Origin of the sequence: Lacimonas salitolerans, assembly GCF_042677865.1 — a bacterium.
Taxonomy (GTDB): domain Bacteria; phylum Pseudomonadota; class Alphaproteobacteria; order Rhodobacterales; family Rhodobacteraceae; genus Lutimaribacter; species Lutimaribacter salitolerans.
The window spans coordinates 1-92,054 of sequence record NZ_JBHUDD010000158.1; the positions used below are offsets into that span (position 1 = coordinate 1).

At 64.3% G+C, this 92,054-nt stretch carries 90 protein-coding genes; 42 read left to right on the forward strand and 48 right to left on the reverse strand.

What is annotated here, in order from left to right:
- Nucleotides 1-93: 93 nt before the first annotated feature.
- From ACFTOW_RS18570 to ACFTOW_RS18580, 3 genes are all read left to right on the forward strand, one after another.
- Nucleotides 94-756 carry an endonuclease/exonuclease/phosphatase family protein gene (locus ACFTOW_RS18570; RefSeq protein WP_379918715.1) on the forward strand — a complete coding sequence of 221 codons (663 nt, stop codon included), beginning with the start codon at nucleotides 94-96 and terminating at the stop codon, nucleotides 754-756.
- A gap of 35 nt (nucleotides 757-791) precedes the next feature.
- A complete protein-coding gene (locus tag ACFTOW_RS18575; protein WP_379918536.1) occupies nucleotides 792-1,646 on the forward strand; it encodes a PhzF family phenazine biosynthesis protein in 855 nt (284 codons plus the stop codon).
- Nucleotides 1,647-1,711: 65 nt separating this feature from the next.
- Nucleotides 1,712-2,272 (forward strand): pseudouridine synthase, encoded by a 561-nt coding sequence (locus ACFTOW_RS18580; protein ID WP_379918538.1) that lies wholly within the window; start codon nucleotides 1,712-1,714, stop codon nucleotides 2,270-2,272.
- A gap of 21 nt (nucleotides 2,273-2,293) precedes the next feature.
- On the opposite strand, the gene ACFTOW_RS18585 is transcribed toward ACFTOW_RS18580, so the two are convergent.
- A complete protein-coding gene (locus ACFTOW_RS18585) occupies nucleotides 2,294-3,925 on the reverse strand; it encodes a divergent polysaccharide deacetylase family protein (protein WP_379918540.1) in 1,632 nt (543 codons plus the stop codon).
- Nucleotides 3,926-4,104: 179 nt separating this feature from the next.
- On the opposite strand from ACFTOW_RS18585, the gene ACFTOW_RS18590 reads away from it, so the two are divergent.
- The 6 genes from ACFTOW_RS18590 (at nucleotide 4,105) to lexA (ending at nucleotide 8,986) form a co-directional block, all read left to right on the forward strand.
- The gene (locus tag ACFTOW_RS18590) at nucleotides 4,105-4,686 is read left to right on the forward strand and encodes an anthranilate synthase component II (protein ID WP_379918542.1); all 582 of its coding nucleotides are present in this window, start codon (nucleotides 4,105-4,107) and stop codon (nucleotides 4,684-4,686) included.
- Nucleotides 4,683-5,702, forward strand: a complete 1,020-nt coding sequence (gene trpD, locus ACFTOW_RS18595) for an anthranilate phosphoribosyltransferase (RefSeq protein WP_379918544.1) — start codon at nucleotides 4,683-4,685, stop codon at nucleotides 5,700-5,702. The genes ACFTOW_RS18590 and trpD overlap by 4 nt, the downstream gene beginning before the upstream one ends.
- Nucleotides 5,703-5,744: 42 nt before the next feature.
- Nucleotides 5,745-6,554, forward strand: a complete 810-nt coding sequence (trpC, locus tag ACFTOW_RS18600; RefSeq protein WP_379918546.1) for an indole-3-glycerol phosphate synthase TrpC — start codon at nucleotides 5,745-5,747, stop codon at nucleotides 6,552-6,554.
- 4 nt (nucleotides 6,555-6,558) lie between these two features.
- Nucleotides 6,559-7,035, forward strand: a complete 477-nt coding sequence (gene moaC / locus ACFTOW_RS18605; protein WP_379918548.1) for a cyclic pyranopterin monophosphate synthase MoaC — start codon at nucleotides 6,559-6,561, stop codon at nucleotides 7,033-7,035.
- Nucleotides 7,032-8,207: a molybdopterin molybdotransferase MoeA gene (locus tag ACFTOW_RS18610; protein WP_379918550.1), complete on the forward strand. Its 1,176-nt coding sequence runs from the start codon at nucleotides 7,032-7,034 to the stop codon at nucleotides 8,205-8,207. Before moaC ends, ACFTOW_RS18610 begins: the two co-directional genes overlap by 4 nt.
- 68 nt (nucleotides 8,208-8,275) lie before the next feature.
- Complete coding sequence (gene lexA, locus ACFTOW_RS18615; RefSeq protein ID WP_379918552.1) at nucleotides 8,276-8,986, forward strand: transcriptional repressor LexA; 711 nt, start codon at nucleotides 8,276-8,278, stop codon at nucleotides 8,984-8,986.
- Here lexA and ACFTOW_RS18620 read toward each other — a convergent pair.
- Entirely contained in the window at nucleotides 8,980-11,049 is a 2,070-nt protein-coding gene (locus tag ACFTOW_RS18620) for a ComEC/Rec2 family competence protein (RefSeq protein ID WP_379918554.1), read from the reverse strand. The two genes, lexA and ACFTOW_RS18620, sit on opposite strands and share 7 nt — an antisense overlap.
- 80 nt (nucleotides 11,050-11,129) lie before the next feature.
- Between ACFTOW_RS18620 and gltX the strand changes: the two genes are divergently transcribed.
- From gltX to ACFTOW_RS18640, 4 genes are all read left to right on the forward strand, one after another.
- Nucleotides 11,130-12,542, forward strand: a complete 1,413-nt coding sequence (gene gltX, locus ACFTOW_RS18625; RefSeq protein WP_379918556.1) for a glutamate--tRNA ligase — start codon at nucleotides 11,130-11,132, stop codon at nucleotides 12,540-12,542.
- A 75-nt stretch (nucleotides 12,543-12,617) separates the two neighbouring features.
- Nucleotides 12,618-13,913 carry a citrate synthase gene (gene gltA, locus ACFTOW_RS18630; RefSeq protein ID WP_379918558.1) on the forward strand — a complete coding sequence of 432 codons (1,296 nt, stop codon included), beginning with the start codon at nucleotides 12,618-12,620 and terminating at the stop codon, nucleotides 13,911-13,913.
- A 166-nt stretch (nucleotides 13,914-14,079) separates the two neighbouring features.
- A complete protein-coding gene (locus ACFTOW_RS18635) occupies nucleotides 14,080-14,838 on the forward strand; it encodes a calcium-binding protein (protein WP_379918561.1) in 759 nt (252 codons plus the stop codon).
- A 184-nt stretch (nucleotides 14,839-15,022) separates the two neighbouring features.
- Nucleotides 15,023-16,747: a calcium-binding protein gene (locus tag ACFTOW_RS18640; protein ID WP_379918563.1), complete on the forward strand. Its 1,725-nt coding sequence runs from the start codon at nucleotides 15,023-15,025 to the stop codon at nucleotides 16,745-16,747.
- A gap of 64 nt (nucleotides 16,748-16,811) precedes the next feature.
- Here ACFTOW_RS18640 and ACFTOW_RS18645 read toward each other — a convergent pair whose 3' ends face one another.
- The 9 genes from ACFTOW_RS18645 to ACFTOW_RS18685 all read right to left on the reverse strand — a co-directional run bounded on the left by ACFTOW_RS18645 (nucleotide 16,812) and on the right by ACFTOW_RS18685 (nucleotide 27,188).
- Nucleotides 16,812-17,588 (reverse strand): enoyl-CoA hydratase-related protein, encoded by a 777-nt coding sequence (locus tag ACFTOW_RS18645; RefSeq protein WP_379918565.1) that lies wholly within the window; start codon nucleotides 17,586-17,588, stop codon nucleotides 16,812-16,814.
- Between the two features lie 72 nt (nucleotides 17,589-17,660).
- The gene (locus ACFTOW_RS18650) at nucleotides 17,661-18,125 is read right to left on the reverse strand and encodes a cytochrome c-type biogenesis protein (RefSeq protein ID WP_379918567.1); all 465 of its coding nucleotides are present in this window, start codon (nucleotides 18,123-18,125) and stop codon (nucleotides 17,661-17,663) included.
- A complete protein-coding gene (locus ACFTOW_RS18655; protein ID WP_379918569.1) occupies nucleotides 18,122-20,101 on the reverse strand; it encodes a heme lyase CcmF/NrfE family subunit in 1,980 nt (659 codons plus the stop codon). Before ACFTOW_RS18655 ends, ACFTOW_RS18650 begins: the two co-directional genes overlap by 4 nt.
- Before the next feature lie 68 nt (nucleotides 20,102-20,169).
- Entirely contained in the window at nucleotides 20,170-20,751 is a 582-nt protein-coding gene (locus tag ACFTOW_RS18660) for a holin family protein (protein WP_379918571.1), read from the reverse strand.
- Nucleotides 20,742-21,353: a holin-associated N-acetylmuramidase gene (locus ACFTOW_RS18665; RefSeq protein WP_379918573.1), complete on the reverse strand. Its 612-nt coding sequence runs from the start codon at nucleotides 21,351-21,353 to the stop codon at nucleotides 20,742-20,744. The genes ACFTOW_RS18660 and ACFTOW_RS18665 overlap by 10 nt, the downstream gene beginning before the upstream one ends.
- Nucleotides 21,354-21,414: 61 nt before the next feature.
- A complete protein-coding gene (ccmE, locus tag ACFTOW_RS18670) occupies nucleotides 21,415-21,861 on the reverse strand; it encodes a cytochrome c maturation protein CcmE (protein WP_379918575.1) in 447 nt (148 codons plus the stop codon).
- 99 nt (nucleotides 21,862-21,960) lie between these two features.
- Nucleotides 21,961-22,773: a glutamate racemase gene (locus ACFTOW_RS18675; protein WP_379918577.1), complete on the reverse strand. Its 813-nt coding sequence runs from the start codon at nucleotides 22,771-22,773 to the stop codon at nucleotides 21,961-21,963.
- A gap of 29 nt (nucleotides 22,774-22,802) precedes the next feature.
- Nucleotides 22,803-23,681 carry a lysophospholipid acyltransferase family protein gene (locus ACFTOW_RS18680; RefSeq protein WP_379918579.1) on the reverse strand — a complete coding sequence of 293 codons (879 nt, stop codon included), beginning with the start codon at nucleotides 23,679-23,681 and terminating at the stop codon, nucleotides 22,803-22,805.
- A gap of 99 nt (nucleotides 23,682-23,780) precedes the next feature.
- Nucleotides 23,781-27,188: an indolepyruvate ferredoxin oxidoreductase family protein gene (locus ACFTOW_RS18685; protein ID WP_379918581.1), complete on the reverse strand. Its 3,408-nt coding sequence runs from the start codon at nucleotides 27,186-27,188 to the stop codon at nucleotides 23,781-23,783.
- Nucleotides 27,189-27,361: 173 nt separating this feature from the next.
- Between ACFTOW_RS18685 and ACFTOW_RS18690 the strand changes: the two genes are divergently transcribed.
- A complete protein-coding gene (locus tag ACFTOW_RS18690) occupies nucleotides 27,362-28,267 on the forward strand; it encodes a LysR family transcriptional regulator (protein WP_379918583.1) in 906 nt (301 codons plus the stop codon).
- A gap of 183 nt (nucleotides 28,268-28,450) precedes the next feature.
- Here the strand turns inward: ACFTOW_RS18690 and ACFTOW_RS18695 are convergent, their stop codons facing one another.
- Together ACFTOW_RS18695 and ACFTOW_RS18700 are read right to left on the reverse strand one after the other, a co-directional pair.
- Nucleotides 28,451-29,578, reverse strand: coding sequence for a M24 family metallopeptidase (locus ACFTOW_RS18695; RefSeq protein ID WP_379918585.1), 1,128 nt, complete (start codon nucleotides 29,576-29,578; stop codon nucleotides 28,451-28,453).
- A complete protein-coding gene (locus tag ACFTOW_RS18700) occupies nucleotides 29,575-30,582 on the reverse strand; it encodes a pyridoxal-phosphate dependent enzyme (RefSeq protein WP_379918587.1) in 1,008 nt (335 codons plus the stop codon). Before ACFTOW_RS18700 ends, ACFTOW_RS18695 begins: the two co-directional genes overlap by 4 nt.
- 108 nt (nucleotides 30,583-30,690) lie before the next feature.
- On the opposite strand from ACFTOW_RS18700, the gene ACFTOW_RS18705 reads away from it, so the two are divergent.
- The 5 genes from ACFTOW_RS18705 to grxD all read left to right on the forward strand — a co-directional run bounded on the left by ACFTOW_RS18705 (nucleotide 30,691) and on the right by grxD (nucleotide 34,374).
- Nucleotides 30,691-31,200: a hypothetical protein gene (locus ACFTOW_RS18705; protein ID WP_379918589.1), complete on the forward strand. Its 510-nt coding sequence runs from the start codon at nucleotides 30,691-30,693 to the stop codon at nucleotides 31,198-31,200.
- 76 nt (nucleotides 31,201-31,276) lie between these two features.
- The gene (gene purL / locus ACFTOW_RS18710; RefSeq protein ID WP_379918591.1) at nucleotides 31,277-33,436 is read left to right on the forward strand and encodes a phosphoribosylformylglycinamidine synthase subunit PurL; all 2,160 of its coding nucleotides are present in this window, start codon (nucleotides 31,277-31,279) and stop codon (nucleotides 33,434-33,436) included.
- Between the two features lie 68 nt (nucleotides 33,437-33,504).
- Nucleotides 33,505-33,741 carry a BolA family protein gene (locus ACFTOW_RS18715; protein ID WP_379918594.1) on the forward strand — a complete coding sequence of 79 codons (237 nt, stop codon included), beginning with the start codon at nucleotides 33,505-33,507 and terminating at the stop codon, nucleotides 33,739-33,741.
- Nucleotides 33,742-33,745: 4 nt separating this feature from the next.
- Nucleotides 33,746-34,015, forward strand: a complete 270-nt coding sequence (locus ACFTOW_RS18720; protein WP_379918596.1) for a hypothetical protein — start codon at nucleotides 33,746-33,748, stop codon at nucleotides 34,013-34,015.
- A complete protein-coding gene (grxD, locus tag ACFTOW_RS18725; RefSeq protein ID WP_379918598.1) occupies nucleotides 34,012-34,374 on the forward strand; it encodes a Grx4 family monothiol glutaredoxin in 363 nt (120 codons plus the stop codon). The genes ACFTOW_RS18720 and grxD overlap by 4 nt, the downstream gene beginning before the upstream one ends.
- 82 nt (nucleotides 34,375-34,456) lie before the next feature.
- Here the strand turns inward: grxD and ACFTOW_RS18730 are convergent, their stop codons facing one another.
- Genes ACFTOW_RS18730 through ACFTOW_RS18740 form a run of 3 tightly spaced genes read right to left on the reverse strand, consistent with a single transcriptional unit; the run spans nucleotide 34,457 to nucleotide 36,419 of the window.
- A complete protein-coding gene (locus ACFTOW_RS18730) occupies nucleotides 34,457-35,521 on the reverse strand; it encodes an NAD(P)H-dependent flavin oxidoreductase (protein ID WP_379918600.1) in 1,065 nt (354 codons plus the stop codon).
- A gap of 9 nt (nucleotides 35,522-35,530) precedes the next feature.
- On the reverse strand, nucleotides 35,531-35,926 hold the full coding sequence (locus tag ACFTOW_RS18735) for a cell division protein ZapA (protein ID WP_379918602.1): 396 nt from the start codon (nucleotides 35,924-35,926) through the stop codon (nucleotides 35,531-35,533).
- The gene (locus tag ACFTOW_RS18740; protein WP_379918604.1) at nucleotides 35,919-36,419 is read right to left on the reverse strand and encodes a hypothetical protein; all 501 of its coding nucleotides are present in this window, start codon (nucleotides 36,417-36,419) and stop codon (nucleotides 35,919-35,921) included. Before ACFTOW_RS18740 ends, ACFTOW_RS18735 begins: the two co-directional genes overlap by 8 nt.
- 233 nt (nucleotides 36,420-36,652) lie before the next feature.
- On the opposite strand from ACFTOW_RS18740, the gene tkt reads away from it, so the two are divergent.
- Entirely contained in the window at nucleotides 36,653-38,671 is a 2,019-nt protein-coding gene (gene tkt / locus ACFTOW_RS18745; protein WP_379918607.1) for a transketolase, read from the forward strand.
- 75 nt (nucleotides 38,672-38,746) lie between these two features.
- Here the strand turns inward: tkt and ACFTOW_RS18750 are convergent, their stop codons facing one another.
- Nucleotides 38,747-39,013: an N-(5'-phosphoribosyl)anthranilate isomerase gene (locus ACFTOW_RS18750; RefSeq protein ID WP_379918609.1), complete on the reverse strand. Its 267-nt coding sequence runs from the start codon at nucleotides 39,011-39,013 to the stop codon at nucleotides 38,747-38,749.
- A 35-nt stretch (nucleotides 39,014-39,048) separates the two neighbouring features.
- Nucleotides 39,049-40,020 (reverse strand): DUF808 domain-containing protein, encoded by a 972-nt coding sequence (locus ACFTOW_RS18755; RefSeq protein WP_379918611.1) that lies wholly within the window; start codon nucleotides 40,018-40,020, stop codon nucleotides 39,049-39,051.
- Between the two features lie 202 nt (nucleotides 40,021-40,222).
- On the opposite strand from ACFTOW_RS18755, the gene gap reads away from it, so the two are divergent.
- The 3 genes from gap to ACFTOW_RS18770 all read left to right on the forward strand — a co-directional run bounded on the left by gap (nucleotide 40,223) and on the right by ACFTOW_RS18770 (nucleotide 42,443).
- Nucleotides 40,223-41,224, forward strand: a complete 1,002-nt coding sequence (gap, locus tag ACFTOW_RS18760) for a type I glyceraldehyde-3-phosphate dehydrogenase (RefSeq protein ID WP_379918613.1) — start codon at nucleotides 40,223-40,225, stop codon at nucleotides 41,222-41,224.
- 61 nt (nucleotides 41,225-41,285) lie between these two features.
- Nucleotides 41,286-41,429, forward strand: a complete 144-nt coding sequence (locus ACFTOW_RS18765) for a hypothetical protein (protein WP_379918615.1) — start codon at nucleotides 41,286-41,288, stop codon at nucleotides 41,427-41,429.
- A 72-nt stretch (nucleotides 41,430-41,501) separates the two neighbouring features.
- On the forward strand, nucleotides 41,502-42,443 hold the full coding sequence (locus ACFTOW_RS18770) for an alpha/beta fold hydrolase (protein ID WP_379918617.1): 942 nt from the start codon (nucleotides 41,502-41,504) through the stop codon (nucleotides 42,441-42,443).
- Between the two features lie 6 nt (nucleotides 42,444-42,449).
- Here the strand turns inward: ACFTOW_RS18770 and coaD are convergent, their stop codons facing one another.
- The 3 genes from coaD to ACFTOW_RS18785 form a co-directional block, all read right to left on the reverse strand.
- Entirely contained in the window at nucleotides 42,450-42,947 is a 498-nt protein-coding gene (gene coaD, locus ACFTOW_RS18775) for a pantetheine-phosphate adenylyltransferase (protein WP_379918620.1), read from the reverse strand.
- 97 nt (nucleotides 42,948-43,044) lie between these two features.
- On the reverse strand, nucleotides 43,045-43,479 hold the full coding sequence (locus ACFTOW_RS18780) for a CBS domain-containing protein (RefSeq protein WP_379918622.1): 435 nt from the start codon (nucleotides 43,477-43,479) through the stop codon (nucleotides 43,045-43,047).
- Nucleotides 43,480-43,561: 82 nt separating this feature from the next.
- Nucleotides 43,562-44,452, reverse strand: a complete 891-nt coding sequence (locus ACFTOW_RS18785) for a LysR family transcriptional regulator (protein WP_379918717.1) — start codon at nucleotides 44,450-44,452, stop codon at nucleotides 43,562-43,564.
- Nucleotides 44,453-44,585: 133 nt separating this feature from the next.
- Between ACFTOW_RS18785 and ACFTOW_RS18790 the strand changes: the two genes are divergently transcribed.
- The 3 genes from ACFTOW_RS18790 to ACFTOW_RS18800 all read left to right on the forward strand — a co-directional run bounded on the left by ACFTOW_RS18790 (nucleotide 44,586) and on the right by ACFTOW_RS18800 (nucleotide 47,108).
- Nucleotides 44,586-46,085 carry a CoA-acylating methylmalonate-semialdehyde dehydrogenase gene (locus ACFTOW_RS18790; protein WP_379918624.1) on the forward strand — a complete coding sequence of 500 codons (1,500 nt, stop codon included), beginning with the start codon at nucleotides 44,586-44,588 and terminating at the stop codon, nucleotides 46,083-46,085.
- A gap of 80 nt (nucleotides 46,086-46,165) precedes the next feature.
- Nucleotides 46,166-46,663, forward strand: coding sequence for a hypothetical protein (locus ACFTOW_RS18795; RefSeq protein WP_379918626.1), 498 nt, complete (start codon nucleotides 46,166-46,168; stop codon nucleotides 46,661-46,663).
- A 25-nt stretch (nucleotides 46,664-46,688) separates the two neighbouring features.
- On the forward strand, nucleotides 46,689-47,108 hold the full coding sequence (locus ACFTOW_RS18800) for a hypothetical protein (protein ID WP_379918628.1): 420 nt from the start codon (nucleotides 46,689-46,691) through the stop codon (nucleotides 47,106-47,108).
- On the opposite strand, the gene ACFTOW_RS18805 is transcribed toward ACFTOW_RS18800, so the two are convergent.
- On the reverse strand, nucleotides 47,101-47,973 hold the full coding sequence (locus ACFTOW_RS18805; protein ID WP_379918630.1) for a hypothetical protein: 873 nt from the start codon (nucleotides 47,971-47,973) through the stop codon (nucleotides 47,101-47,103). The two genes, ACFTOW_RS18800 and ACFTOW_RS18805, sit on opposite strands and share 8 nt — an antisense overlap.
- Before the next feature lie 152 nt (nucleotides 47,974-48,125).
- On the opposite strand from ACFTOW_RS18805, the gene ACFTOW_RS18810 reads away from it, so the two are divergent.
- The 5 genes from ACFTOW_RS18810 (at nucleotide 48,126) to ACFTOW_RS18830 (ending at nucleotide 52,737) form a co-directional block, all read left to right on the forward strand.
- Nucleotides 48,126-49,259: a carboxylate-amine ligase gene (locus ACFTOW_RS18810; protein ID WP_379918633.1), complete on the forward strand. Its 1,134-nt coding sequence runs from the start codon at nucleotides 48,126-48,128 to the stop codon at nucleotides 49,257-49,259.
- A gap of 81 nt (nucleotides 49,260-49,340) precedes the next feature.
- Nucleotides 49,341-50,486 (forward strand): acyl-CoA dehydrogenase family protein, encoded by a 1,146-nt coding sequence (locus ACFTOW_RS18815; protein WP_379918635.1) that lies wholly within the window; start codon nucleotides 49,341-49,343, stop codon nucleotides 50,484-50,486.
- 22 nt (nucleotides 50,487-50,508) lie between these two features.
- Nucleotides 50,509-51,555 (forward strand): enoyl-CoA hydratase/isomerase family protein, encoded by a 1,047-nt coding sequence (locus tag ACFTOW_RS18820; protein ID WP_379918637.1) that lies wholly within the window; start codon nucleotides 50,509-50,511, stop codon nucleotides 51,553-51,555.
- Complete coding sequence (gene mmsB, locus ACFTOW_RS18825; RefSeq protein WP_379918639.1) at nucleotides 51,552-52,424, forward strand: 3-hydroxyisobutyrate dehydrogenase; 873 nt, start codon at nucleotides 51,552-51,554, stop codon at nucleotides 52,422-52,424. The genes ACFTOW_RS18820 and mmsB overlap by 4 nt, the downstream gene beginning before the upstream one ends.
- A gap of 118 nt (nucleotides 52,425-52,542) precedes the next feature.
- Nucleotides 52,543-52,737: a YgaP family membrane protein gene (locus ACFTOW_RS18830; RefSeq protein WP_379918642.1), complete on the forward strand. Its 195-nt coding sequence runs from the start codon at nucleotides 52,543-52,545 to the stop codon at nucleotides 52,735-52,737.
- A gap of 337 nt (nucleotides 52,738-53,074) precedes the next feature.
- On the opposite strand, the gene uvrA is transcribed toward ACFTOW_RS18830, so the two are convergent.
- From uvrA to ACFTOW_RS18860, 6 genes are all read right to left on the reverse strand, one after another.
- Nucleotides 53,075-55,954 (reverse strand): excinuclease ABC subunit UvrA, encoded by a 2,880-nt coding sequence (uvrA, locus tag ACFTOW_RS18835; protein ID WP_379918644.1) that lies wholly within the window; start codon nucleotides 55,952-55,954, stop codon nucleotides 53,075-53,077.
- Between the two features lie 136 nt (nucleotides 55,955-56,090).
- The gene (gene lpdA / locus ACFTOW_RS18840) at nucleotides 56,091-57,485 is read right to left on the reverse strand and encodes a dihydrolipoyl dehydrogenase (protein WP_379918647.1); all 1,395 of its coding nucleotides are present in this window, start codon (nucleotides 57,483-57,485) and stop codon (nucleotides 56,091-56,093) included.
- A gap of 139 nt (nucleotides 57,486-57,624) precedes the next feature.
- Nucleotides 57,625-58,203, reverse strand: coding sequence for a DUF924 family protein (locus tag ACFTOW_RS18845; RefSeq protein WP_379918648.1), 579 nt, complete (start codon nucleotides 58,201-58,203; stop codon nucleotides 57,625-57,627).
- Nucleotides 58,204-58,304: 101 nt separating this feature from the next.
- A complete protein-coding gene (locus ACFTOW_RS18850; protein ID WP_379918650.1) occupies nucleotides 58,305-59,567 on the reverse strand; it encodes an MFS transporter in 1,263 nt (420 codons plus the stop codon).
- Nucleotides 59,568-59,679: 112 nt separating this feature from the next.
- Nucleotides 59,680-60,744, reverse strand: a complete 1,065-nt coding sequence (gene queA / locus ACFTOW_RS18855; RefSeq protein ID WP_379918652.1) for a tRNA preQ1(34) S-adenosylmethionine ribosyltransferase-isomerase QueA — start codon at nucleotides 60,742-60,744, stop codon at nucleotides 59,680-59,682.
- 2 nt (nucleotides 60,745-60,746) lie between these two features.
- The gene (locus ACFTOW_RS18860) at nucleotides 60,747-64,037 is read right to left on the reverse strand and encodes a YhdP family protein (protein ID WP_379918654.1); all 3,291 of its coding nucleotides are present in this window, start codon (nucleotides 64,035-64,037) and stop codon (nucleotides 60,747-60,749) included.
- Between the two features lie 85 nt (nucleotides 64,038-64,122).
- On the opposite strand from ACFTOW_RS18860, the gene ACFTOW_RS18865 reads away from it, so the two are divergent.
- The 4 genes from ACFTOW_RS18865 (at nucleotide 64,123) to ACFTOW_RS18880 (ending at nucleotide 67,433) form a co-directional block, all read left to right on the forward strand.
- A complete protein-coding gene (locus tag ACFTOW_RS18865) occupies nucleotides 64,123-64,584 on the forward strand; it encodes a peroxiredoxin (protein WP_417498547.1) in 462 nt (153 codons plus the stop codon).
- Between the two features lie 17 nt (nucleotides 64,585-64,601).
- Nucleotides 64,602-65,414, forward strand: coding sequence for a ferritin-like domain-containing protein (locus ACFTOW_RS18870; protein WP_379918718.1), 813 nt, complete (start codon nucleotides 64,602-64,604; stop codon nucleotides 65,412-65,414).
- 167 nt (nucleotides 65,415-65,581) lie between these two features.
- On the forward strand, nucleotides 65,582-66,922 hold the full coding sequence (locus ACFTOW_RS18875) for a DUF5930 domain-containing protein (protein WP_379918659.1): 1,341 nt from the start codon (nucleotides 65,582-65,584) through the stop codon (nucleotides 66,920-66,922).
- Nucleotides 66,912-67,433 carry a bactofilin family protein gene (locus ACFTOW_RS18880; protein WP_379918661.1) on the forward strand — a complete coding sequence of 174 codons (522 nt, stop codon included), beginning with the start codon at nucleotides 66,912-66,914 and terminating at the stop codon, nucleotides 67,431-67,433. Before ACFTOW_RS18875 ends, ACFTOW_RS18880 begins: the two co-directional genes overlap by 11 nt.
- A gap of 85 nt (nucleotides 67,434-67,518) precedes the next feature.
- On the opposite strand, the gene ACFTOW_RS18885 is transcribed toward ACFTOW_RS18880, so the two are convergent.
- The gene (locus tag ACFTOW_RS18885) at nucleotides 67,519-68,103 is read right to left on the reverse strand and encodes an HNH endonuclease (RefSeq protein ID WP_379918663.1); all 585 of its coding nucleotides are present in this window, start codon (nucleotides 68,101-68,103) and stop codon (nucleotides 67,519-67,521) included.
- 230 nt (nucleotides 68,104-68,333) lie between these two features.
- Between ACFTOW_RS18885 and ACFTOW_RS18890 the strand changes: the two genes are divergently transcribed.
- Entirely contained in the window at nucleotides 68,334-70,130 is a 1,797-nt protein-coding gene (locus tag ACFTOW_RS18890; protein WP_379918665.1) for a bifunctional helix-turn-helix transcriptional regulator/alpha/beta hydrolase, read from the forward strand.
- A gap of 175 nt (nucleotides 70,131-70,305) precedes the next feature.
- Here the strand turns inward: ACFTOW_RS18890 and ACFTOW_RS18895 are convergent, their stop codons facing one another.
- The 10 genes from ACFTOW_RS18895 to pyk all read right to left on the reverse strand — a co-directional run bounded on the left by ACFTOW_RS18895 (nucleotide 70,306) and on the right by pyk (nucleotide 79,056).
- Nucleotides 70,306-70,971, reverse strand: coding sequence for an alpha/beta hydrolase (locus tag ACFTOW_RS18895; protein WP_379918667.1), 666 nt, complete (start codon nucleotides 70,969-70,971; stop codon nucleotides 70,306-70,308).
- Nucleotides 70,968-71,594 carry a DNA-3-methyladenine glycosylase family protein gene (locus ACFTOW_RS18900; RefSeq protein WP_379918669.1) on the reverse strand — a complete coding sequence of 209 codons (627 nt, stop codon included), beginning with the start codon at nucleotides 71,592-71,594 and terminating at the stop codon, nucleotides 70,968-70,970. Before ACFTOW_RS18900 ends, ACFTOW_RS18895 begins: the two co-directional genes overlap by 4 nt.
- Nucleotides 71,591-72,037 carry a YtoQ family protein gene (locus ACFTOW_RS18905; RefSeq protein ID WP_379918671.1) on the reverse strand — a complete coding sequence of 149 codons (447 nt, stop codon included), beginning with the start codon at nucleotides 72,035-72,037 and terminating at the stop codon, nucleotides 71,591-71,593. The genes ACFTOW_RS18900 and ACFTOW_RS18905 overlap by 4 nt, the downstream gene beginning before the upstream one ends.
- 60 nt (nucleotides 72,038-72,097) lie before the next feature.
- Nucleotides 72,098-72,754: a class I SAM-dependent methyltransferase gene (locus ACFTOW_RS18910; protein WP_379918673.1), complete on the reverse strand. Its 657-nt coding sequence runs from the start codon at nucleotides 72,752-72,754 to the stop codon at nucleotides 72,098-72,100.
- 122 nt (nucleotides 72,755-72,876) lie between these two features.
- On the reverse strand, nucleotides 72,877-75,273 hold the full coding sequence (gene pheT, locus ACFTOW_RS18915; RefSeq protein ID WP_379918675.1) for a phenylalanine--tRNA ligase subunit beta: 2,397 nt from the start codon (nucleotides 75,271-75,273) through the stop codon (nucleotides 72,877-72,879).
- A gap of 60 nt (nucleotides 75,274-75,333) precedes the next feature.
- A complete protein-coding gene (gene pheS, locus ACFTOW_RS18920; RefSeq protein WP_379918677.1) occupies nucleotides 75,334-76,404 on the reverse strand; it encodes a phenylalanine--tRNA ligase subunit alpha in 1,071 nt (356 codons plus the stop codon).
- Between the two features lie 244 nt (nucleotides 76,405-76,648).
- Complete coding sequence (gene rplT / locus ACFTOW_RS18925) at nucleotides 76,649-77,014, reverse strand: 50S ribosomal protein L20 (RefSeq protein ID WP_024812605.1); 366 nt, start codon at nucleotides 77,012-77,014, stop codon at nucleotides 76,649-76,651.
- 12 nt (nucleotides 77,015-77,026) lie between these two features.
- Nucleotides 77,027-77,227 carry a 50S ribosomal protein L35 gene (gene rpmI / locus ACFTOW_RS18930; RefSeq protein ID WP_379918680.1) on the reverse strand — a complete coding sequence of 67 codons (201 nt, stop codon included), beginning with the start codon at nucleotides 77,225-77,227 and terminating at the stop codon, nucleotides 77,027-77,029.
- A 116-nt stretch (nucleotides 77,228-77,343) separates the two neighbouring features.
- The gene (locus ACFTOW_RS18935) at nucleotides 77,344-77,571 is read right to left on the reverse strand and encodes a hypothetical protein (protein ID WP_379918682.1); all 228 of its coding nucleotides are present in this window, start codon (nucleotides 77,569-77,571) and stop codon (nucleotides 77,344-77,346) included.
- A gap of 39 nt (nucleotides 77,572-77,610) precedes the next feature.
- Nucleotides 77,611-79,056 (reverse strand): pyruvate kinase, encoded by a 1,446-nt coding sequence (gene pyk, locus ACFTOW_RS18940; RefSeq protein ID WP_379918683.1) that lies wholly within the window; start codon nucleotides 79,054-79,056, stop codon nucleotides 77,611-77,613.
- 90 nt (nucleotides 79,057-79,146) lie between these two features.
- On the opposite strand from pyk, the gene ACFTOW_RS18945 reads away from it, so the two are divergent.
- From ACFTOW_RS18945 to ACFTOW_RS18960, 4 genes are all read left to right on the forward strand, one after another.
- Nucleotides 79,147-79,887, forward strand: a complete 741-nt coding sequence (locus tag ACFTOW_RS18945) for an N-formylglutamate amidohydrolase (protein ID WP_379918685.1) — start codon at nucleotides 79,147-79,149, stop codon at nucleotides 79,885-79,887.
- A gap of 52 nt (nucleotides 79,888-79,939) precedes the next feature.
- A complete protein-coding gene (locus ACFTOW_RS18950) occupies nucleotides 79,940-80,260 on the forward strand; it encodes a DUF1244 domain-containing protein (RefSeq protein ID WP_379918687.1) in 321 nt (106 codons plus the stop codon).
- A gap of 180 nt (nucleotides 80,261-80,440) precedes the next feature.
- Entirely contained in the window at nucleotides 80,441-81,256 is an 816-nt protein-coding gene (gene cobA, locus ACFTOW_RS18955) for a uroporphyrinogen-III C-methyltransferase (RefSeq protein ID WP_379918689.1), read from the forward strand.
- Between the two features lie 216 nt (nucleotides 81,257-81,472).
- The gene (locus ACFTOW_RS18960; RefSeq protein WP_379918691.1) at nucleotides 81,473-82,696 is read left to right on the forward strand and encodes an MFS transporter; all 1,224 of its coding nucleotides are present in this window, start codon (nucleotides 81,473-81,475) and stop codon (nucleotides 82,694-82,696) included.
- Between the two features lie 28 nt (nucleotides 82,697-82,724).
- Here the strand turns inward: ACFTOW_RS18960 and ACFTOW_RS18965 are convergent, their stop codons facing one another.
- From ACFTOW_RS18965 to ACFTOW_RS18980, 4 genes are read right to left on the reverse strand one after another with little or no spacing between them, the layout of a single operon-like run.
- The gene (locus ACFTOW_RS18965) at nucleotides 82,725-83,933 is read right to left on the reverse strand and encodes a beta-ketoacyl-[acyl-carrier-protein] synthase family protein (protein WP_379918693.1); all 1,209 of its coding nucleotides are present in this window, start codon (nucleotides 83,931-83,933) and stop codon (nucleotides 82,725-82,727) included.
- Entirely contained in the window at nucleotides 83,930-84,190 is a 261-nt protein-coding gene (locus ACFTOW_RS18970) for an acyl carrier protein (protein ID WP_379918696.1), read from the reverse strand. The genes ACFTOW_RS18965 and ACFTOW_RS18970 overlap by 4 nt, the downstream gene beginning before the upstream one ends.
- A gap of 30 nt (nucleotides 84,191-84,220) precedes the next feature.
- Entirely contained in the window at nucleotides 84,221-85,312 is a 1,092-nt protein-coding gene (gene lpxD / locus ACFTOW_RS18975) for a UDP-3-O-(3-hydroxymyristoyl)glucosamine N-acyltransferase (protein ID WP_379918698.1), read from the reverse strand.
- A gap of 29 nt (nucleotides 85,313-85,341) precedes the next feature.
- Entirely contained in the window at nucleotides 85,342-86,913 is a 1,572-nt protein-coding gene (locus ACFTOW_RS18980; RefSeq protein WP_379918700.1) for a L,D-transpeptidase family protein, read from the reverse strand.
- Nucleotides 86,914-87,276: 363 nt separating this feature from the next.
- On the opposite strand from ACFTOW_RS18980, the gene mepK reads away from it, so the two are divergent.
- Entirely contained in the window at nucleotides 87,277-87,846 is a 570-nt protein-coding gene (mepK, locus tag ACFTOW_RS18985; RefSeq protein ID WP_379918702.1) for a peptidoglycan L,D-endopeptidase MepK, read from the forward strand.
- A 307-nt stretch (nucleotides 87,847-88,153) separates the two neighbouring features.
- Here mepK and ACFTOW_RS18990 read toward each other — a convergent pair whose 3' ends face one another.
- From ACFTOW_RS18990 to ACFTOW_RS19005, 4 genes are all read right to left on the reverse strand, one after another.
- The gene (locus ACFTOW_RS18990) at nucleotides 88,154-88,294 is read right to left on the reverse strand and encodes an entericidin A/B family lipoprotein (RefSeq protein WP_379918704.1); all 141 of its coding nucleotides are present in this window, start codon (nucleotides 88,292-88,294) and stop codon (nucleotides 88,154-88,156) included.
- 82 nt (nucleotides 88,295-88,376) lie between these two features.
- Nucleotides 88,377-90,125 (reverse strand): sensor histidine kinase, encoded by a 1,749-nt coding sequence (locus ACFTOW_RS18995; RefSeq protein WP_379918706.1) that lies wholly within the window; start codon nucleotides 90,123-90,125, stop codon nucleotides 88,377-88,379.
- Nucleotides 90,122-90,676: an RNA polymerase sigma factor gene (locus ACFTOW_RS19000; RefSeq protein WP_379918708.1), complete on the reverse strand. Its 555-nt coding sequence runs from the start codon at nucleotides 90,674-90,676 to the stop codon at nucleotides 90,122-90,124. Before ACFTOW_RS19000 ends, ACFTOW_RS18995 begins: the two co-directional genes overlap by 4 nt.
- 8 nt (nucleotides 90,677-90,684) lie before the next feature.
- Nucleotides 90,685-90,831 (reverse strand): NepR family anti-sigma factor, encoded by a 147-nt coding sequence (locus tag ACFTOW_RS19005; protein ID WP_379918710.1) that lies wholly within the window; start codon nucleotides 90,829-90,831, stop codon nucleotides 90,685-90,687.
- Between the two features lie 138 nt (nucleotides 90,832-90,969).
- Here ACFTOW_RS19005 and ACFTOW_RS19010 point away from each other — a divergent pair, with 138 nt between their 5' ends.
- Nucleotides 90,970-91,788, forward strand: a complete 819-nt coding sequence (locus tag ACFTOW_RS19010; RefSeq protein WP_379918713.1) for a response regulator — start codon at nucleotides 90,970-90,972, stop codon at nucleotides 91,786-91,788.
- 51 nt (nucleotides 91,789-91,839) lie between these two features.
- On the opposite strand, the gene ACFTOW_RS19015 is transcribed toward ACFTOW_RS19010, so the two are convergent.
- The gene (locus tag ACFTOW_RS19015; RefSeq protein WP_379918720.1) at nucleotides 91,840-92,007 is read right to left on the reverse strand and encodes a DUF1328 domain-containing protein; all 168 of its coding nucleotides are present in this window, start codon (nucleotides 92,005-92,007) and stop codon (nucleotides 91,840-91,842) included.
- Nucleotides 92,008-92,054: the final 47 nt, after the last annotated feature.

Genomic DNA, 92,054 nt, shown 5'->3' on the forward strand with positions numbered 1-92,054 from the left:
GCAAGACAGACAGCAGTTTCTCAGCCTTCATAGCCCTCGCAGCGACCGTTATTCGCCTCAGATGAACGTCAACAGGCCCTAGCCAGTTACAACCTGCAGAAATGCGTGGGGCTGGATCTGCGCCGTCGTCCCGACCGCTCGCTTGGCGTGATCGACGCGCTGGGGGCGGATGTCGTGGTGCTGCAAGAGGCGGACAAGCGTCTGGCCCCGCGCCCCGCCGCCCTGCCCGCCCATATGGCGCGCGATGCGGGCTGGCAGGTGGTCGATCTGGGCGAGCCCGCCGGATCACTGGGCTGGCACGGCAACGCGATGCTGATCGGCCCCCGACTGGGCGTTCTGACCACCGGGCATCTTGAATTGCCGGGGCTGGAGCCGCGCGGCGCCATCCGGGTGGAACTGGACACCGGGCTTGGCCCGCTGCGGGTGATCGGCGTGCATCTGGGGCTGGTCAAACGCTACCGGCTGCTGCAACTGGCCGCGATCATGCGCGCGCTGCGGACCTTGCCGCAGATGCCAACGGTGGTGGCGGGGGATTTCAACGACTGGGGCGCCGGGCGCGATCTGGATGCGCAGGTGCCGGGGCTGACCTTTGTCGCGCCCGTGCCCAGCTTTCCCAGCCCCCGGCCGGTGGCGGCGCTGGACCGCTTTCTGATCTCGGATCAGCTGCGCGCGCAAGCCAGCGGCGTGCACATTGCCCGTCCCGCGCGCATCGCCTCGGATCACCTGCCGGTCTGGGTCGATCTTGTGCGCGGCTGATCCGTCGCGCAGACTGGCGCAAACAGGAGCCTCAAATGACCGACTACCTTGTCTATGACGTTTTCACCGACACGCCCTTTGGCGGCAACCAGCTGGCGGTGATCCCCGATGCCGCAGCCCTGCCCGAGGAAGACCTGCAAAAGATCGCCGCCGAGTTCAACTTGTCCGAGGTCACCTTCGTCTATCCCCCCGCCGATCCGGCCCATACCGCCCGCGTGCGGATTTTCATGCCAACCATGGAAATCCCCTTTGCCGGTCATCCGACCATCGGCACCGCCGTCGCGCTGGCCGATCTGGGGCAGCGCCCGGACATGGTGCTGGAACTGGGCATCGGCCCGATCCGCGCCCATGCGGCGGACGGAAAGGCCCGTTTCACGACCGAGGCGGCGTTGGAGATCATGGCCCGTCCCGATCCGGCGTTGATCGCCCGCGCGCTGGGTCTGGATTTGGCGCAGATCAGGACCCAGACGCACCCGCCCACCATGGCCACGCTGGGCCTGCCGATAACCTGCACTGAACTGGCCGACCACGCCGCGCTATCCGCGATCCAGACCGACATCGCCGCCATGCGCGAGGGGGCGGCGCACCATCCCGGTGGCCTCGATTTTGCGCAACTTGCTTATGTGCGCGACGGAGCCACCATCGATGCGCGGGTGTTCGCGCCGCTTGGCGGTATCCCCGAAGACCCCGCCACCGGCAGTGCCGCCGCCACGCTGGCCGCGCTGCTGGCGCAGACCCTCGGGCGCGACCTGACGCTGGACTACCGGCAGGGCGATGCCATGGGCCGCCCCAGCCGTATCGGCCTGCAAACCGATGGCCCGCGCGTCACCGTGTCCGGCGCGGCGGTGCGGGTGATGCAGGGACAACTGGTCCATGCGACAAAGGCATAGCGCGACAGGTCCGTTCCCCGGCTTTGGCCCTGTTCACCACACCAGACCCGCGCTATGCACCTGCTATGTCCCGCCTGATCGTGTTCAACAAACCCTTTGACGTGCTGTCGCAGTTCACCGACCGGGGCAGCGCCGACAGCCCGCGCGCCACCCTGTCGGATTACATCGACCTGCCGGGCGTCTATCCCGCCGGGCGGCTGGACCGTGACAGCGAGGGGCTTTTGCTGCTGACAGACGATGGCAAGTTGCAGGCCCGCATCAGCCATCCGAAAAACAAGATGCCAAAGGTCTATTGGGCACAGGTCGAAGGCACGCCCGACGATGCCGCCCTTGCCGCGCTGCGCGCAGGGGTCACGCTGAAGGACGGGCCGACGCGCCCGGCCAAGGTGGTGCGCATCGCCGAGCCGCCCGGCCTGTGGCCGCGCGTTCCACCGATCCGGGTTCGCAAATCCGTGCCCGATACATGGATAGAGCTGACCATCTCCGAAGGCCGCAACCGGCAGGTGCGCCGCATGACCGCCGCCGTGGGCCACCCTACCCTGCGGCTGATCCGCGCGCGTATCGGCCCATGGACGCTAGATGGACTGGCCCCGGGTGACTGGCGCGCGGTCGATCCGACCCTTTAGACAGCGACAGGCAGGACCAGACTATTCCGTCTGGCCCGCCCCCGCCTGCAACAGCGCCGACACCGGCGCCAGCGCCACCCGATCAGCCCGGTCCGCCAGCCCCCACAGGATCAGTGCCGATATCGTTTCGGGGCGGGCGCGGCCAACCATGATCACGCCGCCGCCATCCTGAACGGCCTTGAACGCAGCCTGATCCAGAAACCGCCGGATCACCGTTGCGTCCTGCTCCTTTGAGTCGAAATCACGAAAAAGGGTGGCCGCGCGCACACCCTCGCGTTCCGCCAGCTTGCGTGCGGTATCCAGACCTTGGGGATACATCACCAGCCCATGTCCGCTGGCGCGCAGCCAGGCCGTCACCTGATCCGACACCGCGCGGCTGCCCTGCAACCCGGTGCCATCGCCTTCCATGACGGCAACCACCTCGGGCAAGGCGGACAGCGTGGCGTCAAGGTTCACCTCGACATCCGAGGCCGCCGCTCCTTCGGGGATGTCGGCCAGCACCAGCACGTCCCGCCCGGCGGCCCGATAGCGGGCCATTGCCTCGGGCGCGCCCTCCCACGCGGGATCAACGGCAAAGCTGACCGGATAGGGAAAGCTGTCAAGCGCATCGACGATCTGCGGATACTCGCCCCGGTCGATCAGCACGATGGACATCAGCGGCTTGTCCTCGGGGTTCTCGAACTCGGCGGCATAGGCCTCGAGCGGGGGCAGATCGTTCTCAGGGTCCGGTGTGGCGTCTTCGGCGTCAGCAGGTGCCGGCGCCGCATCGCGATCGATCAGCGAGGTGGCCGGACGGCCAAAGCCGGTGCGAACGCCAAGCTGATCCTCGGCGGACGCCTCGTCTGCCGCGTCCGCATCAGGGTCGGACGCAGCCGCCTCATCGGTGGTCTCTGACGACGGATCGGTGGCTGGCAAATCTTCCGGTGCCGCCTCTGCCACCGTTTCCGGTGCGGGCGCGGCCTCTGGCGCATCCTCCGGCTCAGGTGCAGCCTCGGCCACCGTGTCCGGCTCGGACGCGGCCTCTGGCGCGTCGTCCGGCTCGGATATCGCCTCGGCCACGGTTTCGGCTTCGGGTGCCGCATCGGGCTGTGGCGTTTCGGGTTGCGGCGCGGCCTCGACGATTTCGGGCGCTGGCTCGGTCGTCTCGGGGGCGGACGGCACCGCATCCTCTGCGGTCTCGGCTGCCTCCTGCGGGGTGGGCATCGCCGTCGGCTCGGGCGGGTTCACCGCCTGATCGGCCTCGGGCGCGGCGGGCAGGATGGCCTGTGGAATGGACAGGACGGGGGCGTCCGTGCCCACCTCGACCCGGGCGCTTTGACCCTGCGCAGGCGGCGCGGCCAGCGTGCCCTGCGCGGTGCCCGTGCGTGGCTGGGCGGCCGGATCGGTGTTCGACCCGGACATCGGCTCCAGGGTATCAACATCGGGCATCGTCACGGTCAGCGGTGTCGCCGTGGCGGGCTGCGGCAGGTCGGCGGGCACGTCCGCCGCCTGATCCTCGCGCCGGTCCTGAAACCCCGATCCGGGCGTGACCTCGACCGTGGCGGTGTCGGGCTGCGGCGGCACCGGTGGGCCGATCACGGCAGACACCCCAACGGCCGCCGCGACGGAAACCACGCCACCGACCAGCATTCCACCCAAGACTCCGCGTGCCATGCGCCTGCTCCTTGTCCTCATCCGGTCCGGGGCTGTTTCACGCCCCTTGGCCTGTCCGAATATGCCCCGGTTGGTGCCCCGTGGCCCGGCATTGCTTGACCTTGCCACACAAGCCCGGGCAAGTATACCGCGACCAGGGGTGGGGCCACTACCCCAGAAAACACGAAAAGACAGGGCTTATGCTGCTTCTCATCGATAATTACGACAGCTTTACCTACAATCTCGTCCATTATCTGGGCGAGTTGGGCGCGGATGTGCAGGTGCACCGCAACGACGCGCTGGATGTGCAGCAGGCCATGGCGCTGCGGCCTGCCGGAATCCTGCTGTCGCCGGGGCCCTGCGATCCGGATCAGGCCGGGATCTGCCTGCCCCTGACGCAGGCGGCGGCGCACACCGGCACGCCCCTGCTGGGCGTCTGCCTGGGGCATCAGACCATCGGGCAGGCCTTTGGCGGCAAGGTTGTCCGCTGCCACGAGATCGTGCATGGCAAGATGGGCCAGATGCATCACACCGGCCAGGGCGTGTTTGCCGGTCTGCCCAGCCCGTTTCAGGCCACGCGCTATCACTCGCTTGTGGTTGATCGCGCCACCCTGCCCGACTGTCTTGAAGTTACGGCAGAATTGCCCGACGGCACGATCATGGGGCTGCAACACCGCGAGCTGCCGATCCAGGGCGTGCAGTTTCACCCCGAATCCATCGCCTCCGATCACGGCCACGCGCTGTTGCGGAACTTTCTGAACATGATGCAGGTGCCCGCATGAGCGACCTTCTCAAACCGTTGATCGCCGCCGCCTGCACTCGCCCCCTGACCCGCGCCGAGGCAGAGACGGCCTTTACCGTGCTGTTCGAGGGCGAGGCGACGCCCAGCCAGATCGGCGGGCTGCTGATGGCGCTGCGCACGCGCGGCGAAACGGTGGATGAATATGCCGCCGCTGCCGCCGTGATGCGTGGCAAGTGCCACAAGGTCCGCGCGCCCAAGGGGGCGATGGACATCGTTGGCACCGGCGGCGACGGCAAGGGCACGTTGAACATATCCACCGCGACCGCCTTTGTGGTGGCAGGTGCCGGCGTGCCGGTGGCCAAGCACGGCAACCGCAACCTGTCGTCGAAATCCGGGGCTGCGGATGCGCTGACAGCGATGGGCGTCAACGTGATGATCGGCCCGAAAGTGGTTGAAATGGCGCTGGAAACCTGTGGCATCGCCTTCATGATGGCGCCCATGCATCACCCGGCGATGGCCCATGTCGGCCCGGCCCGGGCCGAACTGGGCACGCGCACGATCTTCAACATCCTTGGGCCGCTGACCAACCCTGCGGGCGTGACCCGGCAACTGACCGGCGCGTTTTCGCGCGAGATGATCCGCCCGATGGCCGAGACCCTGGGGCAACTGGGCACCGAGCATGCCTGGCTGGTTCATGGCTCTGACGGCACCGACGAGATGACGATCAGCGGCCTGTCCTGGGTCGCCGCGCTGGAAACCGACGGCTCGATCCGCGAGGTCGAACTGCACCCCGAGGATTTCGGCCTGCCGGTTCACCCCTTTGCCGATATCGTCGGCGGCACGCCCGAGGATAACGCGCGGGCCTTTCGCGCGCTGCTGGACGGCGCGCAGGGGGCCTATCGCGATGCCGTGCTGCTGAACGCCGCCGCCGCATTGGTGGTGGCCGACGCGGCAGGCGATCTGAAAACCGGGGTCGAGATGGCCCGCACCAGCATCGACAGCGGTGCGGCCCGCGACAAGATCGTGAAACTGGCCGAAGTGACCAGCGCCGTCTGATCGCATCTTTCCCTTGGCCGTGCACTGGGATATGCCTTTGGCATGAGCACAATTCTTGACCAGATCAAGGCCTACAAACTGGAAGAGGTCGCCGCCGCCCGGGCCGAGCGTCCGCTTGCCGATGTGGAGGCTGCGGCAAAGGCCGCCCCGCCCGTCCGTCCCTTTGCCAACGCGTTGTTCGACGCCAGCCTGCACGGCTATGGCCTGATTGCGGAAATCAAGAAGGCCAGCCCGTCCAAGGGGTTGATCCGGGCCGATTTCGACCCTGCCGCGCTGGCGCAGGCCTATGCGTCGGGTGGGGCAAGCTGCCTGTCGGTGTTGACCGACACACCCAGCTTTCAGGGCGCGCCCGAGTTTCTGGTTCAGGCGCGCGAGGCCTGCGAACTGCCGGTGCTGCGCAAGGATTTCATGTATGATCCCTACCAGGTCGCCGAAGCGCGCAGTTGGGGGGCCGACTGCATCCTGATCATCATGGCCAGCGTGTCCGATGACCAGGCCGCCGAGCTGGAAGAGGCTGCGGTCCACTGGGGCATGGACGCGCTGATCGAGGTGCACAACGAGGCCGAGCTTGAGCGTGCGACGCTGCTCAAATCGCGCCTGACCGGTATCAACAACCGCGATCTGAACACGTTCGAGACCTCGCTGGACACCACGCGCACGCTGGCGCGTCTGGTGCCGCCCAAGCACCTGATCATCTCGGAATCCGGCTTGTCCACGCCCGAGGATCTGGCCGATATCTCGCGCTATGGCGCGCGCTGTTTCCTGATCGGCGAAAGCCTGATGCGGCAGGAGGACGTGGCCGACGCCACCCGCAGGCTGCTGGCCAATCCGCCGACCCCGATGGGGTTCTGATCCCATGGCGGGGCTGACGCATTTCGACGGCAAGGGCGATGCCCATATGGTCGATGTGTCCGACAAGGCGGTGACGTCGCGCGTGGCCACCGCCGCCGGTCACATCACGATGGCCCGCGAAACCTTTGATATCATTGCCGAAGGTCGCGCCAAGAAGGGCGACGTTCTGGCCGTGGCGCGGCTGGCCGGGATCATGGGGGCCAAGCGCACAGCCGATCTGATCCCGCTGTGCCATCCCTTGCCCGTGACCAAGGTGGCGGTCGATCTGGTGCTCGACCCCGAGCTGCCGGGCGTTCAGATCACGGCCACCGTCAAGACCACGGGCCAGACCGGCGTCGAGATGGAGGCGCTGACCGCTGTCTCCACCGCTGCCCTGACGGTCTATGACATGGCCAAGGCCGTGGACAAGGCCATGGAGATCGGCGGCATCCGCGTGACCTTGAAAGACGGTGGAAAATCAGGCCGTTACGAGGCGGAATGATCACCGTAGACGAAGCCCTGTCACAGCTTTTCGCGCTGGCCCAGGCCATGCCGTCGGAAACCGTGCCGCTGCGCGACGCACGCGGACGGGTGATGCTGTCAGACGCCGTGGCGCGGCGCAGCCAGCCGCCCTTTGCCGCCTCGGCCATGGATGGCTATGGCGTGACGGCGGGCGCGGCTGTGCCGGGTGCGCGTCTTGAGGTGATCGGAGAGGCGGCCGCGGGGCACAGCTTCGATGGACCCGTCGGCGCAGGCCAGGCGGTGCGCATCTTTACCGGCGCGCCTGTGCCCGATGGCGTGGGGCACGTGGTGCTGCAAGAGGATTGCACCCGCGACGGCCCGCACGTCACCATCACCGGCACGCCGGGCGATAACACCAACATACGTCCCGCAGGGGGCGATTTCAGCGTGGGCGACCGCCTGTCTGCCCCGCGCCGCCTGACACCCGCCGACATGGCGCTGCTGGCGTCGATGAACATCGCACATGTGCCGGTGGCCCGGCGGCCCGTGGTGGCGCTGATCTCGACCGGGGACGAGCTGGTGATGCCGGGCGAGGAACCGGGGCCGGACCAGATCATCGCGTCGAATACGTTCGGCCTGCTGGGTTTGATCCAAGAGGTCGGCGCCGAGCCCCGCCTGCTGCCCATCGCGCGCGACACCGATGCCTCGCTGCACATGGCGCTGGAGCTGGCGCAAGGCGCGGATGTGGTGGTGACCATCGGCGGTGCCTCGGTCGGGGATCACGACATCGTGGCCCGCGTGGCCGAGGAAACCGGGATGCAGCGCGCGTTCTACAAGATCGCGATGCGGCCGGGAAAACCGCTTATGGCCGGCCGCATCGGCGATGCGCTGATGCTGGGCCTGCCGGGCAATCCGGTGTCGGCGATGGTGTGCGGGCACCTGTTCCTGTTGCCGGTGCTGCGCGCGATGACGGGTCTGCCCGCTGCGCCCGCCCCGCGCGTTCAGGCCGTGTTGGCCACAGATGTTGCCGCCAATGGCCCGCGCGAGCATTACATGCGGGCAAAGCTGGTGGATGGCACTGTTACGCCTTTCGACCGGCAGGACAGCTCCCTGCTCTCGATCCTGTCCGACGCCAACGGCCTTCTGGTGCGCCCCATTGACGATGGCGCGCGGCAGGCGGGCGAAACGGTGGATGTTGTCCCTCTGTTCTGAAACCGTTGACACAAAACGGGAACATGCGTAGAACAAAGAAAAACGCATGACAGCCGAGGGCCCTGCCGATGTTGACGAAAAAGCAGCTTGATCTGTTGGATTTCATCCACAAACGCGTGCAGCGCGACGGTGTGCCGCCCAGCTTTGACGAGATGAAAGAAGCGCTGGACCTGCGGTCGAAATCCGGCATTCACCGGCTGATCACGGCGCTGGAGGAACGCGGCTTCATCCGCCGTCTGGCCCACCGTGCCCGCGCCATCGAGGTGATGAAACTGCCCGAGGCTCTGGGTGGCACCAAGGATGGCCAATCGCTGCCTGCGCCCAGCCTGTCCGTGATCGACGGCGACCGCCCCGACAGCCGCCCGACACGGGCCATGCCCATCGAAGCGGTGCATGCGCTGGAACTGCCGGTGATGGGCCGCATCGCCGCCGGTGTCCCGATCGAGGCGATCGCGCAAGTGTCGCATCACGTGGCCGTGCCGGGCGCAATGGTGTCCGGCCAGGGGGATCACTATGCTCTTGAAGTCAAAGGCGATTCGATGATCGAGGCCGGGATCAACAACGGCGACATCGTGATCATCCGCGAAACCCAGGTGGCCGAGAATGGCGATATAGTGGTGGCGCTGATCGAGGATCAGGAGGCGACGTTGAAACGGTTCTATCGCCGCGGCGCGTCCATTGCGCTGGAGGCTGCGAACCCGGCCTATGAAACCCGTGTGCTCGCCTCGGACATGGTCAAGGTGCAGGGCAAGCTGGTGGGGCTGATCCGCACCTACTGACCTGCAGTCTGTCGCGGCACGACCGCCGCAAACCGCAGTGGCTTTAGTGGCTTTGCCCCGCCGTTCCAAAGCCGCGCGCCCGCCAGATCGCGGGCGCTGAGGATCTGCGGACCTTCCGCACCGGGCCAGATCGCCAGCGCGCCGGTCTCGCGCAGCGCGCGTGGGGTGATCACACGGCAGGGCAGCTTGGGCGCTTCGGGCACGTTCGTCACAATGATATCGGCAATATCGCAGGATGCGGCCTCGACCGCGCGCTTGCCCTTGACCGGGATCAGATATGCGCCCTGCCCCAGCGGCACCGGCCCCGTCCACAGCTCAGCCGCGCTGGCCTGCACCAGCCCGTTGCCATCATTCTCAAGCCAGATATCGGCCACGAACCCGGCACCGCGCGCCGCGCTCAACGCGCGGCCCTGCGGGGTCATCACACCGACCAGTGCGCCGGAGTCCGCAATCAGGATCGGCGGGCGCTCGGTCTGAAGCCACAACAGACCTGCCGCCAGCATCGGCAGCAGCCCGGCAAACCGCGCCCGTCCCTGCCACAGCATCACCACCAGCCCCCCCAGCGCCAGCAAGGGCAGCACGCGCCAGTCAGGTGCCAGTATCGCGCCGGTAGCCCCCTCCCAAGCGGCCACGCCATGCGCCACGGTCAGCACCCATTGCAGGCCCAGCCCCATGACCCAAAGCGGCCAGGCCTCCAGCCCCAGGGGCATTGACAGCGCCGCCACCACGGCGGCGGGCATCACCATCACCCCCATCAGCGGCACGGAAACCAGATTCGCGATCAGGCCATAGTGCGCGATCTGGTTGAAATGCGCCGCCCCCACGGGCGCGGTGGCAAACCCCGCCACGCTGGACGACACCACCACCGCCAGCACCGGGCGCAGCCATTTCGCCCTGGGCTGCCAGTCCTGATCTCGGATCAGGCCAAAGACAGCCACCAGCGCGGCGGTGGCGGCAAAGCTCATCTGGAAACCCGGGCTGAGCAGCGCCTCGGGCCTGAGGCCCAGCACGATCAGCGCGGCAACCGCCACCGAGCGCAGCGACAACGCACGCCGGTTCAGCATCACCGCCACCAGCATCACGCCGACCATGACAAAGGCGCGTTCGGTCGCGACGTTGCCACCCGACAGGGCCAGATACCCGGCGGCCACCAGCAGTGCCAGACCGGCGGACAGCTTTTTGGCAGGCAGGCGCAGCCCCAGATAGGGCACCGCGGCAAAGCCGAGGCGCAGGGACGAGAACACGAAACCGGCCAGCAGCCCCATATGCAGACCGGAGATCGCCAGCAGATGCGCAAGGTTGGTGTCGCGCAGCGCCTCCAGCGTCTCGCGGCTGATCCCCGCGCGGTCACCAGTCATGATGACGGCGGCAAAGGCCCCCCGCTCGCCCGGCAGCGCGGCCTGCACCCGCTGCGACAGCGCGCGGCGGGCAGCGGCCACCCAGGCGCCGTGGCGATCCTCGGTCGCCAGCAGCACGGGCGTGCGGGTATAGCCGACCGCCCCCAGCTTGAGAAACCAGGCGTGGCGTTGAAAATCGAAACCGCCGGGTTCTACCGGCCCCCCGGGTGGGCCCAGATGGGCGGTCATCATCACCCGGCGGCCGGGATCAAGCGGCGCGTAACCCTGCTGGCCATGCAGCGCGACGCGCACGCGGTCGGGCGTGCGATGGGTCGCGACATCATCCAGCCGCACGCGATCCAGCACCAGCCGCACCGCGTCCGAGGCCGATCGGTCGATGCCCACGATCCGCCCTTCGACCGGGCCGTAGTAGCGAAACTCCAGCACCGGCGCGGCTTGCATCTGCGCGCGCGCGCCCGCCAGAACCGTCCCCGCGGGGACCAGCGCGCAAAGCCAAAAGACCGGCCCCAGAACGATGCCCGCGCGCGTGGCACAGGCCCCGCAAGTCAGCGCCAGCCCGCCAAGGATCAGGTAATGGGGCCAGTCAGGCTCCCACTTGAGGGCGAAATACATGCCGATCCCGATGGACAGGACCACCGGCACCCATGGAAACAGATGCCCGCGCTGCGCGGCCAGCGCCGCCCACAGCCCGCGTGTTATGCGCATCCCTTGCCCCTTGCAGACAGCATCGCTAGACAGGCGCAAACGCTATCTGCAACATGCTTTCCGAAAGGTTAACCGCTGCCATGACAGACCAGGTTGTGACCCGTTTCGCGCCCTCGCCCACCGGGTTCCTGCATATCGGCGGAGCGCGCACGGCGCTGTTCAGCTGGCTGTATGCACGGGGTCGCGGCGGCAGGTTCCTGCTGCGGATCGAGGATACCGACCGCGAACGCTCTACCCCCGAGGCGACGCAGGCCATTCTGGACGGGCTGGCCTGGCTGGGGCTGGACCATGACGGCGAGGCGGTCAGCCAGGCCGCGGGCGCCGAGCGTCACGCGCAGGTGGCACGTCAATTGCTGGACGCGGGCAAGGCCTATAAATGCTTTGCCACGCAGGATGAGATTCAGGCTTTTCGCGAGGCCGCAAAGGCCGATGGCCGCTCGACCCTCTATCGCTCGCCCTGGCGCGATGCCGATCCGGCCAAGCATCCCGATGCGCCGTACGTGGTGCGCATCAAGGCCCCGCAGGATGGTGCGACCGTCATCGCGGACCGGGTGCAGGGCGACGTGACCATCCGCAACGATCAGCTGGATGACATGGTCCTGTTACGCAGCGACGGTAGCCCGGTCTACATGCTGGCCGTCGTGGTGGACGATCACGACATGGGCGTCACGCATGTGATCCGGGGGGATGACCACCTGAGCAACGCAGCGCGGCAGATGATGATCTATCAGGCGATGGGCTGGGATGTGCCGGTCTGGGCGCATATCCCGTTGATCCACGGGCCCGACGGCAAGAAGCTGTCAAAGCGTCACGGCGCGCTGGGGGTCGATGAGTATCAGCGCATGGGCTATCCTGCGGCGGGCATGCGCAACTACCTCGCGCGGCTGGGCTGGAGCCATGGCGACGACGAGTTCTTTACCGACGCGCAGGCGCGCGACTGGTTCGATCTGGACGGGATCGGCAAAAGCCCCGCGCGGTTCGATTTCAAGAAGCTCGAGAACCTGAGCGGGCAGCATATCGCGGCGGCAGACGATGCTGCGCTGCTGCATGAATTGCAGGGGTTCCTGCGCGCGACCGGGCAAGAGCCGCTGTCGGACGCCAAGGCAACCCTGGTTGAAAAGGCCATGTATTGCCTGAAAGAACGTGCCAAGACCTTCCCGGAACTTATTGAAAAGGCTGAATTTGCGCTGACCGACCGCCCCATCGTGCCGGATGAGAAGGCGGCGAAGGCGCTGGACAATGTATCCCGTAGTATACTGGCGGAATTGACGCCGCAGTTGCAAAATGCTAGCTGGACCAAAGACGTGATCGAGACTGTCATGACCGAGTTTGCCGAACGCAAGGAGACCAAGTTCGGCAAGCTGGCAGGCCCCTTGCGGGCCGCATTGGCCGGGCGGTCCGTGACACCTAGTGTCTTCGACATGATGTTGGTCCTTGGGCAGGAAGAAACGCTTGCCCGGCTGACCGAGGCGGCGGGCAGAAAGCCGGGTTAACCCGGTCTTCAACCCAACAGGATAGGACGGCCCGGGGCACGCCATGCCAGCGGCCATTGACGAAGGAAAAGGCCCATGACCGACGCGAAAAAGACTGCAAAACTGTCTTTCGATGGCAAGGAGTTCGACCTGCCGATCTTTTCCCCTACCGAAGGGCCGGATGTGATCGACATCCGCAAGCTCTATGCCGACGCGGGCGTGTTCACCTATGACCCCGGCTTTACCTCGACCGCAAGCTGCGACAGCACCATCACCTATATCGACGGTGACGCGGGCGTGCTGCTGCATCGCGGCTATCCGATCGACCAGCTGGCGGCCAAGTCGCATTACCTCGAAGTCTGCTTTCTGCTGCTGTATGGCTATCTGCCCAAGGCCGAAGAACTGGAAACCTTCGAGAGCACGATCACCCATCACACGATGCTGCACGAGCAGATGCAGAACTTCTTTCGCGGGTTCCGCCGCGATGCGCATCCGATGGCAACGATGGTGGGCGTGGTCGGCGCGATGGCTGCGTTCTATCACGACAGCACCGACATCACCGACCCGCGTCAGCGCGAGATCGCGTCGCACCGCCTGATCGCCAAGGTGCCGACCATCGCAGCCTGGGCCTACAAGTACTCGATCGGTCAGCCGTTCATCTATCCGCACAACGACCTCGATTACGCGGCCAACTTCCTGCACATGTGCTTTGCCGTTCCGGCCGAGAAGTACGAGGTTGACCCGATCCTCGCCCGCGCGATGGACCGCATCTTTACCCTGCATGCGGACCACGAACAGAACGCCTCGACCTCGACGGTGCGTCTGGCGTCCAGCTCGGGGGCGAACCCCTTTGCCTGCATCGCGGCCGGCATCGCCTGCCTGTGGGGGCCGGCGCATGGCGGTGCCAACCAGGCCTGTCTTGAGATGCTCAAGGAAATCGGGACGGTCGATCGCATCCCCGAATTTCTCGCCCGCGCAAAGGACAAGAACGATCCATTCCGCCTGATGGGCTTTGGCCACCGCGTCTACAAGAATTTTGATCCGCGCGCCAAGGTGATGAAGCAATCCGCCGACGAGGTGCTTGATCTTCTGGGGGTCGAGAACAACCCGGTCCTGCAGGTCGCCAAGGAGCTTGAGAAGCAAGCACTGGAAGACCCGTACTTCACCGAGAAAAAGCTGTTCCCGAACGTCGATTTCTACTCGGGCATCATTCTTGAGGCGATGGGGTTCCCCACCTCGATGTTCACGCCGATCTTTGCGCTGTCGCGCACCGTCGGCTGGATCAGCCAGTGGAAGGAAATGATCAGCGATCCGCAGATGAAGATCGGCCGCCCCCGCCAGTTGTACCAGGGCGAGTCCCAGCGCGACTATGTGGATGTCGAAAACCGCTGATCGCGGGCACAGATGTAGGCAGGGGCGCTCTGATCGGGCGCCCCTTTTCGTGGGACGTCTTGTCAACTATTTCAAATTTAAACATATTTCTGCGCCGCCTTGGGTCACTGTGAAGCGGTGATTAAACCCGTGCTGCCATCCTGCACTCACATGCAAGGAGGCAGCGATGATTGCAATTCTGTTGGCGATGGGCGTTCTTTTGGGTCTTGGCGGGCTCAGCATCGGGGGTGAGGGCGGTTCTGCCGAAGGCAGTGATGATCCCGAGGCTCTTTTGGGCAGCGACGGCGATGACACCATCCGGGGCGGCGGCGGCTCGGACCTTGTGGTGGGTTTCGCCGGGGATGACCTTTTGTCCGGTGACGGCGGGAATGACTGGATCTTTGGTCTGAACGGTGCGGATACCATCACCGGCGGCGATGGCAACGACGTGATTTCGGGCGGGCGCGGAGCCGATGTGATCTATGCCGGTGCAGGCGATGATTTTGTCGAAAGCGCGGGCATTCTGGATGACGGCGCGCTGACGACTTCGGTCAAGGGGGCCAGAACCTTTGGTGATGTTGCCTTTCTCTATGACTTTTCGCGCGGCTACGACGAGGGTGACATCATTGATCTTGGTCCGGGCAACGACACCGTCGTGGCAGGGGCCGGCGACACGATCACCACCGGTGGCGGCTCTGACGAGATCGCGCTTGGCGACTGGTCGCGTGGGGGTGCCCCCGTCGTCATAACCGATTTCGACCCGGATCAGGATGTGATCACCTATGCCCATGAAACCAGCCGCGCGGAACCGGTCTTTGAAACCTTCGTGAATCCGATCAGCGGCGATGCGGAACTGACCGCGGATGGCGAGGTCTTTGCCGTCATACGCAACGCAGGCCCCGAGTTCGAACCCGTGCAGATCCTGCGACGCAGCTATGCCGCGTGACGTCACCAGAGTCTGCCTCGACCCGCTGGTCCGGCTGGTGCGAATCACCCGATGACGCTGTCTGTTTCCAGAACGCGAACGGCGCAGCGCGAAGGCGCGCATTGTCACTGAAACAGGTGCGGTTAACCAGAAAATCCCCAATAAAAACAATTCAAAACATGGCGGAACTGTGCTCATTATCGCCATGTTTTTGCCATTTTCCGTAACCGGGGGTTTTTCGATGGAAATCGTGCTGCTGAGTCTCTTGGGTCTGGGTGCCGCCGCGGCGCTGATCATCGAACTGTTCAATGACGACGACGATACCGACACACCCTCGCCACCGGGTGGGGAAGACCCCACCGATACACCCACGGATGGCAGTGATCTGCTGAACGGCACAGCAGACGATGACCGCATCGCGGCTGGCGCGGGCGATGACACGGTCAACGGCCTTGCAGGCAACGACACCTTGCTGGGACAAGAGGGCGACGATGCGCTGGCCGGTGGCGAAGGCGACGATTCGCTGGATGGCGGCGAGGGCAGCGACACCCTGATCGGCGGGCCCGGCGACGATGCCCTGTTCGGGCGGCTGGGCAATGACCTGCTGCAGGGCGGTGATGGCGACGATGAACTTCTGGGCGCACAGGGCGATGACCTGCTGATTGGTGATCTTGGGGCCGATACGATGGTCGGCGGCGTCGGAGACGATGTTCTGGTCGGCGTGGTTCTGGAAGAAACCACTGGCGACGACCCGCTGTCAGGTCCCCTGCTGGGCAAGGACCTCGACGGTGGCGACACCATGACGGGCGGGTTCGGCGATGACACGCTGATCATCGGCAACGACGATGTGGCCACGGGTGACGACGGCGACGATGAATTCCTTATCGGCGACTGGATCGTCGAAGGCAGACCGGCCACGATCACCGATTACACTGCCGGCGAGGACGTGATCGCGCTTGGCTATGACGACGCGCTCGAGGAAACCGAGGTCACCGTCGCCCCGAACGAGGCCGGTGATGCGGTGATCAGCTTCAACGGGCAGGTGCTGGCCATCGCGACAGGCGCGGGCGACACCCTGACCGCCGAGGATGTCGTTCTGGTCGCACAGGACCGCTCACCCGACCCGACGCCCGACCCAAGCGATCCGCTGCGCCTGCGCGGTACGGATGGCGATGACAGTCTGTCGGGCACAGGCGGCAACGAAACGATGTTGGGGCTTGAAGGCGATGACGTGCTGTGGGGTCGCGGCGGTGACGACGTGATCTTTGCTGGCGACGGTGATGACGTGGCGACCGGCGCGCTTGGCAGTGACAGGGTCTATGGCGGCGCGGGCGACGACGTGGTCAGCGGCTTGTGGGGCGACGACCTGCTGCGTGGCGGGTCGGGCGATGATGTCATCATCGATACCCGCGGGGCTGACACGATCTTTGGCGACAGCGGCAATGACACGATCATCGCCAGCGGGTTCCTCGACGAACAAGGCCTGCTGACCGCCGCGCTCGAGGCGGACCTGAGCGGCACGACTTTGGCCGAGGCCTTTGCCGATGTGATGACCGCGGCAGACCTGGATTACTCGGTCGATCGTGATCCGCTTGGCGATGTGGTGAATGCCGGTGGTGGCGACGACATGGTCATCTTTGGTCTGAACGACACGGTGACCGGCGGCGCGGGTGCCGACACGCTGACAGGTGGTGACTGGATCACCGAGGGCAACGGGGCAACCGTCACCGACTTCGACGCCGAGGAGGATATCCTGGTCTATTCGATCGCTCCGGGGACGACCCCCGAACTGGCGGTGACCTACAGCGAGGGTGCGACCGAGGACGAAGGCGACGCCATCGTAACCGTCGACGGCGTGGACGTTATGACCATCGCAGGCGTCGGAACCGGGTTCACCGCCGCCAATGTGCAGGTGATCGAGCGTCCGTAGCGCCGACACCGCTTATCAACAAAGGGCACCCGTCAGGGTGCCCTTTTGCGTCAGGGAAAACCTGTCAACGGCCTTCGAACTGCGATGGCCGCTTTTCCAGAAAGGCAAGAACGCCCTCCTGAAAATCGCGGGTCTTGCCGCATTTTCCCTGCAACCGCCCTTCGAGATCCAATTGTGCCTCAAGCGTGTTGTCCCAGGACTCGCGGATCGATTGCTTGACCGCCGCATAGGCCACGGTCGGCCCCTTGGCGAGATGTGCGGCGCGGGACTTCCACGTGGCCTCGAACGCGTCATCGGCCACTGCTTCCCAGATCAGACCCCAGTCATCCGCCTGTTTGGCACTGATCTTGTCGGCGAACAGCGCGGCCCCCATCGCCTTGGCAGCGCCCATGCCGCGTGTCATCCAGTAGGTGCCGCCGGCATCGGGGATCAGGCCGATCCGGGTGAATGCTTGCAGGAAATACGCGCTTTCCGATGCGATCACCACATCCGCCGCCAGCGCAAGGTTGGCCCCGGCCCCGGCAGCGGCACCGTTCACGGCGCTGATCGTGGGGATCGGGCTGTCAAAGATCGCGCGCAGCATCGGGCCGTACTCGTCGCGCAGGGTGCGCTCCATGTCCAGGTTGGCCGCATTGGCCCGGTCGGACAGATCCTGACCCGAGCAGAATGCCCGGCCCTTGCCGGTCAGCACAAGAACCCGCGCGTCCTTGGGGGCCTGCCGTGCCGCATCCGCGATCTCGGCCCGCATCTGGGCGTTCAGCGCGTTCATCTTGTCTTCGCGGTTCAACGTGATCACCGCGATATCGTCTGCGATCGTGTATGTGATGGTCTGATAGTCCATCGGCATCCCTCCCTGTTCTGAATTTGGCGTCAGCTTAACTGACCGCCTTTCAGGGAAAAGAGGGACCGGGCGTCATTTGTTCAAAATATCCTGCAGCTTGGCCTTTTCCGCATCGCTCAGGCTGTCAGGGTCGGCCTGATCCGAAGCGGCTTCACGACGCCGGATATAGGTCAGGCCAATACCGACACCTATCAGCAGCATCAGTGGCCCCGCCCCCCACAGCAACCAGTTCGAGCCGGTGGCCCGCGGCTGCAGCAGCACATACTCACCATAGCGGTCGACGACGAAATCGATCACCTCGTCGTTGGTATCGCCCTCAACCAGCCTTTCGCGCACCAGCAGGCGCAGATCGCGTGCCAGTTCGGCGTTGGACTCGTCGATGCTTTCGTTGCGGCAGACCAGACAGCGCAACCCCCTGGACAGATCGCGCGCCCGTTGTTCCAGCGCCGGATCGGCAAGGATCTCGTCTGGTTCCACGGCCAGCGCGGGTGTCATGGGCAAAAGCGCCAGCATCAGGCCAAGGATCAGATGTTTCATTCCGCCGGCACCCCGGCGGTTGGCTGATCCGTCTTGCGGGCGCCCGCCGCCACGCGATAGCGCCGATCGCCAAGCGACAGCAGGCCACCCAGAGCCATCAGGATCGAGCCACCCCAGATCCAGTTGGCCAGCGGTTTGTAGTAGGTCCGGATCGCCCAGCCGCCGTTGTCCTGTGGATCACCGATCACGACATAAACATCACGCCAGAACCCGATATCGATCGCGGCCTCGGTCGTGGGCATTTCGGCCACCGGATAAAACCGCTTTTCCGGGTTGAGGGTGGAAATCACCTTTCCGTCTTTTTCCAGCAGCACGCTTCCCATCGTCGACACATAGTTCGGCCCCTGCACCCGCCGCACATCTTCCAGCGTCAGGGTGTAACCCGACAGCTCAAGGCTCTCGCCGGTCTGCAACACGCGGATATCCTCGGTCTCCCAGGCCAGCAGTCCGGCGATGCCGAACATGGTGATCCCAAGGCCACCATGGGCGACCGCCTTGCCCCAATCGGCCCCGGGCAGCCGGATCAGACGACGCATGCGCGTCTTGAACGCGCCCCGCCCCGTGCGGCTGAAGATATCGACCATGGACCCGAAAACCAGCCAGGCCCCAAGGAACAGCCCAAGTGGACCAAGCGCGCTGCGCCCGGTCTGCATCGCAAAACCGAGTGCCGCCAGAGCCACCGACAGGATGAAGACGCCACGCAGCGGGCGGAACGCCTTGGCAAAGCCGCCACGTTTCCATGGCATCATGGCACCCAGCGGCAATGCCGCACCCAGCACGATGAAGAACGGGGTGAACGCCATGTTGAAGAACGGCGGCCCGACCGACAGCTTGCGATCCCACAGAAGCTCGGCCACCAGCGGCCAGATCGTACCGATAAAGACCACAAGGCAGCTGACCGCCAGCAAAAGGTTGTTGAACACCAGCGCGCTTTCGCGACTGACCACGCCGAACACGCCCTTTGCCTCCATCGACTGGGCGCGGGCAGCAAACAGGATCAGCGCGCCGCCCATGAAGAATCCCAGAATCATCAGGATAAAGACGCCCCTCTCGGGATCGTTGGCAAAGGCATGCACCGAGGTAAGCACGCCCGAGCGCACGATGAACGTGCCGATCAGGCTGAAACCGAAGGCCATGATTGCCAGCAGGATAGTCCAGCTTTTCAGCGCCTCGCGCTTTTCGACCACGATGGCGGAGTGCAGCAAGGCAGCGGCGATCAGCCATGGCATCAGCGATGCGTTCTCGACCGGGTCCCAGAACCAGAAACCGCCCCAACCCAGCTCGTAATACGCCCACCAGCTGCCCAGCCCGATCCCGATGGTCAGAAACAGCCAGGCCGCGAGTGTCCAGGGCCGCACCCACCGCCCCCAGGCCGCATCGACGCGCCCTTCGATCAGGGCAGCAACCGCGAAAGAGAACGCCATGCTCAGCCCGACATAGCCCAGGTACAAAAACGGCGGATGAAAGGCCAGACCGGGGTCCTGCAGCAGCGGGTTCAGGTCCTGCCCGTCAAAGGGCGGCACCGCAAGACGCTCGAACGGGTTCGAGGTAAACAGGATGAAAGCAAAAAACGCCACGGACACCGACGATTGCACCGCCAGAACGCGCGCCTTGAGCGTAGGCGGCAGATTGCCGCCAAACCAAGCCGCCATTGCGCCAAACAGCGTCAGGATGAGCACCCAAAGCAGCATCGAGCCTTCGTGGTTTCCCCACACACCGCTGATCTTGTAGATCATCGGCTTGAGCGAGTGGCTGTTCAGCGTCACCAGTTTCAGCGAAAAGTCCGAGGTGACAAACGCATATGTCAGCGCGGCAAAGGAAAACCCGGTCAGCAGGAACTGCGCATTTGCCGCAGGTTCGGCCATGGCCATCCAGCCGGGCCAGCGTTTGTGTGCCCCGATCAGGGGCACGACGGATTGCACGATTGCCACGAGGAAGGCAAGGATGAGGGCGAAGTGACCGAGTTCTGTAATCATGCAGGTGTTATATGCAATTCGAGCAGGCGGGCAAATCACATTCGACCCGCCTGTTCAACTTGTCGCAATCAGCGCTGCCCGCCGCCGTGCCGCCATGCCTCCAGCGCCGGGTTTGCCTCGGGGCGGACCGCGTCAAGCGTCAGATTTGCATCGGTGTCGTTCCGCGCCACGCCGGGGGTTTGCGCGCCGATCCGGTTCAACCGGGCGATGGACTCAACCACCTGCGGCGCATGGGACATTGTGCGCGCGATTCGGGCCTGAAACTCCTGCCCCTTGGCCTGATGGCGGGCGCCGAAGTAAAAGCTGACGATCGCCCCCAGCAGCCACCACAGCGGCTCGGGCACCAGCGCAAGCCCCTGCATGCGCGCCGCGAACCAGATCGGATCAACCATGGCCGTGACGAACAGACCCAGCGTGCCAAGCGCCAGCGCCGGACGCGGCACCCGGTTGATGCCATCCATCACCCGGTCAAAGCGGCTGGGCCCGGGCGCTGCAAACTCGGCCCCGAACTGCGCGAGGGCGGCGGCATGGTGCTGTGCCGCCCGGTCGGCGCCGGCCTCGCTATTTTCACGAAACACCTCGGCGGTTTCGCGGATCACGTTGCGGCCATTGCCGAAAATCGTGCCAAGTGCGGTGTCGATCAATGCCATGTCGCGATCCTTTCGTGGAATTCCGCGCGGGTCATGTGATAGCGGGGGCTGATGAATTCTTCGGCGCGGATGATCCAGCCGCCCTTGCCGCCGTCGCGCCTGCGCACGTACTTTCGGCTGGCCGGGCGGCCGTCGGCGATCCGAAAGTAGTAATTGCGCCGCGCGATCCCGTAGGCATCGGCCAGATGATCCGGCGCGGCCTGATCCGCTGCCTTTGCGGCTGCGATGGTCTGCGGCCCGATCACCCCGTCCACCGCCACATCCTGCCCCATCTGGCGCAGGAGACGTTGCAGGATTTTCACTGCGTTGGATCCGGCATTGACATACATGTCGAACACGCTGGCCTGCAATGGCTCGGGCAGCGCGTCGATGCGCGGCCGATGGTAATAGTGCTGCACGAATATCCGCTCGGCCTCCGTGCGACTCAGTCGGCGCACATCGTCGATGGTCACCTGACCGTCGCCTGTCAGGTCCAGGCCCAGACGCCGCAATGTGTGGATGGTGACGCCATACTTGGTGGCGCCGCCCGGATCGTCGGGATCGTTAACAAATCCGCCTTCGCGCGCCACGATGGACCGCGCAATATCTTGAATGTCCGGCATGTTACCCGCCTCGTTGTTTGCTCGTGCGGCAAACTTGGCGGATCAGTGGTTAACAGCGCGATTAACTACCGTTCGGATCCTGGTAGATGCCTTGCGCCTTCAGCGCGTCCACAACTTCCTTGGGCATGTAGGTTTCATCGTGTTTGGCAAGGATTTCCGAGGCTTCGAACACGCCGTTTATGTATTTCCCGGTGCCGACCATGCCCTGATTCTCTTCGAACAGGTCCGGCAGGACGCCAACAAAGGTTACCGGAATCGTCGCGCCGCCATCGGTGACTTCGAAACGTATCATCTCGCCCTGCCCGCGCTTCAGACTGCCCTCGGCCACCAGACCGCCGATGCGGAAAGTCTCGTTCGGGCTGGGCGGTTCCGCGATCACCTGCGCGGGCGAGCGGAAAAAGTTGATGCCGTCGCGCATCGCATAGCCGATAAGCGCGGTCGACACGATCAGCGCGAAGGTGGCCAGCGCGATGATCTGGATACGGCGGGTTTTCTTGAGCGATCTCATCGGTTCATTCCGTTCTGACGGCATACATCGGTATGGCAACAAGATACTGTCGCACCCAGCCACTGCGCAAGCGAAACCGGTGCTACCTATTGTCCGCTCTCAGGCCGGTTCAAACGTGATCTGGCGGCGCAGGAACTGCGTTGCACGGGTGGACACGCGCGCGGGATCGCCCGTGGTCAGATACCGGGTCTCGGTGCCGCTGCCCAGCATGCCGGGATGGCGCGCAAGGTAATCCGCAAGGCTGTCCGCAACAAGATTGGCCTGACTGTAGACGCTGACATCCGCACCCAGCGCCTGCTGGAACACATCCTGCAAAAGGGGATAATGGGTGCAGCCCAGAATCGCCGCCTGCGGACGCGGCATCTTGCGCTTCAGGGCATCCACATGGCTGCGCACCAAAGCCTCGGCCAGGATCATGTCACCCTCTTCTATGGCATCGACGACACCGCCGCAGGCCTGCGCCTCGACATCCACACCGATGGCGCGAAAGGCCAGTTCCCGCTGGAACGCACGGCTGGCCACGGTGGCTGGCGTCGCAAACAGCGCCACATGCTTGACCGCAACCTCGCGCGGGGGGCTGTTGTCACCCCATTGCCGTTCGGTCAGCGCCTCGATCAGCGGCACAAACACGCCCAACACGCGCTTGTCTCGCGGCACCCCGGTCTCTTGCATCCGGCGCAGGGCGGCGGCACTTGCGGTGTTGCAGGCAAGGATCACCAGGTCGCAGCCCGCGTCCCACAACCGTTCCACCGCGCCCCGTGTCAGCCCGTGAATGTCTTCGGCGTCGCGCACGCCGTAAGGCGCGTTGGCGCTGTCGCCGAAATAGACAAAGGGCACGTCGGGCAGGCGCCGCTGCGCGGCCTCAAGCACCGTCAGACCGCCAAGGCCGGAATCAAAAACGCCAACTGCCATGAACCGCCCGCCTGTTTGGGGCACCACGTTCAGGCGCGGTGCTTTTCCTCGAACTCGAAGCCGTAGCCATAGGATTTCAACGGCGTCGGCGACAATTCATACGTCGCGTTGCGCAGGAAATCCATCATCGCCTTCGAATCCTTTGCCCGTGCCTGCAACTCGGCCTGTGCGATCGGTTGGCCGATCACAACGCGCACCGGCGTGTCCACCCGCTTGCGGAACTCCTTGATCAACAGCCCCATGCGCAGGGTGTAATGCAGGTGGCTGGCGATCTGGAACAGACGGCTGGTATGACCGTCGAAATAGATCGGAACAACCGTGGCCTGCGATTTTGCCACCATCCGCGCGGTAAACGACCGCCAGCCCGGATCCATCGGCTGCTCGAAGGGCTTGACCGCCGTAGACACCGTACCGCCGGGAAAGATTCCGATCGCGCCGCCCTGCCCCAGATAGCGCAGCGCCTCTTTCCGGGTCTCAAGGTTTTCCTGCACCGCCTCGCGGGTGTCATCGAAATTGATCGGCAGGATGATGCGGTTCAGATCCTCGGCCTTGCGGAACACCTTGTGCGCCAGAATGCGGAAATCGCCCCGCACCACGGACAGGATATGGCCCATCATCAGCCCGTCCAGAATGCCGTAAGGATGGTTGGCGATCAGGATCAGAGGGCCATTGGCCGGGATGTTCGACAGGCTGCCGCCCGCCACATCCAGGCTCAGGCCATAGCGTTCGACGATCACCTGCCAGAAATCGCGGCCCATCGCGACCTCATCCTCGTAGCCCGCGGCCCGCTTGATCAGGCTGATCCGCCCGGTGATATTCTCCATCACGCGGATCATGGTACGCCCGCCCCGCGTGGTTGCGGAATGGGCGTAACTTATGTCACGGGCAATATGCCTTTGATCAGGCATGTCACATCCTCCGAAAAGCTGCCGAAGATTTACGCGGCTTGGCCGTCCCTGACCAGTGCTTTTGAAGATCGTGTAACATTATGAACAAATCATGACATTTTATTCCGCGGCCTTCGCCAGACCCGCGCCGCCGCTGCGGAATGCCGCCAGCAATTCCTCGCGCCGTTTGGCGGCCTTGCGCTCGTTGGCTTCCTTGACCGGGCCGAACCCCCTGATCTGCAACGGCAATTCCGCCAGCGCCACGACGATGTCCATGGTTTCCGGCGTCAGCTTGGGCAGCAGGTCATTCATGTCAGTTTCGTATTGCTTGATCAGCGACCGCTCCATCCGGCGCTCGGTAGAGCGGCCGAACGGGTCCAGCGGCGTGCCGCGCAGAACCTTCAGCTTTGCCAGAAGGCGGAAGCCGCGCAGCATGCCGGGGCCGAACTCGCGCTTCATCGTGCGACCGTCCGGGCCGGTCTTGGACAACAGCGGCGGGGCCAAGTGGAACTTCATCCTGAAATCGCCGTCGAACTCCTGCCTGGCCTTCTCCATGCTGTCCAGATGCAGGCGCGCCACCTCGTATTCATCCTTGTAGGACAGCAGCTTGTGATACCCCTTGGCGACGGCCTCTTTCAGGCGTGGATCGTCGACGCGATCCAGCATCTTGAGGTACCGCTTGGCCAGCCGTTTGCCCTGATAGGCCACCAGATGATCCGCGCGGAAGTCGATCTTTTCCTGCACCGTCTTGGGCTTGGCGATCACGTTGGGCGTCACCAGCCGTGCTGCATCCGCCGGATGCAGCGCCGCCCAGCGCCCGATCTCGAAGGCGCGCAGGTTGCGCTCGACCGCGGCGCCGTTCAGCTCGATCGCGGTCTTGATCGCGTCATAGCCCACGGGCACAAGCCCGCGCTGCCAGGCTGCGCCAAAGATCATCATGTTGGAAAAGATCGAATCGCCCAGCGTGGCCTTGGCCAGATCGGACGCATCGAACAGCAGCACCTGATCGCGCAACCGCGCCTCCAGCGCCAGCGCCAGACGGTCGCTGGGCAGGCTGAACTCGGTGTTACGGGTGAAATCACCGGTGATGATCTCGTGGCTGTTTACCACGGCCCCGGTGCGGCCCTGCCTTGTCAGGCCTAGCGTCTTGGCCCCGGCACTGACCACCAGATCACCGCCGATCAGGGCATCCGCCTCGCCCGTGGCGACGCGCACAGCGCTGATATCGCTTGGGCTTTCGGCCAGACGGCAGTGGATGTGCACGGCACCGCCCTTTTGCGCAAGCCCCGCCATCTCCATCATCGCAGCACCCTTGCCGTCGATCTGCGCGGCCTGTGCCAGCACGGCGCCGATGGTCACAACGCCAGTGCCGCCAACCCCGGTGATCACCACGTTGAAGGTGCCGTCAATCGCAGGCAGATCAGGCACCGGCATGTCCGGTAGGGTCAGATCGGTCGTCGCCCCCTTTTTCACCTTGGCCCCCTCAAGCGTGAGGAACGAGGGGCAAAACCCCTTGAGGCACGAGAAATCCTTGTTGCAGCTTGACTGGTCGATCGCCCGCTTGCGGCCCAGTTCGGTTTCGGCGGGCACGATCGCCACACAGTTGGATTGCACCCCGCAATCGCCACAGCCTTCGCAGACATCGGTATTGATGAACACGCGACGGTCGGGATCGGGGAACTGCCCGCGCTTGCGGCGGCGACGCTTTTCGGCGGCGCAGGTCTGGATATACAGGATCACCGACACGCCCGGCACTTCGCGCGCGCGCTTCTGCACATTGTCCATCTCGGCGCGTTCAAAGGTCTGCGTGCCCTTGGCAAAACGGCTCAGGTCGACGTCTTCCTTTTCGTCATAGACGACGAACACGTCCTTCACCCCCATCGCGCGCACCTCGTCGGCGATGCGATAGGCATCAAGCCCGCCCTCGTTGCCCTGACCGCCGGTCATCGCCACGGCATCATTATACAGGATCTTGTAGGTGATGTTCACATTCGCAGCCAGCGCGGCGCGGATCGCCATTATCCCTGAGTGGTTATAGGTGCCGTCGCCCAGGTTCTGGAACACATGGCCGGTGTTCGAGAACGGCGCCTCGCCGATCCAGTTGGCCCCCTCGCCGCCCATATGGGTCGTGCCCAGCGTGTCGCGGTCCATCCACTGCACCATAAAGTGACAGCCGATCCCGGCATAGGCGCGGCTGCCTTCGGGCACCTTGGTGCTGCTGTTATGCGGGCAGCCCGCGCAGAAATACGGCAGACGCGCCGCGATTTCCTCGGCGTTGTCGTTGCGGCGCACCTCGGCCAGCGCGGTTTGACCGGCGCGGATGCCATCGGTATCGCGCCCCTCTTCGATCAGGATGTCACCCAGCTTTTCGGCAATCATCACCGGGTCCAGCGCCCATCGGCTGGGGAACAGCTCGGGGCCGTTCTGCCCCTTGTGCCAGCCATAGACACGACGGCCCCGGCGGTCGTCAAAGATCGATTCCTTGACCTGAACCTCCAGCAGCTTGCGCTTTTCCTCGACCACGATGATCAGGTCCAGCCCCTCGGCCCAGTCGTGAAAGCCCTTCATGTCCAGCGGCCACACCTGCCCGACCTTGTAGGTGGTGATGCCCAGCCGCTCGGCCTCGTCCGCGTCGATGTTCAGCAGGTTCAGCGCATGCACCATGTCGAGATAGCTTTTGCCGTGGCTGACCAGACCGATCTTGGCGCCGGGCTTGCCCCAGACGCGCTTGTCGATGCCATTGGCATGGGCAAAGGCCTCGGCCGCATGGCGCTTGTAGTCGATCAGCCGCGCCTCCTGTTCGATGCGGTCATCGACCAGCCGAATGTTCAGCCCGCCCTGCGGCATGGTGAAATCAGGTGCGACCATCTGCATGCGGTCCGGGCTGCCGTCCACAACGGCTGTCGCCTCGATCGTGTCCTTCATGGTCTTCAGACCGACCCAGACCCCGGCATAGCGCGACAGGGCATAGCCGTAGATGCCGTAGTCCAGAATCTCCTGCACGCCGGCCGGGCTGACCACGGGCACGTAGGCGTCGATCAGCGCCCATTCGGACTGGTGCAGCACGGTCGAGGATTCGCCGGTGTGGTCATCACCCATCGCCACCAGCACGCCGCCATTGGGGCTGGTGCCTGCCATGTTGGCATGGCGGAACACGTCGCCGGTGCGGTCCACGCCCGGCCCCTTGCCATACCACAGGCCAAAGACGCCATCGAACTTGCCCTCGCCGCGCAACTCGGCCTGCTGCGTGCCCCACAGGGCGGTGGCGGCCAGATCCTCGTTCAGCCCCTCCTGGAACTTCACATCCGACTGCGTCAGGAACTTCTGCGCGCGCATCATCTGCATGTCGACCGCGCCCAGCGGCGAGCCGCGGTAGCCTGTGACAAACCCCGCCGTATTCAACCCCGCCGCAACGTCCCGCGCCTTTTGCATCAGCATCAGTCGCACCAGCGCCTGCGTGCCATTCAGCAGCACCGGCGACTTTTCCAGATCGAAACGGTCGTTCAGCGAAATTTCGGCTTTGGTCATGGTTTCCCCCTGTTGCGCTTTTTTTAACTATAGCTCACTTAGGCGTCATATTAGGTCAAAATTTGTGACCTATAAAGCGCCTCGGCGAAAATCACCCGACGTAAAAGATGTGCGCGACATGTTTTTTACGATTATTTCATGTAGCTTTAGCCAGTAATCGGAAAGTTGTGCATATGGACTGGGACAAACTAAGAATTTTTCACGCGGTCGCCGATGCAGGCAGCCTGACTCATGCTGGCGAGACACTGCATCTCAGTCAATCTGCCGTGAGCAGACAGGTACGCGCGCTTGAGGAGAGCCTGAACACCACCCTGTTTCACCGCCATGCGCGCGGACTGATTCTCACCGAACAGGGCGAACTACTGTTCGATGCCACGCGCGCCATGTCCAAGCGACTGGACGCCGCATCGGCCCGTATCCGCGACAGCGAGGACGAGGTGTTCGGCGAATTGCGCGTGACAACCACAACCGGCTTTGGCAGCCTGTGGCTCGCCCCGCGCCTGCCCGCGCTGTACGAAAAATACCCCGAGCTGAAGATCGATCTGATGCTCGAGGAACGCGTGCTGGACCTGCCCATGCGCGAGGCCGATGTCGCCATCCGCATGAAGGAACCCAGCCAGGCCGATCTGATCCGCAAACGCCTGATGACGGTCAAGATGCAACTCTACGCCTCGCCCAGCTATCTGGAACGGCGCGGCCTGCCCGCCAGCCTTGAAGACATCAGCCAGCACCGCCTGATCTGCCAGAATCCCAGCTCGGCGCAGGTGGGCGCGGGTGCGCTGCTGGTGCAGGAACTGATGAGCTATGACCTGCACTCGACCCTGACGGTGAACAACTACTTCGGTGTCCTGCAGGCGGTTCTGAACGATCTGGGCATCGGGGTGCTGCCCGACTACCTGACGCAGGATTTTCCGAATCTGGTGCGCGTGCTACCACAGGTGGAATCGGTCGAGGTTCCGGTCTTCCTCGCCTACCCCGAGGAATTGCGCCATTCCAAGCGGGTTGCCGCCTTTCGCGACTTCGTTCAGGAAGAGATCATCAGCTACCGCAAACAGCAAAAAGATCAGGCACTTACATAACAGGTCAAGCAGCCATGCAGCTTTTGCATAACAGCCATGCTGCACCTGCGGCATGATTTGCCTTGATTGTACATAAACAGACGCCTAATTCGGCACGTGACGGTGATGACGACCAGTTCTTCATCATCTTCATACCTCCCTGTTGGACTTTGGCCGAGCTTAGTGCTCGGCCTTTTTTTTGGCTCAGTCGATTCGCGGCAGGTCGCTGGCCCAGGGTGACAGGATTTGCGGCCCCCCCGGTCGGATCACGATATTCTCTTCATGTACAAGGATGTTGCCATCGGCAGTTGCAACTCCGGGTTCCAGCGTGATCACCATGCCCGGCTCCAGAACGGTCCGGTCGCCGGGCAGCAGCGACAGCCCTTCGGTCAGCTGCATCCCCAGCCCGTGGCCCAGCCGCCCGCCGTCATCGCCACAGATCGCGGCCATCGCGGCCCAGACATCGCAGGCCCGCGCGCCCGGACGTGCCGCCGCCAGCCCCGCCTGCGCGGCCTCCAACAGTCGCGCATGGGCCCCGACCACCCGCGCATCCGGCGCTCCAATGGCGAAATTGCGGTCGTAGTCGCAGAAATACCCGTCCCGCACGGCCCCGGTATCCAGCATCAGCACATCGCCCGCGCACAGCGCCCGGTCATCGGCGGGCGAGATCACATCCGCGTACCCCAACGGCCCGGCACCGCCCGCCAGATAGGGCACCCAATCCGCGCCGTCCTCCAGCAGCAACCGTTGAAAATCGCGAAACACCCGCGACAGCGCCACGCCGGGTCCGGCGATCTCGGGCACGCGGGCAAAGGCACGGCCTGCGATCCGGCAGGCATGGGCGATCTTGGCAATCTCGGCCTCGGATTTCACCGCGCGCAGACGGGCGGTGATGCCGGCATCGTCGCGGAAAACCTGCGCCGACGCGCCCTGCAACCGCGCGAAATCGGCCTGCGCCATGCGCAGATGGGTTTCCGGCCCCGACGGGATGCCGACAGGACCGCCAAACTCGTCCAGCACGTCTGCCAGCAGGCTGACCCCCTCGTCCTCGGGCTGCGGCGCGGGCCATGTGCGGATATCCGTCACCCATGTCTTGCCCATCAGCGCCGCGCCGATCGCGGGAATCACCGCCACCGGATCACCATCCGCCGGAAGGATCAGGAACCAGGGACGGCTCGGGCTTTCCCAGAACCGGGTCAGAAAGCCGGTGAAATAGCGGATTTCCGGCTCGGTCGTCAGCAGCAGCGCGCCCAGACCCGCCTGCGCCATCATCGCCTGCGCACGGGTCACCCGGGCCTGATACTCGGCCCGCGCAAAGCCGCGCTCGCTCATTCCGGGGCCTCGGACAGGATCGCCATTACCCGCGCGTCGCCGGGCAGGTCCAGCCCGGCCAGCAGCGCCGCCAGCCCGGCCCCGCCCGATGCCGTGGTGGCCAGCCCCGCCCCGGCCAGCACCGGCAGGGCCGCCTGCGCATCCTCTTCGGACAGCAGGGCAAACCCGTCCGCATCGCGCGACAGGCCTTGCAGCGCGATCAGGCTGGCGGTCTTGCAATCCAGCCGCCCCATGCAACTGTCCGGGCCGCTGGCATCCACCAGCGCGCCTGCCTCGATCGCGTCATGCAACGCCGGGGCGGCCGCGGGTTCCACTACGATGATCCGCACCGCCTCGCCCCAGATATGGCGGGCATGCGCGGCCACTGCCCCGGCCAGACCCCCGACGCCGGCCTGCACCAGAATATGCGTAGGCCGTTGCGGGATCTGCGCCGCCGCCTCGGCGGCCAGCACAAGATACCCCTCCATCAGCCTGTGGGGCACATCGATGTAGCCGGGCCACGAACTGTCCGACAGCAGCACCAGCCGTTCGGCCACGGCGGCCTGACTGGCGGCGGCCATGCTTTCGGCATAATCCGCGCCTGCGCGGCGCACCTCGGCGCCAAACCCCTGCAGCCGCTCGGCAAAGCCCTGCGGCACGGTCTGCGACAGATAGATCACCGCCCTGGCGCCGAACACCTGCGCCCCCGCCGCCACCGACAGCCCGTGATTGCCGGCACTGGCGGTGACATAGGTGCTGCCCAGCGCCCGCCCCTCCGCCGCATCGCAAGCAATGACATAGGCCGCCCCCAGCGCCTTGAAGCTGCCAAGCCCCATCCGCGCGCGCTCGTCCTTGACCCAGACCTGCGCCACATTGGCGCGGGCGGCAAGCTCGGGCATCTCGACCAGCGGCGTGACCGCATGGGCCGGGCACCGGTCCAGCATGGCGCGGGGTCGGTCCGCATCATGGCTGGGCCAGGGCGCATCAAGCCGCAGGCCGGTTCCGCGATATGGGTTGTGCAACATGTCGGTCCCCTGTCTGTTCCTTTCAGTGAACGCAGTCCCGGCCGCTTGCGTCAACTGCATTGCCTGATACGGGTGGCGCATTACCGATTGTGCGCCTATGTCTTGCGCATGGCCCAGGACGCTGCCCTTTTGACCGGAGAGCTGACGCTGACCCCGCCCGCGCGGCGGCAAAGCGAATGGCACATCACCGACCCCGAGGGGCCTGCGGGACATGTCATCCCGCCCGGTCGCGGCGCGGGGCATGTGCGCCTGCACGGAATGGGGTTCGACATCGCCTTCGGACAGCTTGACGATGGCGGCCGCGCGATCCTGCGCCCCTGGCGACTTACGATCGAGGGCGCGAACCTGTTTCACGCCTGGTCGATGCCCGGCGAGGGTTGGTTCAACCGCATTCTGGCGCGCGATCACCCTCTGTATACGTTGCATGACCACAGGCCGCCCCTGCGGATGATCCTGCGCGGCGGGCTGAACCGGCAGATCGCGCTGCTGGCGGGAGACGACCTGCTGGCACTGGCCGACTACCCGCGCAGCCGCGGCCCGCGCCACATACGCCACGCCCCCACCCTGCCCCCGGCGGTGCAGGCGGCGCTGTGCCACGCGGTCACGCAACCGCGCTGACGCCCGCCCCTTTCCCCCGCCCGCGCGATGGATTAAACGGTGCAAAAGACCAATCCGCGCCCGGGGGACAGACCAGATGCAAGAGCCGCAGATCACACCAGACCTGATCGCCAGCCATGGGCTCAAGCCCGACGAATACCAGCGTATCCTCGATATCATCGGGCGCGAGCCGACCTTCACCGAACTGGGCATCTTTTCGGCCATGTGGAACGAGCATTGTTCCTACAAATCCTCCAAGAAATGGCTGCGCACCCTGCCCACCACCGGCCCGCAGGTCATCTGCGGCCCCGGTGAGAACGCAGGGGTTGTCGATATCGGTGACGGTCAGGCGGTCGTGTTCAAGATGGAAAGCCACAACCACCCCAGCTATATCGAGCCCTATCAGGGTGCCGCCACCGGCGTGGGCGGCATCCTGCGCGACGTGTTCACCATGGGCGCGCGGCCCATCGCGGCGATGAACAGCCTGTCCTTTGGCGAGGTGTCCCACCCCAAGACCCGCCGCCTTGTGCATGGCGTGGTCGAAGGCATCGGCGGATACGGCAACTGTTTCGGCGTGCCCACCGTGGGCGGCGAGGTGCGGTTTCACCCGGCCTATAACGGCAACTGCCTTGTAAATGCCTTTGCCGCCGGCCTGGCCGATACCGACAAGATCTTCTACTCCGCCGCCAGCGGCGTCGGCATGCCCGTGGTCTACCTTGGCGCCAAGACCGGCCGCGACGGCGTGGGCGGGGCCACCATGGCCAGCGCCGAGTTCGACGAGAGCATCGAGGAAAAGCGCCCCACCGTGCAGGTCGGCGATCCCTTCACCGAAAAGCGCCTGATGGAGGCGACGCTTGAGCTGATGGCAACCGGGGCGGTGATCTCGATCCAGGACATGGGCGCGGCGGGGCTGACATGCTCGGCCGTTGAAATGGGCGACAAGGGTGGACTTGGCGTCCAGTTGCAACTGAACGACGTGCCGCAGCGCGAACAGAACATGACCGCCTATGAAATGATGCTGTCGGAAAGCCAGGAACGCATGCTGATGGTGCTGCGCCCCGAAAAAGAGGCCGAAGCGCGCGCGGTGTTCGAAAAATGGGATCTCGATTTCGCCATCGTCGGTGAAACCATCGCCGAAGACCGGTTCCTGATCCTGCATGGCAATGACATCAAGGCCGATCTGCCACTGTCCAAACTGTCCTCTGCCGCACCGGAATACGACCGCCCGTGGGAGGAAACCCCTGCTGCCGATCCACTGGACGACGTGCCGGGGGTGGACCCGATCGATGCACTCAAGGCGTTGATCTGCAGCCCAAATTACGCGTCCAAGCAATGGGTGTACGAGCAGTACGACACCATGGTGATGGCCGATACGGTGCAGACCCCCGGTCTGGGCGCGGGCATCGTGCGGGTGCATGGCACGGAAAAGTTGCTGGCCTTTACCAGCGACGTGACGCCGCGCTACGTGCGCGCCAATCCCACCGAAGGCGGCAAGCAGGCCGTGGCCGAGGCCTATCGCAACCTGTGTGCCGTGGGCGCCCGCCCGCTGGCCACCACCGACAACCTGAACTTCGGCAACCCCGAAAAACCCGAGATCATGGGCCAGTTCGTAGGCGCGATCAAAGGCATCGGCGCGGCCTGTCTGGCGCTGGACATGCCTATCGTGTCGGGCAACGTGTCCCTGTATAACGAAACCGACGGCCAGGGCATCCTGCCCACCCCCACGATTTGCGCCGTCGGGCTGATCGACCATGCCGATCACGCCATCACCGGGCAGGTGCGCGACGGTCATGTGGCGCTGCTTTTGGGCGAAACGACGGGCCATCTGGGGCAATCCGCCCTGCTCGCCGAGGTGTTCAACCGCGAGGACGGCGACGCCCCCGCCGTCGATCTGACCGCCGAGCGCGCGCATGGCGAGTTCATCCGCGCCAATCGCGACTATATCAAGGCCTGCACCGATCTGTCCGATGGCGGGCTGGCCCTGGCCGCGTTCGAGATGGCCGAGGCCGCAGGCGTCGGCGTGCATCTTGACGAAGGCGACAGCGCGCAACTGTTCGGCGAGGATCAGGCGCGTTACCTGATTGCGTGCAACTTCGATCAGGCCGAGGCGCTGATGATCGCCGCCGGACGCGATGGCATCCCGCTGAAGACCGTGGGCAAGTTCACCGGCGACAGCGTGCGCATGGGCGGATCCGAGGCCCCGCTTGCAGAGCTCTCCGCGCTCTATCGCGGCGGTTTCGGGGCCGCGCTTGGCTGACGCTCGGGGCTTGCGAAAAACAGGTATCAGTCATACATCTTTTAACGCAACGACAGGAGACGCCGCACATGCCGATGCATCCCCACGAAATCGAAGACCTATTGCGCAAGACCTTTCCCGACGCCAAGATCGTCGTCGAAGGTGACGATGGTGTGCACATGTCGGCATTGGTGATCGACGAAAGCTTTCGCGGCATGAACCGGGTGCAGCAGCAGCGCGCGGTCTATGCCGCGCTCAAGGGCAAGATGGACGGCCCCAGCGGCGAGTTGCACGCGCTGGCGCTGACCACACGAGCCCCGGACTGACACCATGGACAGCGGCCTGACCATACCGATTCTCATCGCCCTGATCGTCGCGGTCGTGGTGATCATCGGGGTCGGTCGGCAGCGCCAGTTCGACACCACCAAGCGCGGCAGCAAGCCCGGCAAGGGCTATCACACCCTTGAATCGAACTACTCTTCGGGTCTGGGCGGCAACGATGCCACATGGCAGGTCCCCCGCGACCCGCAGGAATACGCCCGCAGATTCGTGCCCGGCCATGCACGGCGCGGCACCGACAAAAAAGGACACTCCAAATGACAGACGCGAAAACCCGGATCGACGAGACGGTGAAATCAAACGACGTGGTGCTCTACATGAAAGGCACCAAGGACATGCCGCAATGCGGCTTCTCGCAGCGCGTGGCCGGGGTTCTGAATTACATGAACGTGGACTTTGCCGATGTGAACGTGTTGGCAGACGAGGACATCCGCCAGGGCATCAAGGACTATTCCGACTGGCCCACCATCCCGCAGCTTTACGTCAAGGGCGAGTTCGTGGGCGGCTGCGACATCATCACCGAGATGACCCTGTCGGGCGAACTGGACCAGTTGTTCGAGCAAAGCGGCATCACCTACAACAAGGAAGCCGCCGACAAGATCCGCGAAGCCAACGCCTGAACCGGTCTTGCGTATCGAAGCTGACAAAAAGCCGCGCGTCTTCCATCTGGAGGCGCGCGGTTTTTCGTGGCAAACCCAGTGATCAGCCAGCCGACCCCAGCAGCGCCTGCGCCTGATCCCAGATCCGCGTGACGGTCTGGCCCGCGGGCTCGGGCCGGGCCCGCGCTGCCGCCTGCCCCGCCCACATCTGCATCGACCGCGCCTCGCCCGCCGCGCGCATTGGCGCCGTCAGCGCGCGCTGAACTGGATAGGGCGCGGGCGCCGGCCCGGTCTCGGCGGCGCGCACATAGGGCGTGGCCACGGCACGGCCCGTGCGCCCGGAAAAGGCGCGGGTCAGACGGGTGTCTTCGGGCGCAAGCCCGGACAGCGCATCGGCCCACTTGGGCGCGACCCCGGCCTCGGGGCTGCGCAGCAACGCGGTGCCAAGCATCACCGCGCTGGCCCCCAGCACAAGCGCCGCCGCCATGGCGCGGCCATCCCCGATGCCACCGGCCGCGATCACCGGAACATCCACAACATCCACCACCGCAGGGATCAGTGCCAAACCGCCTACCGATTGCGCCTGCGCCTTTTGCGCGTCGAAACTGCCGCGATGCCCACCTGCCTCGGCCCCCTGCGCGATGACGGCATCGGCCCCGGCGGACTGCGCCGCGCGCGCTTCTGCCACAGTGGTGACGGTGGCAAACCAGCGCATCCGCCGGGCGCGCAATGCCGCAACCTGCTCAGCCGTCAAAAGCCCCATGATGGTCGATACCACCGGCGTGCCCGCAGCCAGCAGGGCGTCAAACTGCGCGTCGAAATCCTGCACCAGCGGCCCATCCGAAACTTCCGGGCGCGGCCCCCATTGCGTCAGGAATTCCGCCAGCGCGGCCTCGTGCGCGGGATCGCGGGCCGGTTCGGGGTCTGGCACCCACAGGTTCATCTGGAACGCACCGTTGCTGCGCGCGCGAAACCCGGCCGCCCACTGTGCGATGTCATCGGGTGCCATCAGCAAGGCACCGCAGGCCCCCATGCCGCCCGCATCGGCCACCGCCCCTGCCAGCGCCACCGGCGACGCGCCCGCCATCGGTGCCATCAGCAGCGGCAAGTCCAACCCGTAGGTCTCGCAAAATTCGTGGACCCGGTGCCAGAGATCGGACTGAGCCATCGGACCGATCTAGCCCCCCGCGCGATCGTCCAGCGTATCGGCCAGCGATTCCGCCCGCGCGGCCAGTTCGGCCAGGGTTTCGGTGATCTGCGGCGGGATGACCGGCACCTCGATCCGCTCGGGCGCGGGCTTGGGCGCGCTTTGCAGCCGGGCCAGATCGGCCTGCAATTCTGCCAGTTGGCCCTGCGCCTCGCGCAGCTTGTCCTCGACCCCGGCCGTCTTGTCGGCCAGCATCAGCCCGGCCATCAGCAGCATCCGCGCCTCGGGCAGACGCCCGATCTGCTGGGTCAGCACGCTGGCCTCGGTGTCCAGCATGGCGGCGGCGGAATGCAGGTAATGCTCTTCGCCCTCCTGGCACGAGACCTCGAACGTGCGGCCACCGATCTTGATTTCGACCTCAGGCATTCGGTTGCTCCTCTTCATCAGGGGTGTCGGCCACCAAGGGCGCCATCACGGCCAGAATAGCGTCGGCCTCGGCCACATCGGTGGAGCGGGCAGCGCGCAGCGCCTCAAGCTCGGCCAGCATCGCCTTGTTGATCAGATGCGGCTCGGCCAGGCCGGCGGCATTGGCCTCGCGCAGCTTGGCCACACTGTCGCGCAACTGGTCCGACGCCCGGCGCATCCGCTGCAGTTCGCCATCCAGCGTGGCCATGGCGCTGCGGGTCTGGTCCAGTTCGGCGGTCAGAGTTGCCGTCGCCTGCTCTTCGCGGGCGTGCAGCTTCTTGATGCGTTCTTCCAACTGCGCGGTGACCAGCCTTTCATCCTCCAGCGCCTGGCGCAGCTGCGCCAGTTCCTCGGGGTCTGCCCCTGTCGCCGGAGCCTCCAGCGTGTCGATGCCGCGCGCAATGCGGTCCATCGCGGCGGTCAGTCGCCGTTCCAGTTCGGTGATATCGCTCATGCCTCTGCCCTCACCCAATAGTCGTGGCGCGCGCCTGTTTTGGGTCGATCCGCACCAATCTGCCGTGCCGCGGGTCGACGAATCGCCCCAGCGGCCCTTTTGCAAGACAGTTTAGCCAATGCGAAACCAAATTGCGCCCCCTTTAACCCCAACCACTTAGCCGCCATGCTTGATCTTGGGGGCGGGGCTGGTAAGAGCGACATAATCATGCCCCGAGCCAAAGGAAGCCCCAAGTGGATATCCAAGCCCTGCGTTCCGCCAATCCCGACCACTGGATGCGCGCCACAGCCATTCGCGCGTTGACGCTGGATGCGGTCCATGCCGCCAATTCCGGCCATTCCGGCATGCCGATGGGCATGGCCGATGTGGCGACAGTGCTGTTTGAAAAACACCTGAAATTCGACGCCTCCGCCCCCCATTGGCCTGATCGCGACCGGTTCATCCTGTCGGCAGGTCACGGCTCGATGCTGATCTATTCGCTGCTTTACCTGACCGGCTATGAACAGGTCACGTTGGAAGAGCTGCGCAATTTCCGCCAGTGGGGCGCGCGCACCGCAGGGCATCCTGAAAACTTCCTGCTGGACGCGGTGGAAACCACCACCGGACCGCTGGGTCAGGGCATCGCCAATTCGGTGGGCTTTGCCATGGCCGAGGAAATCCAGCGCGCCGAGTTCGGCCGCAAGCTGGTGGATCACTATACTTATGTGATCGCGGGCGACGGCTGTCTGATGGAGGGCGTCAGCCAGGAGGCAATCACCCTGGCCGGCCGCCACAAGCTGGGCCACCTGATCGTTATCTGGGATAACAACAACATCACCATCGACGGCGAGGTGTCGCTGGCCGACAGCACCGATCAGGTGGCGCGCTTCAAATCCGCGGGCTGGCATGTGCAGGAAATCGATGGCCACGACCCCGAGGCGATCGACGCCGCGCTGGCGGCGGCCAAGAAATCCGGCAAACCGTCGATGATCGCCGCCAAGACCCATATCGCTCTGGGCCACGCGGCGCAGGACACCTCGAAGGGGCATGGCGCTTTGACCGACGCCGATCAGCTTGCCGCCGCGAAATCCGCCTATGGCTGGTCCGGCGGTCCGTTCGAGGTGCCGCAAGAGATCAAGGCACAGTGGGAAGAGATTGGCCGCCGGGGTGCCGCAGATCGCGAGGCGTGGCAGCAGCGTCTGGCCACCCTGCCCGAACGCCGCCGGACCGAGTTCGAGCGCCGCTATGCGATGGATGCGCCCAAAAAACTGGGGGCCGTGATCCGCGCGCTGAAGAAACAGGTCAGCGAAAGCGCGCCCAAGGTGGCCACCCGCAAATCCAGCGAAATGGTGCTCGAGGTGGTGAACCCGGTGATGCGCGAAACCGTGGGCGGCTCGGCCGACCTGTCGGGATCGAACAACACCAGAACCGCCGACATGGGCGTGTTCGATGTGGACAACCGCAAGGGGCGGTACATCCATTGGGGCATCCGCGAACATGGCATGGCCGCCGCGATGAACGGCATGGCGCTGCATGGCGGCATCCGCCCCTATGGCGGCACCTTCATGGCCTTTACCGACTACGCCCGGCCCGCGATGCGGCTGGCGGCGCTTATGAAGGTGCCGACCGTTTTCGTGATGACCCATGACAGCATCGGGCTGGGCGAGGATGGCCCGACCCACCAGCCGGTCGAGCATCTGGCGATTTCGCGCGCCACGCCGAATACGTACGTGTTTCGACCCTGCGACACCGTGGAAACCGCCGAGGCGTGGGAAATCGCGCTGAGCAGCAAGACTGCCCCCTCGGTCCTGTCGCTGACCCGGCAGAACCTGCCGACCCTGCGCCACGAGCACAAGGTCAAGAACCTGGTCGCGCAGGGCGCCTATGTGCTGGCCGATGCGCAGGCCAAACGACAGGCCATCCTGATCGCCACAGGCTCCGAGGTCGAGATCGCCATGGCCGCGCGCGACGCGCTGGAAGCCGACGGGATCGGCACGCGTGTGGTGTCGATGCCCTGCATGGAACTGTTTGCCGCACAGGACGAGGCCTATCGCAAACGCGTACTGCCCGCAGGCCCGGTGCGTGTGGGGGTCGAGGCCGCCGTGCGCCAGGGCTGGGACCGCTGGCTGCTGGGCGAGCGGGGCCGCGAAAGCAAGGCCGCGTTCGTCGGCATGGACAGCTTTGGCGCCTCGGCCCCGGCCGAGGTGCTGTACGAGAAATTCGGCATCACCGCGGATGCGGTGGTGGCCGAGGTCAAGCGCCTGTTGGCATAGGGTTTTTCTGGCCTTTGGCACCCCAGCCCGAGTTTTTCAAAAAACTCGGGCAAAACCCATTTTGCATGGGTTTTGTCACAAGATCACGCGGACCGGTTCGTTGTTGCAGAAGATGACGAACTGGCCCGCGTTTTCCACCATGTGAAACCCGCGTCTCTGCACCTCGGCCTCGAATGCGGCGCGCCCGACGATGCGGTCCACATCGCGCACGGCGCGTCGGATCACCCCGCCCCGGTTGACCGCCTGCGCCGAGAACACGCCACGCAGCCAGCGCCGCGCCTCTTCATCGACGCAAGGCGCGGAACGGGGCAGGATCGGATGTATCGGCAATGTGTCACGCATGACCCAAACCTGCCCGATCCGCGGTTAAACGTCGGTTAATGTTCAGCGGCTTTCTTGCCGGACACCGCAGCGATCAAAGGCCCGATCACCCATGTGCCGACAGGGATCAGCAGCAGCCCCCAGACCAGCCCCAGCACACCGTCGATCAGTGCCGTGATCGCCCATGCAACAAGGCCCGAGGCACCCTGCACCGCGCCCGCGACCATCGCAGCCAGCGCCTTGATGCCCTCATATGGCTGCGCCATCCCCAGATCATTCAAACCGTGCACGATGATCGACCCGCCGACCCAGAGCATCGCCGCCGTGCCCACCACCGACAGCAGTTTCAGAAACAGCGGCATGAACCGCACCAGCCCCCGGCCAAATCCGCGCCCGACACCGCTGTAGGCGTTCTTTGCCAGATACAGCCCCACATCGTCCATCTTCACGATCAGGGCGACCGATCCGTATACCGCCACGGTCACCATGATGCCCACGACCGCCAGCGTGGCCCCCTGCATCCAGATGTTCGGGGCCTCGATCGCGGCCAGCGCAATGGTCATGATCTCCGCCGACAGGATGAAATCGGTCTTGATCGCCCCCTTGACCTTGGCCTCTTCCAGACGGCCCGGGTCCTTGACCGCCATATCCGCCTTTACATGCTTGTCCGCGTCGGGAAACAGCACGTGAAACACCTTTTCCGCGCCTTCGAAACACAGGTACGACCCGCCCAGCATCAGCAAGGGCGTGATCGCCCAGGGCGCGAAACTGGCCATCAACAGGGCCAGCGGCAGCAAGATCACCAGCTTGTTGAAGAACGACCCGCGCGCGATGCGCCAGATGATCGGCAATTCGCGCGCGGGTTTGAACCCCTGAACGTATTTCGGCGTCACGGCGGCATCGTCGATGATCACGCCGGCGGTCTTGCCCCCGGCCTTGGCCGCGGCAGCGGCGACATCGTCCACGCTGGTCGCAGCCACCTTGGCGATGGCTGCAACATCATCCAGCAATGCCAAAAGACCGCTCATTCCCGTCACCCTGCCCTTGTCCCCATTCGCGGCCACCCTATCGGACAGGCCACGATGGGCAAGCTGACATGGGTTACCGTGTTAGCGCAAAACCGCCTGCGGTTGCGCTAACAGCCCGGAAAATCACCGATTTTGACCTTTCAGGCCTGCCAACCCCGCTTTATACCCGCGCGAAACCCACCGCGCGCAGGAGACCACGGACATGACCATCACGCTTGGCATCAACGGATTTGGACGGATCGGGCGCTGCACCCTGATGCACATCGCCGAGGCCGCCCGCAGCGATGTGCGCGTCGTCAAGGTCAATGCCACCGGCCCGCTGGAAACTGCCGCCCATCTTGTCCGCTACGACAGCGTGCACGGCCGCTTTGCCGGGAATGTCACGATCGGCGAGGGCACGATGGACCTGGGGCAAGGCCCGATGGAGATGTTCTCGACCTATGACATGGACGAACTGGACTGGTCGGGCGTTGATGTGGTGCTGGAATGCACCGGCAATTTCAACGACGGCGACAAGTGTCGGAAACACCTGGAGCGCGGGGCCAAGACCGTGCTGATCTCGGCCCCGGCCAGGAACGTGCAAAAGACCGTGGTGATGGGCGTCAATGACGACCAGCTGGCCAAGGGCGACGTGATGATCTCGAACGGATCGTGCACCACCAACTGCCTGGCCCCGCTGGCCAAGGTGCTGGATGCGGCCATCGGCATCGACAGCGGCATCATGACCACGATCCACAGCTATACCGGCGATCAGCCCACGCTGGACCGCCGCCACAAGGATCTGTACCGCGCGCGGGCGGCGGCGGTCAGCATGATCCCCACTTCCACCGGCGCGGCCAAGGCCCTGGGTGAGGTTCTGCCGCAGCTCAAGGGCAAGCTTGACGGCTCGGCCATCCGGGTGCCCACGCCCAATGTCTCGGCGGTGGACCTGACCTTCGTGGCCAAGCGCGACGTGACCGTGGACGATGTGAACGAGGTGGTGGCCGCAGCCGCCCAAGGCCCGATGAAGGGCATTCTGGCCTATGATCCCGCGCCCAAGGTCTCGATCGATTTCAACCACACCGAGGAAAGCTCGATCTTTGCGCCCGACCAGACCAAGGTGATCGGCAAGCGGCTGGTGCGGGTGCTGGCATGGTATGACAACGAATGGGGGTTTTCGTGCCGCATGGCCGATGTGGCCGCCGCGATGGGGCGCCTGCTCTAGCCTTGCGCGATGCGGGCGGGCCGGGCATACCTGCACCCCATGATACTTGCAGGCGCGTGACATGACGAACCAGATTGCCATCGGCCTCGGGCTGGTGATCCTGGCCGCCATCGGCTGGGACCAATACGCCCATGACGGGGCCTACCTGCTGTTTCTGGCCAAGAAGGGTTTTGACCTGATCGAATGGATGGCCTTTTGGCGATGACGTGACGGCCCGCTGGCCAAGCGCCGCCCGCTGCCCTTATGCTGATCCGGTCTGGCAACGGGGGACGACACGATGATGGTGCTTTTGGGGCTGATACTGGCGCTGGTGGCGCTGACGGTCGCGGGTCTGGTCTGGGTCACCTACACGACCAAGCGCAAGGTCGAGGCCGCCGTGCCCCCACGCGGACACTTCACCGATATCTCCACCGGACGGCTGCACTACATCGACCGGGGCACCGGCCCCGTGGTGCTGATGGTCCACGGGCTGGGCGCACAGGCATGCAATTACGACTATGCGCTGATCGACCTGCTGGCCGATCGCTATCGCTGCATCGCCATCGACCGGCCCGGCATGGGCTGGTCAGACCGGCCCGACGATGCGCCGGCCAGCCCGCGCGCGCAGGCCGGATACGTGGCCGAGGTGATCGACAAGCTGGCGCTGGAAAAGCCGCTGGTGGTGGGCCACAGCCTGGGCGGCGCGATCGGCGTCTGCCTTGCGCTGGACAACCCCGAAAAGATCCGCGGCCTTGCCCTGCTGGCCCCGCTGACGCGCGGCGGCGACGCGCCCTCGCCCGCCTTTGCCAGCCTCGGGATCAAGTCCGACCTGCTGCGCCGGATCATCGCCTGGACGCTGGCGACCCCCATGGGGATGCGCAACACCGCGCAGGTTCTGGACATGGTGTTCGGCCCCGATCCGGTGCCGCCCGACTATGGCACCAAGGGCGGCGGGCTGCTGGGGCTGCGGCCAAAGACGTTCTTTACCACCAGCCGCGACTACATCGCCTCGCTGGCGGACATCAAGTTCATGCGCGCCGGATATGCCGAAATGCCGGTGCCCATGGCGCTGCTCTATGGCACGCAGGATCGCATCCTGTCGGTCGACACGCAGGCCCGCAGGCTGGTGGCCGATCACCCGCAGATCACATTGCAGGAAACACCGGGCGGGCACATGCTGCCGCTGACCCACCCACAGGTCTGCGCCGATTTCATCAGCCGCAGCGATCCCGGCCTCTAGCCAACCTCAGATCTTGTCGAGCTTGGCCAGCAGCCGCTGCTTGACCTGCGCGGGCACGAATTTCGTGATGTCGCCGTCCAGCCGGCAGATTTCCTTGACCAGCTTCGATGCGATCGCCTGATGGCGGGCGTCGGCCATCAGGAACACCGTCTCGACCGAGGAATCAAGCGCGCGGTTCATGCCCACCATCTGGAATTCATACTCGAAATCCGCCACCGCGCGCAGGCCGCGCACGATCACCCGCGCGCCCACGTCATGGGCGCAATGGATCAGCAGGTTCTCGAACGGATGGGCCACGATCTCGGTGCCGGTCTCTTCGCTCAGCTTGGCGCATTCGGCCTCGATCATCTCGACCCGTTCTTCCAGGCAGAACAACGGCCCCTTGTCGCGGTTGATCGCCACGCCGATCACCAGCCGGTCCACCATGGTCGTCGCGCGACGGATGATGTCGATATGCCCCAGGGTGATCGGATCGAACGTGCCCGGGTAAAGACCGATGCGCATGGCTGTCCCTCGCTTTGCAGCTTGTTGTTGAGCGCACGCAATTATATTGCGCCGCCGAATGCAACCCGATTTTGACCAATCGCGCGCAAACCGGGGCTCAGTGGCCCATGATCATGCCTTCCAGCGCGTTGCGCTCCATCGCCAGTTCTTCCAGCCGGGCCTTGACCACGTCGCCGATGGTCACGATGCCCACCAGCGCGCCGTTTTCCGTCACCGGCATGTGGCGGAACCGGCCATCGGTCATGCGCTGCAACACCTGGTCGGCGCTGTCATCGCGCCCGCAGCAGGTGGGGTTGGGGGTCATCATCTGATCCACGGTTTCGGTCAGGCAGTCCGCCCCGCGCAAGGCAAGGTTGCGCACGATGTCGCGTTCCGACAGGATTCCCGCCACCGCCTCACCGTCAGAGGACACGACCAGCCCGCCGATGCGACGATCGGCCAGAAGTTGCGCCGCCTCGGACACCAGCGTATCGGGTTTGATCGTGATCACCCCGGTACTGCCCTTCGAACTCAGGATCTGATGGACCAGCATGCGCGTTCCTCCCGTTTGCGTGGCTGTGGCACCCAGCGTTGCGCGGCGGCGACGGTCTGTCAAGCGCGGGGCGGACGCCGGGTCAGCTTTGCGCCTCAAGCCGGGCAACCTCGGCCCGCAGCCCGTCGCACAGCGCGGCGGCAAAACGGTTTAGCCGGTCAAGACGGCGGTCATCCGCATGGCGGATCAGGTAGAAACTGCGTGTCAGGCTGATCAGTTGCGGCAGCACCTTCTGGATGCCATGCCCGGACGGGATGGCGAAATCATGCACCACGCCGATGCCGCCCGCCTTGCGCAGCCAGTTGAACTGCACCGAGACCGAGTTCGACGCCATCGCCACCCGCTGCACACCGATTTCTGTCAGGTAATCCAGCTCCTTGTCGAAAATCATGTCAGGGATGTAGCCGATCACCCGATGGCGCTGCAGATCCTCCAGCCGCTGGATCGGCGGGTGGTTCTTCAGATAGGCGCGGGACGCGGCCAGATGCAGGCGGTAGTCGGTGATCTTCTGCACCAGCAGGCGGCCGGTGGCGGGCGGGCTGACGCCGATGGCCATATCCGCCTCGCGCCGCGACAGGTTGACGACACGCGGCAGCGCCACGATCTGCACCTCAAGCTCGGGGTTGGCGTCCATGATCTGCGTGCATACCTGCGGCAGCAGGTAATTGGCACAGCCATCGGGCGCGCCGATCCTGATCTGTCCCGACAATGTCCCCGGCTGGCCCTGCAATTCCTCCAGCGCGGCGGTCATCGCCTGCTCGGCGCGTTCGGCATGGATCAGCAGCCGCTGGCCCGCATCCGTCATGGCATAGCCCTGCGGGCTTTTGCCGAACAGCGCCGCGCCCAGCCGTTCCTCCAGCCGCGCGATGCGGCGGCCCACCGTGGCCGGATCGACGCGCAGCACCTTGCCCGCGCCCGACAGGCTTTCGCTGCGCGCCACGGCCAGGAAGATGCGCAGATTGTCCCATTGTATGTCACCGCGTATGTCACCGCCGCTCATGCGCCCTGCCCCCCTGCAAATTCGCAATGCCTTTTTGGAATCTTGCCTCTACCCAAGGGATTTTTGCAAGCCTATCCTGCACGCGACAGATCCAGAGGAGGACTCCATGCAGGAATTGACCCATTACATCGGCGGCGCGCATGTCAAAGGCACGTCAGGCCGGTTTGCCGATGTCTTCAACCCCGCCACCGGCGAAGTGCAGGCGAAATGCCCGCTCGCCAATGCGGACGAGATGGCGCATGCCGTTGACGTCGCCGCCAAGGCCCAGCCCGCCTGGGGCGCGGTGAACCCGCAGCGCCGCGCGCGGGTGATGATGGAATTCGTGCGCCTGCTGAACCGCGACATGGACAAGCTGGCCGAGGCGCTGAGCCGCGAACACGGCAAGACCATCCCCGACGCCAAGGGCGATGTGCAGCGCGGGCTGGAAGTTGTGGAATACTGCATCGGCGCGCCGCAACTGCTGAAAGGCGAGTTCACCGACAGCGCGGGCCCCGGCATCGACATGTATTCCATGCGCCAGCCGCTGGGCGTCACCGCCGGGATCACCCCGTTCAACTTTCCCGCCATGATCCCGATGTGGATGTTCGCCCCGGCCATTGCCTGCGGCAACGCCTTCATCCTCAAACCGTCCGAGCGTGACCCCTCGGTGCCGTTGATGCTGGCCGAACTGATGGAAGAGGCAGGCGCACCCAAGGGCATCCTGCAGGTCGTCAACGGCGACAAGGAAGCGGTGGATGCCATTCTGGATCATCCGGTGATTCAGTCCATCGGCTTTGTCGGCTCGACCCCGATTGCCGAATACATCTATGGCCGTGGCTGTTCGAACGGCAAGCGCGTGCAGTGCTTTGGCGGTGCCAAGAACCACATGATCATCATGCCCGATGCCGACATGGATCAGGCTGCCGATGCACTGGTCGGCGCCGGCTACGGTGCCGCAGGCGAACGCTGCATGGCGATTTCGGTGGCCGTACCCGTGGGCGATGAAACCGCCGACCGGCTGATCGAAAAGCTTGTCCCGCGCATCGAGGCGCTCAAGGTCGGGCCTTACACGGCGGGCAACGATGTCGATTACGGCCCCGTGGTGACGGCCGCGGCCAAGGAAAAAATCCTCGGGCTGGTGCAATCCGGCGTCGATCAGGGCGCGGAGCTAGTCGTCGATGGCCGCAACTTCAATCTGCAAGGCTACGAGGACGGCTTTTTCGTCGGCCCGCATCTGTTCGACCGCGTGACCCCCGACATGGACATCTACCAGCAGGAAATCTTTGGCCCCGTGCTGTCCTGCGTCCGTGCCGCCAGCTATGAAGAGGCGCTGACACTTGCCATGGATCACGAGATGGGCAACGGCACGGCGATCTTCACCCGCGACGGCGACGCCGCACGCGATTTCGCCAACCGCATCAACGTGGGCATGATCGGGGTCAACGTGCCGATCCCCGTGCCGCTGGCCTATCACACCTTCGGCGGCTGGAAGAAATCGGCCTTTGGTGACCTCAACCAGCACGGGCCGGATGCGTTCAAGTTCTACACCCGTACCAAGACCGTCACCGCCCGCTGGCCCAGCGGCATCAAGGAAGGTGGCGAGTTCAACTTCCGCGCGATGGACTGATGCGAATTTAAATGCTAGGTTGGACCAATGCAGGCGCATTGGCCCTGCCTTTTGTGTGTAGTCCTCGGGTGGCATAATCTGTGATCGAAGTCTTTCTGCGACCGGATCTGAAACTTGGACTGCTGCGGTTTTCCGGCAATGTCTCGGTTCCCGAAATCCGGGATGTCATCACGGCCACCATGATCAACACCGACGATCCGCCCTTCGGGTTCACGGCCATCGTCGACACCAGAGACACCATCAGCTACGAGGCCAGCTTTGCCTGCGTCCTGAGCCTTGCAGAGTTCCTGCGCGCGATCTTCGCGCCCGGGGGCTATCATCTGGACATTGTCATGCTGACCGACACGCATTGGAAATTCGGCATGGCGCATATGTTTGCCATGGCCGCCAGTTCGGTCGGCGGGATCGACGTGCGCCTGTTCCGCACCGAAGAGGCGATCATGGCGGTCTGCGGCGCGAAAGGTGATACATTTCAGGGTCTTTTCAGGCCCGAACAACTATACTACCGTTGTTCCTTGTGCGGCAACCCGGCAGCAAATGCCCCCGGCCAAGGCGGGCAAGCGTCCAGCCGCCGCTGAGGTTTGGGCACCGTTGAGGACGGTCATGACGATTGATATACGGGTGTTTCCCGAAAAGGGTCTGGTCTATGTGTGCTACTCGGGCGTGGCGCGTCTGGATGAAACCATGCAGGCCTTTTCCGGCTTCATGGCAGATCCGCGCGCAATCCACATCCACCGCCACCTGGTCGACATGCAGGACCTGCGCGGCGCGGCGTTCGACTTTCCCGCGCTGATGCGGATACAGGCCAAGAAGGCCGAGCATTTTCTGCGCGGCGATACCGACACGCTGATCGCCTACTACGCGCCCTCGCGCGACGCGCTGAAGCTGGCCACCATGGCACAGCGCAGTTGGGAGGGGGCACCGGGGCTGGTGTCGCGCACGTTCGATGACGAGGCCGCGACCATGGCCTTTCTCGGGCTGCCTCTCAAAACGCTGTCCGACATGCGCAACCTGGTCAGGTAACCCGCTCCTCGACCGGACCGATCCGCATCGCCTCGGCTATCATCGCGGCCACGGGCCGTTGCAGGTTGGCATCGGCCCAATAGGCATTGTGCGACAACGGGTTCCACGCGGTCAGCGCGCCGCCCACGCTGATCCAGGTATCGCGCAGCTCGCCCGCGTCATGCAGCGCCTGATATCCCTTCCCCGAGTGCCGCAGCGGCATGCCCAGCGGATCGTCGCGGTCGTTATAGTTGCGCCACCACGGGGTCAGGTGCCGGTCAGGCGGGATCAGGTTGCCGGGGCGGCGGATCGCCTCGACATCCTCATGGGCATAGGCAAAGGTAAAGATCGGCACGTTGCAGCCAAAGGTGACAAGGCCCGCCATCGTCTCGAGCCGCTGAAAGGGCGTGGGCGCGGTGGCGTGCCCTTTCTGCATGTCCCAGATGTAATTCGACAGGATATGCCCGCCCAGCGAATGGGCCAGCACGATCAGCGGCGCGCGCGGCCCGGTCACGGTTTCCAGATGCGCCAGCGCGGCGGCCACCCGGCCATGGATGTCGCGATAGACATGGGCGCTTTCGCCTTTTTCCCAACGATACGCCGCCGCATCCGCCAGCCGGTGCATGACGAAATCGCGGGTCTGCATCCACCGCGCCTTGCCGGCCAGCGCGTCATCCATGTATTGCTGCTGGCGCGATTGCAGGACGTCGGCCCAGAAGATCTCGCGCCAGCCCACCAGCCGGTCGAACCGCTCCGCGCCCATCCGGGCACGCAGGCCACGGTACAGATCGGCGGAAAAACTGATGGCATTGGGGTCTTGCGGCTTGTCGCCCTGGCTGCCCATGCCATGGATGACGGCCACGGCAACGCGGTAGTCCTCGGTCATGTAACCACTCCTTGAAAATATGATCGTGCAATAGGCGCAGCAAACCATGCCACCCCGGTCTCGCGCAACCCTGCCTTGCAACACGGGGAGCTATTGTTTTTGCCGGTGAACCCTGCTGAACTGTCACAGGTGGCCAGAACGGAGGACGGCAGATGCCCATCGCGCAGCCCGATTTCACCATCGGCGTGGAAGAGGAATACCTGCTGGTCGACCGCGACAGCCTGGCCCTGTCGCCCGCCCCGCCTGAATTGATGGAGCGGTGTGCGTCCGCCCTCGAAGGGCAGTTCAGCCCCGAGTTTCTGGATTGCCAGGTCGAGATCGGCACCCGTGTCTGCACCAATATCGGCGCCGCGCGATCCGAATTGCAGCGCCTGCGCAGCACCGTGGCGCGCGTCGCCGCCGATTATAACCTGGCCCCCATCGCGGCCTCTTGCCACCCGTTTGCCGACTGGCGCCAGCAGCATCACACCGACAAGGACCGCTACAATACCCTGCGGCAGGATCTGGCGGGCGTGGTGCGGCGGGCGCTGATCTGCGGGATGCATGTGCATGTGGGCATCGACGCCCGCGATCAGCGCATCGACCTGATGAATCAGCTGGTCTATTTCCTGCCGCATCTTCTGGCGCTGTCGTGTTCGTCACCCTTCTGGCAGGGCGAGGATACCGGCCTGTCCTCCTACCGGCTGACCGTGTTCGACAACTTGCCGCGCACCGGCCTGCCACCACGTCTGGAAGGCTGGGGCAGTTTCGAACGCTCGGTCAGCGCGCTGACCGAACTGGATGTGATCGAGGATTCCAGCAAGATCTGGTGGGATCTGCGCCCCTCGTCCCGCTTTCCCACGATCGAGGCGCGGATCTGTGACGTCTCGCCCCGGCTGGAAACCACGCTGACGCTGGCCGCGCTGATCCAGTCGCTGACCCGGATGCTGTGGCGGCTCAGCCTGTCGAACCAGCGATGGCGGATCTATGACACCTTTCTGGTCAATGAAAACCGCTGGCGCGCGCAGCGCTATGGCATGACCGAAGGGCTGATCGATTTCGGCGCGCGTGAAATCGTGCCCTATGACGTGTTGTCGCAGGAATTGATCGCGCTGGTGGCCGAGGATGCACAGGCGCTGGATTGCTGGGCCGAGGTCGAGAACATGCGCGCAATCGTGGCCGCGGGCAACTCCGCCAGCCAGCAGCGCGCCACCTATGCCGCCGCACGCGAACTGGGCCGCGATCACGACGGGGCCATGCGTGCCGTCGTGGCCCATCTGATAGACGAGTTCCACGCCGACTTGTAACCGCTTTGACGCCCTGTAAAACTGCTGTAAGGATTGCGAATTAAACAGCCGTTCAATTCGACGGCTGCCGGGAGGACACAGATGGATTACGCGCTGAGCGAGGAACAATCGGCCATTTTCGACATGGCCCACGGGTTCGGGCAGGATCATATCGCGCCCCACGCGCAGGACTGGGAAAAGCTGGGCACGATTCCCAAGGAGCTGTGGCCCAAGGTGGCCGAGCTGGGCCTTGGCGGCATCTATGTTTCGGACGCGTGGGGCGGATCGGGCCTGTCGCGGCTGGATGCCACCCTGGTGTTCGAGGCGCTGGCAATGGCCTGCCCCTCGGTGGGGTCGTTCCTGTCGATCCACAACATGTGCGGCGGCATGATCGACAAGTTCGGCAGCCCCGAGACCAAGGAAAAATGGCTGCCCGACCTGTGCAGCATGAAAAAGGTGTTCAGCTATTGCCTGACCGAACCGGGCAGCGGATCGGACGCATCCGCCCTGCGCACCCGCGCGGACAAGACCAACGAAGGCTACAAACTGAACGGCACCAAGGCGTTCATCTCGGGCGGCGGCTATTCCGATGCCTATATCACCATGGTGCGCACCGGCGCGGATGGCCCCAAGGGGATTTCCGCCGTGGTGGTCGAAAGCGGATCAGACGGGCTGTCCTATGGCGGGCTCGAGGACAAGATGGGCTGGCGCAGCCAACCGACTGCGCAGGTGCAGTTCGATGATTGCATGGTCCCGCTCGACAACCTGATCGGCGACGAGGGGCGCGGCTTTGCCTATGCCATGGCGGGCCTTGATGGCGGGCGTCTGAACATCGCCGCCAGCGCGCTGGGGGCCGCCCAACAGGCGCTCAACCTCACGCTGGCCTACATGGGCGAACGCAAGGCCTTTGGCCAGACCATCGACCAGTTCCAGGCGCTGCAATTCCGTCTGGCCGAGATGGAGGTCAAGCTGCAATCCGCCCGCACCTTCCTGCGTCAGGCCGCATGGAAGCTGGACAACGGCGCGCCCGACGCCACCAAGTTCTGCGCCATGGCGAAACTGCTTGTCACAGACAACGCCTTTGACGTGGCCAACCAGTGTCTGCAACTGCACGGCGGCTACGGCTATCTGGCCGACTACGGGGTCGAAAAGATCGTCCGTGACCTGCGCGTGCACCAGATCCTGGAAGGCACCAACGAAATCATGCGCCTGATCATCAGCCGCCAGATGCTGGCGGACAGGGGGTGATCGCCCGCCGACCGGGGGAAAAATGACCGATATCGACATCCGAATCCAGGGCCGCGCCGGCCGGATCACCCTGAACCGGCCGCAAGCGCTGAATGCGCTGACCTATGACATGGCCATGGCGATCCACGCCGCGCTGGACGACTGGCGCGCGGACGATGCCGTGCACCTGCTGGTGATCGACGCGGCGGGCGACAAGGCGTTCTGCGCGGGCGGCGACATCGCCGACCTGTACCGCACCGGCACGGCGGGCGATTACGACTTCGGCCGCCAGTTCTGGGCCGATGAATACCGCATGAACGCCGCGCTGTTCGAATTCCCGAAACCCGTGATCAGCCTGATGCAGGGATTTACCATGGGCGGCGGCGTCGGCGTGGGCTGTCACGGCAGCCACCGCATAGTGGGCGACAGCAGCAAGATCGCCATGCCCGAATGCGGCATCGGCCTTGTGCCCGACGTGGGCGGCTCGCTGATCCTGGCGCGCGCGCCGGGGCGGCTGGGCGAATACCTTGGGACGACGGCGGCGCGCATGGGCGCGTGCGACGCGATCCTTGCGGGCTTTGCCGATTACTACCTGCCCGAAGGCGACTGGCCCGATCTGATCGCCCGGCTTTGCGACACCGGCGATGCGGCACAGGTCGGGGCAGCCGCCCGGACCCCGCCCGACAGCCCGCTTGCCGCGCACCTGCCGCTGATCAACGACCATTTTGCGGGTGACACGCTGACCGATATCCTGACCGCGCTGCGCGCCGAGGACAGCGAATTCACCGCCGCCGCCCTGAAATCCATGTCACGCAACGCGCCCCTGTCGATGGCCTGCGCGGTCGAGATGGTCCACCGCCTGCGCGACACCGGCGGCATCCGCGACGCGCTGGATCTGGAATACCGCTTTACCTACCGCGCGATGGAACACGCCGATTTCCTTGAAGGTATCCGCGCCGCGATCATCGACAAGGATCGCAAGCCGCAGTGGCGGCACGCGCTCGACAGCGATCTGGCCCCCGATGTGACACGGATGCTGGAACCGCTGTTCGAACACGCCCTGATTTTCGACAAAGGAGACACCCAATGAAGATCGCATTCATCGGCCTTGGCAACATGGGCGCGCCCATGGCGGCCAATCTTGTCGCCGCCGGGCATGATGTCACCGGCTTTGACGTCGCGGGCGTCACCGTCGATGGCGTGGCGCAGGCCGGCAGCGGCCCCGAGGCCGCAAGCGGGGCCGAGGTCGTCATCACCATGCTGCCCAACGGCGCAATCCTGCGCCGCGTCGCGGATGAGCTGATCCCGGCCATGGCCCCCGGTGCCACGCTGGTAGATTGCTCGACCGTCGATGTCGACAGCGCCCGCGCCGTGGCCGATCAGGCGCAAGCGGCGGGTCTTGGCTTTGTCGATGCCCCCGTTTCGGGCGGCGTGGGCGGGGCCACGGCGGGCACGCTGACCTTCATGTGCGGCGGCAGCGCCGATGCCTTTGCCACCGCCCAACCGCTGTTCGACATCATGGGTCAGAAGGCCGTGCATTGCGGCGAGGCCGGCGCCGGTCAAGCCGCCAAGATCTGCAACAACATGATCCTCGGCGTCACCATGATCGCCACCTGCGAGGCGTTCGCGCTGGCCGACAAGCTGGGGCTGGACCGACAAAAGATGTTCGACGTGGTCAGCACCTCCTCGGGCTACAGCTGGACGATGAACGCCTATTGCCCTGCCCCCGGCGTCGGCCCGAAATCACCGGCGGACAACGATTACAAACCCGGCTTCGCCGCCGAGCTGATGCTCAAGGATCTGGGCCTGTCCCAGCAGGCCGCCGAAGCCGTCGATGCCGACACGCCCATGGGGGCTGCGGCACTGGCGCTCTACCGGCGGTTCGTCGAGGACGAGGATGGCAAGGGCCGCGATTTCAGCGCGATGCTGCCCCGGTTCGAAACCCGCAGCCGCGGCTGATCGCTGCGACAAATGCGCTTTTGGCCGGTGACCGGCAACCACGGGCCAGAGAATACCAGACAAAGCCATCTTCAAGTGTTAGAATATGTCAAAAGCCAACACTGACAAAGGACATGTCATGACCAAGAACATCGGCAATTTCGAACGCATCCTGCGCATCGTCGTGGGCCTGGCCCTGATCGCGATGTTTTTCCTGAACGACAGCGCCTATAGCTGGTTGTACCTGCTGGGGATCATCCCGCTGGCCACCGGCGTGATCGGCTGGTGCCCGCCCTACCAGTGGCTGGGCATCAACACCTGCAAGACCAAGTAAGACCTGGGCGTTGCGCCCGCCGTGAGTCGGGGCGCAGTCAGGGATGGCCTCAGAAAAGGTGGGACCACCGCGCATTGCGCGGCTTGTCCTTGATTGCGGGGCGACACACATAACACTCGATCAGGCGCGTTCAGGGCAAACCTGCCCCTGAACCGCCTCCCGGCAGAGTACCCCAAACCGCTCGGTCCAGCGCAGCGCCGGTTTGGCACGTCGCCTCTAAGCCATCTGAATAAGGGCGCGCGGAAGCGCACAACTGGGTCGCGCCTGGCACCGGGGCGCGATACGGATGATCTGTGCATGACATGTGCATGCCCTGTGCACCGCCGGAATCGCGGGCCTATTCTGCCGCCACCTTGCGTGGTTTCAGCATGGGTTTCAGGTAAAGCCCTGTGTGGCTGCGCGGCTCTTCGGCCACCTGCTCGGGCGTTCCGACAGCCACGATTTCGCCGCCACCATCCCCGCCTTCGGGGCCGATATCGATCAGCCAGTCGGCGGTCTTGATCACGTCCAGATTGTGCTCGATCACCACCACCGTATTGCCTGCCTCGACCAATTCATGCAGCACTTCCAACAGCTTGCGCACGTCCTCGAAATGCAGCCCCGTGGTTGGCTCGTCCAGGATATACAGCGTGCGCCCGGTGGATCGCTTGGCCAGTTCCTTTGACAGCTTCACGCGCTGCGCCTCGCCGCCCGACAGGGTGGTGGCCTGCTGACCCACCTTGATATAGCCAAGCCCCACGCGCATCAGCGCATCCATCTTTTCGCGAATGCTGGGCACGGCCTTGAAAAACGTCTGCGCCTCTTCAACCGTCATATCAAGAACGTCCGCTATACTCATGCCCTTGAAGCGAATTTCCAAAGTTTCACGGTTATAGCGCGCACCCTTGCAGGTCTCGCATTCGACATAGACATCGGGCAGGAAATGCATCTCGATCTTGATCAGACCGTCGCCCTGACACGCCTCGCAGCGCCCGCCCTTGACGTTGAAACTGAACCGTCCGGGCTTGTAGCCACGCGCCTTGGCCTCGGGCAGACCGGCGAACCAGTCGCGGATCGGTGTGAAGGCCCCAGTGTAAGTCGCTGGATTCGAACGCGGAGTCCGTCCGATGGGTCGCTGGTCGATGTCTATCACCTTGTCCAGATGCTCCAGCCCCTTGATGGTTTCGCAGGGTGCAGGCGTCTGGCGTGCCCCGTTCAGGCGCATGCTGGCGGTCTTGAACAGCGTCTCGATGGTCAGGGTGGATTTGCCACCACCCGAAACCCCCGTCACACAGACGAACTTTCCCAGCGGAAACTCGGCCGTCACATTGCGCAGGTTGTTGCCCGTTGCCTTGACCACGGTCAGCTTTTTCTTGTTTCCTTTCCGACGCTTGTCAGGCACAGCTATGGCGCGCGCGCCTGACAGGTACTGCCCCGTCAGGCTGGCGGGATCGGCGGCCACCTGATCCGGTGTGCCCTGGCTGACCACCTGCCCGCCATGCACCCCGGCGCCGGGGCCGATGTCGAACACGTAATCCGCCTCGCGGATCGCTTCTTCGTCATGCTCGACCACCAGAACCGTGTTGCCCTGATCGCGCAGGTTCTTCAGCGTGTCCAGCAGCCGCGAATTGTCGCGCTGGTGCAGCCCGATGCTGGGCTCGTCCAGCACATACAGAACGCCGGTCAGGCCGCTGCCGATCTGGCTGGCCAGCCGGATACGCTGGCTTTCACCCCCCGACAGGGTGCCCGCATTCCGGCTAAGTGTCAGATATTCAAGGCCAACATTGTTCAGAAAGCCCACACGCTCGCGGATTTCCTTCAGGATCGCGCGGGCGATCTCGTTCTTTTGCTTGCCCAGGCTCTCGGGGACGGTGGCACACCAGTCATAGGCTTCGCGGATGCTCATCTGCACCACCTGCCCCACATGCAGGCCCGCGATGCGCACCGCCAAAGCCTCGGGGCGCAGGCGATAGCCGCCGCAGGCCCCACAGGGGCGGTTGTTCTGGTAGCGTTCGAATTCCTCGCGCACCCAGCTGCTGTCGGTCTCGCGATAGCGGCGCTGCATGTTGGGTATCACGCCTTCGAACACGCGCGATACCTGATAGACCCGCCCGCCCTCGTCGTAGCGGAACTTGATTTCCTCTTCGCCCGACCCGAACAGGAAAACCTGCTGCACATGCTCGGAAAGATCTTTCCAGCGGGCGTTCTTGTCGAACTCGTAATGCTTGGCGATCGCTTCGATCGTTTGCAGGAAATAGGGGCTTTTACCCTTGCGCCACGGGGCCAGCGCGCCATCGCTGATCTTCAGCGTGGCATCGGGCACCACCAGCCGTTCGTCGAAAAACAGCTCCATCCCCAGACCGTCGCATTCGGGGCAGGCCCCGAAGGGCGCGTTGAAGGAAAACAGCCGAGGCTCGATTTCGGGAATGGTGAAGCCACTGACAGGGCAGGCAAAATTCTCGCTGAAGGTCAGGCGCTCGGGCTCGGGCGCGTCCTCGGCCCCTTCAGCCGCGCGCGGCACGGTCTCCAGAATTGCAATGCCATCCGCCAGGTCCAGCGCGGTGCGGAAACTGTCGGCCATACGGGTTTCCAGCCCTGATTTCACCACCAGACGGTCCACCACGACATCGATGTCGTGGCGGAATTTCTTGTCCAGCGTGGGCGGTTCATCCAACTCGTAGAACTGGCCATCGACCTTGACCCGCTGAAAGCCGGATTTACGCAACTCCAGAAATTCCTTGCGATACTCGCCCTTGCGGTCACGCACGATGGGGGCCAACAGATAGGCGCGCGTGCCTTCCTCCAAGGCCATGACGCGGTCGACCATGTCCTGCACCTGCTGCGCCTCGATCGGCAGGCCGGTGGCGGGGGAATAGGGCGTGCCGACACGGGCGAACAACAGCCGCAGATAGTCGTAGATCTCGGTCACCGTGCCGACGGTCGAGCGGGGGTTCTTGCTGGTGGTCTTTTGCTCGATCGAGATCGCGGGCGACAGGCCGCTGATATGATCGACGTCAGGTTTCTCCATCATATCAAGGAATTGCCGGGCATAGGCCGACAGGCTTTCGACATAGCGCCGCTGCCCTTCGGCATAGATCGTGTCAAAGGCCAGACTGGATTTGCCCGACCCTGACAGGCCGGTGATCACCACCAGTTGATCGCGCGGAATGTCCACGTCGATGTTTTTCAGGTTGTGTTCACGCGCGCCGCGCACTTCGATTTTCTTCAGATCGGCCATGACCACCCCCGTTAAGCAACTCTTAACACATAGGCGCGCGTGGCTGAGTCTCCAATCGAAAAGTCAGAACATAGGCGGAACATTTCTGCGACCCGCCATTCGTCAGGCATGGCAGGCGCGCAGATGGGCCAATGCCTTAGAAATGCACCGCGCGGTCCCAGGCATCCAGCACGGATTCATGCATCATTTCCGACAGCGTCGGATGCGGGAATACGGCATGCATCAGGTCTTCTTCGGTGGTCTCCAACTGGCGGCCCACAACATAACCTTGGATCAGTTCGGTCACCTCGGCTCCGATCATGTGCGCGCCCAGCAGCTCGCCGGTTTTCGCGTCGAACACGGTTTTGACCATGCCCTCGGATTCACCGAGGGCAATGGCCTTGCCGTTGCCGATAAAGGGAAAGCGACCGACCTTGATGTCATGCCCGGCCTCTTTCGCCTGCGCCTCGGTCATCCCGACCGAGGCAACCTGCGGATGGCTGTAGGTGCAGCCCGGGATACTGTCGGGCTTGACCGGATGCACGTCTTTGCCCGCGATCATCTCGGCCACCATCACGCCCTCGTGGCTGGCCTTGTGCGCAAGCCAGGGCGCGCCTGCGATGTCACCGATGGCATAGATGCCTTCGACCCCGGTGCGGCAGTGCTCGTCCGTCACCACATGGGTGCGGTCGATCTTGATGCCCAGATCCTCAAGCCCCAGGCCTTCGGTATTGCCGACGATGCCGACGGCGGAAATCACGGTGTCAAACTCCAGCTTCTCGACCTTGCCGCCCTGTTCGATATGGGCGGTGACCTTGTCCTTGGCGCGGTCCAGCTGCTTGACCGTTGCCTTTGCGCGGATCGTCATGCCCTGCTTTTCAAACTGTTTTTGCGCAAAGGCGCTGATCTCGGCATCCTCGACCGGAAGGATGCGGTCCATCACCTCGACCACGGTGGTTTCGGCCCCCAAGGTGTTGAAAAAGCTGGCGAACTCGATGCCGATAGCGCCCGACCCGATGACCAGCAGCTTTTTCGGCATATGTCCGGGTTCCAACGCATGCCGGTAGGACCAGACCCGGTCGCCGTCGGCCTGAAGCCCCGGCAGGTTGCGCGCCCGCGCGCCCGTCGCGATGATTATATGCGGGGCTTTCAGATCCTCGGTGCCCTTGTCGGTCTTGACGCTGACCTTGCCCTTGGCGGGGATGGTCGCGTCCCCCATGATCACGGTGATCTTGTTCTTTTTCAGCAGGTGGCCCACCCCGCCCGAAAGCTGCCTGGCCACCCCGCGCGAGCGTTTCACCACCGCATCCAGATCATATCCGATGCCATCGGCCTTCAGGCCGAATTCCGCTGCGCGGTGCATCAGGTGAAACACCTCGGCGCTGCGCAGCATGGCCTTGGTCGGGATGCAGCCCCAGTTCAGACAGATACCGCCCAGGTTCTCGCGTTCGACCACGGCCACCTTGAGGCCCAGTTGCGCGGCACGGATCGCGGCCACATACCCGCCGGGGCCGGCCCCGATCACGACGATATCGAACGATTTGTCAGCCATGGGCCCCTCCGATTCCAGAATTAGTTGAGCATTAAACTATTTTGGATGATCTGACAACGCAGTTGGACACGCGCAAAGGCCCGCCCCGCATCAACGCGGCGAGCCTGAGACGACAGCTTCAAGCACTTCCAACCTTGGCCTAGGCCATCTCTTCCATCTGACGCAGGGTGTGGCCGTAGCCACCGGCCGCCAGATAGGCCTTTTCAGGCGGGGTCGTGGGCCGCGACAGGGCCTCACTGCGATAGGGGAAGCGCCCGAACTGGCGGATCACCTCGCGATGGGCGCGGGCGTGAAACAGGTTTGACTCGCCGGTTTCGGGCATCCGTTCCTTCATCAGCCGCACGCAGCGTTCCTGGTCACACAGGTTCTCGGAATGCATCAGCGGCAGGTAGAAGAACTGCCGCGCGGGTTCGTCGATGCGCATGTCCCACTTGCGGTCCACAGCCATTTTCGACGCAGCCAGCGCCACGCCGTCGGTGGCAAAGCTGCGCGGGTCATTGCGGAACATGTTGCGTGGAAACTGATCCAGCAGGATGATATAGGCCAGCGAACCGCTGGAATGGGTCAGCCACAGCGCATAGGCACCATCGGCGGCATTTTCCCAGGCAGACTGGAACCTGTCCTTGATCTTGCGATCCAGCTCTTCACCGCCGGAATACCAGCCGTCGGGGCCAACCTCGTCCAGCCAGAATTCCAGTACAGTGTCCACAGTAACCATCAGAGCCTCCGCCGCCTCCATGTGCCATCCTCGTTACCGAAGTGTTACACAGGGCAAGCAAGAAATTAACAGTAAAAAAATACTTCAATCACGACACCATGTTACTGGTTTGGGCTGTTTTCCGCCTCTTCCGCGCGTTCTGCGCTGACTTCCTGCGCGGCTTCGACCGCGACGATCGAGGACGAGAAGGCAACCGGCATGTAGGCGCCGGTTTCACTGACTGCGGGTGCCGCGCGTTTCGTCATGCGATATGCGGCATACAGGGTCAGCGCCAACAGCAGCGCCGCGATGATGGTGAAATAGCCATAAGGGCCCATCACGCTCATCAGCCAACCTGTGACAACCGGGCCTGCAATCGCCCCCAAGCCGTTGACAAAGATCAGCCCGCCCGAGGCGGCTGCCATATCCTCGACCTGCAGGAAATCGTTGGTATAGGCCAGCAGCAGCGAGTACAGCGGGTTGGACATGCCGCCGATCAGAAAGGCCCCGATCAACAGCACGGTAAAGTTTGTGCCACCGAAAAACGCCAGCAGCGCGCCGGCCCCACCGATGGCGGACGCGGCACAGATCAGCACACGGCGATCCATCCGGTCCGACAGCCAGCCCAGAGGATACTGCACAATCGTGGCCCCGATATAGAAGGTCGCCACGAAGATCGAGATCTGCGCCACGCTCAGCCCTGCTTCGGCCCCGAAGACGGCGGCCATGCCGAACTGCGCGGAAAACACACTGCCCAGCAGCAGCATCCCCATGAAACCCAGAGGCGAGATTCGAAACAGCTGTTTCAGGGTCATCGGCTTGGTCGATTCAAACGCCGGCGTGGGCGAGATCGACAGCAGAATCGGCGCGAACGAGATGGACACCAGCACCGACGGAATGATGAACAGCAAGAAGCCGCTGGCATCGGGGATGTTCAGCATGCCCTGCGCGGCCACGATGCCGATCATCTGCACCATCATGTACAGCGAAAGCGCCTGCCCGCGCTGGTCATTGGCGACGGAATTGTTCAGCCAGCTTTCGGCGGTGACATAGACGCCCGAGAAACAGAACCCGATCACGATACGGCCTGCGATCCACATATAGGGATTCTGAAACGCGGGATAGAGGATGAACACCGCCGAAATCAGGCTGGCCAGCGCCGCAAAGACGCGCACATGCCCGACCCGCCGGATCAGTTCGGGTGTCATGCGTGACCCGCCCAGAAAGCCCACGAAATAGGCCGACATGACCAGTGACAGCTCGAACGTGCTGAACCCTGCGCCCTGCCCGCGCACACCCAGCAGCGAGCCCTGCAGGCCGTTGCCCAGCATAAGCAGGCCCATGCCCAGAAGCAGCGGCCATGTATTGCGCAGAACCTTGAACATGACACACTCCTATGCCGCCGAGCGCAGGTGTACCCGCTTTGGCCGCTTGCGGACAGGCCCGTTTGCGACTCGTTTGACCTCGAGGATGGCCTGTCACACCTGACCTGTGCGTTCAACCCTGACGCGGCGCAGGGATCAGAAGCGACGCATCGCCATAGCTGAAGAACCGATAATCAGACTGCACCGCGTGGTCATAGATGCGGCGGATAGGCTCCTGCCCCATCAGCGCCGAGACCAGCATCATCAGGGTGGATTTCGGCAGATGGAAATTGGTCATCAGCGCATCGGTGACCCGGAACGCAAAACCGGGATAGATGAAGATGTCGGTATCCCCGGCCCATGCGTGGATCTGCCCGGTGTCGCGCGCGGCGGTTTCGATCAGCCGCAGCGCCGTCGTGCCTACCGGGATCACCCGGCCCCCTGCCGCCTTGGTCGCGGCGATCTCGGCGGCGGCCTGCGTGCTGACCTCGCCCCATTCGGCGTGCATCCTGTGGCTGCTCACATCCTCGACCTTGACCGGCAGAAAGGTGCCCGCGCCCACATGCAGGGTGACATGGGTGAACTGCACACCGCGCGCAGCCAGCGCCGCCAGCAGGGCATCGTCGAAATGCAGCGATGCGGTGGGGGCCGCCACGGCCCCGGATCGCGCGGCCCAGACGGTCTGGTAATCGTGCTTGTCCTGATCGTCTGCCGGGCGCTTGGCGGCAATGTAGGGCGGCAGCGGCATCGCGCCTGCCTGCGCCAGCGCGGCATCGAAATCATCCGCCGTCAGGTTGAACCGCACGGTGGCCTGCCCGTCCTCGCGCGCCACCAGCACCGCGGACAGATCGTCGGAAAACACGATCTCTTCGCCCGTGGCCACCTTGCGCAGGGGTTTGAGCAGCGCCGCCCATGTGCCATCCGCGCGCGGCTCCAGCAGCGTGACCTCGATCCTGGCGGTCACCCGGCCCTGCGCGCTGTCGCGGTGGCGTTGTCCGGTCAGCCGGGCGGGGATCACGCGGGTGTCGTTCAGCACCAGCCGGTCACCGGGGCGCAGGATATCGGGCAGATCAAACACGTGCCGGTCGTCAATCGCATCGCCCTGCGCCAGCAGCAGCCTGGCCGACGAACGCGGCCGCGCGGGCCGGGTGGCGATCAGCCGCTCGGGCAGGTCGAAATCGAAATCGCTCAGTTTCATGTCTACTGTGTCACCTGTGGCGGGGGGCGGCGGAAAATCTCGCGGAACATGCCGGGGGTAAAGATCGACAGCGGGTTGACCTGCACGCGCGGCGCATCCGCCGAGCCACTAATGGTGTAGCTGAAGCCAAGCAACCCCTCGCCCTTGCGCGTCAGGACCGAGCCGATGCTGTTGACCATGTAGATCGGCGAGAACACCCCCTGCATATCCATCAGGTCATTTGCCATGTCGTAGGTGCCATCCATCGAAATGCCCAAGGATGCGCCTGTGGCAGAGGCGCTTTTGACGATCACCCGGTCGGGGGTCAGGCGGAAATCGGCATCAACCTCGGAAAAGGCAATGCCCTGCCCGTCCAGCTGTTCCAGCAGGCCGATCACGCTCACCGCGCTCAGCAGTTCGGCCAGGGCCGGCGCGTCCTGCATGCGCACCTGCCGCACGGTCAGCAACCCGTCATACTCGCCCGCGCGGGCAGCGGGCAGCAGGGTCAGATCCAGATCGCCCTGCCGCGCCTGCCGGAACAACCCCGCCGCAGACAGTACCGCGCCCGCATCCTGCGACAGGATGCGAAAGGCGCTGCGCCCGTCGCGCGGCACGATGCGCCCGGTGATCGGGGCAAGCCCGTTGACCCGCGCGGCAAAACTGCCATCGAACCCGCGGGCGGTGGTAAAATCGCCGCGAAACCCGGTCAGGGCGATCCCGTCCGAGATCTGCAGCCGTTCCAGCGCCAGCGTGACCGGCCCGCCGCCCGACGATCCGCCGCCACCGCCCGCGCCGATCGTGGTGCGGCGCAGATCGACGGTGCCGCTTGACACGGTGATGGCCGGGGCCGCCCCGGCCCCCCGCCCGGTCAGCAGCACCGGCGCATCCAGCCAACCGCCGGCCCGCACCCGGCCGAACCGCGCCTCGGCCAGTTGGCCATCGGCGCGCAGCGTGATGCTGCCCTGCGCCGAGAGGCCCGGGGCCTCAAGGCTCAGCCGGTCGATGACGGGCGGGCTGCCAAGCTGCCCCGATACCTCGAACGTGCCACTGCCGGCCTGCGGCAGGGACCAGCCCAGCGGCGGCAAGGACAGGCCCAGCCCCTGCAGGGACGAGCGCAGGGCGAACTGCGGGGCCTGCTCCGGTGGCAGGTCAAGCTCGATCGTGGCCGGGGCGCGCCCGGACAGGCTGCCGGGCGGTAGGGTGATGTCGAATTCATCGGCAAAGCCCTGCGACAGCTCGACCGTACCCGATACCCGGCTGCCGGAGGCATCCTTGCCCAATCCTGTCTCCCATACGGCATCGAACGGCACCTGCCCAAGCATCCCCGCGCCGGAAATACGCAACCGTTCGGTGGTCGCATCCACCGACAGTTGCGGCGCGCTCAGCACGCGGCCCGGAATGATCTGCGCGCTGCGCAAGTCGCGCAGGCTGGCCTGCACCGACAGGCCGATTTCATCCGTCTGCAAGCCCCGTTTCAGGATCAGGTCGATCGTTCCCTCGGCCTCGGCCTGCCCCGTCGCAAGGGTGACGGGCTGGCCCGCCTTGGTCAGGAAACCGAAGGGCGCAAGATCCAGCAGGGACAGCGCGGCGGTGATGCTGGACCGGCTGCGCAGGCGCACCCGTGCCGGCGTTTCCCGGATCCGCACATCGGGGATCACCACGTTGGTGCCGCCCACATCAACCTCGCCGCCCTGCGGCGCGACGATCTTGCCTGCGTGGCTGCTGACGACAAAGCGGGCATTGCGCAGGCTGGCCTGCCCGGCGGCTTTGGTGATGTGGGGAAACCCCTTCAGAAACCCGATCTCGGCATCCTGAAACCCGGCGGCCAGATACAGGTCGGGATCGCTGTCGGGCGCGCTGCGATAGGCCAGTTCGATATCGCGCAGCGCGGCGGCATGGATGTTGTCGGCGATCCACTCCCGGGTGCGGGGCAAGGCCCGTACGGGCCACAGGTCAAGCACGCGGGCCCGCGCGACCGCGTCCATCGCGCCCCGCAGACCCAGCGCCCAGCCCTCGGGTGTGGCCTGCAGACGCCCGGCCAGTTGCAGCGCCTGCCCGCGGTCGCGCACCGTCAGCCGCCCGACCTGCAGATCAAACGGGTCCAGCCGCAACCGCACATCCGCATCGGCCCCTTCCAGCACGACCGGATCTTCGTAAAGACCGTCGGGATTGGCGCGAATGTCGGACAATGAAAACTGGCCGATGAATTCGGTCGGCCAACCAAGATCGAGCCCTTGCATCACCGCCACACCCTCGGCCCGCAGGCTGGCCGAGGGGCTGAGCACGCTCAGGTCATCAAAGGTCAGCGTTTGCGCCTGCGGCTCATAGGTCATGTAGGCGCGCAGGCTGTCAAACGGGATGGGTGTGGTCTTATCGGTGGGCTGCAAGACACCCGACCCCACCTGCAAGGCGGCGCTCAGCGGCCCGAGTTGTCCCGTCTCGTCCACAGCCACGCGCATCGCGCCCGAGATCGGCGCGCGCAGCACGTTCAGCCAGGCCAACGCGGGCGAGTGCACCGCGATGTCCTGCGCCGCCATGTCGGCGATGTTCACCCCGAATTGCGCGGCCACCTGCCCGACGACGCTGTCATAGTTCATTTCCAGCGTGGTGACGGTGTCACCGCCGCCCAGCAGGGCAAGATCGGCGCTCAACCCCAGATCGTCGCCCGACCGCACCAGCCGCAAGCGCCCGCCATCCACGGTCCAGCCACGGCTCAGGCGCATATCCTCGTACCGCAGGGTCAGCGCCTCGGCCTCGACCAATTGCAGGGCGCTGAATTCGGGGCGTTGCAGCAGGTCATCCAGCCGCTGGGTCAACTGCACCAGCGTGGCACCCTGCCCCGCCAACAGCAGCCCCTGGCCGAAGTCGATGTTGAAACTGCCATCGCGCAACCGGCGCAGACGCAGGCCCGCCCCCGCCAGTCGCACGCTGTCGGGCTGAAGCTTGCCGCGCATCAGGGCGGCCATGGACAGGCCCGCCTCGACCCGCGACAGGCTGATCAGCGGTCGCCCGTCAGGCCGGGCCACATCGACATCCCGCAGCAGCAGGCGGGGCTGCCAGCCCTGTTCGACCCGCACCACGATCTCTCCCACGCGCAGCCCCAGTCCGGCGGAATTGCGGTTCAGCCGCGCCTCGACCTCTTGTCCGGCCCAGTCGGGCACAACGATATCGCGCCCCACGGCATAGCCCAGCCCGGCCAGCGCCAGCCCGAAAACCACGCAGACGACACCCAGCGACCACACCAGCCGACCCAGCCAGCGATGCCTTGGCCGGGGCTTTGCCTGCGCGTGCTGTTGCGGGGGTGTCTGTGTCACGTGCTTTCTGCCTTGCCGCCTTTATTCTTGCCTGCCACACCCTAATATGGAACTGACGACGTTCACACGAGGGGAGAAATGGCCGATGGTCGCCGAGAACGATACCGCACCCGACTTTACCCTGCCGCGCGATGGCGGTGACAGCGTGACGCTGTCGGCCCTGCGCCCCGCGCCGGTGGTCCTGTTCTTCTATCCACGCGACGACACCTCGGGCTGCACCAAGGAGAACATCGCCTTTTCCAGCCTCTATCAGCAGTTTCTGGACGCCGGCGTGCAGGTTTTCGGCCTGTCCAAGGACAGCGTTGCCAGCCACGAGAAATTCATGGCCAAGAAGGATCTGACCGTGCCCCTGCTGTCGGACGAGCACGGCACCACATGCGAGGACTACGGTGTGTGGAAGGAAAAGAAGATGTATGGCAAGACCTTCATGGGGATCGAGCGCAGCACCTTCCTGATCGACGGTGACGGCAAGGTTGCCCGGGTCTGGCCCAAGGTCAAGGTCGACGGCCATGCCGAAGAGGTGCTTGAGGCGGCAAAGGCGCTGTGACCAAAACTCTGACGCAGATGGCGGTCGAGGTTCTGAGCACCGCCGATGGCCGCAAGAAAACCGCGCTGTCGCATGCCCATGCGGCGACGTGGTTTGCTGCGCGGCAGGCGGGCACGCCGATCCCGGTGGGCACCGCCAGCCCGCCTCTGCGCCCCGCCCGCCCCGCGAAACCCGACCTGCTGGACCCGCGCGAGGTGCCCAAGCGCAAACCGGGCAGCCCGGAGGGGCGCATCGCGCTGCTGCACGCGGTGGCGCATATCGAACTGAACGCGGTGGACCTGCACTGGGACATCATCGCGCGGTTCGGCCATGTGCCGATGCCGCCGGGGTTCTACGACGACTGGGTGAAATCGGCGGATGAGGAATCCAAGCATTTCAACCTTGTCTGTGACTGTCTTGAGGATCTGGGCAGCCACTACGGCGCCCTGCCCGCCCATGCCGGCATGTGGCGCGCGGCCGAGGATACGGTGGATGACCTGCTGGGCCGTCTGGCGGTTGTGCCCATGGTGCTTGAGGCGCGCGGTCTGGACGTGACCCCGGGCATGATCGCGATCTTCGAAAAGGCGGGCAAGGATGGCGCAGGCGCGGTGGACGCGCTGAAAACCATCTATGCCGAAGAGGTCGGGCATGTCGCCTATGGCTCGAAATGGTTCCATTTCCTGTGCGGGCGCGACAACCTTGACCCCAAGGACGTGTTTCACGATCTGGTGCGCAAATATTTCCATGGCCTGCTGAAACCACCATTCAACGAGGAAAAGCGCGCAGAAGCGGGCCTGCCGCCCGATTTTTACTGGCCGCTGACCGAGGACATCGCGCCGCGCGGGAACTGATAAACCCGATACAACCCATTCTGAATCGGCGGTTTTTTGCCGAATCGCTACCTGCGCCCTGTGCCGCACCCAAAGATGTTGCACCAACGTCAAGGTCTGGTTAATCACCATCGTGGCGGATCTGAGGCAGGATGCGTCCAAACCGGAATGGGACAAGGGGCGGTTTCTTGAGAACTCGGCTGGCAATTCGCACACACGCCTTTCTGGAACGCTGGTTCCCCGAAAAGCGACTGTTTCTCAGATCTGACACCGATACACGCTTCATCCGTCTGCGACCTCATACCCAGCTTGTGGCCTTTTCCGGCAGCGCCGTTCTGGTGGCCTGGGCCACGATCGCCACGGCGATCCTGCTGATGGACTCCATCGGTGCCGGCAATTTCCGCGAACAGGCCAAGCGCGACCAGCTGATGTACGAAGAGCGGCTGAACGTGCTTGCCGAGCAGCGCGACAATCGCGCCTCCGAGGCGCTGGCGGCTCAGGAGCGGTTCAACTCGGCGCTGACGCAGATCTCGGTGATGCAGTCGCAACTGCTGGAATCGGAGAACCGCCGCAGCGAGCTGGAGACCGGGATCGAGGTGATCCAGACCACCCTGCGCCGCACGATCAAGGAACGTGAAGCCGCGCGGATCGAACTGGCGGCCCTGAAACTGCAGGGCGACGAGGACGGTCAAGGCGGCGCCATGGCAGGCGGCAACCTGGCCACGGACGGTACGCTGGACATGCTGGCCGCGGCACTGGCCGATACGGCCGCCCAGCGTGACAAGATCGAATCCGATGCCCAGACCGCGCTGCTCGAGGCCGATGACATGGCGCTGAAACTGAAACTGCTGCAGGATCAGAACGACCAGATCTTCCGCCAGCTGGAAGAGGCCATGGCGATTTCGGTCAAACCGCTGGACAAGATGTTCCGCGCTGCCGGCATGAACACCGACAACCTTATATCCGAGGTGCGCCGGGGCTATTCCGGTCAGGGCGGCCCGCTGACGCCGATCAGCTTTTCCACCATGGGCGAAATGCCCGACGCAGGTGGCACCGACCGCGCCAACCGCCTTCTGGATCAGATGGACCGCCTGAACCTCTATCGCATCGCCGCACAGGCCGCGCCCTTTGCCACGCCGGTCAAGGCGGGCTACCGCTTTACCAGCCCCTTCGGCTATCGCCGCGATCCCAAGACCGGCGGCCGGCGCATGCACAATGGCGTCGATTTCGCGGGCCCTGTCGGCACGCCGCTTTATGCCACCGCAGACGGTGTGGTCACCCATTCGGGCTGGCTGTCGGGCTATGGTCGTCTGGTAAAGATCCAGCATCAATTCGGGATCGAGACACGATATGCCCATATGTCGCGTCTGAACGTGAAAGTTGGTCAAAGGGTCTCGCGTGGCGATCGTATTGGTGATATGGGAACGTCTGGACGTGTGACCGGCCCGCATCTGCACTACGAAGTTCGCGTCGGCGGAAAAGCTGTCAATCCCATGATCTATATCAAGGCTGCAAACGATGTTTTCTAAAAGCAAAATCAACGAACCCGGCCCCAAGGCCGCAGATGCTGCAAGACCGGCAGCCCCTGAAACCGCCTCGGCCACGAAACCGGCTGCCGATTTCAAGTCGCAGACCGCACCCAAGCCCAAGCCTGCGGCATCGGTGCTTTCCGCCGACCTGCACATCACCGGCAACCTGAAAACCACCGGCGACATTCAGGTCGAAGGCACCGTGGAAGGCGATATTCGCGCCCATCTGCTGACCATCGGCGAAACCGCCACGATCAAGGGCGAGGTGATCGCCGATGACGTGGTGATCAACGGCCGCATCGTCGGTCGCGTGCGCGGGCTCAAGGTGCGGCTGTCCTCGACCGCGCGGGTCGAAGGCGACATAATCCACAAGACGATCGCCATCGAATCCGGTGCCCATTTCGAAGGCTCGGTGCAGCGTCAGGACGACCCACTGTCGGGCAAGTCGAACAAGGGCAATGCCCCTGCGTCCGCCCCTGCCGCCACGGCGAGCGACACGCAGGCGGGCTGAACCGTCACCTCGTTTCAAAGCAAAGGGCACCCCGCCATCGTGGGGCGCCCTTTCGCATTCGTCGCTTCTGTTCAGGAATGGCCAGTCAGCTTTCCAGCTCGGCGTCCCAGTACAGAAAATCCATCCAGCTTTCATGCAGGTGCCCGGGCGGGAACTTGCGGCCCATGTTCCGCAACTCTTCAGCCCCCGGGGCGCGTGGCGGGCGGCGCAGGTGCATCCCGGTCTGGCGCAGCGATTTGGACCCCTTGCGCAGGTTGCAGGGCGCGCAGGCGGCCACCACGTTTTCCCAGCTTGTCACCCCCCCTGCCGCGCGGGGCACCACGTGATCGAAGGTCAGATCGCCCTTGGACCCGCAGTACTGGCAGCAGAATTCATCACGCAGAAAAAGATTAAAGCGCGTGAAGGCCACGCGCTTTTGAGGTTTGACATAATCTTTCAGCACCACGACCGACGGTATGCGTATCCTCGTACTGGGGCTGCGCACCATCTCATCATATTCGGCAACGATGTTCACCCGGTCCAGCCAGACCGCCTTGACCGCCTCCTGCCAGGGCCAGAGTGATAACGGATAGTAGGAAAGCGGCCTAAAATCAGCGTTGAGAACCAGCGCCGGATAATGCCGCAGGGCACCCGGTTCTCTTACGAAATCTGTCCTGAAATCACCATCCATTAGGGATTCACCCTCCGCCCGGTCCGCCTTCATCATTGACACCGGGGCGGGACGCCCCGCCCCAAGTTATAGCTACTATATATCGCGGTGACCTTTGGGCAAGCCCTTGGATATAGCGTAGCGTTGGCTGCAACCTGCACTGTCTATGAAACAGGCACATGACAGATGCGGGCCACTCGACAGCTTGTCGCCCCCCCCTAATCTTGCTTCGCGCAGCGCAAGGTTTTCTCATGACGATCAAGATTGACAAGGACGCCGACTTTGCCCGGCTGCTCAAGGTGACGTATTCCTCGACAGCCGATCCCGAACTTTTCGACGACCTGCTGGTGGTTTGGGAAGACTACATGACCCGTACTCCCGACATTGATAGAAGTGGGCCACATCTTACCCATTTCAACAAAGCCTTGCAGATCTTTTCGTCCATGGGGCGCCGGCGGCGTCAGCAGGGTCGCGATGACGACCTTCTGGCTTCGTTTTCCACGCCTGCCTTTCTGTGCAACCGCGACATGACGCTTCGCGGGATGAACGGGGCGGCCCGCATCCTGCTGGGGAACAATCAGACCGGTCTGCTGACACAGCCCGACCTGGCCCGGGCGGTGCGGGCTCTGGGGCCATCGCGACGCACCGATATCGTGCCACTGACGGATGCCGACGGACGGATGACCGACTGTGCGGTGATCAGCCTGCAATCGGCCCCGTTGTTGGAAACCCACCATGACACCAGCGATCAACCCTGCCTGATCGTGCTGACCAAACCCGGCACCACCGACAACAACGCATGGGCGCAACTGGCGGCCCGGTTCGATTTGAGCGAGGCAGAATCGCAGGTGCTGCACGGCCTGCTGACCGGGCAGAACCCGGCATCTATCGCCGCCGCGCGGGGCGTTTCGGTCAACACCGTGCGCACGCAGATCCGCAAACTGCTTGAAAAGACCGGCACGCCCTCGCTGACCGATCTGGTGCGTCAGACCCTGCTGATCTGCACACAGCTTGAAACCATGGCTCTGGCCGGACGCATGGCCGGTGACCGGATTGACACCTCACCCGAGGGCGAGCGCAGCATCCTGACCTCGGACGGACGCCTGCTGACCTATCGCGACCTGGGCGACCCCGATGGCCGCCCGTTGCTGTTCATCCACAACATGCTGGGCGGCACCGCCCTGCCCGCCGTCATCCAGCGCACCACCCTGCGCCGGGGCTGGCGCATCATCGCGCCGTCCCGTCCGGGCTTTGGCAGATCCGATGCCGTGGCGCTGAAGAACATGGATCTGGTCGCACGCAGCGCGCGGGATTTCGTCGAGCTTCTGGATCATCTGCACATCCCCGCGGCGCTGGTTCTGGGGTTGATGTCCTCGGCAGGGCTTGGGCTGATCTTTGCCAACCGCTATCCGGGCCGCACCGCCGCATTGCTGAACGTGGCCCATGCGGGGGCGTATGACGATGCGATGATCGCCGACATGCCCAATCCCGCGCGCACCATGGCCAGAACGTTCCGGCGGTCGTCCCTGGCCACGCGGTTTCTTGTCAGGGTCGGGATCGCGGCCATCGACATGCCCAGACCGGTGGCGATGATGCGGCGCCAGATCGGCCAGTCGCCCGCCGACAGCGCCCTTGCCGATGACGATGAGATGATGACCGAGCTTGGCCGCCTTGTGCAACATGCCGCGAATCAGGGCGGCGATGCATTCACCAAGGACGGCTTTGTGGCCTTGCACGATTTCCGCCCCTTCATGCGCAGTCTCGATCCCGCGATTCCGGCGCTGGCGTTGTTGGGGCAGGATGATCTGGTCTATCAGGCCCGCCACGCCAGACGGCTGTTACCCGATCTGCCGCAATACCCAGTCGAGTATCTGCCGAACGCTGGCCAGTACCTGTTTTACGGGCAGTACGAAGCGGTTTTCGACCGGGCCGAGCGTCTGTGGGCGAAACGCCCGGACAGACTCCAGAAAATTTTCGGACAAACCGCTGCCATCACCAGAATTGAGGATGACGAGTCGGTGCGCCTACCCCCACATGAGGGCACTTGAGCATGTACGACCAGTCCGGGGGTTGCCCCGCAAAGTCTTGAAAAAGAATAAATTTCGCCTGTGACGGCGGCATCGGGGCCAGTATTTCCACCCTAGGATGCTCCGCCTCACACTCAGTCGCGCCCCCATCTTGACCAAGGTGGGGGCGTTACTGATCTTCACACCGGTCGGCGTGTCACAGCCCGCACTTGTCGCGCATGAAGGCCAGCGCCACCGACAGCCCGTCAGGGGCGATGCCATGCGCCGTGCCCTTCATTATATGGGCGTAAACCTCTTTCCAGCCGGCATTCTGCAACGCCTCGGCTGCCTCGGGCAGCGATTGCACCGGCACCACGTCATCGGCATCGCCATGCAGCAACAGCACCGGCGGGCGGCTCTGGGTTTCATCCACCAGCGAGTCAGGGCGCAGCAACCGGCCCGAAAAGCCCACGACGCCCGCGATCTCGTCCTCGCGACGCGGGGCGACATGCAGGCTCATCATCGTGCCTTGGCTGAAGCCGAACAGCACCATCTGCTCGGGCAGCAGATCCTCATCCACCAGCAGCGCATCCAGAAACGCGTTCAGATCTTCCACCGCCGAGGCCATGCCGCGCGCCGCCTCTTCCTCGGATGACCCGTCCAGCCAGGGGATCGGGAACCATTGAAAGCCAGAGGGCATGCCGGGGATCGTTTCGGGCGCATCGGGGGCCACGAACAGCGTGTCGGGCAGGTGTTCCCCCAGAACGTCGGCCAGCCCCAAAAGTTCGGCCCCGTTGGCCCCATAGCCATGCAGGAACACCACGACGGAACGGGTGCTGCCGGAAACCGGCTCTTTGCGTCCGGCGGTCAAAACGCGTGTCATCTGATCCCCTCGCGTTGTTTCATCACGTGGTAGTAGGCCCAAAGCATCCGCGCCGCAACCGATCGCCAGGGCGACCAGCCCTCGGCCATGGCACGCAGGGCGCGTTCACTGGGTCGGTCGGGCAGGTCATACAGCATCCGCGCGCCTTCCTGCAGCGCCAGATCACCGGCGGCAAAGACATCCGCATGGCCCAGGCTGAACTTGGCATAGATCTCGGCGGTCCAGACGCCGATGCCCTTCACGGCGGTCAGGGTCCTGATCACCTCGTGCGTGGGGGCGGTGCGCAGGGCGGGGAAATCAATCCCGGCCCCTGCCAGCGCATGAGCATATGCAGCTTTCTGACGGCTCAGGCCAAGCGCGCGCAACTCATCCTCGGTCAGGGCAAGCACGGCATCGGGATCGGTCAGCCCTGCGCCTTCCAGCCTGCCCCAGATCGCATTGGCCGAGGCGACGCTGACCTGCTGGCTGACGATCGCGCTGAGCAACTGGGCAAACCCGTCGGGTCGCCGCCGCAGCGGCAGGGGCGCGCACAGATCATGGGCATAGGCCATGCGTGGACAGCGTGCGGCCAGCCACGCCGCGCCTCTGGCCACATCCGCATCGGTTTCGATGATCCCGCTCACCCGGGCAGCGTGCCGGTCAGGACATAGCGCAGGATATCCACCACCTGAGCCGGGTCGCGCGCCACGGCCAGAGCGGCGGCATTCACCTCTTTCAGCGCATGGTCATGCTCGGGCTGTTGCAGGATGATCAGCGACTTGCCAAGCGCGGCGGCATAGCCCGCATCGAACGCCGCGTTCCATTGCTTGTATTTCTCGCCAAACCGCACAACGACCACATCTGCCTCGGCAATGCCCTTGCGGGTGCGGATGGCGTTGACCATCGCACCCTTGTGGTCATGCCAGTACTTGTTGTCCTCGGATCCCAGGATGGCCACACCGCAATCGTCGCTGGCCGCATGATCCGTCACAGGGTCGGAAAACTGCACATCCATCCCCTGCGCGCCGGTCACGATCTGATCGCGCCAATCAGTGTGGATTTCGCCTGACAGGTAAACCTTCAGCATCTGGTGCCCTCCGCATGTGTCTGGGGCAGACGTAACCGCCGGGCCGGGCCTGCGCAACCGTCACGCGCCGCGTTGCGCCACGACAAAGTGGCTGGGCGGGCGAGCAGGGTAATTGCCCGTCTCGATGATCTCGAACCCCGCGCGGATGATCTCGGCGTCCAGTTCCGCAACCGCCAGCTTGCGAAACCCGGGCGGCAGCTTGCCCCAGCGTTGCAGCAGGGGAAACACCAGAAAGGCCCCGCGATACAGCAATGGCATCGACGCCCCCTTGGGGCAGATGGTTTTCGAGATGAACATACCCCCGGGTTTCAGCAAGGCGCGCACCTGCCCCAGCCCGGCACGCAGATCGGGCAGCAGGTGCAGCAGGTTGAAGGCCAGAACAACATCGAACGGCCCGGCCTGCCCAAGGGCGTCATCACCCAGACCGGCGTGCATCAGCGACAGGTTGGGTGCATCGGCCTGCGCCTTGCGCGCCCGCGCTTGCTCCATCATGCCCGATGACGCGTCGCTGGCGACGTAGCCTGTCACCGCATCGCACAGCCGCAAGGCCGTGGCCCCAGTGCCGCAGCCAAGCTCCAGCACGCGGGCACTGGGCGAAAGATGATAAAGATGATGTCGCGTGCGCTCCAGAGTCGTCTCATAAGCGGCGCCGTCCATGACGCCGCGCGTCGCATAGCTCGCGGCGACCCGGTCCCAGAATTCCACTGACGTATACATGTATCACCCAACCACTTACCGTTGAACAAGGTAACGCAGCCAGCGATAAAACCAAGAACCAACATGTCACGGGGCGTGGTTGCAGCAGGGCCTGCCCGATCACCGGGCAGGACCGGTCGCGATCAGACCCGCAACGTGCCGCCAGTGGCCTTGGATACCTTTTCGACAATCTTCTGGCTGACCGCCTCGATCTCGGCTTCTTTCAGGGTCTTGTCGGTGGGCTGCAGCCGCACGGTGATCGCCAGCGATTTCTTGCCCTCGCCCAGCGACCCGCCGATGAATTCGTCGAACACCCGCACGCTTTCGATCAGCGCCTTGTCGGCCCCGGCGGCGGCATTGACCAGCGTCAGCGCCTCGACCCCGCGGTCCACGACAAAGGCGAAATCGCGCTCGACCGCCTGCAGGTCATGCAGGGTCAGCGCGCCGCGGCTGGCAGAGGTGTTGCGCGCCTCGGGGATTTCGGCGGGCCAGAGGGTAAAGGCCACCGCTGGCCCCTTCACGTCCATCGCGCGCAGCACCTTGGGATGCACCTCGCCGAAAACTGCCAGCTGCTTTTTCGGCCCAAGGCAGATCACCCCGTGCCGACCGGGGTGGAACCACGCAGGACCGTTGCGCAGCACCTGCGCCTTGTCCGGTGCCCCCAGCGCCGACAGGATCGCCTGTGCATCGGCCTTGGCGTCGAACAGGTCCACCGCCCGCGCCGCGCCATGCACATCCTTGGGCCCGGTGCGCCCCACCAGAACCCCTGTCACCGCCTGATGCTGCTGACCCGGTTCACCGCCCGAAAAGGCAGGGCCGACCTCGAACAGCGCCAGATCCATGATCCCGCGCGCCTGATTGCGCGCAGCGGCCTGCAACAGACCGGGCAGCAGGTCGGGGCGCATATGGCTCATTTCCGAACTGATGGGGTTGGCCAGCATCGTGGCATCATCGCCACCGCCAAACAGCGTGGCCGAGGCGCGATCGATGAAGCTGTAGGTGATGCACTCGTTATACCCCAGCGCCGCCGCCGTGCGTCGCGCGATCTGCTCGCGCTTTTGCGAAGACGTCATAACCGGCTTGGGAACACCCACATGGGCGCGCGGCAGGGGTTTGCCCTGCAACCTGGTCAGGGACGCCACGCGCGCCACCTCTTCGACCAGATCGGCCTGCCCCAGAACATCGGGCCGCCATGTCGGCACATGGGCCATGTCGCCCTGCAATTCGAACCCCAGCGCCTGCAACGTCGCGCGCTGTTGCGCCTCGGGGATGTCCATGCCGACAAGGCTGCTGACCCGCGCGTGCTCCAGCCGGTAGGCGCGGGCCACGTCGGGCACCGCCCCTGCCGTCACCACGTCCGACGCCTCTCCGCCGCACAGATCAAGGATCATCGCCGTCGCATCCTCGATCGCCTGGGCGTTATAGACCGGGTCGATCCCGCGTTCGTTGCGATAGCGCGCGTCGGAATTGATCTTCAATGCGCGACCGGTGCGCGCGATCTGCACCGTGTCCCAGACCGCCGCCTCAAGAAACACGTTCACCGTGTCCTCGGTGCAGCCGGTGTTCAGCCCGCCCATGATGCCGCCGATGGACTCAACGCCCTTGTCGTCGGAAATCACCACCTGCCCTGCGCTGAAGGTGTATTGCTTTTCATCCAGACCAACCAGGGTTTCGCCGCCCTGCGCGCGATGCACCCGCAGATGGCCCTGCACCTTGTCGGCGTCGAACACATGCAAGGGCCGGTTGCGATCATAGGTGAAGAAGTTGGTCACATCCACCAGCGCACTGATCGGCCGCAGGCCGATGGCGCGCAGCTGATCCTGCAACCATTTCGGGCTTGGCCCGTTCTTGACGCCCCGGATCAGACGCCCGGCAAAAACATGGCAGCCGTCGCGCGTGTCGTCGTCGATCGTCACGGTGATCGGGCTGGGGAACTGGCCGGCCACGGTCGGCGTTTCGACCGGGCGCATCACGCCCAGCCCCCGCGCCGCCAGATCGCGCGCAATGCCGCGCACGCCCAAGGCATCCGGGCGGTTCGGGGTGATCGCGATCTCGATCACCGGATCGACCTTTTCCGGGGTGTTCTGCGCCAGCCAATCGGCAAAACTGTCGCCCACCTCGCCTGAGGGCAGTTCGATGATGCCGTCATGCTCTTCCGACAGTTCCAACTCGCGCTCGGAGGCCATCATGCCGTGGCTTTCCACGCCGCGGATCTTGCCCACGCTCAGCGTCACGTCGATGCCCGGCACATAATCGCCCGGCTTGGCCAGCACCACGGTGATCCCGGCCCGCGCATTGGGCGCGCCGCAGACGATCTGCCGCTCGCCCTCGTTCGTCTGCACCATGCACACGCGCAGCCGGTCGGCATCGGGGTGCTGCTCGGCCGACGTGACCTTGGCCAAGGTAAAGCCGCGCAGTTTTGCCGCAGGGTCGGTCACGCCTTCGACCTCAAGCCCAAGATCGGTCAGGGCCTCGGTGATCTCGTCCAGCGTGGCAGAGGTGTCCAGATGGCGTTTCAGCCAGGAGAGGGTGAATTTCATCGTCGGAGTCTCCTGAGGGAGAGAAAGAAATGGGCAACCGCCCGCTATCGGTCCAGTGACTTAACGGCTCAACCCGCCCCGGATCGTCGGCACGTCCAGCGAAGCAAAGCCGTAATGCCGCAGCCAGCGCAGGTCGCTGTCAAAGAAGGCGCGCAGGTCGGGGATGCCGTACTTCAGCATGGCGATCCGGTCGATCCCCATGCCGAAGGCAAAGCCCTGCCATTCGTCGGGGTCGATCCCGCCCGCGCGCAGCACGTTGGGATGCACCATGCCACTGCCCAGCACCTCAAGCCAGTCGTCGCCCTCGCCCACCTTGACGGTGCCGCCTTCGAACGAGCACTGGATATCCACCTCGGCCGAGGGTTCGGTGAAGGGGAAATGCGAGGCGCGGAACCGCGTCTTGACCGATGTGCCGAAGAACGCGGTAAAGAACTCTTCCAGCACCCATTTCAGGTTGGCCATGCTGATGTCGCGGCCAATCGCCAGCCCCTCGACCTGATGGAACATCGGCGTGTGGGTCTGGTCGTAATCCGCGCGATAGACGCCGCCGGGGCAGATGATGCGGATCGGCGCGCCCTGCGCCTCCATGCTGCGAATCTGCACCGGGCTGGTGTGGGTGCGCAGCACGAAGGGCGGGCGGTCGTCGCCTTCAGCCCGGTGCATGTAGAACGTGTCCATCTCCGCCCGCGCGGGATGGTGGCCGGGGATGTTGAGCGCGTCGAAATTGTACCAGTCGGTCTCGATCCGTGGGCCTTCGGCCACGGCAAAGCCCATGTCGGCAAAGATCGCGGTCACTTCTTCCGTGACCTGGCTGACCGGGTGGATCGTGCCGGCGCGCCGGTCGCGGCCCGGCAAGGTCACGTCCAGCCATTCCCCGCGCAGCCGCGAATCCAGCGCCGCATCCTCCAGCGCCGCCTTCTTGGCCGCCAGCGCGCTGTTGATCTCGTCCTTCAGGGCATTCAGCGCGGGCCCGGCCACTTGCCGTTCCTCGGGGCTCATCTTGCCCAGTTCGCGCATCTTCAGGCTGATTTCGCCCTTCTTGCCAAGCGCCTGCACGCGCAAGTCCTCCAGCGCGGCCTCGTCCCCGGCCGCGGCAATCCGCTCGATATAGGTGTTGCGCAGATCGTCCATCCGGGCCTCCGTTTTGCTGCTGCTTCCCTAGCCGCACCGGGCCATGGGTGCAAGCCTGCGCAGCACCCTGCCCCGCCCGACATGGGCCGCCATGCCGCCACGCGCGGCCCGAGCCGAAGACCAAAGGCCGCAGGCGAGATGCAGGGCGCGCGGCACCGCCGCGCTCCGCCTGAATACAGCAGACATGGAAAACGCCGCCAGACGGGGCTGGCAGCGTTCAAAACTTAGCGTCGCGTGGGGCCGATCAGGCGGCCAGCGCGCCTTTGGCCTGATCCACGATGGCACCGAATGCCGCAGGTTCGTGCACGGCCAGATCGGCCAGAACCTTGCGGTCAACCTCGATACCGGCCAGACCCAGACCGTTGATGAAGCGGCTGTAGGTCAGCGTTTCATCATGGGCGCGCACGGCAGCGTTGATCCGCTGAATCCACAGCGCGCGGAAATTGCGCTTGCGGTTCTTGCGGTCGCGCGTGGCGTACTGGTTGGCCTTGTCGACCGCCTGACGTGCGACCTTGAAGGTATTCTTGCGACGACCGTAATAGCCTTTGGCCGCCTTGATGACCTTCTTGTGACGGGCGTGTGTGGTGGTTCCGCCTTTGACTCGGGACATATCTGAACCTCCTTAACGCGCGTAGGGCATCATCGGCTTGATGATCTGCTCATCAGCCTTGGACAAAACTGTGGTTCCCCGCGCATTGCGGATGAACTTGGTGGACCGCTTGATCATGCCGTGGCGCTTGCCGGCCTGGCCGGCCTTGATGCGGCCGCTTGCGGTCACCTTGAACCGCTTCTTGCAGCTCGACTTGGTCTTCATCTTGGGCATTTCCGTCTCCTTTATGGTGCGGTTCAGGCGCGACTCGGCATGCCACTTGGGCCGGACGCGCGCGGTAGAGCGTGCCGTATAAAAGCGGCACCATCGTTTTGCAAGGCCCTATCGGGTCAGATGAACCGTGCCACCACCCGGACGAGGACGTCGGGAATATCCTCGATCTGATACCCGCCAGGCTTGTTCTGGATTGCCCAGACCACCATCACGCCCCCCGCCATCAGCACAAGGGACGCCACCCGCGGCGCACGACGCTCGGAAAACGCGCTGACGATGGACGGTATCGCCAACACACCGAATATCAGCCCCAGAATGAAGATCAGATCGCTGTCGAAAACCATGAAACCCTGCCTTCGCGGAACTGTTGACGTTCAGGCAGATTACTCTGGATCGCTGGCGAAAATCAAATGCTCAGCGCAGGGGGCCACGCGCAGGATATTGGTCGTGCCCGGCACGTTGAAAGGCACGCCCGCGATCACCACGATCTGGTCGGTCTCGTCGGCATAGCCCTGCGCGCGCGCCGCCCGCGCAGCGTTCACCACCGCCATCTTGAACCGGCTCAACTCGCCGGTCATCACGCAGTTCACGCCCCATGTGAGCGCCAGTCGCCGCGCCGTGCCCCGGATCGAGGTCATGCCGATGATCGGCACGCGCGGGCGTTCGCGCGCGGTCAGCGCGGCGGTGGTGCCGCTTTCGGTGTAGCAGCAGATCGCCTTGATATCCGTCGTCTCGGCAATCTCGCGCGCGGCGGCGACGATGCCGTCGGCGATGGTGTGACGGTCCGCGCGGCGGCTGGCCTCGATCACCTCGACATAGGTGGGGTCGGATTCGACCTCGGTCGCGACATCGTCCATCGTGGTCACCGCCTCGACCGGATAATGCCCGGCGGCGCTTTCGGCGGACAGCATGATGGCATCGGCCCCCTCATAGATGGCGGTGGCCACGTCCGACACCTCGGCCCGGGTGGGCATGGGCGATTCGATCATCGATTCCAGCATCTGCGTGGCCACGATCACAGGCTTGGCCGCCGCACGGCATTTGCGCACCAGCCGTTTCTGGATCGGTGGCACGTTCTGAACCGGCAGTTCCACCCCCAGATCGCCACGCGCCACCATGATGCCGTCGCTGGCCGCCAGAATCTCGGCAAACGCCGTCACGGCGGCGGGCTTTTCGATCTTGGACAGGATCGCCGCACGGCCATCGGCCAGCGCGCGCGCTTCTTCCACATCCGCGGCGCGCTGCACGAAGGACAGCGCCAGCCAGTCCACCCCCAACTGGCAGACGAACTCCAGATCGGCGCGGTCCTTGTCCGAAAGTGCCGCCAGCGGCAGCACCACGTCAGGAACGTTCACCCCCTTGCGGTTCGAGATCGTGCCCCCCACCGTGACCACGCAATCGGCGTACTCCGCGCCGCAGGCCTGCACCGTCAGGCGGATCTTGCCGTCATTGACCAGCAGGCGCGATCCGGGTTCGAGTGCGGCGAAAATCTCGGCATGAGGCAGGCAGACGCGCCTCGCATCGCCCGGCGCGCGGTCGAGGTCCAGCCGAAAGGCCGCACCCTCGACCAGCTCTTCCTCGCCATTGGCAAACTCGCCCACGCGCAGTTTCGGCCCCTGAAGATCGGCCAGGATGGCGATGGGGCTGTCCAGATCGCGTTCGATCTGCCGGATGATGGCGTGGCGCGCGCGGATGTCATCGTGGCTGCCATGGCTCATGTTCAGGCGAAACACGTCCGCCCCGGCCTCGTGCAGCGCGCGGATCATGTCATAATCATCCGAGGCCGGACCAAGCGTGGCCACGATCTTTACGTTCCGGTTGCGTTTCATGCCCTGTCCCCTCGACCGTTTTTGTTTCGTGCGGCAATTCCAATCCGCTCAATTCTGTCCTAGAGCCTGCGCAAAGGAAATGACAGACCGATGACATACGAACCTTTCCAGATCGTGAACGGTGCCGCGACCTCGCGCTGGCTGATCACCTGTGATCATGCCGCCAACACCGTGCCGCCCTTCGTCAACGACGGCTCGCTGGGGCTGGCGGCGGGCGACATGGCCCGGCACATCGCCTATGACGTGGGTGCCGCGGGGGTCGCGCGTGAACTGGCGCGGCTGCTGGATGCGCCTGCCATCCTTTCCAACTTTTCGCGGCTGGTGATCGACCCCAACCGGGGCGAGGATGATCCCACGCTGCTGATGCGGCTGTATGACGGCACGATCATCCCGGCCAACCGCCACGCCGACCGGGCCGAGCTGGAACAGCGGCTGAACCGCTGCCACCGCCCCTATCACCGCGCCCTGTCGGAACTGGCCGCGCGGCAGCCGGATACGGTGATCGTGTCGGTCCACTCCTACACACGGCAGTTGCAGGGCCGCCCGCCGCGTCCTTGGCATGTGGGGGTTCTCTATGCCGCCGACGCCCGGTTCTCGCGGCCGCTGATCGATCTGCTGCGGGCCGAGCCCGATCTGTGCATCGGCGAGAACGAACCTTACGGCGGCCACCTGCCCGGTGATGCCATCGCGCGCCACGCCATCGCGCATCAGCGCCACAACACGCTGATCGAGATCCGCAACGACCTGATCGAAACCGAAGCCACGCAAAAGGCATGGGCCGCACGGCTGGCCCCGATGCTGATCGCCGCCCTTGGTCATGTCAGCGATTGACGCCCCCGCGCCACGGCCCCACATCCCCCTCATGCCAATGGGAGAGACAGATATGGACGACACCACCCGCACGAAGATCGAGGCCGCCGCCTTTCGCCGCCTGCGCCAGCACCTGATGCAGGACCGCCCCGACGTGCAGAACATCGACCTGATGAACATGGCCGGGTTCTGCCGCAACTGCCTGTCGCGCTGGTATCAGGAAGCCGCCGCCGAGCAGGGCATCGCGATGACCAAGGACGAGGCGCGCGAGGTCTATTACGGCATGCCCTACGACCAATGGAAGGCACAGGCCCAGACCGAGGCCACGCCCGAGCAACAGGCGGCCTTTGACGAGGCATTCGCACAAAACGTCGGAACCGGCGACAAAAGCTGAAATAAGAACGCCGTCCCACGCTGGACACGCGCCTTGGAACACAGCCGCTGAACCAGCAGGCGCGCGCCGAAAAAAGCGAACACTGTTCCGCAACCCTGCCGCGACAACGTTCCTGCGCATCGCGGCTGATCCCGGCCCGGCCCTCTTTGCAGATCGCATGTCCCGCGCCATACCGGGGGCATGACACAGATGTTTCCCCTTCCCGCCCATGGCTGGCCCGTTCTGCAACCGGGCTGGGTGTGGCTTGTAGGTGCCGGTCCGGGCGATCCCGGCCTGCTGACGCTGCATGCGCTGAACGCGCTGCGGCAGGCGGATGTGATCGTGCATGATGCGCTGGTGCCTGACGAGATACTGGCATGGGCCCCGCAGGCGCGGCTGGAGGACATGGGCAAGCGCGCGGGCAAGACCTCGGCCCGGCAGGACGACATCTGCCACCGGCTGATCGATCTGGCGCGCGCGGGTCAGCGCGTGCTGCGCCTGAAAGGGGGCGATCCTTATGTGTTCGGACGCGGCGGCGAAGAGGCGCAGGCGCTGATCGCCGCCCATGTGCCGGTGCGCGTGGTGCCGGGCATCACCGCCGGGATCGGCGGGCTGGCAGCGGCGGGCATCCCGGCCACGCATCGCGATTTCAATCAGTCGGTCAGCTTTGTCACCGGGCATGACCATTCGGGCGCCCTGCCCGCCTCGCTGGACTGGCGCGCGATCGCGCAAGGAAGCCAGATGCTGGTGATCTACATGGGGCTGCGCCATGCCGAAAAGATCGCGGCACAATTGATCGGTGCAGGCCGCGCCGCATCCGAACCCTGCGCCATCATCGCCAATGCCACCCGGCCCGATCAGCAGGTGATCGAAACCACGCTGACGCATCTGGCGCGCGATGCGGCCAATGCCCCTGCCAGCGCGCCGGTGTTGCTGGTGGTGGGTGAAAACGTCCGGCTGCGCGCGGAACTGGACTGGGCCAGTCAGGTGGCCGCACCAATGATGGCGGCCGAGTGACGCCCGCGTGATCCGATTGAGTGGCTGCGCCACGCAGTTTTTGTGAAATGTATAAGGGGGCGTTGCCCCCTCTGCGGCTGCGCCGCATTCACCCCCGGAGTTTTCCGGGCAAGATGAAGAGGGCCAGGTTGCGGCCATGAGGCCGGTCCGGGCGCAGGCGGGGTTTGATCATATTCAATCTTGCGCAGGCGCGACCCCCGGTCTAGCACTTGGCGCATGACCGATATTGCCCAATCCCAGACCGACGACAGCCGCGCCAAGCGCAACGTGGTGATCCTTGTATTGGCGCAGGCCATCCTTGGCTCGCAGATGCCGATGATATTCACCATCGGCGGTCTGGCCGGGCAGTCGCTGGCGTCAAACCCGTGCTGGGCGACCCTGCCGATCTCGCTGATCGTGCTGGGGTCGATGCTGGCGGCCACGCCGGTGTCGATGCTGATGCAGAAATGGGGGCGCGGGCCGGGGTTCATGATCGGCACGCTGTTCGGAGCCATCGGCGGCGCGATCGGGGCGGCGGGGCTGTACTATGCCTCGTTCGAGCTGTTCTGTCTGGGATCGCTGTTTACCGGCGTCTACATGTCGAACCAGGGGTTTTACCGCTTTGCCGCCGCCGACACGGCGTCGGACGCGTTCCGGCCCAAGGCGATTTCCTATGTCATGGCGGGGGGGCTGATTTCGGCGCTGATCGGGCCGATGCTGGTCAAGGTCACCGCCGAGTCGATGGTCATCCCCTTCATGGGCACCTATCTGGCGGTGATCGTGGTAAATCTGGTCGGGTCGGGGCTTTTCTTGTTTCTGGACATCCCCCGTCCCAAGCCGCCCGCCCATGACGCGCCTTTGGGACGCACGCGGCGCGAGCTGCTGAAGGACCCGCGCATCGCCGTGGCCGTGATCTGCGCCACGGTGTCCTATGCGCTGATGAACCTGGTGATGACCTCAAGCCCGCTGGCGGTCGTTGGCTGTGGTTTTGAGACCGCCGATGCCGCCAACGTGGTGTCGGCCCATGTGATCGCCATGTATGCGCCCAGCTTCTTCACCGGGCACCTGATCGCGCGTTTCGGGGTCGAGCGGATCGTGGGGCTGGGCCTGATCATCCTTGCCGGGGCGGGTGCCGTGGCGATGATGGGGGTCGAGCTGGAACATTTCTTTGTCGCGCTGATCCTGCTGGGCGTCGGCTGGAACTTTGGCTTCATCGGCGCGACCACGATGCTGGCGGGCAGCCATGCGCCGCATGAACGCGGACGTATGCAGGGCCTGAACGACCTGATCGTGTTCGGCGGTGTGACGGCGGCCTCGTTCTCGTCGGGCGGTTTGATGAACTGCTCGGGCGGGTCCGCACAGGAGGGATGGATCGCGGTGAACCTTGCGATGGCACCTTTCCTTGTGCTGGCGGGTGGCGCGTTGATCTGGTTGCTGATGCGCCCGCGCGAGGCTGTCTGAGGGCGCGCTCCGCCCCACCTGCGAAATGTCAGACGCGGCGCAGGGCGATCACCGCGTTCAGACCGCCAAAGGCAAATGCGTTGGACAGGGCCACCTCGACCTTGGCCTCGCGGGCCTCGTTCGGCACCACGTCAAGCGCGCATTCGGGGTCGAATTCCTCGTACCCGATTGTGGGCGCAATCACCCTGTCGCGCACGGCCATGATGCAGGCCAGCAGTTCCACCGCCCCGGTGCCGCCGATCAGGTGGCCGTGCATGGATTTGGTGGACGATATCATCAGCTTGTCGGCATGTTGCCCGAACACATCGGCCACCGCCGCGCATTCGGTCTTGTCATTGGCCGCCGTGCCGGTGCCATGGGCGTTGATGTAGCATACATCCTCGGGGTTCAGCCGCGCGTCGCGCAGCGCACCCGAGATGGCCCGTGCGGCCCCCTGTTTCGACGGCATCACGATGTCGGACGCATCCGATGACATGGCAAAGCCCACGACCTCGGCCAGAATCTCGGCGCCGCGGGCGCGGGCGTGCTCGTAATCCTCGAACACGAAGATGCCGGCGCCTTCGCCCTGCACCATGCCGTTGCGGTTGGCGCTGAAGGGGCGACAGGCGTCCTTGGACATCACCCGCAGCCCTTCCCAGGCCTTGACCCCGCCGAAACACAGCATGGATTCCGACCCGCCGGTGACCATCGCCGGGGCCATGCCGCTGCGCACCATCTGGAAGGCCTGCGCCATCGCATGGTTGGACGACGCACAGGCCGTCGAGACGGTGAAGGACGGGCCTTTGAGGTTGTATTCCATGCTGATGTGCGAGCAGGCGGCGTTGTTCATCAGCTTGGGCACCACGAAGGGGTGAACGCGGTTCTTGCCCTCTTCGTACACGGCGCGGTAATTGTCGTCCCAGGTGCTGACACCGCCACCGGCTGTGCCCAGCACGACGCCTGATCGTGCAGCCAGTTCGCCGGTGAATTCCAGCCCTGACTGCATCACCGCCTCTTTCGCGGCGACCAGCGTGAATTGGGTGAACCGGTCATAAAGCGTCATCTGCTGGCGGTTGAAGCGGCCTTCGGTCTCGAACCCCTTGACCTGCCCGCCGATCGAGATCGACAGACGCTCGACGTCGCGAAACTCCAGCGGGCCGATGCCGCAGCGGCCTTCGCGCATCGCCTCCAGCGTTTCGGACACGTCATGGCCAAGCGCGTTGATCGTGCCCGCGCCCGTGATGACGACACGCTTCATTTCTTTTGCTCGGCCACAAGCCGTTCGACACCCTCGACGATCCTGGCGACGGACGAGATGTCGAAATCGCTTTGGTCGGGTTCATTCGCGTTGAAGGGCACGGTGATGTCAAAGGCCTCTTCGATCGCAAAGATCGATTCCACCAAGCCAAGGCTGTCGATGCCCAGATCCTCAAGCGTGCTGTCCATCGTCACGTCAGATGGTTCCAGAACCGCCTGTTCGGCGATGATCGCGATCACCTTGTCCTTGACATCCATGCCCGGGCCTCCTGCTTGTCTGGCGCTGACTTAGTCACTCTGCCGCGCTTTGAAAACCGCTTTCTGCAAGGCCGCAACGTCGCGGAACAGACGCGGCAACCGGCGCAATGCCTTGTAGCTTTCGATGTGGCTGGCCATCTTCATGGCCGGATAGCCCAGCATGACCCGCCCGGCAGGCACATTGGCCAGCACCTTGGTGGCCCCGCCGGTGATCACGTTGTCACCGATGAACAGGTTGTCGGACACGCCGGTCTGGCCACCCAGCACCACGTTGTTGCCGATCCGGGTCGAGCCGGCCACCCCCACCTGCGCGCAGATCAGGCAGTCGTTCCCGATGGCCACGTTATGACCGATCTGGGCCAGGTTGTCGAATTTCACGCCGTTGCCAATCACCGTGTCGCGCACGGTGCCGCGGTCGATGCAACTGTTGGCGCCCAGTTCGACATCGTCACCGATGGTCACGCCCCCCAAACTGTGGATGCGGGCATAGGATTGCGCAGACGTTTCGCCCTGCTCGCCAAGGGTGTCGCGCACCCGTTCCACGCTGCTTTCCTCGGGCGTGACAAAGGAAAACCCATCGCCGCCCACAACCGCGCCGGGCTGCGCGATGAACCGCGCACCAATCACCACACGCGCGCCGATGCGCACGCCCTCGCGCAGGTAAGCGCCCGCACCCAGCACCGCATCGGCACCGATGAAACACTGCGGGCCGATCACCGCGCTGTCACCGATCTGCGCGCGCGGGCCGATCACCGTCAGGGCACCGACGCTGACATCCTTTTCAAGCCGTGCTGCAGGGTCGATCACGGCCGAAGGGTGAATGCCCGGCACAAACCCCTGCCCCGGGTCCATCATCGCCGACAGCCCCGCCATGGCATAGCGCGGGCGCGGTGCGATGATGGCCGCCGACAGCCCCAGCGCCTGCCAGTCCGCGCCGTCCCAGATCAGGGCGGCACGCGCCTGCCCCTGTGCCAGACCGGCGGCAAATTCCGGCTTCATCGCAAGGGCCAGATCACCCGGGCCGGCCGACGCGGGTTCGGCCACGCCGGTGACGACCAAACCGGTGTCACCAAGGGCGGTGGCCCCCAGTGCGGTGGCAATCTGCTGAACTGTATGGCTCATGTCCGCCCCCGAAAAACCCGGGGCCAGACTTAGCTTTGATCGGCGCGCAACGCCACCCCTGCCTGCGACAGCGCGGCCCAGATCCGCGCATCGCGGCCATAGACATCGCGGCGATACTGCATGTGACCCTTGGCCCGGGTGAAGGCGGTGCGATAGATCAGGTGCACCGGCACGGGCTCGTCCAGGTTCACGCGGGTCTGTCGCCCGGATTGCAGGATCGTCTGGAAAAAGGTGACCGGGTCGGCCTCTTGCCGCTCCAGCAGGGCATAGGCGAAATCATAGGGCTGGTGCAGCCGGACACAGCCGCTGGAGTACGCGCGCGTTTCACGCTGGAACAGGTTCTTCTCGGGCGTGTCATGCAGGTAGATCGCGTATTTGTTGGGAAACATGAACTTGACCGTGCCCAACGCGTTGTTGCGGCTGGGCGGCTGGCGCAGGTTGAACGGAAAGGACCGCGCGGTATAGCGCGAGAAATTGACCTGACCGCGCGGCACGATGCGACCGCGCGAATCCACCACCTGCAGATGCGACAGAGCGTTGGGATTGCGCTGCAACGCGGGCAGGTAGTCGCGCTGGATGATCCCGCGCGGCACGGTCCAGTCCGGGTTGATCTCCATGTACTGCATCATGTCCGAAAATTCGGGCGTGCGCTTGTCGGGGTTGACCGCCCCGATCACCGACCGGGTTTCAAAAGTCACCGCATCGTCATCGATGACCTTGGCCGAAAAGTCGGTCAGGTTGACCAGAATATGCCGCTTGCCGCGCTCCATGTTCAGCCAGCGTTCGCGCTCCAGCGCCACAAGAACGGACTTGAGCCGCTCGGCGGGATCGATGTTGAGCTGTTCGATGGTGCCCGCCCCGGCCACGCCGTCATCTTCCAGCCCGTGCGCCTGCTGAAACCGCTGAACGGCTGACTGGATCTGCGCATCATAGGTCTGTGTGGCCGACCGGGGCATGAAGCCCATGGCGATCAGACGGTTGCGCAAAGCCACGACCGAATTGCCCTTGGCACCCGGCTTCATGGCGGCGTCTGGCACCCGCGCGCCCCAACCACCCGCGATGACCAGATTTTCAAGACGCTTCTTTTCCTTCAACAACCGCGCATATTCGTTGGTCTGCGGCGGCAGCGTGCGAAAGAACCCCTGAGGCGAGGATTTGCCAAGGTTTGTCAGGTAGGATTGGCGGTCACGATAGGGAATTTCGCGCACGATACCGCTGTCAACGCGCGACGGGGTCAGCATCCCGGTCTGCACATCGCGGGCGTATTGCAGGAATACGCGGCTCAGCGTCACCTCGATCTCGCCGCGGGCCTTGAGTGTGCGGGCAGCCTCCATCTGCGCGATCAGCCCGCCCACGTCATAGCGACTGGCGGGCAGGCCGTGATCTGGCGCATCCGACAGTGCCGCGATCAGCGCCTGCCGCTTGGCCTGCGCATTTGCTGCCGTCCAGAACGGTTTGTAATCGCGCGCCTGGAAAAAGGCCGCGATGTCCTCATCCTTGGCCGCAGCCCCTGCCACAGCCTGCTTGAAGGCGGTCATCTGCTGCGCCGCCGCAGGCATGGCCATCACGATGGTCAGAAAAAGCGACAAAACGACAGCCATCGACCGGAAGTTTCCGCGAAGGGTCGGGTAAATCGGCATTGTATTCCTCGTCATAAATGTCTGTCACAGAAGCAAGAACCCCGAGTCTTGCGGTTTCGCAAGGCCCATGTCCATTCACATTTGATACATCACGCCACCTCGCATCCGGGTGATGCGCGCGCGCCGCGCCTTCGGCGCAAATCGGGCACAGCCGTCGGAGTTTGCGCAGATTATTGCCGAAAACTCTTGATATATTGCATTGGATTGAATCCTCGCTTGGTCACGGAATCGAGTTGTGCAATAACGCAAGTGCATCTGGGGATGAGATGGCAGGGCCGTGCAACGACACGGCCATAATAGGTAAGCGACGGGACGGCGCTGAACATGACGGAACAACGTGGCACGGGTTTCACCCGACGGGCACTTTTGGGTGCATTCGCAGCAACAACGCTGGTAGCGGCACCAACATTCTCCAACGCAGCAGGATTTCTTCGCGGTGCCGGTGATATCCGCCGGCTGAAGATGTATAACGGCCGCACGGGTGAGCGCCTTGACATGATCTACTGGATCGAAGGTGATTACATCGCGGACGCGGTGAAGGAAGTGAATTTCTTCATGCGTGACTGGCGCAACAACAAGGTCATGAACATTGATCTGCGCACCATCGACATCATGACCGCAGCGCACAATCTGCTCGATGTCAACGAACCCTACATGCTTTTGTCGGGCTATCGCAGCCCTGAAACCAATGCGATGCTGCGCAGCCGGTCCTCTGGCGTGGCCAAGAACTCCCGGCACCTGCGCGGAGAGGCCGCCGATCTTCGCCTCGGCTCCCGCTCGGTCCAGCAGATGGCGCGCGCCGCAGCCGCCTGTCGGGCTGGTGGAGTGGGCCGGTACTCGCGGTCGAATTTTGTGCATATGGATTGTGGCCCGGTGCGCGTCTGGGGCAGTTGAGCCTGCAATCATAAAGGCCGTCCAAGCCGCCCTTCGGGGCGGCTTTCTTTTTGTTGGCACCAAAATCCGCCCGATCATCCCCTTTGTCGAGAGTGGGTCGGCAGGTGGTACCTCGGTATAGGCATGACTTCGGCGAGTGGTGGGATGACGCCGAAGCCGCCTGACCGGGCTGACGCCCTTTTGCCCACACACCGCGCTGCTGATGGATATCAACGGGGACGATTCTTGCGCGGTCTTCTGGCACGATATCGGGCGTGGCCGGTTCAAGGACAGATTTTCCCGGTCGGGGACGCGACCGGGAAAGCGATCAGTCCTGCGCATCCTGAGACGCTTCCGAAATTGCCTGGCCGGTGCTCTGGATGTCCTCTCCTGCGCCATCGACTGTCTCGCAGGCGGCGAGGAACCCCAGGGCAAGCAGGGAAATGATGGAATTGCGTGTGCGTCTCATTGCGATCTCCGGTTGAGGTCATGTACCGGGTCAACGCCGCAAGGCGGCGATTGTTCCCCACCAAACGCATAATTTCACAGGATTAATCCGGGTCCTCCTCGGGCGTCGGGTCCGCCATCGGAAAAACCACATGCAACTCGTAGCGATCGGGCAAATCTTGCAGGTCCAACGTGCCGCCAAGCTGCGAAACAAACGCCTCGATCAGCTTGGACCCAAGGCCCGACCCATCAATGGGCTCTTCGGTGCCGGCCTCGGCCTGGGGCAGACGCGAATTGACCACGCTCAGGCAGAAATTCTCGTCGTCGATTTCTTTGAACGCGATGTTGATCCAGGCATCCGCGCCGCTGGTCATTCCGCAATACTTCACAGCATTGATCGAGGCCTCGGTTGCCAGCAGCGACAAGGGCACCGACTGGTCATGGCTGATCTCGACCGGGGCAAAGGCTGTGGTCACCTTGATCTGGCGTCCCGCCTCGTCCAGCGTGCCGACGATCACCAGTTGCTGGATGATATCCTCAAGCAGCTTGTCCGCACGCACCCGTGACACCCGGCGCGCCATGTACAGATACCGGTGGATCGCCGAAAGCGCCATCACCCGATCCTGAACGCGCCGCAGCAGGTGCCGCGCCTCGGGGGTGGCCGTTGCCCGGATCTGCATGTTGAGCATGCTGGAAATAAGCTGCAGGTTGTTCTTGACCCGGTGGTGCACCTCGCGCAGCAGAACTGTCTTTTCGCGCAGGTCCTCTTCAAGCCGCCGGTCCTGCTCGGACAGGCGCCGCGTCATCGCCCGAAATGCCTCGGCAACCACCTCGAGCTCTTCGGGCGCATTGTCGAGCTGCGCGGTATCCAGATCATTGCGCCCCGCCGCGTAGAGCCGCATCCACGACCGCAAACGTCGCACATGGCGGATCACCAGATGGTGCACGCTGACATAGGCCACAAGAATGGTGACCGCCCACATGAACAGCGGAAAATAAAGCGCAAAGGCTTCTTCGTATCCGGGCATCATGACGTTCTTGTGCCGCGGCTCCCAGCTGCCAAGGGCAAGCACGCTGTCGTCCACGATCGGAACGATGGCAAAGTCGCGCCGGGTGCCGTCGCGGTTGTGGTCTCGGAATGTATGCCCTCCGCGAACCGCAAGATCCTGAAGGCTCCAGGAGGCGGGCAGCACGGAGCGCCGGAAATCCGAGAAATCTGCGGTCGCGATAATGTCCCCGCCGGACTGGAACAGCACAAGGTCCACATCGGGCGCGGTGGCGGCCAGCTTCTCGTTCAGGACATGCACAGGGACCGCGATCCAGACAGTGCCAAGGAACCGACCGTCACCAAAAGCTGGCACAGCCACGCTGAACGTGGCGATACCGCCAATGAATTCAAGCGGATGGGTCAGGATTTCGGTTTGCAGACTGGTCAGTTCGGATCGGATCGAATCCAGGTTTCTCAGATCCTGACGTCTGCCGTTCGACGCGCAAACCAGATCAAGGTCAGCATTGACGAAACCGGCAAAGGTATAGATCGGGTTGCGCTCGACCACCCTTGCCATCACCGCGTCGCAGGTGCCCTCGGACGTGTCGAAGACCGACACCGAAACCGCCAGAGTTTCGGCCGTGCTGACCGCCGACTGGATCATGTCGCGGCTTTCGGCAACGGCCTGCTGCGTCTGTTCCAGCAGCGCGGTTTCGGACAGGGCCTGACGTTCTTCGAGAACCTTGTAGGTCTGATGAACCGACACGAGACCAAGCGGCAGGATTGCAAGGCTCAGGGCCAATACCAGACGCAGGGCAAGATTGCGCTTGAGCAACCCGCGCAGCACAAAAAGCCTCGATTTCATGCAGCAGGCTTTCCGATCACCACGGCCATCGTCGCGGCATCCGTGAGTTCAAGGCCTTCTTCATCATCCAGATGCATCAGTTCCGCCAGACGCTTGCGCGCGCGGTTGGTCCTGCTTTTGACCGTACCAACGGCGCAACCGCACATTTCGGCGGCATCCTCGTACGAAAAGCCTTCGGCGCCGACCAGTATCAGGACCTCGCGCTGCTCATCGGTCAGTTGAACAAACGCCCTGCGGAAATCCGCCATCGCAAGATGGCCGTCATGCGCGGGCTTTTCCGACATCTTTCCGGCCATGATGCCGTCAGGGTCTTCGACTTCCCTGCGACGCCTGCGGTAAAGGGAATAATAAGTGTTGCGCAGGATGGTGAACAGCCATGCGCGCAGATTGGTCCCGGCCTGGAACTTGTCAAAATTGCCCCACGCCTTGACCACGGCGTCCTGCACCAGGTCGTCTGCCGCAGCCGAATTGCGCGTCAAGCTCATGGCAAAGGCGCGCATCGCGGGCAGATGCTCGACCAGCTCGTCGCGGGGATCGGTTTGCGGTTGCATGTCCTTGGTCAAGAGTCGTCCTCGGGGCGTTCGTCCTGTTTGTCCGCAGCTTGCTTGCGCAACTGCTCCAGAAGCTTGGTAAAGCGCTCCGGCACAGGTTCCTTGGCCGCATCCGCATAGACGCGCCGGAGATTATCATCGATCTGTTGGTTCAATTTGGACGTCCTGCGATTCTTTGCCATTTCGCCTATTTTTCTGCCATCTTTGAAAAGGCACTTTTTTGCACCTTCTCGGGAACATAACACGCAGCACAGCGTTTGGTTCCACAGGCGACAGATTTTTTGAGGAAACACATGACGGAAACCACCCACCAACCGGATCTGACAGTACAGATTGCCGAGGACCTGCCGTATCTGCGGCGCTATGCAAGGGCTCTTACAGGCAATCAGAGGACCGGGGATCACTATGCTGCCGCAACGCTTGAGGCATTGCTTGAAGATCAGACTTTGCTCTCTGGCGATCTGTCGCCCAAGACCGCACTGTTTCGCGCCTTTCATCACATCTGGGTCTCGTCCGGGTCGCCTGTTGCCGAGTCGGGCGAGCTGTCGTCGCCCGAGGCACGCGCTCAGTGGCGTCTGGCAAACCTGACCCAGAACACCCGCGAGGCGCTTTTGCTGCACAGCATCGAAGGATTCCGCGCGGATGACATTGCCGCGATCGTCGGTGGAACAGCCGATGAGGCCTCGGAACTGTTGACCATTGCCCGCAGCGAGATGACCACCGCGATCCAGGGTCGGATCATGATCATCGAAGACGAAGCGATCATTGCGATGGACATTCGCGCCATCGTCGAAGGCATGGGCCATGCGGTGACCGGAATGGCGCGCACCCGGGACGAGGCGGTGGCGCTGGCACGCCGCGATCCGCCCGACATGATATTGGCCGACATTCAACTGGCGGACAAATCCTCCGGCATCGACGCGGCGAACCACATTCTCGAGGAAATGGGTGATTTGCCGATCGTTTTCATCACCGCATTCCCAGAACGGCTTTTGACCGGCGAGAGGCCAGAGCCTGCGTTTCTGATCACCAAACCCTATTCGGAAGAGCAGGTTCAATCAGCGGTCAGTCAGGCCATGTTCTTTGCCAGTACGGAAACTCTTCACAATTGACAGTGTGCCCTGCGCATCTAGCGCAGGGCATTTTTTTTTGTCTGCCTTGGGTCAGGGCGCGCGACCACGCACGGCACGTGCGATCATCGCGATCACGAACAGCACCAGGAAGACGACAAACAGGATTTGCGCGATCCCGGCCGAGGCCGAGGCAATACCGCCAAATCCGAAAAGTCCGGCAATCAGGTCCCTTCGCGATTTGTGTGGGTTAAGGCGCACTGGCCTGTTCAGGGTCGCACCAGATGTTGTTGTCACGACGTGAGGCG

What these genes read in the sequence shown, in the direction of transcription:
- ACFTOW_RS18575 (WP_379918536.1), top strand. Translation starts at nt 792, where the DNA reads ATGACCGACTACCTTGTCTATGACGTTTTCACCGACACGCCCTTTGGC.
- ACFTOW_RS18580 (WP_379918538.1), top strand. Translation starts at nt 1,712, where the DNA reads ATGTCCCGCCTGATCGTGTTCAACAAACCCTTTGACGTGCTGTCGCAG.
- ACFTOW_RS18585 (WP_379918540.1), bottom strand. Translation starts at nt 3,925, where the DNA reads ATGGCACGCGGAGTCTTGGGTGGAATGCTGGTCGGTGGCGTGGTTTCC.
- ACFTOW_RS18590 (WP_379918542.1), top strand. Translation starts at nt 4,105, where the DNA reads ATGCTGCTTCTCATCGATAATTACGACAGCTTTACCTACAATCTCGTC.
- trpD (WP_379918544.1), top strand. Translation starts at nt 4,683, where the DNA reads ATGAGCGACCTTCTCAAACCGTTGATCGCCGCCGCCTGCACTCGCCCC.
- trpC (WP_379918546.1), top strand. Translation starts at nt 5,745, where the DNA reads ATGAGCACAATTCTTGACCAGATCAAGGCCTACAAACTGGAAGAGGTC.
- moaC (WP_379918548.1), top strand. Translation starts at nt 6,559, where the DNA reads ATGGCGGGGCTGACGCATTTCGACGGCAAGGGCGATGCCCATATGGTC.
- ACFTOW_RS18610 (WP_379918550.1), top strand. Translation starts at nt 7,032, where the DNA reads ATGATCACCGTAGACGAAGCCCTGTCACAGCTTTTCGCGCTGGCCCAG.
- lexA (WP_379918552.1), top strand. Translation starts at nt 8,276, where the DNA reads ATGTTGACGAAAAAGCAGCTTGATCTGTTGGATTTCATCCACAAACGC.
- ACFTOW_RS18620 (WP_379918554.1), bottom strand. Translation starts at nt 11,049, where the DNA reads ATGCGCATAACACGCGGGCTGTGGGCGGCGCTGGCCGCGCAGCGCGGG.
- gltX (WP_379918556.1), top strand. Translation starts at nt 11,130, where the DNA reads ATGACAGACCAGGTTGTGACCCGTTTCGCGCCCTCGCCCACCGGGTTC.
- gltA (WP_379918558.1), top strand. Translation starts at nt 12,618, where the DNA reads ATGACCGACGCGAAAAAGACTGCAAAACTGTCTTTCGATGGCAAGGAG.
- ACFTOW_RS18635 (WP_379918561.1), top strand. Translation starts at nt 14,080, where the DNA reads ATGATTGCAATTCTGTTGGCGATGGGCGTTCTTTTGGGTCTTGGCGGG.
- ACFTOW_RS18640 (WP_379918563.1), top strand. Translation starts at nt 15,023, where the DNA reads ATGTTTTTGCCATTTTCCGTAACCGGGGGTTTTTCGATGGAAATCGTG.
- ACFTOW_RS18645 (WP_379918565.1), bottom strand. Translation starts at nt 17,588, where the DNA reads ATGGACTATCAGACCATCACATACACGATCGCAGACGATATCGCGGTG.
- ACFTOW_RS18650 (WP_379918567.1), bottom strand. Translation starts at nt 18,125, where the DNA reads ATGAAACATCTGATCCTTGGCCTGATGCTGGCGCTTTTGCCCATGACA.
- ACFTOW_RS18655 (WP_379918569.1), bottom strand. Translation starts at nt 20,101, where the DNA reads ATGATTACAGAACTCGGTCACTTCGCCCTCATCCTTGCCTTCCTCGTG.
- ACFTOW_RS18660 (WP_379918571.1), bottom strand. Translation starts at nt 20,751, where the DNA reads ATGGCATTGATCGACACCGCACTTGGCACGATTTTCGGCAATGGCCGC.
- ACFTOW_RS18665 (WP_379918573.1), bottom strand. Translation starts at nt 21,353, where the DNA reads ATGCCGGACATTCAAGATATTGCGCGGTCCATCGTGGCGCGCGAAGGC.
- ccmE (WP_379918575.1), bottom strand. Translation starts at nt 21,861, where the DNA reads ATGAGATCGCTCAAGAAAACCCGCCGTATCCAGATCATCGCGCTGGCC.
- ACFTOW_RS18675 (WP_379918577.1), bottom strand. Translation starts at nt 22,773, where the DNA reads ATGGCAGTTGGCGTTTTTGATTCCGGCCTTGGCGGTCTGACGGTGCTT.
- ACFTOW_RS18680 (WP_379918579.1), bottom strand. Translation starts at nt 23,681, where the DNA reads ATGCCTGATCAAAGGCATATTGCCCGTGACATAAGTTACGCCCATTCC.
- ACFTOW_RS18685 (WP_379918581.1), bottom strand. Translation starts at nt 27,188, where the DNA reads ATGACCAAAGCCGAAATTTCGCTGAACGACCGTTTCGATCTGGAAAAG.
- ACFTOW_RS18690 (WP_379918583.1), top strand. Translation starts at nt 27,362, where the DNA reads ATGGACTGGGACAAACTAAGAATTTTTCACGCGGTCGCCGATGCAGGC.
- ACFTOW_RS18695 (WP_379918585.1), bottom strand. Translation starts at nt 29,578, where the DNA reads ATGAGCGAGCGCGGCTTTGCGCGGGCCGAGTATCAGGCCCGGGTGACC.
- ACFTOW_RS18700 (WP_379918587.1), bottom strand. Translation starts at nt 30,582, where the DNA reads ATGTTGCACAACCCATATCGCGGAACCGGCCTGCGGCTTGATGCGCCC.
- ACFTOW_RS18705 (WP_379918589.1), top strand. Translation starts at nt 30,691, where the DNA reads ATGGCCCAGGACGCTGCCCTTTTGACCGGAGAGCTGACGCTGACCCCG.
- purL (WP_379918591.1), top strand. Translation starts at nt 31,277, where the DNA reads ATGCAAGAGCCGCAGATCACACCAGACCTGATCGCCAGCCATGGGCTC.
- ACFTOW_RS18715 (WP_379918594.1), top strand. Translation starts at nt 33,505, where the DNA reads ATGCCGATGCATCCCCACGAAATCGAAGACCTATTGCGCAAGACCTTT.
- ACFTOW_RS18720 (WP_379918596.1), top strand. Translation starts at nt 33,746, where the DNA reads ATGGACAGCGGCCTGACCATACCGATTCTCATCGCCCTGATCGTCGCG.
- grxD (WP_379918598.1), top strand. Translation starts at nt 34,012, where the DNA reads ATGACAGACGCGAAAACCCGGATCGACGAGACGGTGAAATCAAACGAC.
- ACFTOW_RS18730 (WP_379918600.1), bottom strand. Translation starts at nt 35,521, where the DNA reads ATGGCTCAGTCCGATCTCTGGCACCGGGTCCACGAATTTTGCGAGACC.
- ACFTOW_RS18735 (WP_379918602.1), bottom strand. Translation starts at nt 35,926, where the DNA reads ATGCCTGAGGTCGAAATCAAGATCGGTGGCCGCACGTTCGAGGTCTCG.
- ACFTOW_RS18740 (WP_379918604.1), bottom strand. Translation starts at nt 36,419, where the DNA reads ATGAGCGATATCACCGAACTGGAACGGCGACTGACCGCCGCGATGGAC.
- ACFTOW_RS18750 (WP_379918609.1), bottom strand. Translation starts at nt 39,013, where the DNA reads ATGCGTGACACATTGCCGATACATCCGATCCTGCCCCGTTCCGCGCCT.
- ACFTOW_RS18755 (WP_379918611.1), bottom strand. Translation starts at nt 40,020, where the DNA reads ATGAGCGGTCTTTTGGCATTGCTGGATGATGTTGCAGCCATCGCCAAG.
- gap (WP_379918613.1), top strand. Translation starts at nt 40,223, where the DNA reads ATGACCATCACGCTTGGCATCAACGGATTTGGACGGATCGGGCGCTGC.
- ACFTOW_RS18765 (WP_379918615.1), top strand. Translation starts at nt 41,286, where the DNA reads ATGACGAACCAGATTGCCATCGGCCTCGGGCTGGTGATCCTGGCCGCC.
- ACFTOW_RS18770 (WP_379918617.1), top strand. Translation starts at nt 41,502, where the DNA reads ATGATGGTGCTTTTGGGGCTGATACTGGCGCTGGTGGCGCTGACGGTC.
- coaD (WP_379918620.1), bottom strand. Translation starts at nt 42,947, where the DNA reads ATGCGCATCGGTCTTTACCCGGGCACGTTCGATCCGATCACCCTGGGG.
- ACFTOW_RS18780 (WP_379918622.1), bottom strand. Translation starts at nt 43,479, where the DNA reads ATGCTGGTCCATCAGATCCTGAGTTCGAAGGGCAGTACCGGGGTGATC.
- ACFTOW_RS18790 (WP_379918624.1), top strand. Translation starts at nt 44,586, where the DNA reads ATGCAGGAATTGACCCATTACATCGGCGGCGCGCATGTCAAAGGCACG.
- ACFTOW_RS18800 (WP_379918628.1), top strand. Translation starts at nt 46,689, where the DNA reads ATGACGATTGATATACGGGTGTTTCCCGAAAAGGGTCTGGTCTATGTG.
- ACFTOW_RS18805 (WP_379918630.1), bottom strand. Translation starts at nt 47,973, where the DNA reads ATGACCGAGGACTACCGCGTTGCCGTGGCCGTCATCCATGGCATGGGC.
- ACFTOW_RS18810 (WP_379918633.1), top strand. Translation starts at nt 48,126, where the DNA reads ATGCCCATCGCGCAGCCCGATTTCACCATCGGCGTGGAAGAGGAATAC.
- ACFTOW_RS18815 (WP_379918635.1), top strand. Translation starts at nt 49,341, where the DNA reads ATGGATTACGCGCTGAGCGAGGAACAATCGGCCATTTTCGACATGGCC.
- ACFTOW_RS18820 (WP_379918637.1), top strand. Translation starts at nt 50,509, where the DNA reads ATGACCGATATCGACATCCGAATCCAGGGCCGCGCCGGCCGGATCACC.
- mmsB (WP_379918639.1), top strand. Translation starts at nt 51,552, where the DNA reads ATGAAGATCGCATTCATCGGCCTTGGCAACATGGGCGCGCCCATGGCG.
- ACFTOW_RS18830 (WP_379918642.1), top strand. Translation starts at nt 52,543, where the DNA reads ATGACCAAGAACATCGGCAATTTCGAACGCATCCTGCGCATCGTCGTG.
- uvrA (WP_379918644.1), bottom strand. Translation starts at nt 55,954, where the DNA reads ATGGCCGATCTGAAGAAAATCGAAGTGCGCGGCGCGCGTGAACACAAC.
- lpdA (WP_379918647.1), bottom strand. Translation starts at nt 57,485, where the DNA reads ATGGCTGACAAATCGTTCGATATCGTCGTGATCGGGGCCGGCCCCGGC.
- ACFTOW_RS18845 (WP_379918648.1), bottom strand. Translation starts at nt 58,203, where the DNA reads ATGGTTACTGTGGACACTGTACTGGAATTCTGGCTGGACGAGGTTGGC.
- ACFTOW_RS18850 (WP_379918650.1), bottom strand. Translation starts at nt 59,567, where the DNA reads ATGTTCAAGGTTCTGCGCAATACATGGCCGCTGCTTCTGGGCATGGGC.
- queA (WP_379918652.1), bottom strand. Translation starts at nt 60,744, where the DNA reads ATGAAACTGAGCGATTTCGATTTCGACCTGCCCGAGCGGCTGATCGCC.
- ACFTOW_RS18865 (WP_417498547.1), top strand. Translation starts at nt 64,123, where the DNA reads ATGGTCGCCGAGAACGATACCGCACCCGACTTTACCCTGCCGCGCGAT.
- ACFTOW_RS18870 (WP_379918718.1), top strand. Translation starts at nt 64,602, where the DNA reads ATGGCGGTCGAGGTTCTGAGCACCGCCGATGGCCGCAAGAAAACCGCG.
- ACFTOW_RS18880 (WP_379918661.1), top strand. Translation starts at nt 66,912, where the DNA reads ATGTTTTCTAAAAGCAAAATCAACGAACCCGGCCCCAAGGCCGCAGAT.
- ACFTOW_RS18885 (WP_379918663.1), bottom strand. Translation starts at nt 68,103, where the DNA reads ATGGATGGTGATTTCAGGACAGATTTCGTAAGAGAACCGGGTGCCCTG.
- ACFTOW_RS18890 (WP_379918665.1), top strand. Translation starts at nt 68,334, where the DNA reads ATGACGATCAAGATTGACAAGGACGCCGACTTTGCCCGGCTGCTCAAG.
- ACFTOW_RS18895 (WP_379918667.1), bottom strand. Translation starts at nt 70,971, where the DNA reads ATGACACGCGTTTTGACCGCCGGACGCAAAGAGCCGGTTTCCGGCAGC.
- ACFTOW_RS18905 (WP_379918671.1), bottom strand. Translation starts at nt 72,037, where the DNA reads ATGCTGAAGGTTTACCTGTCAGGCGAAATCCACACTGATTGGCGCGAT.
- ACFTOW_RS18910 (WP_379918673.1), bottom strand. Translation starts at nt 72,754, where the DNA reads ATGTATACGTCAGTGGAATTCTGGGACCGGGTCGCCGCGAGCTATGCG.
- pheT (WP_379918675.1), bottom strand. Translation starts at nt 75,273, where the DNA reads ATGAAATTCACCCTCTCCTGGCTGAAACGCCATCTGGACACCTCTGCC.
- pheS (WP_379918677.1), bottom strand. Translation starts at nt 76,404, where the DNA reads ATGGACGATCTGCGCAACACCTATATCGAGCGGATTGCCGCGGCCGGG.
- rplT (WP_024812605.1), bottom strand. Translation starts at nt 77,014, where the DNA reads ATGTCCCGAGTCAAAGGCGGAACCACCACACACGCCCGTCACAAGAAG.
- rpmI (WP_379918680.1), bottom strand. Translation starts at nt 77,227, where the DNA reads ATGCCCAAGATGAAGACCAAGTCGAGCTGCAAGAAGCGGTTCAAGGTG.
- ACFTOW_RS18935 (WP_379918682.1), bottom strand. Translation starts at nt 77,571, where the DNA reads ATGGTTTTCGACAGCGATCTGATCTTCATTCTGGGGCTGATATTCGGT.
- pyk (WP_379918683.1), bottom strand. Translation starts at nt 79,056, where the DNA reads ATGAAACGCAACCGGAACGTAAAGATCGTGGCCACGCTTGGTCCGGCC.
- ACFTOW_RS18945 (WP_379918685.1), top strand. Translation starts at nt 79,147, where the DNA reads ATGACATACGAACCTTTCCAGATCGTGAACGGTGCCGCGACCTCGCGC.
- ACFTOW_RS18950 (WP_379918687.1), top strand. Translation starts at nt 79,940, where the DNA reads ATGGACGACACCACCCGCACGAAGATCGAGGCCGCCGCCTTTCGCCGC.
- cobA (WP_379918689.1), top strand. Translation starts at nt 80,441, where the DNA reads ATGACACAGATGTTTCCCCTTCCCGCCCATGGCTGGCCCGTTCTGCAA.
- ACFTOW_RS18960 (WP_379918691.1), top strand. Translation starts at nt 81,473, where the DNA reads ATGACCGATATTGCCCAATCCCAGACCGACGACAGCCGCGCCAAGCGC.
- ACFTOW_RS18965 (WP_379918693.1), bottom strand. Translation starts at nt 83,933, where the DNA reads ATGAAGCGTGTCGTCATCACGGGCGCGGGCACGATCAACGCGCTTGGC.
- ACFTOW_RS18970 (WP_379918696.1), bottom strand. Translation starts at nt 84,190, where the DNA reads ATGGATGTCAAGGACAAGGTGATCGCGATCATCGCCGAACAGGCGGTT.
- lpxD (WP_379918698.1), bottom strand. Translation starts at nt 85,312, where the DNA reads ATGAGCCATACAGTTCAGCAGATTGCCACCGCACTGGGGGCCACCGCC.
- ACFTOW_RS18980 (WP_379918700.1), bottom strand. Translation starts at nt 86,913, where the DNA reads ATGGCTGTCGTTTTGTCGCTTTTTCTGACCATCGTGATGGCCATGCCT.
- mepK (WP_379918702.1), top strand. Translation starts at nt 87,277, where the DNA reads ATGACGGAACAACGTGGCACGGGTTTCACCCGACGGGCACTTTTGGGT.
- ACFTOW_RS18990 (WP_379918704.1), bottom strand. Translation starts at nt 88,294, where the DNA reads ATGAGACGCACACGCAATTCCATCATTTCCCTGCTTGCCCTGGGGTTC.
- ACFTOW_RS18995 (WP_379918706.1), bottom strand. Translation starts at nt 90,125, where the DNA reads ATGAAATCGAGGCTTTTTGTGCTGCGCGGGTTGCTCAAGCGCAATCTT.
- ACFTOW_RS19000 (WP_379918708.1), bottom strand. Translation starts at nt 90,676, where the DNA reads ATGCAACCGCAAACCGATCCCCGCGACGAGCTGGTCGAGCATCTGCCC.
- ACFTOW_RS19010 (WP_379918713.1), top strand. Translation starts at nt 90,970, where the DNA reads ATGACGGAAACCACCCACCAACCGGATCTGACAGTACAGATTGCCGAG.